The sequence below is a fragment of the Glaciecola sp. HTCC2999 genome, from assembly GCF_000155775.1.
In the GTDB taxonomy this organism is placed as follows: Bacteria; Pseudomonadota; Gammaproteobacteria; order Enterobacterales; family Alteromonadaceae; genus Opacimonas.
The window spans coordinates 16,990-117,626 of the sequence record NZ_DS989812.1; the positions used below are offsets into that span (position 1 = coordinate 16,990).

Here is a 100,637-nt window from a genome sequence, read left to right on the forward strand (position 1 = left end):
CGTCAGCGGCCACACCGTTTATGCATTTGTTGCACGTGGTTACAAAGCAGGTGGGTTTAATGCCGATGAGCGAGTGCCTGATGCACAGCGTATTTATGAAGCTGAGTACAACTGGCATTATGAGGCGGGTGTGAAATCGCGCTTTGCCGACAATGCTGGCAACCTTCGTTTAGCCCTGTTTTACATGACTCGTGAAAACACCCATGTCAGTGATTTTGCGACCTTTGCTCAAGATGGCGGTGCGGTTGAATTTATTGATATCGTGGATAATGCTGATACGGGGATCAACCAAGGCGTTGAAGCTGAGTTAGCATGGCAGTTAAGCGAGCGTGTCGATGTTGGTGTGAATTTAGGCTATCTCGATGCCACGTTCAAAGGGTTTACACGCAGTGATGGCCTGACGGTAGCTAAGCAGGATCAAGCACAAGCGCCAACATTTTCTGGCCAAGCATTCATCAATACGGTCATTGCCGATAACGTTTTATGGCATGTTTCACTTGAGGCTAAAAGCGCGCATCGTTTCTCGGATGGTCATGATGAAATTAACCCAGGCTTTGGTCTATTAAACACGTCTATTACCGTACCATTGTCGGGCGGTTTTGATGGCTGGACGGTGAGTGCGTTTGTGAATAATGTCACGGATAAGGTGTATTATCTGCGCGGGTTTGGTGGCTTTAGTAATGATCCTCGTGACTATTATGAAACACCAGAGCCGTACGTTCAGTTTGGGTACGGTCGTCAAAGTGGCGTGCAAGTGAGCTATGCTTTTTAATTTACTAGAAGTCGGTGCCGTCATTTGTGCACTGGCTTATATGGTCTTAGTGGCGCGCGAACATATCGCGTGCTGGGCCTTTGCGTTTGTTTCGACGGCGCTTTTTACCATTGTATTTTTTGAAGCTGCATTATCATTTAGTATGCTGCTCAATCTTTATTATATGGTGATGACCGGTTATGGTTATTGGCAATGGCGCCAGCCTACAGATAAGGTCGTTAACCCTTCCACGAGCATACATACACGTCATCCAACCTTCCATCTCACACTGATCAGTATGGGGTTATTGATTAGCGCAGTGTTGATAGCTGGGACGGTAGAAACGATTGGTGACACTTTCAATCAAGCAATGTTGATTGGCATACTGGATATTGTGGTGAGTGTCTTTAGTGTTATGGCGACCGTCATGGTCGCGCATAAAGTGTATGAAAACTGGTTTTACTGGATGGCGATTAATGCCTCGGCGGTTGTGCTATACAGTTTATCTGGGCTGTATATGAGTGCTGGGTTATTTGTCATTTATTTTGTGTTTTCATTGTACGGATGGCGTGAATGGCGCGGATTAATCACGCAAAGGACATAAGCGGTATGGCGACATCACACACCGATCACTTAACATTCAATGATGAGGCGATGGCGATCTTACGCGATGTTGCATCTACGTATGTCGGTGAATCAGTTACACAGCGCACTGTGCAGGTAGCACGTTGTGATGGGACTCATGGTGTCTGGATAGTGGCTTTTGGTGATGTAAAGTTAGTGTATAAGCAATTCATCACACATGATGCTCAAGCGTTTTCTCATGCCTCGACATTTCAATTACAACGCATTCTCTTCCAGCTAGGTTTAGCGGCAGAACCATTATATTTTGACGCTCATAAAGCCGTGTGGATAGAAGCGTACCTGCCTGCGCAGGCACTGCCTGTTGTAAAGGGTGAAGAGGGAGCCAACAGCTTATCCCATCACAGTGCTAACCATAACAGCACTATCCATAACAGCACTATCCAGAATGGCTCTATCCAAAACATAACAATCGATAAGGTTCAAAACGAAACGATCCATATTTTGACCCAGGCGCTGGTTAACTTACATCAAGTCCGCGCAGTCGATGTCCAGAGTAATGGTGAGGATGGCGAGGGTGATGGCGATAATATAAGATGGCTTGATCCATTTAAACAGGCTGATTATTTATTAGCGCAGCTTACACCGGCTCAAGCCAAGCGCTTCACTGACGCACTATCCATGCTACGCACAGATATTCAATCGACAACCAATCAAGATGAACCTTGGGTGCTATGTCATAATGATTTGCATGCGGCACATGTACGAACAGATAAACGCTGTATCGATTGGGAGTATGCGGGGATAGGTCCTCGGTATTTTGATGTGGCGATGTGTATAACGATTAACCAAATTTCTGCCAGTGCACACCATGCGTTTATCGAAGCATATGCCCAGTTAACTGATACCGATCTAGCCTATGTCCAGCAACAAGTCGCCAGTTATTTAAGGCTATGCACGATCATCAACCAGATGTGGGAACAAGTCCTCCATCATAGCGCATAAGTGTTTTTTCTTTACCTTTAGGTAAAGCCTTGTATAATGCTCAGCGTTTGTTGCAGGGGCGTAGTTCCAATTGGTAGAACAGCGGTCTCCAAAACCGATGGTTGGGGGTTCGAATCCCTCCGCCCCTGCCAAATTTTCTTAGAAGGCTTTTCTCATGTCTGATACATCTTCATCGCTTTTTTCGGGCCCTCAAGGAAAAGTATGGTACTTACTCTATTGTAAAGCCAAAGAAGAAGGCCGTGCCGTAATGCACTTAGCCAATCAAGGTATCGACGCATTTTATCCCAAAGCGAATATCACCAAAGTCCTGCGCGGTAAGCGTCAGACTGTCGAAGAAGCATTATTCCCAAACTATGTTTTTGCTCAACTTGATCACGATGTCCATAATTTTACCTCGGTGCGCTCCACTCGAGGAGTAATCGGGTTTGTGAAACAGGGAAAGGATTATCAAAAAGTCTCTCAAGCGTTGATTGATGTGTTTGTGCAGTGTGATACGGTGGATAAACTCGATAGCGCATTGCCAACCAAAGGGGATAATGTCATGTTACAACATCCTCAATATCAAAATATCCCCGCGATTTACCAAGAGCCCAAAGGTGAAAATCGAGCAATATTACTGATCCACTTGCTCAATAAGCCGGTGGAATTAGTCGTAGACAATAGCCAATTTACCAAAAAGGATTAGGCTAGGCGTTAACGCTGGATGATAGCGCCACTATTATCTTTGATCTAAGAAAATGGCTTAGAAGGATCAGCGATGTTCTCATTGTAGTCACCCATTTCATCGGTATAATGTGCGTCATATTGTCTAGCTGTACCAAGAATAAGTATATTGTGTTGTCGTTAAGCCCTTTTTCATTATTGAGCGTGTCATTTGCCAAGCTTGCCAAGGCAAAGTGGTGGTTCATGATCGTGCTTTGTGCATGGGCTTTTCATACGATGATCCCTCGTGTCCACGCGACTAATATTTACGAGCCGGTCGCCGATGTCCCCATTGATGGTCAATTTTCCTTTAGCCTGACTCAAGATAATATTGGTCAACACGCTGATCTTGCTTATCAAGTCACCCCGTGGATGATGATGGGGGCAAACTATGTGCAGCTCAATCACCCAGAGCGTTTTGCGTCATTTCGATTTGATGCATTAGTGAAGGTACGTGATGCACAAGGTTATTTACCTGCCATTCATTTAGGAATGCGTGATTTTACTAATCAAGCGAACCTGAAAACGCCTTTTGCCGTAGCATCTTGGTATCATAAACAGTGGCAGTTTGAAGCAGGTGCTGATACTCATATTTATAGCAGTATTGGGTACACACATCCTCGATACCCACTTACATTTCAAGCTAGTTATCATGATCAAGGGCGTTTGCTGGTTGAGCGATCATGGTACCAGCAAGATGCACAGTCTCACAACAGTGATGCATTACCGCTATCGTCAGTTCGCCTACAAGCACGTCCAGCCAAATTTATGTTGTCTAGTCGGTGGGAGTTTCAACCCGGTATAGAGCTCGGTGTGAGTATCGGCGACAATCAGCATTGGGGCTTATCGATAAAGGCGACTTTAGATAGTCAACGCTCGCCGGCCAGGTATAAGGCACCCACGACACCGGATACGGTTGTTTCTGAAACGTCGGTGGATTTGACCAAGACATTTGAAAATTTAGATATGCGTTTACATGGGGTAGTGTCTGAGACCGATAATGAGACTAGTACTAACGCCACTGCCACTGAAAGTCAGAATAACAGTAATGTGAAGTCGCCTTCGGATAGATTATTAATCGGGGTGAGTCAAAGTGCCTATCCATATTGGCCTGATGCCATTAGCCAAGCTCATTCGGCGTTGACCCACGTACTCCCGTTGGATATTGGCAGTGTGGATTATGTGATCCATACCGATGCTAAACCGATGATGCGGGTGCATAAAGATATCACCCGAAATGAGTTGTTCAAAGATTTTAGTGACTCGCAACGGGTTCATCCTTTAACAATGAATGATTTGGTGCAGTTAGATGCTCATTGGCAAATAGCATCACCACAATGGCGAGTGTCATTAGAACATCAAGGATGGTTAGGCGAACAAGCATCTCCCATTCATCATCTTTTACAAGCCCATGGAGCGATGCAATGGCAGTTCGATGTGAACTGGTCTGTATTCGGGCAAATGAATCTAGATATCGCAGAAGATAACACCAGTGACAGCGCATTTACGATCAATGATATCAACCCGCGCTTAGCACGTACCCAAGCCCAAAATATTCATATTCCGCAACTTATGCTCCAATACCATGATACGGCGGTGGTCACGCAGTTTGGCCATCAAGCTAATTTACATTACCAAGTTAATGGTGGATATTTAGCGGATAATTGGGCAGGGGTTGGAGTCGATGTTTTATACCAACCATGGCAGACACGTCTAGCTTATGGGATCTCGCTGGCCCAATTAACCGCCCGAAAAATCGATGGACTGCTATCACTGTCTGATGATGAACATTTAACTACTCATATCGATAACGATCCAGATGCGTTTACTGCACTCGGGAGTGTGTTTTGGGGAACACCGTTTTATGATATTGATGTAGCACTGCATGCAGGCCGTTTTGTCGGACAAGATACAGGCACAAAATTTGAATTAAGACGGACGTTTGACAATGGTTGGCAATTTGGGATCTGGGGCAGTCGCACCCACCATGATGGTCAACGCTTTTCGGATCATGGATTATATTTATCCATTCCCCTAGATACTGCCTTAGCTAAGACGAACAGCTATACTCGGCATATTGATTTTAACAGTCACATAAATCAAATAGAAAATACGGGTGGTTATATGCTACCATACGGCGCGTCAAATACTTGGTGGTCGCAGCGCGCTGCATTTAAGTCGTTAACGCGTAAAAGAGAGTCTTCACGGCAGCGACAGTTTTATACATCAGATAAAGCCAACACTTGGCTATTAGTCGTGGGGGGTTATGAAGTGACCGGTCAGGTACGCTATATTACCCCAACCGTTGATGGGACTCATGCTACCGGAGGCACTCAAGATAATCAGGTCGCTTATTACCAGTTCGAGTCAGATAATGGCGATAGACTTCGCTTTACTCAAGATGGGATCATGAGTATTGACCGACTGGCCCAGCGGCCCTTGAATATGCAATTTAATGATGTATCTGCATCTGAGTCTGTTGACGAGGCGAGTGTACTTCGCCAAGTGACGGTCGGTCAGCTAAATTATGCCGCTTACCGATGCAGTGCATTAACACGGTTGAGTTTTACCGCGTCACAGCGATGTGAGAGTCAGCCTTCCCATCGTGTTGAACTACAATACGATAAAGATTTTAGGCCAGTGCGCATAGCGCAGTGGTTAGTATATATGAATCAACATTTAGAATTAAAGAGGCTAAATTAGCCATGGAAATGGAGTTAACTTTGAATACATTATCTCGTCGGATCACCACGTTATTAGTAACAGGTGTGAGTTTGATTGCATTTCAACTGCACGCACAGCAACCTACTGCTGAGCAGCTGAAGATGTTTCAGTCTCTGCCTAAAGCTCAGCAAGCCGCGTTAGCGAAGCAGTACGGTGTGGATTTAAATGCCATTCAAGGCGCCGGTGGTGCCCCTGCACAAATTTCTAATCCCAATGTTGTCATTCCCACCGCCCCCGATAGCGCCGAAACGGTTGAAGAAGATATTGTGGAAGAAGCGGCCAAAGAAACTACCGCAGACACGAAAGAATCGCGTAATACCCAGATGGATCTGCAGATGTTTGGGTATGATCTATTTGCGGGTGCGCCGACGACGTTTGCCCCTGCTACAGATATTCCTGTTCCGGGTGAATATATCGTAGGACCTGGCGATAACATCAACCTAAACCTATACGGTAAAACGAACTCACAGTTAACGGTTGTCGTTGATCGTGAAGGCAAAATTAATGTCCCTGAGTTAGGGCCAATTCATGTGGCGGGCTTATCGTTCCAAGAGCTCAAAGCCATGATGAAAGAAGAAGTGAAACAACGGGCAATTGGGCTAAGTGTCTTAACTACATTGGGTGAATTACGCTCAGTGCGTATTTTCATTTTAGGTGAAGCAAACCGTCCAGGTTCATACACCGTGAGCTCATTATCGACGATCACTAATGCCTTATTTGTCAGTGGCGGGATCAAAAAGACCGGTTCATTACGTAATATCCAATTAAAGCGTAACGGGCAGTTGGTCTCGACGTTTGATTTATATGACTTACTGTTAAAGGGCGATACGAGCGATGATGTGCGCGTATTACCGGGTGATGTGATTTTTGTGCCGCCGGTAGGTAAAACTGTGGGGATTGGCGGTGAAGTGAAACGCAGCGCGATTTTTGAACTCAAAGAAGAAACGACCTTTGCCGATCTTGTGCAGCTCAGCGGCGGTTTCTTACCGACGACTTATTTACCCGCAACCAAAGTGAACCGGATTGATACGACAGGACAACGAACCATCCTGGATCTGGACTTAAGTGACAGCGCAAATCTTCAACGCAGCTTAAATAATGGCGATCTGGTACGTGTATTTTCTATTTTAGATAGCTTAGAAGATGTTGTCACTGTGGCAGGCCATGTGTATCGTCCAGGTAACTATGCATTCAATGACGGTATGCACGTAGGCGATATCTTAGCGGATATCAAAGATGTACTGCCTAATGTGGATTTAAGTTATGCCCTGATCCGTCGTGAAACACCGGTCAATCGTGAAATTTATTTTGAACAGTTTGCACTGAGAGATGTATTTGCTGGTCAAACAGTTGCATTAGCCCCACGTGATAAAGTGGTCGTATTTGCCAATGACGGTGAACGAGATGCTCTCATCGCTGACGATATTGCGCGTCTTCGTGGTCAAACGATGTTAAATGAGCCGGCTAAAGTAGTCAGTGTCGTGGGACCGGTGAAACAGCCTGGTAGCTACCCATTGATGCAAGGCATGAGTGTGAAGCAATTACTCCAAGCGGCGGGTAACTTAACCCTGACAGCAGAAGAAGAGTATGCGGTCATTATTCGTCGTAATGCGCAGCGTGATGTGGAAGTGGTGACACTGAACTTATCGGATGATGCGTTATTAGCGACATCACTTCAAGCAGAAGACCAGTTATATGTGTTTGGAAAAGACCAAGACCGAGCAGACACACTTGCGCCAGTCATGTCACAATTAGCCGATCAAGCCACTAAAGAGTTAGAAAATCAGCTGATCACTATCTCCGGTGAAGTGCGCTTTCCTGGTACCTATCCGTATTCTAAAGACATGACGATCCCAGAGATTGTGTTAGCTGCCGGTGGTTTAACCGAATCTGCGTACTTAGAGGAAATAGAGATCTCTCGTTTCTTCACCGATAAGAGCTCGATAGCGAGTCGTAACACTTATCAGGTGAACTTAGGCGCTGAATTGAGTGATCCAAAAACGAAGCTACAAGCTAAGGATGTGATCCAGGTTCGCCGGATCCCGCAATGGTACGAAGACCAGTATATTGAGTTAGGCGGTGAGTTTGTCTTTCCTGGTCGTTACTTGGTCAAAGACGGTGAATCGTTACGCAGTGTGATTGAACGAGCAGGCGGTTTTACACATTTGGCTTATCCTGGTGCGGCGGTATTTATGCGTGACTCGGTGAAAGATAAAAACGTCGAAGAGTTGGCGCGTTTGGAAAAAGTCTTAGAAAAACAAATTGAAATTGCGTTAGCAGCCAAAGCCATGTCAGCGACATTAGGTGTACAGACAGCATCACCAGATAAGGATAAGATCGCCAATCTCATTCAAGGGGATGATATGGATGGATTAGGGCGTGTTGCAATTGATTTAACCGCGCAAGTCAGTGGTCAAAACAGCCCGATTGAAGTATTCCCGAATGATAAATTATTTGTACCGCGTAAACCGGCAACCGTCCAAATCTTAGGTGAAGTACAAATGAACTCAGCCCATGTATTTAATGGTGACTTATCATTGTCAGATTATTTAGCGCTTGCCGGAGGCACGACACAATTTGCAGATGAATCAGGAATATATGTTATCCGTGCTGATGGACGTGTTGTCACACCAAACAGCTGGTTTAGCTACACTAATAGCGATATTCAAGCCGGGGATACCATTGTGGTGCCATTAGATGTGAACTTACGTGACGGGTTAGGCTTATGGCAACAAGTCACGCAAATTATCTATAACAGTGCTGTGGCAGTTGCTGCTATTCGTGGTCTATAGGAGTTATCATGTCGAATAATCACATACCTGAACCTGTTGCTCATGATGATGAGATTGATTTAAAAGAACTCTTTACGACCATATGGGCAGGTAAGGTGCTCATCATCGGTGTGACATCTGTATTTGCTGTGCTGGCGGTCGTTTATGCCCTCATGCAGCCTAATATCTACCGCTCTGAGGCATTACTCGCCCCAGTACAGGCCGGTGATAGTGCTTCGTCTTTAGCCAGTCGATTTGGTGGACTGGCCTCATTAGCGGGGGTGAATCTCGGTGGCGGCGGAATGAACAAAACCTCCTTAGCCATAGAGTATATTCAATCACGCGCTTTTTTAGACAGCTTCATGGAAAATCGTCCAGGGGTATTGCCAGCGTTGATGGCCGTCGATAAGTGGCAAGCGGGTGATAACACCTTGGTGTATGATGAAGAGATTTATGACGCACAAACCAGGCAATGGTTACGCGAAGTCACAGCACCAAGACAGCCTAAGCCCAGTGTGCAAGAGGCTCATCTTGTGTTTAAACAGATCTTGAGTATATCTCAAGATAAAGACACGTCGTTTGTGACCTTAGCCATTGAGCATCAATCGCCGTATATCGCTGCTCAATGGGTCACGTGGTTAGTTGAAGATCTCAACAAATTACTCAAGCTAAAAGATATTGAACAGGCTGAGCGTTCTATTGCGTATTTACAGTCAGAAATTAATAACACGTCATTATCAGAAATGCGTTCGAGCTTATTTGAACTGATCCAATCGCAAACCCAAACTATCATGTTGGCCAATGCAAGTCCTGAATATATTTTTAAGACTGTTGATCCGGCTGTGGTGCCAGAACTCAAAGCCAAGCCAAAACGCGCATTAATTGCTGTGTTAGGCACGCTTTTAGGCGGCATGTTAGGTGTCCTGATCGTATTAGTACGCCACTTCACTGGTAAAGCACACCCAGCTGAGTAACCCCTCTCAAAATCCCATCACATTGATGATGCATCCACCCAATAAGAAGGGTCTATCTAAGACTTTTTCTTATTGTGGTGTATCAAAGACTTTGCTATTGTTCGCGCCGTGAACAAAACACCATAAATCAATCTGATATGTAAATGGCCGTATTCATTGAAAACGCCGTTATATCAAAAATATAACTTGTTCAAAACATGAATATTTGCTATTGTTCATGGCGTGAACGCACTAACAATATTTTTGATAATGATTATCAAATAAGTGCACTTGTTCACGCTAAAAAGGAATGCAACATCACAAGGAAGCTTGCCAATATACTGCATTCCTTGCGGTAGCCTACCTGAAAGAAAATAACTGTATTGTTAACCCCCTTTTTTTCATTATTCATAGAGCATTTATGTCGCCAAGACAACGAGATGTAGTTCGCTTTAGAGTGCTACAGGCAATCGAACAAAATCCCAAAGCATCACAACGTGAGCTGGCCAAAGCGCTGGGCGTGAGCTTAGGCAGTGTCAATTTTTGTTTAAAAGCGCTCGTGGATAAAGGGTTGGTGAAAATTGAAAACTTTGTGAAATCCGATCACAAAAAAGGCTACGCTTATTATTTAACGCCTTCGGGTTTAATAGAAAAAAGCGATATCACCGCGCAGTTTTTAAAGCACAAAGTCGCAGAGTACGAACTGCTCAAACAAGAGATAAAAGAGTTACAGAGTCAGGTGCATCGTTAAGCTCGTTGTCTGATAAACGTGCTAAAAACGTTTTAGCAACGTAAGATGAACGACTCGGTAATGGTGAATAATGTTAACCCGCGATAGTGGGCATTATCGGTTATTAGATGTCGTTTAATCTCATTAGTTTATAAAGATTAACTGGTTTTTATGCACTTTAGCAGTTAGCTGCGGTGATTGAATTAAAGCGAGTTAAAGTTAGTAATAAGGTATTAATTTGTCTATAAATTCAAAGCTAGAGACTGCTACTGTATTAAAAGAAAGTGGTGTTACTTTTGGAACCAGTGGTGCTCGTGGATTAGTAACGCAATTCACACCTAATGTTTGTGCTGCCTTCACTGTCGCGTTTACACAATGTATTCAACGTCACTATAGCTTCCAAACCGTAGCGATAGCGATAGATAATCGTCCTAGTAGTTATAATATGGCAAAAGCGTGTTCAGCAGCACTAGAACAGCTAGGTATTCAGACAGTTTATTACGGCGTTGTACCCACTCCAGCGTTAGCTTATGTTGCAATAAAAGATAGTATTCCTGCAATTATGGTCACGGGCAGTCATATTCCGTTCGACCGAAATGGCCTTAAGTTTTATCGTCCAGATGGTGAGATTAGCAAAGCTGACGAAATAGAAATCTTAACCGAAGAAGTATCGTTTTCTCCAATCATAGACTTACCTGAACTGAGCAGTGATGACAGAGCGACGGAAGATTATATAAAACGTTATACTTCGTTATTTTATGATGCATGGTTAACCGGTAAGCGTATTGGAATTTATGAGCACTCAAGCGCAGGTCGTGATATTTATTACCGTATTTTTGAAAAGCTAGGGGCTGAAGTTATTTCATTAGGGCGAAGCGACCAATTTGTGCCGATTGATACTGAAGCGGTATCACAAGAGGATAAAGAGAAAGCAATTAAATGGTCGAATCAATATGATTTAGATGTCGTTTTCTCTACTGATGGAGACGGTGATCGTCCATTAGTTTCTGATGAAAATGGTAATTGGTTACGTGGAGACATTCTTGGTTTGTTATGTGCTGATGCATTAAGTATTGAGGCACTTGCGGTGCCGGTTAGTTGTAATACAGCGATTGAATTAAGTAATAAATTTGATTATGTAAAACGTACTAAAATTGGCTCACCTTATGTTATCGCAGAGTTTGCAGAACTATCTAAGAGATTCAATTCAGTTGCAGGTTTTGAAGCAAATGGTGGATTCCTGCTAGGCACTGATGTGCAATTAAATGGTCGGGTGTTAAAAGCATTACCAACACGGGATGCAATGCTCCCAGTTATTATGTTACTTGCAGCTGCAGATAAAGACGTTATTTCAACATTAGTTAATGCATTGCCACAACGCTTCACTTGCAGTGATCGTATACAAAATTTTCCGAAAGATAAAAGCCAAACTATTATAACGGAAGGTAAAGCTAATCCAGTTAAATTACTCGCAACATTGGGATTTGAAAATATAAAGATTACCAATGTTGATGATACAGATGGCTTAAGAATAACATTAGCAGATGAAAGAATTGTTCATTTGCGCCCATCAGGTAATGCACCAGAACTACGTTGCTATGCTGAAGCAAATAATTACTTACAGGCGAATAATTGTGTTGTGAAAAGTCTAAGTAAACTTCAGGGTATATAAATTTTATATGATACAATATTTATCTACACAAACCTTTGCCAATGTCATTGAACATGCGCCTCTTATCTCAATCGATTTATGTCTTGTTCACCAAGGAAAAATATTGCTTGGTAAGCGCAATAATCCACCTGCAAAAGACTTTTATTTTACGCCAGGCGGAAGAATATACAAGAACGAGCCATGGCAGGATGCTATGCAGCGAATAGGACAGGATGAATTAGGCCTTGATATTCAAGTAAGTGATTGGCAGCTAATGGGAATGTGGGACCATTTCTATAAAGATAGTATTATTAATGAAGATATTTCCACTCACTATGTCAATATGCCTTATTATTTCGAAGTATCAATTCTTCCTGATTTGTCTTCAGACTCTCAACATTCATCACTTTCTTGGTTTGAATTATCTCGTTGCCTAAGCAACGACATGATCCATCCCTACACCCAAAACTACATTCAATGGATATTAAATAGGTAAACTATGCAATTAGTCGTCATGGCTGGTGGAACCGGCTCACGTTTGTGGCCAATATCACGCAGTAACTTTCCTAAACAGTTTATTAATCTTGTTACAGAACATTCTATGCTACAAGACACTTTATTACGTGTGGATGGGTTAAAGACTGACGCACCCTATATTATTTGTAATGAAAGTACTCGATTCTTAGTTGCTGATGAGCTGCAAAATATCAATGTTACAGATAGTAATATTATCCTTGAGCCTGTTGGCCGAAATACAGCGCCCGCGATTGCTTTAGCGGCATTTGATGCAATATCCAAAGGACAAGATCCTATATTGCTGGTGCTTGCAGCTGATCATGTTATTAAAGATCAAGATGAATTTATAAGAATAATATCGTCGGCAGAGTCTGCTGCCAGTAAAGGAAAGCTGGTGACATTTGGAGTTGTACCCAATGCCCCTGAAACCGGTTATGGTTATATTAAAACAGGCCAACAAGAGTCTGATTACTTTAATATTGAAGCATTTGTTGAGAAGCCGGACCTAGATAAAGCAACAAGTTACTTAGCTTCAGGTGACTATCTTTGGAACAGTGGTATGTTTATGTTTAAAGCATCAACTTACTTAAACGAGTTAAAACTCAACAGTCCAGATATATATGCCAGTTGTGAAATAGCGATACAACAAGCAACGACTGATATGGATTTTATTCGTATCTCAAAAGAGCTGTTTGAACAATGCCCTGATGACTCTATTGATTATGCGGTCATGGAAAAAACGGAAAATGCGGTAGTAATTCCGTTAGATGCAAAGTGGAGTGATGTGGGCTCTTGGGCTAGCTTAAGTGACATATCAGATAAAGATGAATATAACAATGTGCATCAAGGTGATGTGATAAGCGTTGATACCCAAAATACGTATGTATATTCACCTGACAGATTAACTGCCACTATCGGGTTACAGGATTTAATTATTGTAGATTCAAAGGATGCCTTATTAGTCGCTCACAAAAATAATAGCCAGGATGTAAAAAAAGTCGTAAAGCAGCTTAAACAAGAAAATAGAAGTGAGTATTCGACACATCGTGAAGTACACCGCCCTTGGGGCAAGTATGATTCAATTGATAATGGGGAACGTTATCAAGTCAAACGTATCACAGTAAAGCCAGGTGCGAAATTGTCTGTACAAATGCATCATCATCGCGCTGAGCATTGGATAGTGGTATCGGGTACTGCAAAGGTCACTAACGGTGATAAAACATTTATATTATCTGAAAATGAATCTACATATATTCCAGTTGGAGTAGTACATGCACTTGAAAACCCAGGTAAGTTACCATTAGAGCTGATTGAAGTTCAATCAGGTGCATATCTTGGTGAAGATGATATCGTACGATTTGAAGATAATTATGGAAGAGTTGCCAAGTAGCTTGCAGACTATGTTTGGTACTAAGTAAAATATAAGAGGAATAAAATGAATAAAGTCGCATTAATTACTGGGGTAACTGGACAAGATGGTTCTTACTTAGCCGAGTTTCTACTTGATAAAGGGTATGAAGTACATGGTATTAAACGCCGTGCATCATCTTTAAACACTGAACGTGTAGACCATATTTATCAAGATAATCATGAAAAAAATCAAAAATTTTTTCTTCATTACGGTGACTTAACTGATTCTTCAAATCTAACTCGTATTATCAAAGACGTACAACCTGATGAAGTATATAACTTAGGTGCACAGTCGCACGTGGCAGTTTCGTTTGAATGCCCTGAGTATACAGCAGATGTTGATGCAATGGGGACATTACGTTTGTTAGAAGCGATTCGCTTTTTAGGGCTAGAAAAGAAAACAAAATTTTATCAAGCTTCAACATCTGAGCTTTATGGTGAAGTCCAAGAGATTCCACAAAGAGAGACAACCCCATTTCACCCTCGTTCTCCTTATGCTGTAGCGAAGATGTATGCTTATTGGATAGTTGTGAACTATCGTGAGTCTTATGGAATGTATGCCTGTAATGGCATATTATTTAATCATGAATCTCCACGCCGTGGGGAAACCTTTGTGACTCGAAAAATAACACGTGCAATTGCAAACATTGCCCAAGGATTAGAAAAATGCTTATACCTTGGCAACATGGATGCATTACGTGATTGGGGTCATGCTAAAGATTATGTTCGCATGCAATGGATGATGTTACAGCAAGATTCAGCTGATGATTTCGTCATTGCGACAGGAAAGCAAATATCTGTACGTGAATTTGTAGCACTGTCAGCCAAAGAGGCTGGAATAGAGCTTGAGTTTACTGGTGTAGGCATTGATGAGATTGCAACAGTTAAAGCGGTCACCGGTGATAATGCACCTGCGTTAAACGTAGGAGATATAATTGTTAAAGTTGACCCTCGTTATTTCCGTCCTGCAGAAGTTGAAACACTATTAGGTGACCCTACTAAAGCAAAAGAAAAACTAGGTTGGGTGCCACAAATTACAGTTGAAGAAATGTGTGCTGAAATGGTCAGTAATGATCTGAATAAAGCTAAGCAATATGCGGTTTTAAAAGAGCATGGCTATAACATATCCGTCACTATTGAGAGCTAAGAGATAAAATGTGCATCGTAGCTTGAGCGTGTTAAAAGGTTTGAAATAATATGAATAGAAAAAAGGTATTTGTTGCTGGACATAATGGAATGGTTGGTTCGGCTATAGTTCGACAGTTAGCTAATCAGAATGATATAGAAATCATTACTCGTTCAAGAAAACAGCTAGATTTAACCAATCAGCAAGCAGTACTTGAGTTTTTTCGGGCAGAAAAAATAGATCAGGTCTACCTAGCCGCAGCGAAGGTTGGAGGCATCATTGCCAATAACACATATCCTGCAGATTTTATTTATGAAAACCTTATGATTGAATGTAATATAATTCATAGTGCTCATATAGCAAATATTCAAAAGTTACTATTCTTGGGATCATCATGTATCTATCCTAAATTAGCCGAACAGCCAATGGCTGAATCAGCCTTATTGACTGGCACATTAGAAGAAACTAATGAGCCTTATGCAATTGCGAAAATAGCAGGAATAAAACTATGTGAAAGCTACAATCGTCAGTATGGACGAGATTACAGGAGCGTTATGCCAACAAACCTCTATGGTCCTCATGATAATTTCCATCCAGATAATAGCCACGTGATACCAGCCTTAATACGTCGTTTTCATGAAGCAAAACTGAACAATGATAGTGAGGTTACTGCATGGGGGAGCGGTAAGCCGATGCGTGAGTTTTTATATGTTGATGATATGGCTGCTGCTTCGATTTACGTCATGAATCTTCAAAAGAATATATATAGCGAAAACACTGAGCCGATGCTAAGTCATATCAATGTTGGAACAGGAGTTGATTGTAGCATTCAAGAACTGGTTAATACCATAGCTAGAGTTGTCGATTTTGAAGGTGAAATTAAATTTGATACTACAAAACCTGATGGTGCTCCCCGCAAGTTAATGGATGTTAGCAGACTAAAATCTTTGGGTTGGGAATACACCATGTCATTAGAAGGTGGTCTAACTATTGCTTATCAATGGTTTGTTGATAATCAAAATAGATTTAGGGGCTAAATTAGCCCGATGGAAATATTCAGAAACATCAAAAAGTATAAAAAAAATTATGGTGTTGTTAGGTACTTTAATAACACTTCGTGGCTTCTTGGTGAAAAATTATTAAGAATGTCACTCGGTCTCTTTGTTGGAATTTGGGTTGCAAGATACCTAGGCCCAGAGCAATTTGGTTTATTTAGTTATGCTCAAAGTTTTGTTGCGCTGTTTGCAACTTTTACGACTTTGGGGTTAGACGGTATAGTCATAAGGGAGTTGGTAAAAGGTAGCGGGGACAGGGATAAGCTTTTAGGTACAGCATTTGTTCTAAAGTTTTTTGGTGCTATTTTTGTGCTGTTTTTACTCGCGGTATCAATATTTTTTCAAGCAAGTGATTACAAAACAAATTTACTTATTTTTATTATTGCATCTTCAACGGTATTTCAAAGCTTTAATATCATAGACTTCTATTTCCAAAGTAAAGTATTAAGTAAATATGTGGTTTATATTAATATATTATCTCTTTTACTATCTTCATTAATAAAAGTAATTTTAATTTTAAACAAAGCCCCTTTAATAGCATTTGCTTTCGTTATTCTATTCGATAGTTTAGTTTTGGCAAGTGGTTTGATTTATTATTACGTTAAAAATAAATTATCTTTCTTAGATTGGACTTTTGATAAGGGTTTGGCTAAATCATTGTTGAATGATAGTTGGCCTCTAATTTTAAGTGGATTAGTTGTTTCAATGTATATGAAAATGGATCAAATAATGATTAATCATATGCTTGGCAGTGTTGAAGTTGGTAAATATGCAGCTGCAGTGAGATTAAGTGAAGCGTGGTATTTTATTCCAGTGGTTATCTCATCTTCGTTATTCCCAGCGATAATTAATGCAAAAAAGATATCTAAAGAACTATATTACTCACGTATACAAAAACTTTATGACTTAATGGCATGGATGGCAATCGCTATTGCAATACCAATGACTTTTTTAAGTGATTGGGTGATTGATTTATTGTATGGAAAAGAATTTGTTCAAGCAGGAAAAGTATTGATGATTCATATTTGGTCATCAGTTTTTGTCTTTTTAGGAGTAGCAAGTAGTAAGTGGTTTATTGTAGAAGGTCTACAAAAATACTCACTCTATAGGACACTTTTTGGTGCAATTTTAAATATATTATTAAATTTTGTATTAATCCCTATGTATGGAATATATGGCGCAGCAGTAGCGACGTTGTTATCTCAGATATTTGCTTGTTATTTATTTAACGTAGTTAATAGGAAGTCTAGAAGAACGTTCGTTTTACATACAAATGCTTTGCTTTTTCCTTTTAGAAAATTAGGTATTCAATTTTGAAAGATTTAGCTCCTATAGTACTATTTGTTTACAATAGACCCGAACATACATTAAAGACAATACAAGCTTTACAAAAAAATATTCTTGCATTAGAAAGCGAATTATTTATTTATGCAGATGAAGCGAAGGACTCCTCGAAAAGAGAATCAGTCGATGAAGTTAGAAAGTTGATATGCAACATAACTGGCTTTAAGAAGGTTAAAGTTGTAAAGCAAATTAGAAATGTTGGTTTGGCAAATTCAATTATCTCAGGGGTGTCTGAGATTGTCGGAATATATGGAAGAGTTATTGTCCTTGAGGATGATTTAGTTACCAGTCCTTACTTTTTAACATATATGAATTCAGCATTAGAATTTTATTCAGATAAAAAAGATGTTTGGCATATTAGTGGATGGAATTATCCAATAGAAGTTTCAGGTCTTCCTGATACGTTCTTATGGCGAACAATGAATTGCTGGGGCTGGTCGACTTGGAGTGACCGTTGGGAACACTTCGAGAAAAACACAGATAAGTTGATCGAATCTTTTTCAAATGATGAAATTATAGAGTTCAATTTAAATGGCTATGAGAATTTTTGGAGCCAAATTCTTGCAAATAAAGAAAATAAGATTAATACATGGGCAATTTATTGGTACGCGTGTATTTTCAAGAATAGGGGGTTATGTCTAAATCCAACTACTACGTATGTCAATAATATAGGCCTGGATGGTTCTGGGATACATTGTGGCGTTAGTGAATCATATACGAATAAACTTAACTCTAATTTAAATGTTAATTTTGAAAATAGTATGATTGAAAATGTTGTAGCACTTGAGAGAATAAAATCATTTTACAAGCTAACAAGAAAAACATATTTCAAAAGAGTTGTTAATAAAATTGCTAGAATTATAGTTAAAAGGAATGTCATTAAATGAGAGTTTTGATTGTTAATTCAACGGATATAAGTGGAGGTGCAGCTAGAGCCGCTTATCGACTACATCAATCTTTACTTATGAAAAATGTTGACAGTACCATGTTAGTTCAAAACAAAATGAGTGACGATTTTTCAGTAGTAGGACCAATCTCAAAATTTGACAGAGCATTTAATAAATTGAGACCAACTTTAGACTCATTACCTCTTAAGCGTTATAAAGATAAATCAGCAACCTTATTTAGCACTTCTTGGGTGTTCTCGGGGAATTTAGTTAATCAAATAAATAAATTAAACCCAGATATTGTTCATTTACATTGGATAAACTCAGGAATGCTTAGGCTTGAGGATTTATCTAAAATAAAATCAAAGATTGTATGGTCTTTACATGATATGTGGATGTTTACTGGTGGATGTCATTATGATGATGACTGTGGTTTATACAAAGACAATTGTGGTAATTGCCCTGTTTTGAATAGTAGATTCTCACATGATTTAAGTAGAGTTATTTTAAAAAGAAAAAGTCGCGCTTTTGCAAATGTTAGTAGTTTAACCGTTATTGGTGTAAGTAAATGGCTTCAGGGGTGTGCTGAACAAAGTCAGTTGTTAAAAAATAGAACTGTTTTAACTTTACCAAATCCAATAGATACAACACTATTTAGAGGACATGATAAGCTGTTATCAAGACGTTTATGGGGCCTGCCTTCTAACAAAAAACTGATTCTTTTTGGCGCTATAGGATCTACAAATGACCCTAGAAAAGGTTTTAGTGAGTTAATAGATACACTAAAAAATATTGATACAAGAAATGTTGCATTTGTTGTTTTCGGTGCAACCAGACCATTAAACCCACCTGTCTTTGATTGTGAAGTTATTTATGTGGGTAGTTTGCATGATGATGTAAGTCTTATATCACTTTATTGTAGTGTTGATGTTATGGTTGTTCCATCACGACAAGAGGCTTTTGGGCAGACTGCTAGCGAGTCAATGGCGTGTGGTACCCCTGTAGTTTCATTTCGCCATACAGGGCTCCTTGATATTGTTGACCATAAAGTTAATGGTTACCTTGCTGCACCTTCAGACACTGAAGATTTAGCTGCCGGTATTGAATGGGTACTTAATAACGAATCTTATAGTGAGCTTTGTATTGAAGCTAGAAAGAAAGTAGTGAGTAAATTTGATAGTAAAGTAGTTGCAGAGAAATATATTGAGGTCTATAGAGGTTTGTTAAATGAGTAACGTACTTTTTAGAAATTCGAAATACAGCACGACTAAATTGTTATCTACAAACATACCTATTATTGAAAAATCAAGTCATGATAAATATCAATCAATTAATTTCTTACCGGAAAATAAACAAAGATTAGCTGAAGGAGGGCTAAGATTATCTGGAAGCTTTAAGTCTTCAGTTGACGGTAAACCTTTAGTATCAATTGTAACAATAGTGTATAACGGGCAAGAACATATCGAGGAAACTATTCTTAGTGTGTTGAATCAAAATTACGATAACGTGGAGTATATAATTATTGATGGTGGCTCCGCTGATAATACTCTAAATATATTAAGGAAATATGATAATAGTATTGACTATTGGGTGAGTGAAGGTGACTCCGGGATAAGTGATGCTTTCAATAAAGGGATACGATGCTGTTCGGGTGAGATTATCGGCTTGATAAATGCTGACGATTATTATGAAGCTGATTCATTTAGTTCGATTGTTAGTAGTTATATTGAAAATGAGAAAACAGAAAATGTCTTTTTTGGTAATACTAATAAGATTACTGTAAATGGAAGAAAGGAAGTAAAAAACGATAATAATATTAGTTGGTGTATAAGCGTACCCTTTAGTCATTGTTCTTCTTTTGTTACAAAATCTTACTATAAAAAATACGGTTTGTTCGATACTAAATATCGTATCGGTATGGATGTAGAGCTGCTAATGAGAGGCTTGAAATCATCTAATTATATTAAGTTGGAAAAGTTTATAGCAACTCAGAGAGATGGTGGAGTTAGTGACCGAAACAGGTTAGAGGGATACAAAGAATATAGGGAAATAGCTATAAAACACTTTGGTGTGGTCTCAGGATATTTAGGTTACTTATTAAAGGTGTTAGTTTTTTATAAAAATAAGGTTTTTTAGAATGAATGAATTTCTAAAAGGATGTGTATTTTATTTCATTAATCACATACTTAATAAAATACCATCTAGACGTTTCCGTATGTTTTTTTATTCCGCTTTTTCTAGAGGTAAGATAAGTGAGCAGGCATCAATTGGGTTAGGTGTAAAAATATTAGATATAAGAAGAGTTAAGATAGGTGCTAATACTAATATCAATTTTGACTCGATACTTGACGGACGAGGAGGAGGGATTGAAATCGGTGTCAATGTTGATATTGCTCCTCAAGTAAATATATGGTCTCTTGAGCATGATCCTAACGATTCAAATCATGCAAGTCGTGCCGGTATAGTAACTGTAGGTGATAACTGTTGGATAGCAAATAGAGTAACCATTTTACCTAATACGTGTATATTAGAAAATAGTATTATTGCGGCGAATAGTATTGTTAAAGGGAGTTATAAAGAAAATAGTGTTTTGATGGGGGATAAGGCAAAAATTATTGGGATGCGAGCTACTAATATAAAAATTACATTGCCACCAGTCAGGATATTTAGGTAGATATGGAGGTACTTAAGCATACTACAAAAAATATTAGTAAGAAATTACCTCTTTCTCCATTCATCATACCATTTTTATTGTATGTTTTTTCCGTTATTTTTTTATACATATTACCGTTTTCTGCACTGATTAATATAAACATAGTAATGTTAAGTACAGTCGATTACTTTATGACTATGTTTGTTATTGTTATTTTTTTTATAGTTAATAAGAAAAAGATATTACAATTAGATGCTGTTTTTAGAACAAAATATCTTGATTTTGTTTGTAAGTTTTACTTTGTATTTGTCTTATTAGTCGTTTACCTAGTTTATGGGACATATAAAAATCTCAGTTTAGTAATATTGAATGGTTATAATAGAGAAGGGCTTTTAAATTCTGTTAGTGCTGGTTATTTAGATATGCTACTTCCTAATCTTTTTAATTGTCTATTTGTTGTTTCTGTTCTGTATAAGTACCCAATAAAAATTCGTCTAATATTTTTTTTAGGCGTTATTTCAATAATGTTATTTTATCTTTCCCGTTCCAATTTGATTTTTTTGATTTATTTTCCTTTAGTATTTTTGTTTATAATAAATCGTTGTTTTAATTATAAAATTGTATTAAAGTTTTTTCTTGTTGTTTTTCTTGTAGTTTTGATTGCATCTGGAATTACAGTCGTTCAAGGGCGTGGCGAAAATATACAGGAAGTGTTGTTCAAAATATTTGAAACTTTATTTCGATATAAAGCATATTCTTTTTATCTTGCTGAGTATGCTATAGAGATTTCACACGGGGTCGAAAAATCTTTATTTCCTTTCTTAGGCTGGTTTTCTGAGAAAATAGTATCTATGGGTTGGGCTGTAGATAACCCTATCGCTATTTATAATTCTGAATTTGTTTTTGAATTTAGGTTTTTAGGTAACGGATACCGAGCAAATGTTTTATATCCTTGGTGGTCCTGGTTTTATGGATATTATGGTATTTTAGGCCTCTTTCTTAAGTCTTTTTTTTCTTATTTTATTTTAGCTGTAACATTAAGGTTCAGGCTTTCATTAACTTTTATGTATTTGCTATACACTTTTTTATTTATTATTGTCGTGAAGCATCCCTTAATAAATGCTAGTGCTTTTTATAGTATTTTTGTTTTGCTAATTTTTGATTTGTTGATTAAGGTTAAATATGACAAAACAGCTAAAAGATAGGGTGGCAATTGTAGATCCATCTTCGTATTCGTTACCGTACGATTTTTTTTATATTAATGAGTTAAGGTATTCCGTTCACATAGATTTTTATTTTTCAAAATGCAATAGTAACTATGAGTATATAAATAGACTTAAAACTTTTAAAAATGTTACTCTTCACGAATATTTAATCTCTCCTAGTTCTACTAATAAAATTAATGGGTTGTACAATTATTTTTTGATGTTGAAGGATATTTTTTTAAAAAGAAATACTTACAAAAAGATACATTTTATTTGGAATGTATTTATATTTTTTGAATTAGTACTTTTTATAGTTGTTAGGGATAAGTTGATTTTCACTTTTCATAATGATGTTCCTCATGGTTATAGGTATAAAGTTTATTTTCCATATAAAGTAATAAAGATAATATCATCTAAGATACTGTTTGTTAGCAATTATACCAAGGCTAACTTTGTATTGAACTATGGCTCACACAAGGATGCGTCAGTGATTCAGCATGGTTTGCTGCCTATCGATTTATCATTAAGTGTTAATTCAAATGTTAGCAAGCCGTTTGAATATAAAATAATATTTTGGGGGCGCGTCGAGGAATATAAAGGTGTAGATACGTTTTTAACTCATATAAGAGAACAACCTGTAGAAATATATGGGAAATGGTCTTCTAAATTAGATTCATTGAAAGCTAAGTTAAGCTTGCTTGATAATATTTATATTAATGATAGTTATTTAACTCATAGTGAATTATTAGATTTACTCTCGCGTGAATGTGTTTTTATTTTACCCTACAAGGATGCTACTCAATCTGGTATTCTGTATACTCTTTTGACATATGGTAAAGTTTTTATATCAAGCAATGTTGGTGAAAATAAAGATTTCTTATTGAAGCATGGTTTGGGTAAACTTATCTTTGATAGAAGTGATGAGCAATCTATAATTGATGCTATTAATTATGCTACAAAGGAATATGAGATTATCAAGTTGAAATTTAAAGATATTCGAGGAGAGTATCAATGGAGTGAAACAATGGACATACATAAAGTTTCTAATTTGTATGATTTGTAATTTCATCGAATAATTATTTTATTCTTCTCTATTTTTTTATCAATTTTTATTTATTTTAACTATAACTGAGAAGTATATGGAAATAAAAGTATCTATTGTAACTGCAACTTACAATTCTATTAAATATATTGGAGAGACTTATGCTTCAATTTTAAATCAAAGTTATTCGAATTGGGAGTGGTTAGTCACAGATGATTGCTCTTTAGATGGAACATATGAATGGCTTTTAGAAAAATCTAAAGAAGATAGTAGAATAGTTATTTTTAGAAATAAAGAAAACCTTGGAGCAGGAGCTTCTCGAAATGTTTCCATAGGTAATTCGACTGGAAGATATATTGCTTTTCTAGACTCTGATGATCTATGGCTTCCTTCAAAGCTAGAAAAGCAAATTAAATTTATGCTGAATAATAATATAGATTTTTGTTTTACTTATTATCAGAAATTTTCAGGTGAATTAGATGGTGCAGAAGTATATAGCCCGTTAAAAGTAAGTTATGATGAGTTATTAAAAAGGAATAGTATAGGTTGCTTAACGGTTGTTTATGATACAAATGAAATTGGTAAAGTATATATGCCAACTATAAGAAAAAGGCAGGATTTTGCTTTATGGCTTAAGATATTAAAAAAAGTAGATTTTGCAGTTTGTATTCCTGAGGTACTTGCTAAATACAGAGTTGACTCTGGAATGACGCAAAATAAATTTAAGCTATTAAGTTATCAATGGAGTTTGTACCGTGATGTGCTAAAACTACCGAAATTAAAGAGTATTAGCCTCCTTATACATCATATTTCTCAAGGTTATATTAAATATATTAAATGAATATTCTTCTAACTGGTGCTTCAGGTTTTATTGGTCAGAGTCTATCTAGTTTTTCTTTTAGAAATGTAGTTAGAAATAATCATGAAGCTAATGGTAAGTCTCATTTTTTTATCGATGATTTAAACTCGAAAACTAATTGGGATGGTGCTTTTGAGTCAATTGATGTAGTCGTGCATCTGGCTGGTTTAGCGCATAAGTTAAAAGTTGATAATAATGATTTTCATGAATGTAACTACTTAGCGACTTTACATTTAGCTAAACTAGCCGCTATTTCCGGAGTTAAAAGGTTTGTTTTTATTAGTACAATTGGTGTGAATGGTTCATACAGCAATGCTAAAGAGCCTTTTTCGCCTAAGTCAATCCCCAAACCTTTTAATTATTTTTCACAATCAAAATATAATGCTGAGATAGGATTAAGAGCAATTTCTAAAAAGACAGGAATGGAGTTAGTTATTATTAGACCGCCTCTCGTTTATGGTCCAAATGCCCCTGGAAATTTTGGTTCATTAGTAAGACTTATACAAAAAACACCAGTTTTGCCTTTTGGGTCTATTAACAACAGTCGTGATTTTATTTCTGTGCAAAATTTAGCTGATTTAATACTGGTCTGCTCTTCTCATCCAGCTGCAGCAGGTCATACATTCTTACCTTCAGATTCTCAACGTGTATCGATTAAAGATTTTACTAATGCAATATCAAAAGGGATCGGAACTAATTTAATCCAATTACCAGTACCGCTATTTTTAATGCTATTTGCAGGTAAACTGTTTGGAAAAACAAAGATGATAGAACAACTGTTTGGAAATCTCGAAGTTAATTCGTCGAATCTATTTGAAATTCTAGATTGGACTCCTCCATATTCAATGGAAGAGTCTATGTCTTTTCTAAAGCAAAAAAAATGAGTGTTCTTAATATGACTAGATTTATCGATTTTGTTGCTGCCTTCCTAGGTTTATTGCTTCTTTGGCCTATTTTGCTTTTTTTCATTATTATTGGTTTATTCGATACTGGTTCCCCAATTTTTATCCAAACTCGAGTTGGGAAAAATAAAAAAGCATTTAGACTGATCAAATTTCGTACAATGTCTGTTGAAACAAAGTCAGTTGCAAGCCATTTAGCCAATAATGCGTCAATTACAAAGTTAGGAAACTTTCTACGCAAAACAAAGATTGATGAGCTACCGCAGTTGATTAACGTTGTTAAAGGTGAAATGAGTCTGGTTGGTCCACGTCCAAATTTATTTAACCAAGAAGAGTTAATTAAAGAGCGCGATGCTTTAGGCGTTTATGGTGTTTTGCCGGGTGTTACTGGGTTAGCTCAAGTTCAAAACATTGATATGTCAACGCCTTCATTGCTAGCCAAAACGGACAAGCAGATGATTGATAGCTTAACTGTGAAACAGTATTTTAAGTATATCATGATGACCGTCACTGGTAGCGGTTCTGGTGACGCAGTTAAACCTAAATAATATATAGTTGGAAGATAGATACTAATGAAAATTGCAGTTGCTGGTACAGGTTACGTAGGTTTATCGAATTCAATGCTTCTGGCTCAAAACCATGAAGTAGTAGCAGTTGATATTATTGCTGAAAAAGTTGATATGCTTAATATGAAAATCTCCCCAATAGTTGATGCTGAAATCGAAAGATTTTTGACTAGTAAGGTTCTAAATTTTAAGGCAACTCTTGATAGGCAGTTAGCTTACGAAGACGCTGAATATGTCATCATCTCAACTCCTACCGATTATGATGTTGAGACAAATTATTTTAATACATCATCTGTAGAAGTTGTGATCAAAGATGTAATGGCAATAAACCCTTCAGCAGTGATGGTAATCAAATCTACAGTGCCAGTTGGTTTTACTAAAAGTGTAAGAGAGAAGTACTCAACTTCAAATATTATATTTTCGCCTGAATTCTTACGTGAAGGTACAGCACTTCATGACAATTTAAATCCTTCAAGAATCATTGTTGGTGAAAGAAGTGCGCGTGCAGAAAAATTTGCTCAGTTATTAGTTCAAGGTGCTGAAAAAGAAAATATTGATGTATTGTTTACTGACAGCACAGAAGCTGAAGCTATAAAGCTGTTTTCTAATACTTATCTAGCTATGCGAGTTGCTTATTTTAATGAACTTGATTCCTACGCAGAGTCGCACGGCTTGAATTGTGGCCAAATTATCGCAGGGGTTGGATTAGACCCACGTATTGGTAGCCATTACAATAATCCATCATTTGGTTATGGCGGGTATTGTTTACCAAAAGATACTAAACAGCTTCGTGCTAATTATGCTGATGTCCCCAACTCTTTGATAAGTGCTATCGTTGATGCAAATACAACCCGTAAAGATTTTGTTGCTGACTCAATTATTTCAAAGAGTCCGAAAGTTGTTGGTATATATCGTTTGATTATGAAAAGTGGATCAGACAACTTTAGGGCGTCATCAATACAAGGGATCATGAAACGTATTAAGGCCAAAGGTATTGAGGTAATCGTTTATGAACCAGTTTTAGAGGAAACTGAATTTTTTCATTCTCATGTAGAAAAAGATTTGTCCACCTTTAAGTCGAAAGCTGATGTTATTGTTTCAAACCGTATGGCTGAAGAATTACTTGATGTTGAAGATAAAGTGTATACCAGAGATATTTTCGGTAATGATATGTAATCCATAGGCAAAATACAAAGTAATTATTGTTTTAAAAGCCTAGCCTTTTTTGGGCTAATTTTTTTAAGTATAGTTTACGGATTGTTATGAAAGTTGTCATTCCGGTTGCTGGCTTGGGAACTCGCATATTACCCGCAACAAAAGCTATTTTTAAAGAGATGTTACCGTTAGTCGATAAGCCTCTGATTCGATATATTGTTGATGATTGTGTGAAAGCCGGTGCCAAAGAGATTGTTTTAGTCACTAATGCTAGAAAAATGCAATTCAAAATCACTTTGACAGGTCTTATGAGCTCGAGTCGACGTTAGATAAGAGGGTAAAGCGTCAGTTGTTGGATGAAGTTAAAGCTATCTGTCCGAAAGACGTGACGATTATGCATGTTAGATAAAGGGAAGCTAAAGTCTATGGCGAGTGACAGTGTCGCTTTTCTGTTGTTATCGTTGACATCAAAGATGGGGCAAAATTCTTTTATGAACGCTATGGGTTTCAAGCGTTTCAATATTCAGAGAAAAAACTCTTTATCACCATTGATGATGACAGAGCAAGTTAAAGCGAAATAACAGCCAGCCTTTAGCTAACGAAGTTCACAGTTTGTTATGACATTTTGTCTTGATTTGATTAATCTATTACACCTGTTAGGGAAGCTCCAACATAGACACGACGGGTCAGTTGCGGGTCAAATCCTATATATGAGAGTAAACCATCGCTATCCTTCTCATTTTGCATGTGCCGGTCATGAGTTTTATCGCTTTTTATCTCAGTTCACACTGTCTCAACGGCACTTAAATTGACATTTTTCAGTCTCCTGCGGGCTGGGCGCAGAAAGTCCTTAAATTTAAAGGGATATACCGGCATTTGTTGTGTGCGGTTGAATAGCGCTAACTTTGAGCTTATTTAGTTTAATTATAAATTTTAGAATATTGTTATATTTCCACTATCTTTATTTATTACTCCATCATATCCCAAGATTGTAAATAGCGAATCACTGAAGATTCGCTATGCCATCCTCCTCGTAACATGATCTTTTCTATTGGTGTGCCTTGCATCAATAAATCTAATGCTCCTCCCACCCGAAATGAATGCCCTGACAGTTTCACTTCAGTATGAATGTCACTCTTAGCTTGTATCTCTTGTAATATTCTATTCACGCTCGATGGGGCTAGTGATTCAGTAATAAATTTATTTCTGATTATTCCCCTTAATATCAATCCATTGCCTACCTTTGCTTGCCACTGTTTTAACATCTCATATAACTCACTCGTAATGGGCAGTGTTTTTCCTCGCCCCATTTGGTCCGTTTTACTAAAGCGTAATTGAATACCGTATCGCTGTCCTGGTAATACCTTGATATCCTCAAACCTGAATTGACATAGTTCAGAGCGTCGACGCATGGTTTGATGACCTAGCAATAATAAAATATGGTTACGATCACGTTTTAAGCCCATTCCACAGAAGCCCCATAATTTATCAATCAAATCTTTTGTTAACGGCTCGGCTTGTGTTTGGGCTGAACCCTTCTGACGTCTTATTTTCTTCATCAATAAATAAATATCCGTATCCTTGGTCGTATCTTTGAGTCCTAAAAATTTGAAAATAGAAGATAAACATGCGATGCGTCGATTAATTGTCGCGGTACAGCACGTATGCGCTAAATTCTCGATATATGCATACATTTGTTGGGGCTTTTCATTTAATGGCTCAACACCCTCTCTTAGGCACCATTTGGCATAATCGTTATAGTCACTTCGATAAGCACGAATGGTATTTTTTGCCATGGCACCATTTAGTTTTGTGAAAAGCTCTTCAATCATGTATAAATACTCATATAAAAACCTTTAATATGGAATATTTTATTCCATTAGTGGAATTATGTCAATCAGTGTTGAGCAAATTAAAGCAGCTAGAGCTATTTTGGGTATAAGTGCAGCTGAATTATCAAAAATAAGCAGTGTCGGTGGCACTACTATTAGAAGGTATGAAATGGGGCAAGGAATACCTAATGCTAATCTTCAAAATATAATTAAGATAAAAAACGCCTTAGAATCCCAAGGCATCCAATTCATCGGCGACCCCCTTAAAAACCCCGGTGTGATATTACACCTTGATAAGCAGTCTTCTCATGACGAATAACAAAAAGCTTCAAAAGCTCACCACCTTAAGAACGGTGAAGTTACAACCGCAGCATCAAGCACAGTTTGATATTGTGTTTGAATCATTACTCAATGAAATGGATACCCCGTCTGCATTGTCTGTTGTGCTCATAGAGCAAATAGCGGAGTGTTTGTTTTGGATAAAACAACATAACAATGATAAAGAAGAAATCATTTGTTATGCTATGGGTGAAGAGTTAGTGAAGACCCTCCATTTTCTCGATAAAGATTATGTTGAAGCCACCACCCATACGATAAAGCAAATTCTGCAAGGTCATGATGTCAAGGACAATGAGCCTGAACGGTATGCACGATTTGAAGAAATAATGGATAAACGCGGTATGACGTTGAGTACGTTGCGGGCTAAAGCAATGTTAGCGCGCATGGATAAGATTGATGATTTGGATACCATTATTACACGCCATATCCAAAACTTACGACACCTACAAAAAGGCTTAGATGCGGTTGATATTAAAAAACGCATGCTCAAACGCCTAGACTTAGAAATACAGCAGCTGACAGACGAAGTAAGACAACAACGAGAGCACTCACTTGAACACAGTTCGAAGAATAAAGCCGATGCTATCGACCATCAGTCCTGAAAAGTTATTAGCCAATCGTAATAACGCCAAATTATCTACCGGCCCTAAATCCAAAAAGGGCAAACAAACGGTCGCAAAAAATGCTACTTCTCACGGGTTAAATCAGGCGACGTGTTATGCTGATGAGCCGCTTTACTATCCGCTGTTAACATTGATACACCAAGATGGGTTTAGCGAAGATGACAGTGAGGCCATAGCTCAGGCGTTGACTGAATATCGCAAAGTGATGGATGCGTATTATGAGACCTATATGGCTATCCCGCCTGTGGACAGTAGTTATTCTTTTAACCCGTTGATTATTGCTGAAGCAATATACGGTATGGCTGAGGGGGCACGAGATTCGGTGACATCGTTAGAAATTAAACAAGTCATTAGTCTCATCAATAATTCACGTAAGCAAGCGCAAAAACAAGGCTTAATGCCGATGCGAGTTGCCACTGATATGAGGCGGTTTATGCGCTATCAGCAAAAAGCTGCAGCGTCTGTTTCCAAAGCGATTTGTCATAGTGACGATATCAACCCTACTGGTTTAAGCTCCTCTATCCCCACTCCTAAAAAAATAAATAAATAACAAACAGATAAATAACAAAAACGCCAATGCATCGTAAGGACTGGGTAAAGCCTGTGTAAATCTTGTGTAAGTTGGCTGAATTGATGTGCGAAAAACAATGAAAATTACCATATTCTGTGTAAGTGCACTATAATATGGTCACGTTTTACAGGCACTAAGAATTTTTCTTAGAGAAATCATAGACTTTTGTGTTGTATACTGCGCTCATAAACTGGAAAGGAAGATTGAAGGAAGGTTATGATTAAGCAAATTTTAAATTCCCCTCGTCCCATTAAACGCATCATTTCAGTATTCCTCGATGCGGTATTTGTCTTATTGGCTTTCTGGGGAGCATTGCTGCTTCGCCTGGAAAACACATCCATATTCTTGATGACTGATTACTGGCAAGTCGCCTTGGTCATGATCCCTGTATCAGTCGCTATATTTATGAACTTTGGCTTATACCGAGCGATCCTTCGTTACTTATCCGCCAAAGCCATCTGGTCAATTGTCACCGCACTATCTGCTTCAACAGCCTGCTTAATGATCAGTGACTTCTTTTTTTCAGCGAGCATACCCAAATCTGTCCCTGTTATTTATTTTGCGCTAGCACTGATGCTTATCGGTGGCTCGCGTCTGCTTTTACGCGCTATTTATAGCAGCCTAATAGGCGAGGTAAAACAGTCTGTTATCATTTATGGTGCTGGCAGTGCAGGGCGACAATTGGCAATTGGTTTAACCAGCGGTGCTGATTATAAACCAGTAGCGTTTATTGATGATGATACTGCAAAACAAGAGAGCATTATCCAAGGGATCCAAGTTATTGGCATGGACCAATTACATAAAGTGCTTAAAAAAGAACATGTACGTAAAATATTATTGGCCTTGCCAAGTGTCACACGCGCCGAGCGAAAAGTGATATTAAGTCAGTTAGAGCGCTTTGGTGTTCAGGTGCAAACTATTCCTGGTATTAAGGATGTGATTGAGGGCAGGGCATCGTCAGATGAGATTAGAGATGTCGAGATTGAGGATTTACTGGGTCGTGATCCGATTTCACCGCGCAGTGAACTCATGCAAGCTAATATCTATCACAAGGTGGTGATGGTCACCGGTGCGGGCGGCTCTATTGGCTCAGAGCTGTGTCGGCAAATTATTCAGTTACACCCCACCACATTAGTATTATTTGAGCTATCCGAGTATGGTTTATACGCCATAGATAGAGAGCTTCAGGAGCTTGCAGATAGTCTACAGGTCAATGTTGAAATTGTGCCGCTGATTGGCTCGGTACAGCGCGTTAATCGCCTTGAAAATGTCATGAAGGCGTTTAATGTCGATACGGTCTATCACGCTGCAGCCTATAAGCATGTGCCGTTAGTGGAAAATAATACGGTCGAAGGGGTACGTAATAACATCTTTGGTACGATGTATTGCGCCCAAGCGGCGATTGCTGCCAACGTGGAGACCTTTGTATTGGTCTCTACTGATAAAGCGGTTCGACCGACCAATATTATGGGCGCGACCAAGCGTATGGCAGAGCTTGTGTTACAAGCGCTTTCTAAAGAGCAGTCAAGTACGCGTTTTTGTATGGTGCGCTTTGGTAATGTACTGGGCTCATCAGGCTCGGTAGTGCCCTTGTTCAGAAAACAAATTCAAGACGGTGGGCCAATCACCCTGACTCACAATGATATTACCCGCTACTTTATGACCATTCCTGAAGCGGCGCAGCTGGTGTTACAAGCAGGTGCCATGGGCAAGGGCGGTGATGTCTTTGTACTGGATATGGGCGAGCCGGTCAAAATTTATGATTTGGCGGCAAAACTCATTCGACTATCGGGGCTAGAGCTCAAAGATAAGCACAATCCGCATGGGGATATCGCCATTACCACAACCGGTCTGCGTCCTGGTGAAAAGTTATATGAAGAGTTACTCATTGGCGATAATGTCGATGAGACCTCACACCCACGTATCATGACGGCCCAAGAGTTGATGCTTTCCTGGGATGAGCTAAATACCATCATCAAACAACTTGACCGAGCTTGTCATGAGTTTGACCATCAAGCTATTCGCGATTTACTCATTGACGCGCCTACGGCCTATAAACCAAACGATCCTATTGTGGATAGGTTATATATGGCAAAACAAGATACCCCAGCACTGGATTATCAAGACACTGCCAAAAACAAGGCGAAAATCGTGCAATTGGATGTGTTGAAAACGGGCAGTACATCAGATAAATCTTAAAAAGTGACAAAACAAAGCCAAATGATTTAATAGGCGATAAGTGCCCCTATCACTCGTCAAAAAATAGAATTATTGGGTGACGAGCCGGATTGATGTATGAAACAACAGTTATAAGATAACTCAGTGTAATAAGATGTAATGATTGATGCATCAGTCTCCTAAAAAGTTAACCGCTATTTCCAAGTTAATCACATTCATCAATATGATGTATCTAAGAATCTTTCTTAGATACAGAATACATTTTATCATTTATCATTAAAAAACGTTGATACAGGTTAAATGTAATTATTTAGTGAACCCTCATAATGTGCTATAGTTTAGGTGATTAAATGGAATTGAATAATATGTTGAATATTTTATTTGAAGCTAATTGAGGTGGTAGATTTGATTCGGACACTCTAGATAAGAGATAATTCTCAAAACTGGAGTGCATTATGAATGCTAGAAAAAAATATTCAAAAGAATTTAAGTTAGACGCTATCAGCCTAGTGGTTGATCAGAAGTTCAGTCGAGCTGAAGCGGCAAGAAGCTTGGAGATTAATCCAAATCTGATTACCCGTTGGATGAAAGAACACGAACAAGATAATGATGGTCAGGCGTTTCGTGGTAATGGCAAGCTGACGCCAGAGCAAGAAGAAATTAGGCAACTGAGAGCAAAGGTTCGCCAGCTTGAAATGGACAAAAACATTTTAAAGGAAGCAACGGTCTTTTTTGCCAAAGAAATGAAGTAAAGTACCGCTTCATTGCCCAAAATAAGAAGACCTATCCCGTTGACAGAATGTGTCAATTGTTAGGGGTGAAGCGCAGCGGCTTTTACCGTTGGGCGAAGATAGAACAAGAAATAGACCCTACTCATGCTGATATGATCGAGTGGGTGAAAAAGATAGCTGTCGCTAGTGATAACACGTATGGCAGCCGCAGAATGAAGCATGCCCTGAATTGTTTAGGCTATCCAGTGAGTCGCCAAAAGGCGAAGAAGCTAATGCTTGAAGCCAAGGTGTGGGTTCGTTATCGCAAGAAATATAAGGTGACAACAGACAGTAACCATAACAAGCCGTTGTTTGATAATGTGCTCAATCGTGAGTTTACTGTGGATGCGCCTAACAAAGCGTATGTTTCTGATATTACTTACATATGGACGCGAGAAGGTTGGTTGTACTTAGCCATCGTGATTGATTTGTACTCGCGTAAAATCGTTGGTTGGAGCATGAGCTCAAGGATGAAAGCAAAGCTGGTAATTGACGCGCTGAGAATGGCAATATGGCAGCGAAAACCAGAGAAAGGATTAATTGTGCATACCGACCGTGGCTCGCAATATGCCAGTCACGAGTATCGTAAATTACTTAACGCTCATGGCCTAGTTGGCAGCATGAGCAGAAAAGGCGATTGTTGGGATAATGCCGTTGCTGAAAGTTTCTTCGGCAGCTTGAAAAACGAACGGGTTCATTGGCGAAACTACCAAACTCGATACGAAGCACAACAGGATATCTTGAATTACATCACGATGTTCTATAACAGCTATAGACTGCATTCATATCTGGGGTATCAAAGCCCAAATCAGTATGAGCAGGAAATGGTAAAACTACAAAAAGTTGCTTAACTGGGTTGTCCGAAATATGTTGACCACGTCAGATCTACTCGGTCGAGATCCTGTTCCACCCGAAGCTGAACTTATGTCCGCAAATATTTTCGGTCAAGTGGTAATGGTAACCGGTGCAGGTGGCTCAATTGGTTCAGAATTATGCCGTCAAATTATTAAACAGCGCCCTAAGAAGTTGGTGCTATATGAACTATCTGAATTTGCACTTTATTCTATCCATCAAGGCTTAGAAAGAATCAATAGTGATCGACAACTTGATGTTGAAATTTGCCCTTTAATCGGGTCAGTACAACGCATAAATCGCTTAGAAAATGTAATGGAAGCGTTTAATGTTGAAACAGTTTATCACGCTGCAGCATATAAACATGTTCCGTTAGTCGAGAATAATATTGTTGAAGGTGTGCGCAATAATATCTTTGGGACAATGTATGCAGCACGCGCAGCTGTAAAAGCTGGTGTCCCTAATTTTGTTTTAGTGTCTACCGATAAAGCGGTGCGTCCCACCAATATCATGGGGGCAACTAAACGCATGGCTGAGCTTGTATTACAAGCATTATCAAAAAATCAAGATACAACACGTTTTACGATGGTGCGTTTTGGTAATGTACTCGGCTCTTCTGGCTCAGTGGTGCCATTATTTAGGCGCCAAATTAAAGAAGGTGGTCCAGTTACACTTACCCACGAAGATATTACACGTTACTTTATGACAATTCCTGAGGCGGCTCAGTTAGTGATCCAAGCGGGTGCGATGGGTAAGGGCGGTGATGTATTTGTATTAGACATGGGTGAGCCGGTAAAGATCCGTGATTTAGCAGTGAAAATTATCCGTTTATCCGGTTTAGAAGTGAAAGATATATATAACCCTCATGGTGATATTGAAATCAAATGTACAGGACTTCGCCCTGGTGAAAAACTCTATGAAGAGTTATTGATTGGTGATGATGTTCAAAAAACCAATCACGCACGGATTATGACCGCTCAAGAGATCATGTTACCGTGGACAAAGCTTAACGATATCATCGAACAACTTGATTCAGCCTGTCATAATTTTGAGCACGCGAAAATAAGAGAAATACTACAATCTGCACCAACGGGTTATCATCCTAATGATCCTATAGCTGATTTGGTCTACGACGCGTTCCAAAATAGAAAGCATAGCCCTGATATTCAAGATTCTGATAAAGTCGTCAACTTTAAAAAGTAATTGTTTTACGGTGTTAAGAAAGCCATCTTAGAGAAATCTTGGGTGGTTTTTTATTGATAACATATTGACACACCAACTTATCTGCCAGCCAATCAACTTCATACCATAACCAGATTCCATCAGATACATCACCCATGGGCCTTTAAGATCTACTAATGTTATTGAATACCACGAAGTAGTAGATATTAATTACTTTATAAATCAAAGCGCTCAATTAAAAATTTAGCCACCCCATCATCATCATGATGCCCAATCACCGAAGTGGCTTTATCTTTGATAAAATCCTTGGCATTATCGGGTGCATAGCACTCATCTGCTATTTCAAACATACTGATATCGTTATCACTATCACCAAAACAAATCACATTACTCGCGCCTAATTCATCACGTAAATTCTGTACTGCGCTGCCTTTGTTAGCCAAACAATGATGCACATCCATCCAGCTATAATCTTTGCCTTCATGAGCGGGGCCTGAATAAGCAATTAGATGCGGGTGGTGATTAAGCTGCGTCCACATGGCCTTAATATGGCTGTTTTCACCAATCATACTGATGTTAGTGACCGGTATATCATGCGTTAATGCGTCTAATGGCATTAATGTCGCTTTTGAGCGTGCAAAATGCTCATTAATCAGTTTGGTTTCTACATCATGCTGTGGTGTGCTGTGGTAAATCACATGCTGATGAGCGTCTACGGTATTCACAAATGGCGTAATACCGTGTTCAACAGCCATGGCGAGTATCACATTAATTTCGGTTTCGGTGAGTAAATTCTCAAATGCGACATGTTGCTGCTGAGGATCCCAACGGGTCACCCCGTTATTATAAATATGTGGCAGGGATAAAAATTGGCCGGCTAGAATAGGACGAGCAGAGACCATGGTTCTGCCTGTGGCGACAGTGTAAGCGATCCCCTTAGCGTCCATGCGGCTTAACGTATCTAGGGTAAATGGTGAAAGGGAAGAAGCGCCATTTAATAGGGTGCCATCGAGATCAAAAAATACTAAATCCATAATTGTGCTTTTATTGGTGAGCTGAATAATTAACTATACGGTGAAAAGACGGATTAGGCTTTAATTAAACCGCATTCGTGTTGTTAGCACCGTAATAGTGTTCGTTTACATTATGTTAGATGATATACTTTTGTCATTACAATTCTATGAAAAGGCAATTTATGTCATTTAAGTTATTATTTATCATCAGCTTGTTGGTGTCAGGTTATGTGCAGGCGACTGTAGTGGAAGTGCGCACCTCGTTAGGCAATATCCAAATTAATTTATTTGATGAAGCGACACCACAAAATGTGGATAATTTCTTAGGCTATGTCAATGCCGGTGCTTATCAAAATAACGTGGTACACCGCAGTGTTCCGGGTTTTATTATCCAAATGGGGGGCTTTGAATATGCCAATAGTTTCCCACCTGAAGCTATTTCAACGGGCGCGGGTGTCACCAATGAACCTGAATTATCTAATCTGCGCGGCACGGTGGCGATGGCCAAATTATCAGGCGATCCAGACAGTGCCACTTCTCAGTTTTTTATTAATTTAAGTAATAATGCCAGTAATTTAGATGTGCAAAACTCGGGTTTTACTGTGATTGGGCAAGTGATTGGGAATGGGATGGAGGTTGCTGATGCGCTCGCTGCACTACCACGCTTTAATTATGGTGGTGCCTTTACTGATTTACCGTTGCGCGATTTTTCTGTAACAGATGCCAACAATGGGGTCGAACCGAATGATGACAATTTAGTCGTGATCAGTGATGTCGTGGTGATTGATGCAGCAACAGTGACTAACCCAGATATTGTGCCTGTTCCGAATACGTTATTATCTTCTCCAACACCCTCTACCTCAGGCTCAGCGGGCGGCTCGAGTGGCGGGTCACTGTCGCTTTGGTGGTTGGTATTAATTGGTTTAATCAGTGGACGTCAGATACGTGCACGACGTTAAGATTGGCTGTGCGTGAGCTAGACTGGCTTTATAATATGTTCAACATTTTTTACTTTGTCTCTAAGCCTTTTTCTTCGATATTGTAACAGTACTGCATCCTTATCTCTAAGAAATATTCTTAGGAAACTTTCTTAGTGATAAACACTGATTTGATTGATATATTACATTATCAATATTGTTTTTAATTTTGGAAGTAATCGTGAGAATTATTCAAGCTGCATTAATAACGTTATTTGTGTCCTCTTGTGGAGGTGGTGGTTCCAATAATAACACCCCAACTAATCCACCGACTCCTACTCCTACAAATCAAGCGCCTACGATTACGCTTAATGAAGAATTCGAGCTATTTGAAGGGGAGTCGTTTTCAACTGACGTACTAGTCGCCGACGCTGATGGCGATAATATCACGGTGTCCTTATCAGGCGATGATGCTCAATTATTTACGCTCACTTCAAGCAATGTGTTGTCCTTAACTTCAGCTTTAGATTATGAATTATTAACACAAGATAATAATGATAACATTTTAGATATTGTTATTAGTGCATCTGATGGAACGGATACTACCAACCAACGTTTACAACTTATTATTAAAGATGCTTTAGAAGGGCGTATTATTGACGGGCCGGTCTCCGGAGCAAAAGTCTTTTTAGATATCAACAACAATTTAGCCTTAGATGATAATGAACCTTTTTTTGAATCCAACGCGGATGGTTACTTTAGTTTAAAACAAGCCGTGCCTTCGGGTGCTAAATTAGTGTCAGTAGGTGGAACGGATACAGTATCTAATAAAGTCCTTACCGATACGGTGTTTGCTTTTCCACTCAATGAACAAACAGCCTTTGCGAATGTCTCGCCGATATCGACGCTTGTCGCATTATCTTCACCAGAAACTGTTCAATCATTATTAGATAACGTAGGTGAAGGATTATCCGTTGCTGATTTACTTCAAACAGATACATGGGAAGATGCTGAAGACAACTCAGAAAAAGCTCAACAATCCCAAGTGTTAAATACCCAAATTATTTCTGTGATTAATACCGCTAAAGCCATCACCGGCCAAGATACTGCGGCTGTCCTAGTGTCTGTAGCTAATGTTATTACCCAATCTACTGATTTATCAGTCTTATCCAAGCTAAGCCAGCCAGAAACGATTGAAAATGTATTAACGTCAATTGTCACTGAATCATCCACTACCAATATTGATACGGATGTGATTAAAGCGATCGCACAAACAGTCGCGAGCACTAATGATGCTGTAGAGAAAAACCAAGATTTAATTACTACATCTGAGATTGTGCAAATTGTAGTTGTGGTACAAGAGTCATTACCTACACAAATTAAAAATGTCGTCTCAGGTGATATTTCGGTAGAAGAGTTTGAAGATGCATCAGAAACGATTAATCAGACGGTGGTGGTTGATTCTGATAACGATGGCATACCTAACTTTTCTGATGCGTTCCCCAATGATGCCACTGAATCAGTTGATACTGATTTAGATGGTATTGGTAACAATGCTGACACTGATGATGATGGCGATGGTGTATTAGATGCTAATGATGCTTTTCCGCTTGATGCGACTGAAACGTTAGATACAGACCAAGATACCATCGGAAATAATGTTGATAATGATGATGATAATGATGGAGTTTCAGATAATAATGATGCGTTCCCACTTGATGCGACAGAATCGGTTGATACTGATTTAGATGGTATTGGCAATAACACTGACAATGATGATGATGGAGACGGTGTTGACGACGCACTGGACGCGCTACCACTTGATGAGTCTGAAACACTAGACACCGACCAAGACGGCATAGGAAATAACACAGATACCGATGATGATGGTGATGGTGTAGCCGATGCAGATGATGCATTTCCATTAAACCCTTTGAGCAGTTTAGATACTGATCAAGATGGAATTGCAAATAATAATGACACTGATGATGATAATGATGGCGTATTAGATATTGATGACGCGTTTCCATTAGATACATTAGAGTCCCTGGATACTGACCAAGATGGTATTGGGAATAACAAAGATACTGATGACGATAATGATGGTGTATTAGATGCTGATGATTCGTTCCCATTAGATGCAACCGAATCGATGGATACTGATTTAGATGGTATTGGTAATAATAAAGACACGGATGATGATGGTGATGATGTATTAGATACAGACGATGCATTCCCATTAGATGCAACCGAATCAGTCGATACAGATGGTGATAAAATTGGTAACAACAAAGATACCGATGATGATGGTGATGGGGTAACCGATGATAAAGATGCTTTCCCTTTAGATCCTACTGAGACGCTTGATACTGACTTAGATGGTATTGGAAATAATAAAGACACGGATGATGATGGTGATGGTGTAGCTGACGATTTGGATTCAGAACCACTAGATCCTGATGTCTTTGCTAATGTTTTAGGTAGGGTTATTGATGGATACATAAAAGGTGCCCAAGTTTATTTAGACCTAAACTACAATGCCGTGTTAGATGACAATGAGCCAAATTCGGTGACTGTGGATGAAGGTTTATTCACATTTAATCTGACGGATGAGCAAGCTCAATGTCAGGCATTTGTTCCACTTCGTGTTAATGTTCCTTTAGGTGCTGTAGATGAAGATCTTGGTGAAGTTAAGCAAGCCTTTAAACTGGTGTTGCCACCTTCATTAGGTATTATCGATGTATCTGAACAGCTCAATGTCACACCTTTGACATCGGTTTTATGGACTGAGATAGAGAGTTTATTAGAAGAAGAACTAGGGACAGATCTATCTTGTGAATTGGTCCGCAGCAATCTCAATACGATTGAAAATATTGATCAAGCCATTGAAATCTCAATAGCTAACATAGTTAGACATTACAACATTCCGGCAAGCCAGATATTTAGCGATTTTATTGCCGATAATAATTCAGATATATCTGAAAAGGCGACTTTAATTGTTAAAGGGTTAAAGAAAAGTTTTGCAGAAACAGCAGCTTTACGTGAGCAATATCCAGAAGCCAGTTATGCTGAAGTCAATTATTATGTGTTCACTTCGATGGACGGTGATGATCTATACCCGAACGCTTGGTATCGAGACAAAGCATATAATGATGGCGATAAGACATTTGTTGAATTAATGAAAATCAGCGATGATTTAGAATCCGATATACGTCTTATCTATCAAGCTGAAAGAAACGGAAGTTTTAGTCAAAACGATCCAAGATTTGGTTATGGTCTCAATAAAGAAATTGAATCAAGAGGAGGCGATACGTCTCCATATCAATGTAATTATCAAGAACAAATAACCTATGCTGTTGGCAATGAGGAATATGAAGTAGTCAATCTGACTACTTATGATGGTTTATCAAATAATATTGAGGATTGTCAGTTTGCATCGTTTGAAGAATCTACGCAAACACGTTACGTTTTCTGGAACCAAAGAGAGTCAGAAAATGAAGGGCAAGGTGCTCAGTTTATGTTTGACTATGCGACTGCTAAACAACAATTGCCGGGGTGGACTGATTTTGCACAAACTATTAATTCATTAAATCCACAACAGTTAGTTGACTATGTTGATAGTTTACCTAAAACATTCTGCGAAACCGATATTGCGAATGCTTCCTATATCTCTAGAAGTCAAAACACAGTAGATGAGGATGGAACTCGAGTTGTTATCGACCGTGCTTCAGATAACTCATACACTGTTCGTCGAGAGTTTACGGATGGAACGACTTCTCAAGAAAGTTTTACTGAAGAAGAAAATCCTACAATAAATGGATGTACATTAATTGATACCGATCAAGATGGTGTTACCGATTATAACGATTTATTTCCTACTGATCCGAGTGAATCAGTTGATTTCGATTTAGACGGAATTGGGAATAATGCTGATTTAGATGATGACAACGATGGTGTTTTAGATGAAATCGATGCGTTCCCATTTAATGCTGCATTAACGATTACCATTTCTAATGGCTCAATTGGTGATTCTCTTATTGTAAGTGAAACTATAGATTTTGACCCATATGCAAACTGTGGTTTAGAAGTTACATTGGATGAATCTATTGATAGTGATTCTGATGGTATACCTGATGTGTATGACACTGCTCCCAATGATGCGTCTATCACAAAGGCAGCCAAATTTAACCTTGGTTGTGTGGCTAATGCCGGTATATCTGAGTCAATAAGCGAGGCAACTACTGGTGATATTGCATGGAAAAAAGCGAAAACTCCTCAGCCTTCTCATTTTGAGTTAATCATCCCAACGGCATTTGCACAAGACGCTTCGCTTTCGCTAGCAAATACGACCAATGTGAATAGTGTGGATGTAGATGGTGTGCCAGTTTCTGATGCTATTTTGTCTTCAGAGGGTTTCTTCGTAGCTGAAACAATTGCTACTCCAGATGGGAAGTACACATATTTAGTTACTTCACCACGGGTTCAACAGTCACTTTCAAATCTACCTGAAGAAACTTGTAATTTATACGTTGTTGAAAATGAGACTAACAATTTCACTTGTGCACTGGGGACTGATGCTCCAGAGCCTACGCCTGTTCAATTAATGTCAAGTTCACGTATATCATTCCAACTAAAAGGTATTCAGTTTAGATCTGATAATACTGCTATTTTTACCGGCAGTAATAATGGGCTTTATTTGCTCAGCCCTAGTTACGAAGTATCACAATTACCTAATGGTTCACCATTTGAGAGTAATTTTGATATTAATTTCGGTGGTGCCGGTTGGTTAGACGACGAACATGTTTATTATGTGGCTGGATATTATCATTTTGATTCTGGCTCTTATGTTGGACCGAACATTTCAGTGATAAATGTTTCCACTCAAGAAATTGTTTTTACTGGTACTGAATCCGACATTTTAAGTAACGCGGCAGGACAAGTATCACAGTTAGATGATGTTGTATTTGTCGGTCAACGGGCTATCCGATGGACTGGTTCTGAGTTTGTCGCGGCACCTGAGATGGAAGGTGGCGGTATTGAAACTATCGTCGATCCATTCAATAGAACATGGTCATACGTCGATTTCTATGAAGGCGACACACCTAAATTACTCACTAGTAATGATGGTCAATATCGTATAGAGATGTCCCAAGCCGCTAGAAATGGTTTTGACGATCAACCTTCAAGTGGCACGGGCAGTGGCATGGTATACCGTAACTTTGATTTTGCGGATAATTATGTGCTTCATAAATACGGAATGAATGCCAAAACACCAGTACAGACCGTTGCTGGCCAGCCTTATTCAGCGTCAACAGTATACTCGCTTGATAACGAACAAGGATACATTATCGTTGATAACCGTTTTTCGGTATGGGATTACATTCCTACGGCTAATACAACTGGAGATGTCACTGTTGAATACACTGCTTTAGTCGATGGGGTCGAGGAAGCACGCTCATTTGTCATTCCAGAAGAAGCCGTTGAGAATTATTTATCAGCAAATCCTGCTCCACTCAATCCTATTGACTATACCGATGATATAAGACAAGTCACAGATACAGGGCTTATTCGTCTGTATACTCCTGAGCCTCATCGTCTAGGATTTTGCTTATATGAATTAAATTCTCAGTCACAGCAGTGTGCGCTATTAGAAGACTATAACTCAACTTCTGTGCGCTTTGATTATTTACAGGGTAACCCTTATTTACCTCAAGATTATTATGAGTGTATTGACGGAAATTGCAGTTCTGGTATTCAAAATTTAGTCTTGTTAGGTGACGATATTTACGCTTATTTCCGTGATGATTCGGATGGACAATTTTATGCTGCAACTGCAAGTATTCAAGATTTTATGGTCAATGGTGAATCAGCGCTTGAGATTGAGGCTGTCACACATACCGCTGGTGAATCAGACATCATGGCCAGTGCCAATGCGCTTCGCGACCAAGTTACACTTCCTTATGAAGAGTTTGAGGTAGAAGTAACAGAAGCGTCAGTAACCATTACTTTTGATAATGCGTTAAACGCATATGCACAATTACCGCAGTTTTCTGTGAATAATAACGATGTGATTCTGGACAGTGTCGTTTGGAATGATGCGCGCACCTCGGTTGAGCTATTGTTTGATTTTTCTGCCTTAAACGACGAAGTAAGCATAGAATTGACACAAGATAATGTCTTTTTCTTAACGGATTCAACCACTCGATATAAGCTACCTGCAGTCACGTTCTCTGTTGGAGGGCAGTCAGCCACTCCTGTAGAGCCAACGTTTATTGAGGCACGTGAAATCAGTGTTGTAGCGGGTGACATCCAAGTACCATCCTTATTTGCATCTGTCGGTAATCGTTATAGTTTTGCGTTCGCTGCGATGGGAGATGCAGAAGAATTTGTAATTAATCCGCTAACAGGAGAGATCCGTTTCAAAAACACGTCTGTGTTTGTGGCCGATAATTCAGATGCAAACCAGTATCAAGTCCAAATTAATGTATATGACTTTAGTAATAATATTGTCGCGGAAGAAGTCTTTACTATTACAGTAAACGAACCTTCTACAGTCGTACTTGGAAAAATAGTAGATAGTTATGTGGCTGGCGCGACGGTATTCCAGGATATTAATAATAATGGCACCCTAGATCCGTCTGAGCCTCGCACAACGTCAGATATCAATGGTCAATTTGAACTGGCACTGGATTCCAATAGCCGCAATGCACGCGTTCGAGTGGTCAATAGTGGTTTTGATATTGGTGCAAATGAAGTATTGGGAGCAATGCTTGATGCTCCGCCAATCGTTGATGAGAATTTTGTACTTACACCGGTCTCAACATTAGTCGGTAGAATGCTAGGGCAGGATTATGGACTTTCAGTAGATGCTGCAAATCAAAGAGTAGCATCTCTTCTTAATCTCGACCTTGCTGATTTACCAAATGCCAGTTTACTTGGTGTAGATCCTATTGCTTTAATGCAAAGTGATGATGATTCTGATGTGCTCGCAGCGAAAGCGTACTTCCAGCAACAAATGTATTTAATGACGCTGGGTAATTTCACTGGCGCCTGGTTTGCTTATCAGCACTCTGCCGAGTTATCACAGTTGCAGTCTCAATACAGTGGTTTTAATCAAGCACCACTTGATTCAGACTATCTCTCTGCACTGGGGCATGAACAGTTCTTTGATACGCTATCTTCAGTTGTGACTAACACGCCTGAGTTGCCTAGTGGGTTTATTTTAGCTGAGCGTCCAGTTGAAGTGGTTGATTATATTGATGGCACCCAAAGCAATCGTCATTACTTATATCCATCGGTATCAGGTAATACACTGTCACTGGATCAACAAGCACCGGTGCTGGATTTAAGTAATTTACAAAATATTGTGAATACTGAGTCACAAGGTGTTGTGCCGTCATTTAATCTATTCTTAGATGCGATCCCTGAGGCGGGCGCGTCTGGATCACTTTCGGTAACGACCACTATTTTTGATGGTGAGAATGCACAGCGCGATGTTAATGAAAGAGCGATTACCGCGGAAGCAGTTTTTGAATGGGCGTCAGACGGTAATGAGATCACGTTAAAAGCACCAGTACAACAAGTACCGGTCGTCTTTATTGATAGTAGTGGTGTCGCGATTGAACGTGAGTTTGCGAATGAAACTGCTGATACGCTTAAATTCAGCGCGGCTGACGATGTGACACCTGCAAGTCTTCAGCTTAAATTAACTGCTTATATTTCTCAAAACCTGGCTAAAGTTGGTTTGAATCCAGAGCGTTATTTTGATGAAGGGAACTACTATCTCCAAATTACGTTATCCGATTCGCCTCTCATTGATAGTAATGAGACGGCTTTAACTTCAATAACTATGCCGTTCACACTATCAGATTCACATAATGTCAGTGCTTATGTTGATGATGCTAAAGTTTCTGAAAGTGACGCTTATGGGACATTGCGTTTATCACAAGGATTATCAAGTGCTACGTCGTTTACTTACACGATTAATCCTTTACCTGGTGATATGGGACGCTTTAGTCAGACATCGGGCGTGATCACTGTACCTGCGTTTACAACATCTACTCAGTTTAAATTGCCACTAGTAGATAACGAGGTGGTTGATAACACGACTTACTTCAGTATTTCTCTTGATTCGAATGCTGATGTTGAGTTAGTTAAGCGTAGTGCACGTTTTGAGTTGTTCGATATCGATGGGATATTAGATATTGAACAAAATGATCGTTTAGTACAAAGCTTAGTCAATCAATTAAAAGCAAAATCATCTGAGTCAGTCTTAACGATTCTAGATACATTAAATGGTCAATCTACATTTAGTGATGTCACAGGTTTTACAACGGAAGAGTATTTTGTAAATAACAGCAGTGATATTTACCAAAACAATGTTAAAGCAAGTGAGACGGTTATCAATCACTTTATGCGTGAGATAGCCGCTCGTATTAATGCAATCGACACATCTGGCTCAGAAATAAATAACTTTGCTACAGAGCTGACTATTTTGGTTACGGCTATTCGTTATGTGGATTTTGATGCGGTGTTAGCTGGTTTTACTGATGGTGAACTGGCGATATCTGACAGTGAATTAACAATGTTGATTGCTGACGGGATCGATACTGCAATATCTCTCGCTGCGCAGACGGTAACTGACCCATTTGGTTTAGAAACGACAGCTCAATTCCCGAATGCGGACATCGTGATACTCACTCAACAAGCTGATACCTTTGTCGGAACCGATGCCTCTGAACTCATTGCCACACGAAATGGTGTGGATGAAGTGGATGCCGGTGGCGCGAATGATAAAGTCATTGGTGGACGTGACATCGATACGCTGCGTGGAGGCGATGGGAATGATCATCTCTATGGCCAAGCTGCCAATGATCTTCTTTATGGCGATGCAGGGGATGATAAATTAGCCGGTGGTTTAGGTAATGACACCCTTGATGGTGGTGCTGGTGATGACCTGTTATTGGGTGAAGCCGGAGATGATTACTTCGTAACGGGTGCTGGTGATGATGAAGCTTATGGCAGTATTGGTAATGATACGTTTGAAGTAAATGGTCTTGGAAGCAAACTTATCGATGGCAGTTCAGGTGATGATAAGTTGCAGATCAATGTATCAGGGATCACTGATGTGACTGATTTGGTGACCTCTGCAGACGGTGACTATACGGTGTTAAGTCGTGCTGATGATAGTTTGGTGGTGCGCTTTAAGAACATTGAGCATTTTGAGATAGCGGGCGTGTCTTATGAGGCGATTAGCCAAGGATATAATGCAACCGACGCGGCGTATTATCAAAGTGTGGCACAACATACCCCACAAAGTTCTGATACTTTTGGGTTTAATAGTTCAATAACGAGTGCTTATGTATCTAGCGTCAGTAATGCTGTTGTACTGTATCCATTTTCTGATACTCAAGGTGCGAACTTTGATTTGTCATTGTTTAATAATTTTGATTCACAAATAAAAGACCTACTTGATTTAACTAATGATATAACGGTGACAGGTACTCAGTTAGACGACAGTGTTAATGCGTCAAGCTATATGAACTTGAGTGCTGATTTGACAATTAGTCTTGGAAGTGGCCAAGATTTAGTTAATTTATTAGGTGCTTATGGTGCCGATAGTGTCGATTTAGGTGCTGATGATGACTTCTTATATGTGATGTATGATGAAGGCATTGACTATTCCTCTGCTGGAATAGAGTTGATGGACTCAAATACAATGAATCGTAGTTATGAGTCGGATACTGCGTTAAATGGTGGTACAGGTATCGATTGGTTGATTTTCAGAGTGCCTAATGATGTCGTTTATGGTGTGGACTATGTTCTCAATAGCGCACCAACTTCAGGTTTTGAAAATATCCAAGGTACTAAGCAAGACGATGTACTCACTGGCGATGATACTGCGAACATTATTTACGCAGGCTTAGGCTCAGATGAAGTATATGGTCTTGCTGGTGATGATGTCATTTATGGTGCGTATGGCACGGCTAACTGGAGCTCAGACGATAATGATGGCGCGGATTTGTTATTTGGAGGTGCTGGTGATGATATCTTATACGGTAATGCAGGTGATGATGAATTAGACGGCGGTTTAGGCCAAGATATCTTATGGGGTGATGATGACAGTGCTAATAGCTACACGACCCCAGATATGACAGATGAAACTCAAACCGGTGGAACTGATCTATTTGTCACACGTTTAGTTTATGCAACTCAATGTCCGGAAAATGCTGATTTGATAATGGATTTTGAAGATGGTACCGATCAGCTTGGATTAGCTGGCGGGTTATTTAAATCTGAAATTTCGATTGAACAGGGGATTGGTAAATATTCTGACGATGTGTTTATTCTAATCAACGGCAAATACTTATTTGTTATCAAAGACATAGATGCTGAATTTATTAATGAATTTGATGTTATTGAATTTGAGTCGACACAACCTAACCCTATTGCCGAGTTATCTGATGATACATCTCAAGTATGCGAAGATTTATTTGAAGAAGAGCCTTCAAACAGTACTTTAACTTCTTACGATGTAACTAATATCGAACACAACTTATTGGAATATGACGTTGCGATGGGTTGGAACTTGTTTGGTGATAATGATGAATTTGGCCGAATGGGTGATGATTCTGGTTATCAGACAGCGTACTTTGAAGTTGAGGCTGGTGTATCTACTATTCCAAACTTTGGCTTTACGACTGACCCTGCCAATGGTGGTGATGGCAGTACAATAGACTTTTATGAGGCGAGCAATAACGGCGGCGAACTCATCTTCTCGATGAAGGTGTTGAGTGGCCTGGTACCTGACTTTGAAGTACGTTTTGAGTCATCAGATGGTCGTGTTGCGGTGCAAGGTTTTTCTGCTAATTTAGATGGGTTAGTGCCCAATTCAGATTGGCAGGAGTTTCGTTTTGATTTGGGTAATTTCATTGATATCGATAATAGCAACTTAGTACGTATAAGTATCGCACCAGATACATCGGTTGATGAGATGGTACAGTATCAGATAGCACAGTTACGCTTTACCTATGGTTTATAATTTAATGATCTCACATTCTAAAGTGACATTACTTGTATTTATGACTTGGTTTATTTCAATATATGTTCACTCAGCTGAACATAAAATTGATATAAAAATAGATCACTTTAGTAAAGGTTTAGATTTTGTAAACTATTTAGATAAAATTAATACATCTTCAATTCCGGAAGAATTATATCGAAATCAATTTGGCTACACTTACATTGGCTCATCTCATGAGTTTGGCGGAAGTATAAGTCATGAAGTCGGCAATATTTCGAGACCTGTAGAGCCATTATCGATTGAAAATACATTTACTCAATATGAACTTTATTTATCCAAATTCAATTGGGATCGGAAGCATCAATTTTCGTTAAATGTAGGCATTATTGAACAAGAAGAAATATCGCTAGACTGTGTACAGCGAGGGAATGTTCTATTAGGAGGGAGCTGTGATAATGCAGATTTTAGATTATTAGATGGTGATTTCTTAGAGCAAACGGGCAGCAGAAGATATCTGCCTGTTTTAGATTCTTCTGCTTCAGCTATATATGCTAAGTTGACTCACACCCTAAATTATTATACCAATGAATATAAGCATTCAATTAATACCGTACTGTCGATTCATCAAGTTGAACATCACACTGAGTCACCATTATTTGCTTTAACATCAGACTTTTTACTAGACAGTCAGCTACAAGGTCAGAGCTTAAGAAAGATTATTAGCGATTTACAAGCAGAGCTACCACAGCAAACTGCTTGGTATGATATTACTTTAGACATCAGTGTTGAGTCTGCTTACAAGGTAGGTGACGGAAGTATTTATGGACAAATCGGTCTACTCTATTCAGAGAAGTTAGACTATGAATCGGACCAACAGTACAAGCAAAACACATATATTAAATTAGGGTATCAAACTGAGCTTATCGAGAGATTATCAATCAACGTTTCAGGTATCGCCTACCAACATTACTTACAAGGCATTCAACCTATTTTATATACCCCAAAAACAGCCAAGTTTTTTGCTCATCCCTATGGAGAGTTGAGCATTGGAATGACTTACTACTTCTGATCACAAACCAAACCGCTCCCGCAAAAACTTCGCCACACCATCATCATGGTTATGGCCAATCACTTTGGTGGCCTTTTCTTTGATAAATGATTTGGCATTGTCTGGTGCGTAACACTCATCGGCAATCTCAAACATACTCAAATCGTTATCACTATCCCCAAAACACAGGACATTCGTTGCCCCTAATTCATCTCGTAATTTTTGCACTGCAGCCCCTTTATTAGCAAGGCAATGATGCACGTCCATCCAGCTATATTCTTTGCCTTCATGAGCTGGGCCCGAGTATGCAATAAGGTGAGGGTGGTGATTAAGCTGTTCCCACATCGTCTTAATATGGCTATTCTCACCAATCATACTAATATTGGTCACCGGCCTGTCATGGGCTAGGGCATCTAGTGGCATTAATGTGGCAGCTGAGCGAGCGAAGTATTTTGTGATCAGCTCCTCTTCTATCGCATGTTGCGGCGGGCTGTGATAAATCACATGGTAATGCGCTTCCACAGTATTCACAAACGGAGTGATGCCATGCGCTAGCGCCATCGCTAAGATCACATCAATCTCGTTTTCGGTGAGTAAGTTCTCAAACTCAACCCGTTGCTGTTTTGGATCCCATAATGTAACGCCGTTATTATAAATATGCGGTAACGATAAAAATTGCCCCTCCAAAATAGGGCGAGCAGATAACATGGTCCTGCCCGTCGCAACGGTATAGGCAATGCCGTTTGCGTCCATTTTCTGTAAAGTCTCGATGGTAAATGGCGATAACGAGGAGCTACCATCTAATAAAGTCCCGTCTAAATCAAAAAATACTAAATCCATAATTGTGCTTTTACTTGATGTGTTAATTACTTGTTGATACGTTCAAAATCCCAATTCAGCTTGCAATATATTGGATTAATTTTGGTTTGAGCTGTGCACTTAGCGGTAAGTTTAGGCTATAATTTTGGCATTATACTCATATTATTAAGGCGACTTATGTCCTCAAAGTTATTATTGATCCTCTGTATGGTGATGTCATGTCACGTTCAAGCCACTGTGGTAGAAGTTCGCACGTCTTTGGGAAATATCCAAATTAATCTGTTTGATGAAGTGACTCCGCAGAATGTGGATAATTTCTTAGGCTATGTAAATGCGGGTGCTTATCAAAATAATGTGGTGCATCGCAGTGTACCTGGGTTTATTGTCCAAATGGGTGGTTTTGAGTATGCCAACCGTTTCCCGCCTGAAGGAATTTCTACGGGTGCCGGAGTGACTAACGAACCTGAGCTTTCCAATCTGCGCGGCACGATTGCGATGGCAAAATTATCCGGTGAACCGAACAGTGCCACTTCTCAGTTTTTCATTAATGTAAGCAATAACGCCAGTAATTTAGATGTCCAAAACTCAGGCTTTACTGTGATTGGGCAAGTGATTGGTAATGGAATGGACGTTGCTGATGCAATCGCTGAACTACCACGCTTTAATTATGGCGGTGCCTTTACTGATTTACCATTGCGAGATTTTTCCGCTGCAGATGCGACCAATGGTGTTGAACCGACGGATGATAATTTAGTGGTGATCAGTGATATCGTGGTGATTGACGCAGCAGCGGTAACCAACCCTGATTTAGTGCCGGTAGCCAATACCTTGATTAATCCTTCAACGCCAGCGCCTTCATCACCTTCGGCTACACCAGGTGCTTCTAGTGGCGGAACGCTAACCCTTTGGTGTTTGATGTTAGTCGGTATCATTATTACACGACGAGTCCTTTAATTTTATAAATTGCGATAACCACCTAGGCTGGTTTTTCAGTGGTGAGATAGGTCAAGCGACACCTATGACACATAGAGTTGATGCATTGGCTCAAATCTGGTTAAGGATTATTGCCTACCGGAAGAAAATATTTTGCTTCTCGTCTTATGTGAATCAAAATTATTGGATACTGGATACTGGATACTGGATACTGGATACTGGATACTGGATACTGGATACTGGATACTGGATACTGGATACTGGATACGCTGAAGCGGCGCATAAAATTAATCGTCGTATCGAAATCAGTGTTCAAGCTAAGGTAAGTTCCGCTATACTTAAGAAATGAAAATATTAGTGACAGGCGGCGCGGGTTTTATTGGCTCAGCGCTCATTCGTTATCTTATCCAACATACCTCTCATGAGGTATTGAATGTGGATAAACTTACCTATGCCGGTAATCTGACTTCATTAAGTGATGTCAGTGATGATCCTCGCTATCGATTTGTACAAATTGATATTGTAGATAGTCAAGCGCTTAAGCAAACGTTTGCAACTTTCCAACCCGATGCTGTGATGCATTTAGCGGCAGAGAGTCATGTCGACCGTTCTATATTAGCCGCAGATGAGTTTATCCAAACGAATATCGTAGGTACCTTTAACTTACTTGATGTTGCTAGACGGTATTGGGCGCAGTTACCTGCCGATAAACAATCCCGATTTCGTTTTCAACATATTTCGACGGACGAGGTTTATGGTGACTTGCCGCACCCGAATGATGCAGATTTTACTGGTCAATTGTTTTCAGAAACTACTCCATATGCGCCAAGTAGTCCGTATGCTGCGTCAAAAGCAGCCAGTGATCATTTGGTCAATGCTTGGTGTCGAACTTATGGTCTGCCGATTTTGATGACAAATTGTTCAAATAATTATGGTCCGTATCATTTTCCAGAAAAATTAATTCCCTTAACGATCCTTAATGCACTTGAACAAAAAACGATTCCTATCTATGGCAAAGGCACACAGATAAGGGATTGGCTATATGTCGAGGACCATGTTGAAGCGTTGTATTTAGTGCTACAACAAGGTCACATCGGTGAAACCTATAACATCGGTGGACATAATGAAGTTGAAAACCTTCAGTTAGTGCATATTTTATGTGACACTTTGGATAAGTTGGTGCCGCAGTCGACATCATATAAGACGTTGATCCGCCATGTGGATGACCGTTTAGGCCATGATCGTCGCTATGCTATTGATGCATCAAAAATACATAAGGAGCTTGGCTGGAAGCCTCGTCATACTCTTGAGCAAGGACTGCAGAAAACCATAAAGTGGGTGATTGACCATCGTGCATGGTGCATCGCTGCAGCCCAACGAAAGAGCGCTGCAGTCGATAGGCTTTATTCTTCTCACTAACACTAACACTAACAGGTCGAGTGTATGAAAGGTATTATTTTAGCTGGGGGTAGCGGTAGCCGGTTATGGCCCATTACTCAGGGCTGCTCAAAACAGTTATTACCGGTATACGACAAACCGATGATCTATTATCCATTATCGGTACTCATGTTAGCGGGTATCCAAGATATTTTGATTATCACGACGCCTGCTGATAATGCTCATTTTCAGCAGCTTCTAGGTGATGGCTCATCAATTGGTATTCATATCAGTTATTGTGTCCAAGCTGAGCCTGAAGGGATTGCCCAAGCGTTTATACTCGGTGAAGAATTTATCGGGAACGATGAAGTTGCGCTGATATTAGGGGATAATATTTTCTATGGTTATGGGTTTTCAGCTTTGTTACAGCAAGCTCAGCAGCATCCTAATAACAGTACTATTTTTGCTTATCATGTAAATGATCCACAGCGTTTTGGCGTAGTAGAGTTTGATACCAATGGTACAGCGTTGTCTATTCAAGAAAAACCCTTACAGCCCAAGTCTTCATTTGCCGTGACGGGTTTATATTTTTATCCCAATAACGTTGTGCAAATAGCTAAGTCATTAGTACCGTCAGCAAGAGGAGAATTGGAGATCACCGATATAAACCAAACCTATCTTGAGCAAGGAAAATTACAGGTGCAGACGTTAGGTCGTGGCTTTGCTTGGCTCGATACTGGTACACCTGAATCGTTGATGGAAGCGGGTCAGTTTGTGAGCACTATAGAAGCACGACAGGGTTTAAAAGTGGCTTGTTTAGAAGAGATTGCACTGCAACAAGGCTGGATAGATATCTCAACCATTGCTGCCAAAGTTGCACAATATCGGCACTCATCATATGGTCAGTATTTACAAAAATTAATAGAGAATTAGCATGAATGTTATCGAAACAGCATTACCTGGTGTGTTAATTATTGAACCAGCCATATTTGGTGATGACAGGGGTTTTTTTAAAGAAACGTTTCAAGCACAACGCTATCGTGAGCTGGGGATCTCCCAAGATTTTGTCCAAGATAATTATTCCCGCTCTAGCTATGGGGTGCTGCGTGGTTTGCACTTCCAACAACAATATCCGCAAGGTAAATTAGTGTCATGTACACACGGTTCTGTATTTGATGTGATTGTGGATATTGACCCTGGTTCTGCCACATTTACTCAACATGTTTCAATTGAAATATCCGGAGAGAACCATCGCCAGGTGTACATTCCTCCTGGTTACGCTCATGGGTTTTGTGTGCTAAGTGATACTGCTGATTTCATGTACAAATGTACCGACTATTATCGTCCAGATGATGAAGCAGGTATTTTATGGAATGATCCTCAAATTGATATTGCTTGGCCTATCATCCACCCAACATTGTCACCTAAAGATACAGTTAATATGACTTTAGATGCTTATCAGGCATCGTTATAAAGACCTTAAAATGAAGATATTGATTGCGGGTGCAAATGGTCAAGTCGGCAGTGAGTTTAGTCAGTTAAATTTAGACCAAAATATAGAACTTATTTTATGCGGTAAAGACACGTTGGATATCACGGATAAGCGTTTAACTGAACAGTTGTTCGAACATCACCGTCCTGATATTGTAATTAATTGTGCTGCTTATACAGCAGTCGATTTGGCTGAAAAAGAGCCTGAGCGCGCTTTTTTGATTAATGAAACTGGTTGTGAAAATCTCGCTATTGCCTGTGTAAAATATGATGTGCATCTTATTCATTTATCGACAGATTATGTATTTGATGGTACCAAGTCATTGCCTTATGAATCGAATGATATTCCTAACCCAATTAATGTTTATGGCCAATCAAAACTCGCTGGCGAACAGAAAATTATTCATCTATTATCCCGATATACGATCTTAAGAGTTTCCTGGGTATTTGGTCAATATGGCAATAATTTTGTAAAGACTATGCTGCGTTTAGCAGAGAATAATACACATTTAGAGATTATTAATGATCAACTAGGTGGGCCAACAGCAGCAAATGATATTGCTATGATTTGTGTAAATATTGCGCAAAATTCAGATCGCTTTACAGGTATCTTACACTTTTCAGGTACTCCTTTTGTTAGTTGGGCGCAGTTTGCTGAAGCAATTTTTAGAACGGCCCATATAGAGGGTGCAATTAAGTCAGTTCCATCAGTGGTGCCGATAAAAAGTATTGATTACAAATCTTCAACAAATCGCCCCAAAAATTCGACGTTAAAAACATCAATATCCTTGTCACATTTCAAAATTATAAATTGGCAAAAATCAATGTTAAAAATTGTTAAATTATTAAACTAAATTAAAGCAAAAAAATTTTACATATTGTAAGATTAAGGATTAATTGTGTAAGAAATTTATTACACATATTCTTTTTCTGTTGATAACCTGTCTGTGAAGGTATTTTATGAGTGTAAAACTTTTTGATAAAAGTAGTCCCAATGAGCAATCCATCTTATCTGAAGCTGAGTTCAAGCAACTCCTTGAGGGAGCTTCATCCCTAGTAGCGCAAGGTGACGATATTATTCTTACGACTGCTGATGGACAAGAATTGGTAATCCCGCAAGGTAACCAATTAACAGACGTTAAAACACTTATATCTGAATCACAACTCTCTTTTGACTTCGCAGTTGATAATTTTAGCGCGAATAATGAGGATGGATTAGAGTCTAATTCGGTTGTCATATCGTCAATTAAAGGCGCGGCTTACGTCATTACATCAGATGGACGTCGTGAAGTCAGTGAAGGTGACTCAATTGCCACTGACACAGTAATATTTACAGAAAGCGAAAATTCCGAAATTGAAATTGTTGATTCACAGACCAACAATAAAGCAACAATAATTCTTGATACAGATACAGAAATTTCACTACAGCAAAGTACCGTCGACTCACTCATCGTTGGTCTTAACAAAGGGACGATTGCTAACACAGCATCAGAAAGTTTCTCCATTTCAACACCAGTAGGTGTCATCAACACTCAAAATCAACCGCTTGGTGTCAGTGTCAACGATTTAACTAAAGTGACCACGGTTGTTGCCTTGTCTGAAAATGCTCAAACCATCAATTTAAGTACATCTTCTCAAAGTAATCTTGAGATAGTAGTACCTGATACTGGTGTCGAGATACAACCGGATACCGATCAACCTGGCACGTCAGGGCAATCTACACCTGACACCACAACGACTCAGCAAATCCGAAGCTTGATATCACAAGATGGCTCTGGTGCATCGGCAATCGTTGATAGCTCCAGTGCATCAACTTCAGACAGTGTAGCGAGTGAAACTTCTTCAAATCCAAATAATTCGCTTAATAGTGCTACGCTTTCTGGTGTGGAAGTGAGTTCAATTGCTGAGTCAACAGGCGAGCAATCATTAGAACAAGGTGCGTTTTCAAATGATTCTGGTGCAACTAGTAATAATGTTGCTAACCCTAGCACTTCATCATCTGCATCTTCAAATACTGAGGGTTCAGATTCGGGAAGTTCAGATTCATCAGATAGTGGTGATGTAGTCGGCAATGATAACAACATGGCAATTATGCCCTTTGTATCATTAGTTATTTCTGACTCTGTAGTCGATGAGCAAGATGAATTTATTAATTTAACGATCCAATTATCCACCGCAACGACTATGCCCGTTACTGTGACCCTCGTGGTTGAAGGCAATGATACGGGACGTGTTGAACTACCTAACAATGCAGAGTTCACTATAGCGCCTGGAGCATCAGAAATTGAAGTGCCGGTTGCTTTAAGTTCAGATTTTACCCGTCAAGATTTAGAAAATATTCAGATATCTATTGGATCTGTTTCAAATGGAATGCCTGATGAGCAAAATCCAGATAGTGTCACTTTTGATATCATAGACCAAGATCCAATTAATGCAGCAAATTCGGATTCACCTATCGAAGTTGAGGGTAGTGATCAGGAAGATTCCGTTAGTGGTAGTGCTCAAGGTGACACTATAAATGCAGCTGGAGGTAATGACTTTGTAGATGCTGGTAAAGGTGACGATGTTATTGATGCCGGTACTGGCGATGATACTGTCTCTGGTGGTGATGGCAATGACTCTACCTCAGGTGATGAAGGCGACGATTCGGTCGAGGGCGGAGCGGGTAACGATACGGTTACTGGCGGCATTGGCAGTGACACCACATTAGGTGGTGAAGGCGATGATACTGTCTCTGGTGGCGAGGGCAATGACTCTACCTCAGGTGATGATGGTGATGATTCTGTTGATGGCGGCGCGGGTAACGATACGGTTACGGGCGGCACTGGCGATGACACTACCACAGGTGGTTCAGGCAACGATACTGTCTCTGGTGGTGAGGGCAATGACTCTACCTCAGGTGATGACGGTGATGATTCTGTTGATGGCGGCGCGGGTAACGACACGGTTACTGGCGGCACTGGCGATGACACCACCACAGGTGGTTTAGGCAACGATACTGTCTCTGGTGGTGAGGGCAATGACTCTACCTCAGGTGATGACGGTGATGATTCGGTCGATGGCGGCGCGGGTAACGATACGGTTACGGGCGGCACTGGCGATGACACCACCACAGGTGGTTTAGGCAACGATACTGTCTCTGGTGGCGAGGGTAATGACTCTACCTCAGGTGATGACGGCGATGATTCTGTTGATGGCGGCGCAGGCAACGATACTGTCTCTGGTGGTGAGGGCAATGACTCTACCTCAGGTGATGACGGTGATGATTCGGTCGATGGCGGCGCGGGTAACGATACGGTTACGGGCGGCACTGGCGATGACACCACCACAGGTGGTTTAGGCAACGATACTGTCTCTGGAGGTGAGGGCAATGACTCTACCTCAGGTGATGACGGTGATGATTCGGTCGATGGCGGCGCGGGTAACGATACGGTTACGGGCGGCACTGGCGATGACACCACATTAGGTGGCGAAGGCAACGATACTGTCTCTGGTGGTGAGGGCAATGACTCTACCTCAGGTGATGACGGTGATGATTCTGTTGATGGCGGCGCGGGTAACGACACGGTTACTGGCGGCACTGGCGATGACACCACCACAGGTGGTTTAGGCAACGATACTGTCTCTGGTGGTGAGGGCAATGACTCTACCTCAGGTGATGACGGTGATGATTCTGTTGATGGCGGTGCGGGTAATGACACGGTCACAGGTGGCGCAGGCAACGATACGACCATAGGTGGTGCCGGCAACGATACCGTTTCTGGTGACGCAGGTGATGACTCGACTGGCGGCGGCGACGGAGATGATACCGTAGACGGCGGTGAAGGAAATGACACAGTCACAGGTGGCGCCGGCAACGATACGACCACCGGTGGAGCAGGTAACGATACTATCTCTGGTGACGCAGGTGATGACTCGACTGGCGGCGGAGACGGTGATGACTCCGTAGACGGCGGTGAAGGAAATGACACAGTCACAGGTGGTGCGGGTAACGATACAGTCATAGGCGGCACTGGAGATGACTCTATCGATGGTGGTGAAGGTGCGGATTCAATAGCTGCAGGATCTGGTAATGACACAATTATTTTCGATGCGAATGATCTCTTAGTTGATGGTCAGACAGGAACTGATACGTTAATCATTCAAGAAGATACCCTTGATTTGAATGATGTAAACAATGACATTATTAAGAATATAGAAATCATTCAGCTACAAAATGATTCAGGTGTAGCATTCTCGATGTCTGAAACAGACCTTGTAGCACTTTTAGAGTCAGGTAATGAGCGTTTAATTATTGAAGGTGCTCAATCTGATGTAGTCACGTTATATGGGGTATTTAGCGATTTAGGAATAGAGTCACTCGATAACGCAAATTACAATGTGTTTGGTTTTGATGGATTGGAAATTTTCGTCCGTGAAAATATCGGAAGTTCGGTTGTATTCCCAACTACACCGGGCGCCGATACTATTCCTGGAACAAGAAGTGATGATACTATCGATGGTGGTGAAGGTGATGATTCCGTCGATGGTGGTGAAGGAAATGACACAGTCACTGGTGGCGCAGGCAACGATACGACCACCGGTGGAGCAGGTAACGATACTGTCTCTGGCGACGAAGGTGATGACTCGACTGGCGGCGGCGACGGTGATGACTCCGTAGACGGTGGTGCAGGCAACGACACAGTTTCTGGTGGCTCAGGCAACGATACAACCACCGGTGGAGCAGGTAACGATACTGTCTCTGGTGACGCAGGTGATGACTCGACTGGCGGCGGAGACGGTGATGACTCCGTAGACGGCGGTGAAGGAAATGACACAGTCACTGGTGGTGCGGGCAATGATACGACCACAGGTGGTGCAGGCAACGACACAGTTTCTGGTGACGCAGGTGATGACTCGACTGGCGGCGGCGACGGTGATGATACTGTCGATGGCGGTGAAGGAAATGACACAGTCACTGGTGGTGCGGGCAATGATACGACCACAGGTGGTGCAGGTAACGATACTGTTTCTGGTGACGCAGGTGATGACTCGACTGGCGGCGGAGACGGTGATGACTCCGTAGACGGCGGTGAAGGAAATGACACAGTCACTGGTGGCGCAGGCAACGATACGACCATAGGTGGTGCCGGCAACGATACCGTTTCTGGTGACGCAGGTGATGACTCGACTGGCGGCGGCGACGGAGATGATACCGTAGACGGCGGTGAAGGAAATGACACAGTCACAGGTGGCTCAGGCAACGATACAACCACCGGTGGTGCAGGTAACGATACTGTTTCTGGTGACGCAGGTGATGACTCGACTGGCGGCGGAGACGGTGATGACTCCGTAGACGGCGGTGAAGGAAATGACACAGTCACTGGTGGCGCAGGCAACGATACGACCATAGGTGGTGCCGGCAACGATACCGTTTCTGGTGACGCAGGTGATGACTCGACTGGCGGCGGCGACGGAGATGATACCGTAGACGGCGGTGAAGGAAATGACACAGTCACAGGTGGCTCAGGCAACGATACAACCACCGGTGGAGCAGGTAACGATACTGTCTCTGGTGACGCAGGTGATGACTCGACTGGCGGCGGAGACGGTGATGACTCCGTAGACGGCGGTGAAGGAAATGACACAGTCACTGGTGGTGCGGGCAATGATACGACCACAGGTGGTGCAGGCAACGACACAGTTTCTGGTGACGCAGGTGATGACTCGACTGGCGGCGGCGACGGTGATGATACTGTCGATGGCGGTGAAGGAAATGACACAGTCACTGGTGGTGCGGGCAATGATACGACCACAGGTGGTGCAGGTAACGATACTGTTTCTGGTGACGCAGGTGATGACTCGACTGGCGGCGGAGACGGTGATGACTCCGTAGACGGCGGTGAAGGAAATGACACAGTCACTGGTGGCGCAGGCAACGATACGACCATAGGTGGTGCAGGCAACGACACAGTTTCTGGTGACGCAGGTGATGATTCAACTGGCGGCGGCGAAGGCGATGACTCCGTAGACGGCGGTGAAGGAAATGACACAGTCACAGGTGGCGCAGGCAACGATACAACCACCGGTGGAGCAGGTAACGATACTGTCTCTGGTGACGCAGGTGATGATTCAACTGGCGGCGGCGACGGCGACGATTCTGTTGATGGCGGCGCGGGTAACGACACGGTTACTGGCGGCACTGGCAGTGATACCACATTAGGTGGTGAAGGCGATGATACCGTTTCTGGTGGAGCAGGTAACGATACTGTCTTTGGCGACGCAGGTGATGACTCCGTAGACGGCGGCGACGGTGATGATTCCGTCGATGGTGGTGAAGGAAATGACACAGTCACTGGTGGCGCAGGCAGTGATACCACATTAGGTGGAGCAGGTAACGATACTGTCTCTGGCGACGCAGGTGATGACTCGACTGGCGGCGGCGACGGTGATGACTCCGTAGACGGTGGTGAAGGAAATGACACAGTCACAGGTGGTGCGGGCAATGATACGACCACAGGTGGTGCAGGCAACGACACAGTTTCTGGTGACGCAGGTGATGATTCAACTGGCGGCGGCGAAGGCGATGACTCCGTAGACGGCGGTGAAGGAAATGACACAGTCACAGGTGGCGCAGGCAACGATACAACCACCGGTGGAGCAGGTAACGATACTGTCTCTGGTGACGCAGGTGATGACTCGACTGGCGGCGGAGACGGTGATGACTCCGTAGACGGCGGTGAAGGAAATGACACAGTCACAGGTGGCGCAGGCAACGATACAACCATAGGTGGTGCTGGCAATGATTCCGTTTCTGGTGACGCAGGTGATGATTCAACTGGCGGCGGAGACGGTGATGATACTGTAGACGGCGGTGAAGGAAATGACACAGTCACTGGTGGCGCAGGCAACGATACGACCACAGGTGGTGCAGGTAACGATACTGTTTCTGGCGAAGCAGGTGATGATTCTGTTTCAGGCGGAACAGGTGATGATTCTGTTGATGGCGGTGAAGGCGATGACTCTGTTGATGGTGGTGCTGGAAATGACACTGTCAATGGCGGGGCTGGAAACGACTCTATCGATGGTGGTGAAGGTGCAGATTCAATTGCAGCTGGCTCAGGAAATGACACCATTATTTATGATGCAAACGATGTATTGATAGATGGTCAGGCAGGAACTGACACATTATTGATTCAAGATAGTGAAGTTGACTTAACGCTTGTCGATGATGCGATTCTTAAAAACATAGAAGTTATTCAATTAGACAATAATAGTGGTGTGAGTCTTACAATTAACGGTACTGATTTAGCTGCTTTATTAGATACAGAAACAAACCGTTTATACGTTCGCGGTTCAGATACTGATACAGTTGAGATCCTCGATATATTTACTGCAGACGGTACTCAAACATTAGATGGTGTTGAGTACAATGTATTTTCAAATGCGACTCAAGCTATTTGGATTGAATCTACCATTGATTCTAGTGCAGTGATCCCATCTGGTCCAGGGAACGATGAGTATCCTGGTTCTGAAGGTGATGATACCTATAATGGCGAAGGTGGAGACGATACTATTGCTGGAGAAGAAGGAAATGATTCTCTTGACGGTGATACTGGGAATGACTCTGTAGACGGCGGTGAAGGAAATGACACAGTCACTGGTGGTGCGGGCAATGATACGACCACAGGTGGTGCAGGCAATGATTCTGTTTCTGGTGACGCAGGTGATGATTCGACTGGCGGTGGCGACGGTGATGATACCGTAGACGGCGGTGAAGGAAATGACACAGTCACTGGTGGCGCAGGCAACGATACGACTATAGGTGGTGCCGGCAACGATACCGTTTCTGGTGACGCAGGTGATGACTCGACTGGCGGCGGCGACGGAGATGATACCGTAGACGGCGGTGAAGGAAATGACACAGTCACAGGTGGTGCAGGCAACGATACAGTTTCTGGTGACTCAGGTGATGATTCAACTGGCGGCGGCGACGGTGATGACTCCGTAGACGGCGGTGAAGGAAATGACACCGTCACTGGTGGTGCGGGCAATGATACGACCACAGGTGGAGCAGGCAACGATACTGTTTCTGGTGACGCAGGTGATGATTCAACTGGCGGTGGCGACGGTGATGACTCCGTAGACGGTGGTGAAGGAAATGACACAGTCACCGGTGGTGCGGGCAATGATACGACCACAGGTGGTGCAGGTAACGATACTGTTTCTGGTGACGCGGGTGATGATTCAACTGGCGGTGGTGACGGTGATGACTCCGTAGACGGCGGTGAAGGAAATGACACAGTCACCGGTGGTGCGGGCAATGATACGACCACAGGTGGTGCCGGCAACGATACAGTTTCTGGTGACGCAGGTGATGATTCTGTTGATGGCGGTGAAGGCGATGACTCTGTTGATGGTGGCGCTGGAAATGACACTGTTAATGGCGGAGCTGGAAACGACACCGTATTAGGTGGCGAAGGTAACGATTCTATTGATGGTGGCCTAGGCAGCGACTCAATCACTGCAGGAGACGGTGATGACACCATTATCTACGACAGAAATGACGTATTAATTGATGGTGGAGCGGGAACCGATACCTTGGTGGTGAATGATGCTGAAGTAGATTTCACAACAATTTCTTCTCCGGTGTTACACAATATAGAAATTATTGATTTATCCGGTCCAAATGCCTCACAAATAACACTAAACGAAGCCAGTGTATTTGCTATTACTGATAGTGATCCTGCAGTGTTAACTGTCAATGGAAATGATTTAGATATTGTCAATATCATTGGTGCTTGGACTCAAGGTGCCACTGTTGACGGTTACAATGTATATACTGGTACAACTGTGAACAGTGATAATAATACTGTCAATGTCACATTGAATATATTTAGAGACATTACTGTTGCACAAACACAAACCGGTGGGACTGATAACGATACGTTAACTGGTACATCAGGCTCTGATATCTTACAAGGCTTTGGTGGTGATGACTCTTTAATGGGTGAAGCGGGTAATGATACGCTGCAAGGTGGTGCTGGAGATGATGAACTCATCGGAGGTACTGGCATTGATACTGCAGATTATACCGATGAAACTGCCAATATCAGCGTTGACTTAGACGCAGGTACATCAGGCGCGACTGATCCAAATGAGACCGCCGATACAGGTAGCGATACGTTAACTAGTATTGAGAATGTGGTCGCCGGTGATGGCGATGACACTTTACGCGGTGATAGTAATACCAACCAACTCGAGGGTGGCGCAGGAGACGATACCATCGATGGTAGACAAGGTGCAGATACACTTATTGGTGGAGTCGGAGATGACTCGATTATTGGCGGTGAAGGTAATGACCGTCTCCGTGGTAATGAAGGTGCTGATACGTTATCTGGTGGTGCTGGTACCGATACTGCGGATTACTCGGATGAAGATTCCAATGTTACCGTAAACTTAAAAGACGGCAGTGCGACGGATGGTAGTGGTGATACCGATATTCTTGAAGATATTGAGAATATTGCAGGTGGTTCTGGTAATGATACGTTAACCGGCGATGATACCAATAACGTTATCACTGGTAATGAAGGCGATGATACGTTAATCGGTGGTTTAGGTAACGATACCCTTGAGGGCAGTGCTGGTAATGATACGGTCAGTTTCGCAGGTTCACTGAAAAACTGGGTAGTGAATCTATTTAGTTCAGATGTCACCAATAATGGTCAATCGACTGCAAGTAACTCTGCTCAAGCTGACACAGAAGTTGACCAGTTATCGAGTATTGAAAATGTCACCGGTGGCGCAGGTAACGATACTATTTATGGTTCAGATGAGGCCAATGTTGTCGTTGGTGGTGCAGGTAATGATGTCATTACTGCTAATGGCGGTGCTGATACTATTGATGGTGGCGCTGGTAGCGATACCTTCATCGGTGGCTTAGGCGCAGATGAAATCGATGGTGGAGCGGGAATTGATCAAATTGATTATAGTGCGACGACTAACGCTTTAACTGTTGACTTAGCAAATAACACCGCCTCTGGTGATGATATTGACTCTGATACTTTAACCAATATTGAAAATGTTTCAGGTGGTCAAGCGGAAGATTCAATCACTGGTGATGATAATGCCAATGAACTTCGCGGTAATGCCGGTTCCGATACATTAACTGGTGGTGCTGGAAATGATACCTTAATCGGTGGTCAAGGTACCGATGTACTGCGCGGCGGTGAAGGCCTTGATACTGCATCATTTGCAGATGTAACAGGTCCTATTACGATTGATTTATCGTTAGGTACAGTAGTGACAAGTGCAGGTTCTAATGCCGGTGCGGATACTCTAGAAAGTATCGAAAATGTCATCGGTACAGGTTCAACAGATACGATTATAGGCTCTGATGATGCTAACCGTATTGATGGTGCTGGCGGTGCTGATACTGTTGATGCTGGCGCTGGTAACGATACCGTCGTGTTTGATGAAGATGACGGTATGGTTGATGGTGGTGCAGGTATTGATGCATTGGAAGTGGGTTCCAGCGTCTCATTACTAGATTTAACCGTCACACGAGATGAGATTTACACTAATTTTGAACAAATTGATTTAAGTGCTGAAGGTGCTCAAATCCTGAAACTTTCTGATTCGGATATCCGTAATTTAAACAATGATGAAATAGGTGCCACAAGCGGCACGATCGTTGTTAAGGGTACTGACGCAGACTCGATCCGTCTGGTCGGCGCTAATTGGCCGACAACACCGACCTCAACAGAAACTATTGATGGTATTGATTACGATGTCTATGCCTACGATGTTGTGGGTGGAACAACGACGCTTAAAGTCCAAGACGGTATTGCGGTTGGTTTCATTTTCGTCTCTGGCGAAGATGCAGACTTAACCACTGCTACAGATGGTTCGGATGAATACACAGGTAACGGCGGGGACGATACGTTACTTGCTGGTGGTGGTGATGATTCAGCTGATGCTGGTGCAGGAGATGACAGCATCGTTGCTGGTGAAGGTAACGATACGGTCTCTGGTGGTACAGGTAATGACATCATTTATGGTGGTGATAATCCTGATGCTGAAGGCTCAGGCGATGACAGCATTAATGCTGGTGCAGGTAATGATACTGTCATCAGTGGTGATGGAAATGATACTGTCATAGCTGAAGATGGCGATGATTCACTTAATACTGGTTCTGGTGATGATAGCGTTGATTCAGGTGCTGGTGCTGATACCATTGAAGCTGGGACCGGAGATGACATTATCCGCGGTGGCGCAGGCGATGATGAGATCAATGCTGGTGATGGCGATGATATCGTCGATGCAGGTTTTGGCGATGACACTGTTATTGGTGGTGCCGGAAATGACACGCTCGATGGTAATTCAGGTCGTGACTTATTAGATTATTCAACTGAAACCGGTGATGCAGATATCAACCTCAACACAGGTGTCGTAGATGCCCCTGATAGTGGCACCGATACAGTAACCAACTTTGAAGATGTCACCGCGGGTAGTGGTGATGATACGATCACTGGCGGTATTAATTCCAACGTCATTGATGGTGGGGCCGGTGCAGATAGTATCTCTACGTTATCTGGTGATGATACTGTCATTTTTGATGCGCAAGATACTGTTGATATGGGCATTGGTATCGATACCCTAGCGATTCAAACCACGACGCTAGTTGATTTTGCTAATATTGACGATGATCAGTTCACTGGTGTTGAAGAAATTGACTTAACCGGTAATGGCGGTCAATCAGTCGCGATGACTGATGATGATGTACTTAACTTCTCAGATACCTCTAATCAAATTGTTGTGCATGGTGATAACACCGATGCGTTGACTTTGACAGGGCGCTGGGTGGCTGATGGCACTCAACCGGTGAGTTATCAAGATGCTCCTAATCAACCTTATGCGCGTTTCATTGCTGAGATTGAACCAGGTGTCGTTGTTTCTATTTTAGTTGACCCGGTTATCGCACTAAGTCTAGAGGTGGTAGGCAGTGATGGCGATGATAATGATCTAAATGGTAGTGCTGGTGATGATACAGTTCGCGGTGATGATGGCAATGACGTTATTGATGGCGGCGACGGTGCGGATACTATTCGTGGTGAAGCAGGCGATGATACGATCATTTATGATGCGAGTGATGTCTTAATAGACGGTGGTACAGGTACCGATACTTTATTATTTGTTGGTCAAAATGAATTACTTGATTTTACTCAAGCAGACCGTTCTAACACTGATGGCAATCGTCCAGAAGTCGCTAATATTGAAATTATTGACTTACATGGTACGGGTGCTGCAAATAATACCCTAATCATTAATTCTGCGACTGTGATAGCGAATACTGCAACTAGCACTGTTGCGAATACGATGACGATTGAAGGCGTCTCAGGTGATCGAGTCTATATCTCTGACCCTGGCGCGAATTGGAATATAAATTCAGGTGCTAACCAAGCTGGTTATGACGTTTGGGAAAATACCGATGGTAATGGTGATGTAGTGGCGACATTAATCATTGCAGACACGGTATCAGTACAAAACGCTATTGTTGGTACTGACAATGACGATGTGATGATCCTCACTGGTGGAACACATGATACAACTATCAATCCAGAACTCATTGAAGGTCGAGCTGGAAATGACAGCATAAATGGTCAAGGTGGTTCTGATCTTATCAAAGGTGGTGCAGGCAACGATACCATCGTATTTGATGCTGCTGATGTCTTAATTGATGGTGGCGCGGATACGGATATTCTGAATATTTTATCTGACGTAGATTTAAATAATGTCGATGATAATAAAATCATTAACATTGAAACGGTCAACTTAGCTGCAAACACGACCTTAACCGCTGCTGGTAGTGACTTACTCGCACTCAATAGTTCTGATAGTTTGCTGGTGACGGGTGATGCAACTTCCACATTAGCGCTCCAGGGGAACTGGGTTGAAGCTGCTGATGATGGTACTAATACCACATTTACCTTAACTGAAGGCACCGTATCGTCATCTGTTGTGGTTAGCAATGATGTTGCTGTGACGATCACTTACACAGGCACTAACTTACGTGATGATTTGACCTCATTTGCCGGTGACCAAACCCTAGTAGGCCTAAATGGTAATGATGAAATCGACGGTGGAGCAGGTGTCGATACACTCCTTGGTGGTTCAGGTGATGATGATCTTATTTATGACGAGAATGACGGCAATATTGATGGTGGTGAAGGAAATGACACCTTAGTTATCAGCGGTAATGGTGTGACACTTGATTTACCTGAAATTGATAATAGCCTGATTAATAATGTCGAGAGTATTGACCTAACGGGTACGGGTAATAATACCGCAGTGGTAAATGCTGATGATGTACAGGCAATTTCTACCTCTACAAACACATTGATTGTTACCGGTAATTTAGGTGACTCAGTGCGCTTGTCTGGCACTGGCTGGGAAGCTCGAGGCTCAGAATTAGTGGCGGGTGTGACATACAACAAATACATTGGTTTTGCCACAGATGGTACCCAAGTAGTAGTCCTTGCCGGTTTATTAGTGACCAAGGGTGAACAAATTGTTGGTGACGATGCAACTAGTGACACACTCACAGGTAGTGATGGCGCTGATTTCCTAGATGGTAAAGCTGGTGATGATCTGATCGATGGCGCTGCAGGTGCTGATGAAAACTTCGGTGGCGATGGCGACGATACTGTGGTCTATGATGCGGCTGACCGTATTATTCATGGCGGTAATGAAGATGAAGTTGGCGGTCAAGACAACGATACTTTACGTGTCGTGACTGATGGCGAGATCATTGACCTACAAGAGCCTGGTCGACCTAACTTAGGAGCGATCCGTCCTCAAATTGAGTCGTTTGAAACTATTGAGCTTGATGGCAGTGGTGATAATTACATTATTGTCGATGTGGCATCTCTTGCCGCTTTATCAGGTGCGAGTTTAACTATTACAGCAGGCGATGATGACATTATCTTTACTGAAGGTGATTTATCAGCAAGCTTAACCGTAACTGGCGGTACAACCAAAACTGTGATCACTGATGATGCTGATACAACTTCGGCTGACGACACTATTACGGGGACAACGGGACAAGATGCTATTAAATCTGGTGCTGGCGCTGACATCATAGATGGTGGCGAAGGTGCTGACATTATTTATGGTGAAGCAGGTGACGATACCGTAACTTACGACGCGGATGATTTGCGAGTATTTGGTGGTTCAGGAATCGATACTCTCATTATTAAAGATGAAGATACTATTGATGGCGGTGCAGATAATACTAATGATTTATTAAACACTGATGCTGGTGATGTCGATTTAAGTGCAATCGTTCCAGATACGGTTGAAGGCTTTGAAATTATTGATTTAAGTGGGAATGGTAATCAGTCAGTATATGTTGACCGAGATACCGTTCTAGCATTATCTGATTCTGGTAAACTTACGGTCCGTGGTGAAAGTGATGATGTCCTGAAACTTTACGGTGGCTGGACAACCTTAGGTATCGAGTCTGATGAATTAGGCCGTATTTATACTGTGTACCAAAATGAATCTGCGGTGGTTTCAGTTCTTGAATCGGTGACAGTCCAAATCACCAATGAATTGGGTGGTCGAGTTATTCTCGGTACAGTCGGCGCGGATGATATTACGGTCCGTAACTTTGGTGATGGTGTGTCAGGTGGTGATGGTGGTGATATTATCCGTCTACAATCACTTAATTTCACGTCCGCTGATGGTGGTCGTGGTTATGATGAAGTTTACTTTGAGCTAGATTCGAATAGCACCATCAATACAGCATTGATGTCTGAAACTGCATTAACTAACATTGAAGAAATCAACTTATCCCAAGATGATCCATCTTCTGAAAATAATACATTCATCAACACGTTAGTCTTGACCCCTGAAACAGTGGTTAATATGACGGATGATGACAATATTCTTGTGGTGTCAGGCACATCAAGAGATACGATTAATCTATATGGTGAGTGGTCAGATTACACATCAGCGCCGACGGTGAATTATAACGGTGTTCTATACCGTGAGTTAACCGCTGAAAATGGTGCGACAATTTATTATCAACCTGAAATCAGTATTACTGAAATCGATCCTACATTGCAAATGAGTGCTTTCTCGGTAGCCTTTGACGCTGGTGCTTACTTAGTGAGTGAAGGTATTGAGCAATATGCTGGTTGGAAAGTAGATAATGCGGGTGATATTAACCAAGATGGCATTGACGATATCATTGTGAATAAAGTCGATGGCGCATTTATCGTCTTTGGTACCGAGTCAATGGAAGGTCAATTTGACCTGAGTAACCTTAACAGTAATGGTGTCGAAATTACCGGTAATGGTGTGACGATAAATGATCTCACTGGAACGGGCTACCAACCTGCTAACTATAATCAATATGGCTTTGGTGTTAATGCGATTGGCGATTTCAATGGTGACGGTATTGCAGATATTGCTACTACGATTGCGACTACGGGCTCTGATAACAATGTTACAGCTGTCATTTATGGACGTTCGGATTGGTCTGATTTAGATCTAAGTGATTTATCGGACTTCTCATCTACCGCTATTGCTGATTTCATTGCCAATGGTGACGGTGTGATTATTCAAACGGATCACTTATTTAATGATGATGAAAACTACACGTCGTTAACCGGTATCGGTGATATCAACAACGATGGTTACGCTGATTTTGCGATTGGTAATGCGTTTGCTAATGATGCGAAAGGTGAAGTAACCGTTGTCTTCGGTGGTGCTTATGATAGTAATATCGATGCAACATCTACCTCAACAGATACAACACGCACGTTTAATCTACTATCCGACTCTGCTAATAATACCAACATAGGTATGTCTATTGATGGCATTGGTGATGTAAACGCGGATGGATTCGATGACTTTATCGTTGGTGGACCGAATCTACTTAACCGTATTAACTTAGATACAGGCTCACGTGTTGACTACAGTGGTAATGCACATATCATCTTTGGTAAAGAAAATGGTTGGGCAAATACTACTGTGGTTCAACAAGATGGACTTGCACCATCTATTTCTGGATTCAATCCTGCTAATAATGCTAGCGCTTCAACCCTTGATAATATCCAATTAGCCTTTAGCGAAGATATTCAATTTGGTGATGCAGGACTGGTACAAATTTATCGTGCTGGGACTGATTTATTGGTGGAAACATTTGATGTGGCCACCGGTACTGGTTCAAATGGCGGTCAGATTTGGTTCGATGGTAACGATGTTTATGTGAATCCAGGTCAAGCACTAAGTTCAAATTCACAGTTCTATGTGACGGTTGAAGCGGGTGCAATCACTGATTTATCGAATAACGAATTTGCAGGTATCACTGATAGTCAAGATTATCGTTTCACTACGAATAGCAGTTCAAGTGACACTTCTGCACCGACAATAGAGTATGCAGTATTACAAGAATACGACGCGACTCGCGATGTCGATAATAATGGTAATCCGGTTGATGATCTTTTTTATAGTAACGGCAATTTACGAAGTAGTGATTACTATATAGATTATCGTGACCTAACCTTGATTGACGGTACTTTTGACGATACTAAACCAAGTAGTAACGTATCTGTCGCACCAGAAGCAAGTACAAATGGCGAAAGTCTCTTTAAGTTCTTCTTACGCTTGAGTGAAGCGGTGAAAGGTAACGGACAAATTGTGATTAAGTCTGGCGATGATATCGTTGAAACATATGATCTCAACACCGGCGAAGGCTCACTTGGTGGTGGAATTTCGTTTACAGCTCTAAGAGGCTATGTTTATAACGGTAATGTGAGCTCTTACGAGATAGACCAAGCTGATGTAACGAATGATGGCAAAGATATTGTTATTGATCCTGGATTTACATTTACCACGAGTACCCAATATACGATTGAACTTATTAACGTTAAAGATAGTGCTGGTAATGAGGTTTCTGCAAGTGATCGAGTGATGACATTTACCACAAACGGTGTCGATAGTACCGCTCCGGTTATTGTTGCTTGGAATTTGGATGAGGGTAATACTGCATTTACAGATGCCGATAATGTTGGCGTAAATAACCGTTCAAATGTGCATGTTGATGAAACTATTATATTTAAAGCATCTGAGAGCCTAGTACCAAGCGCCTCAGGCGAAATCACATTGAGAGTAACCAGCGATTATTCTGCTACGGGTAATGTAGAAACCTTTGCTTGGACTGAACAACCGTCTGCTAATGCAGATGGCACATACACGTTAACCGGTGATTTAGGAGGTACATTAACTATTAAAGGTCAAACGGTCTTCATGGACGTTGGCCAAAACCTTGATTACGGAACGCAATACGGCATATTTGCAACAGGTCTGAATGATCCAAATGGCAATGCCTTTGTGATCAATAGTGCGTCGGCAATGCGTTTCAATACGATTACTGAGTCGACAACAGTACAGATGCTAGCTGGTGATGCTTACTCGAATCGCACTACGGCAGCGATAGATGAGCCAATCGTCTTTAACTTTGTCGAAGATGTGATTGCGGGCGTCACACCAGCGGATATTACCAATGGAGATGCAGAGCAATATATCAGTATTTTTAATACCGATGACGTCTTGATTGAACGTTTTGCAGTGTCATCAGGTGAAGGCTCTAACGGTGGTGAAATAACGTTTGATGGTAACCAAGTATCGATTACTGTTGATGGTGGTTTAGATTTTGCAACAGGTTACTACATCACTGTTGATGCTCAAGCAATTCAGGCGGCACATGAAAACGTCTCTGAAGACGTTGGTAATGTGGATGGTGATACGGTATCTACGCGTTATTTCAGCATCATGGATATGGATAATTCGGATTCAGCACTGCATTTCTCAACTGAAGCAGGTTCGCAAATTGATCCAGGATTGGTTACACAATACTCGTTTGATGCCGATGGTGAGGGTGTGAGTAATACTCAATACATTGCGGGTAGAGATAATTACTATAGTTACTATTACAGTGATGGTTATCATTCTGCACCTTTCCCTGGTCAACCTAATACAAATAACATTAATCGTTATTTAGTCTCTGGAGAAGGCGCGGGTAATATCGTTTCAGCCGTCGGAGATGTAGACGGCGATGGTATCAACGATTTTATCTTTGGAAGTGGCAATAAAGTATATGATAACTCCGTACCAGGTGGTTTCGCTTATGGTAAGTATTATCTTGTATTTGGTGACACCGAAGGCTGGGATAGTGTTGTTAATATCGAAACACTCGCAGAAGCCAACCAAGTGGTTGAAATTTTTGGTACCGCAGATAATTGGTTGAAAGGGATCACTGAATTTGGTGATTTGAATAACGACGGCTTCGCAGACATTCTGGTTACCGCCGGTGGTTTATATCCAGATACTGATGGTGATGGTAATGATAGACTAGCGAGTGACGATGGTGATACCGATTCAGGTGCAGCATTTGTCATTTACGGTCAAGCGCGTCAGTTATGGTTAAATTCTTACGACGTGACTCAATTAGGTGAGCAAGGACTTCAGATTACTGGTGGTTTACCACAAGAACAATTAGCGTTCTCTGCAGCATCAGGTGACTTTAACCTTGACGGTCAAATCGACATGCTCTTTGGTATGCCAAGAAATGACCGTGATGGTTTTGCATCAGGTGAAGGCTTTGTGATTAATGGTGGTGATTTTACTGACTCATTAATGAGCACAGGTACGACCGATGACGATTTATTATTAGGCGATTACAACGCTGATCGTATCTCAGGATCAAGTGGTGATGATACTATTTATGGCTTAGGCGGCGCGGATATTATTCGTGGTGGTGAAGGTGATGATGTAATCGGCCTCACTGGTCTTGATTTCATATTACTTGATGGTGGTACGAATAATGCTGGTGGTGATACCCTAGAGTTCATTGGGAATGGCTTTAATTTAGACTTCACTGGGTATGCCGGTGCGAGCATACGTAGTTTTGAGCGTCTTGATATTTCAGGTGATGGTAATAACACGATTACCTTGAATTATGATGAAGTCTTATATCTCTTAGAACGTCCACTTTCTACTTCTTATGGCGAAAATACGACATTAACGGTCGATGGTAATCGAGGTGACATAGTTAACCTTGAAGGTCCGTGGGCTCTTATTTCATCTGATGATACTTACGATAATTATGCATTAGATGGAATGGTTGTGCGAGTCGATGCTGATGTCACAGTAAATAATGAGGGCTGGACCATTCCTTATAACGGTGCCACGTTAGACTTCTTTGCTGATGAACTACCAGATGGTTTACGCGTTGATCTGATTAATTTCGCTTCCACTACAGAAGCGCGACTTGATACTAGCTTTGTCATCTCGTTAGGTGACATTAATGCTGATGGGTTTACGGATTTTGCGGTCGTCGATGAAGGTAATATTCGTGGGGCATTATTACCTTATCATTATTCAGCAGGCACCGGGACGTCAAGTAGTACGTCATTTGGCGATACATACTATGACAGCGTACCATATGTTGCAGGCTTAAATATTTATAGTGATGTTAGTTATAACGAAAGCGCACGTGTATTGAATAGAGATACAGGAAATTCGGGTGAGTTCCATATTATTTATGGACAAGCTGGTGGATTAGGCGCGTTAAACTTAGATTTGAGTGATGATGCATTTATCTCTCAAACGCTCATATCAGGTGATGAGTTAGGTGATAATTTTGCTACAAACTCTGGATATTTAGGTGATATTGATGGGGATGGTAAGGCTGACTTTGTCATTGGCGCGAACTCTCGAACAGAATTTACCTTCACTGAAGGAAATGACGTAGATAATTCTACTACCCAATGGACACAAAATTACACTGATCAATATATCAATTCTAATATACGTAATTATGATTTAGGTGACATTGTTGCTACATCAGCGCCTACCTATCTACTAACGTCTTCAAGCGATAGATGGGACTTCACTGAAACAACCGATCGTCAATTCATATTCCTTGGTGGTAATAACTCCCTTGCTGCTGGTGAAAATGGAGCAATCAATGAGTATCAGTTAAGTAACACAGCGAATAACTCCAGTGATCTGCCGACGTCTGTTGAGACTAACGCGAGCTGGTCATCAGATGTGCCTGATATCAGTGATGATGCTGCAGTCACTACTTATAACAATGATTTACAGTCAACTACAGCCGATTTAGTGATTAATAATGCTGTTTCATGGGAGCCAATCTCCGTAGGAGATGTAAATGGTGATGGTTATGGCGATTTTATTGATTCATTAAGCAGCGGTATTCTGTATTTCGGTCAAGCTTTATCAGCAGGTGTTGATATTGACGTTGATTGGGAAAAAATTGATTTAGGCAGCAACTTTGATGCAATAACTGCCTCTGGTGATATTGATGGTGATGGTTTAGATGATTTTGTTATTTCTGAAGGCGTGAATGCATTTGTGGTCTTCGGTAAAGAAGGTCAATGGGCTAGCTTAAATATCAATAATGGCACGGTTCCAGAAACGAATAATAGCGCTGCTGTCACCAAAATAACGGCTGATGCAGAAGCCACGGGTAATTTCCAAAATATTTATTCTTCACTAGGTGATATCAATGGAGATGGATTTGCCGATATTCTTATTGCAGGTAACCCAACGGATAATTATGGTCTTAAAGCTAATGGTGCAGTTTATGTGCTATTTGGTTCAGCGTCTGATGAACTTAATTCAGATCAATGGGATAGTGATGTCAGCTTGACGGACCTTGCTGCAAATAACCAAGGTTTCCGTATCACGGGTGCCTTGGATTTCGATAAGTTAGGCAATGATAGCTGGACAGGTATTAGCGATATTAATGGGGATGGTTTTGATGACTTTATTGTTCAAGCTTCAGGCGATGCTGAAGGCGATGATAACGGAACTGCAGGAACGGGGTCTTCTTATCTCATATTAGGTCAATCAAATGCTAATTGGGAAAACTTTAGTACGCTTACCGTCCAAGACTACGGCATTCAAATCTTAGGGACTGGGACAGGCGAGTGGACGGCACTAGGTGATATAGATGGTGATGGTTTTGCTGATGTAAGCTTTAGTAATAATACTTCATCCAATATCTTCTATGGTTCGCAAGTACTTAGTGGTACTCGAGATGCATCTTTGGGTAATTTAGGTAATGGTAATGATGTTGTTCAAGTGATTTCAGTATCTGCCGGTGGCACATTAACAGGCGCTCGCGGTGATAATCCGGTCGCATTATTTGGTCAAGATCGTCTTATTGGAAATGTTGGTAACGATACGTTAATCAGTGATGGTGGTGCTGATGTATTAATCGGCGGCGCTGGAGATGATGCCCTTACTATCGTGGATGATAATTTCTTCCGCCTTGATGGTGGTTCAGGTATTGATACATTAACGCTTAAAGGTGACATGTCATTAGACATGAATTCAGCTTCATCAAATAGTGTAGAGAGTATTGAAATCATTAGTCTTGGTACTGATACTCAAGCGCTAACACTGAGTGATTTAGATGTCTTGAATATGACCAATGGTACCAATACAGCGGTTGATAATATTGATTATCAGTTAGGTAACGTATTGGTGGTTGATGGTACAGACGGTACCGATACCTTAACTCTTAATGGTGCTCAGTGGTTAGATACAGGTGATACCACCACTGTGAACGGTGGATCGACGACGTTTACTATTTATCAAGCAAGTGGAAAAAATATCTTTGTTATTACAACATTGACACCTGTCATTGTCTCATTATCTGCAGTAGCAGATACCAGTACGACAGGTAATGATGTGATATATGGAGAGTCGGGTGCAGATACCTTTGTTGCAGATAGTGGTAATGACACTATTTATGCTGGAGCTGGTAGTGATGATATTGCTGGCGGTGAAGGTAATGATGTGATTGTTGGTGCTGCCGGTAATGATGTGATTGCAGGTAATGCTGGTAATGATTTCATCACTGCAGGGACTGGAGACGATACAATTGATGGTGGTGACGATACAGATACGTTGAGCTATGCAAATAACGGCCAATCAATCGCTGTTAGTTACACTAACGCCACAGACGGCAACGTTTCTGGACAAGGTAGCGATGAGTTCTCAAACATTGAACATATCCAAGGCACTAGCCAAGCAGATACTTATACAGCGAGTACTGCAGGGAATACATTTACCGTCATTAATGCACGAGGTGGGAATGACTCATTTATCGGTGGTGCAGGCACTGATACCTTAGACTTAAGTGGTATCAGCGGTAATGTGACTATCGACTTTACGGGTGCTAATGCCGGTACGATAGCTTACAGTGCTGCTAATTATGGTATGGATAGCTTCAGTGATATTGATACTATAAATACAGCGGGTTCTACGGTGACTCTTAACAATGCTAATGGCGTTACTGTCACGGGTAATGCTTCGACTGATATTCTGAACTATTCAACCTTTGGTTCAGCCGTCACTGTGACCTTTACTGGAACGGGTGAAGGAGCGGTAACAGGTGGTGCTGCGGTCACATTTACGGGCACAGAGCGAGTGGTTGGTTCTGTCCAAGATGATACATTTGTCAATAACGCAGGTACTGCTCTACTTGACTTTAGTAATGTTTCTGTTGGAGTTGAATTTGATGCTAATGGTGGCGAGATTACATCTTCTGAAACAGGCACTGATAGCATTACAGGTGAATTTACTTTCATCGGAACGGTTCACAATGATACGTTTGTTGCCGGTAGTGGGAATGATACTTTCGCTGGTGGAGCAGGCTCAGATACCTTAGATTTGAGCAATCTATCAGCCGGTGTATCGGATTCTAGTACGTTTAGTCATTCTAACTCCCAATTACAATTTAGTGGTGCTGGTTCAGAATTAGGTCGTTATACGAACATTGAAGAGTTTATTTTCTCTGATAACGCTGACACTATTGTCGTCAGTGGCGTAAAAGTTCATTTAGGTGGTGGTAATGATACCGTTTCTGGTTCATCACTTAATGATACTGTGTTTGGTGAGGCTGGCGATGATTCTATAGTGACCAATAATGGTAATGATTGGATATCTGGTGGTGCTGGAGATGATACCCTTAATGCAGGAGGCGGAATAGATGTACTGAACTTTAGTGAAGTCTCTGGCGCGGTCACTGTTGATTTAGATGCCGGTACTGTCGCAAATGATGGTCAGGGCGGTACTGATACCATTAGTGGTTTTGAAAATGTATTAGGTGGTACCGGTAACGATAATATTACCGGTAGTGCAGCTGCCGAAACGATTGCTGGTGGAGCTGGTAATGACACCCTCAACGGTGGTGATGGAACAGATACAGTGTTCTTCGGTTTTGCCGCTAATAATATGATTATTAATATGGCGACAGGTGTCGTAACTGGTGAAGGTACTGACCAAATCTCTAATTTTGAAATAGTCGTTGCTGGTTTAGCAAATGACTCCATCATTGGCACTACTGGAAACGATTGGGTTTGGGGTAATGATGGTGACGATACCTTTGTCAGTGGCAGTGGTGAAGATACATTATACGGCGGTTCTGGTAATGATACCTTTGTGTTAACTGACGATGAATTCAACGACTCTGTTTTTGGTGGAGAAGGTTTCGATACACTTGATTTGTCTGCAATTACACGTGATCTTAATGAAAATATCTACGATAGTTCGGCGTATCTTGGTTCATTGCTAGATGATGCAAATGGAAAAACTGACCGTATTATTAACGGTCAATTAAATTCCGATTATTTGACCGATAGTATTGATGACCGTTATGAAGATATCGAAGCGGTTATTGCTGGTGGCGGTAATGACAAATTGACTTATATACCTAGTCAAAGTGCTCCATCTAATTCTACAGGGGTATATTTTGACGGTGGCGCGGGTAATGACACGCTCACCGGTGGTAATTCTCGTAATGATACACTTGTCGGTGGTGCAGGTAATGATAGCTTAGTCGGTGGTTCGGGTTTCGACACTGCTGATTACACGAATGCGGCTTCTGCAATTACCGTGGATATGTCATTAAGCGCCGGTCAAGTATCAACCGATGGAGACGGTGGTGCGGATACCTTAAACGGTATCGAGCATATCCAAGGCTCTACTTTCGGCGATACCATATCCGTAAATAATAGCTCGGTAGATGGTGGTGCAGGTGATGATACATTAACCGGTGCTGGTTCGAGCGATACACTAAATTATGTCTCCGCAACAGCGAATATCACGGTAAATCTAACAACAGGTTCAGCCACAGATGAGCACGGTGATACCGATACTCTAAGTGGGTTTGAAACTGTTAGAACAGGTTCTGGTAATGATAATGTAACAGGTTCAGATGCTAATGAATCCTTCTATTCAGGTACTGGAAACGATACTGTTAATGCTGGTGATGGTGATGACGTTATTTGTGTGAACACAGGCAATGATGTTATCGATGGTGGAGCTGGTAACGATACCGTTAATTTCGCAACTGAACTTCCATTCACTGCAATTCTTATTGACTTGTCAAATTCATCAGGTGTGGCTTCTGATATTGGAACCAAAATAATCACCAATGTTGAAAATATCGTAACTGGTTTTGGTGAAGATACAATTACTGGTAGTACTAATGCTGAAACGATTAATTCAGCAGGGGGGAGTGATAGTATCAATGCGGGAGCGGGTAATGATGTGGTCCTCTCTGGTGATGAAAATGATACCGTTGATGGTGGTGCAGGTGATGACCGCCTTGAAGGCCAAAATGGTAATGACTCCTTATCTGGTGGTATTGGTGCAGATACCTTGCTAGGTGGCTCAGGCCAAGATACCTTACGCGGTGAAGCCGGAGACGATTCGATCGACGGCGGCAACGAAAGCGACCTTATTTATGGTGGTGACGGTAGTGATACCTTATCAGGTGGTGCTGGTTCAGATACCTTATTTGGTGGCGCTGGTGACGATAGTTTCTCTCATAGTAATAGCGGTACCGACCGGATATATGGTGAAGCGGGTGATGATTCACTAAGCTATACAGCCTATAACTCTGCAAATGGCACGGTCTTGTTTGATGGTGGTGCGGGTAATGACACCTTAGTTCTGGTGGATCAATCCACTAAACGCTTTACGTTTGATGATTCGGCTTACGTTCGTTTAAACGATGTTGAAGTCATTGAGCTGGCCGGTGATGCACAAATCCTTGATTTAGACAGCCAAGCTATCCGTGAGTTTGCACCAAGTACTAATGCAACAGTCGATAATACGACTTACAACGCTCAAACTATTTTAGTTGTTACGAGCACAAGTGCAGATACCTTAGTGAATTTAACTGATATTGATTGGGTGGATACCGGTGATACCACTACCGTCAATGGCGGAGAGACGACTTATCGTATTTTCCAATACGGCAATGAAGGTATTTTCGTCGCGACTAACGCTGTTACTGCATTATTTGGTGACCGAGGTAACGACTCTGTAGTGGGCACTGAAAGTGCTGATAGTATTAATGCTGGCGTAGGCAACGACACCATCTTAGGGTTTGGCGGGGATGATACGATTATCTCTGGTCGAGGCGATGATGTTGTTGATGGTGGTGACGGAGATGATGAAATTCGCTTTGTGACCACTTCTGATATTACGATTGATTTAGGTCTAACCTCAGCTCAAAACACTGGTGAAGGTTCTGATACCTTTACTAACTTTGAACAAGTTCAAGGTGGTGATGGTAAAGACGCTATTACGGGTCGATTAGACGCTGATACCCTACGTGGTGGTGATGGCCGAGATACTATTTTAGGTCTTGCTGGTGATGATGTCATCGAAGGTGAAGATGGTCGCGATTCTATTGATGGCGGTTTAGGTGCTGATTCGATTAATGGTGGTGCGCTTAACGATACTATCATTGGTGGCGAAGGTGACGATTCTATTGATGGTGGAGCTGAGAACGATTTACTTACCGGCGGTGCTGGTAACGATACGATAGTTGAAACGTTGTCTAACTCTGGCGATGATACATTACGTGGTCAAGACGGTGATGACACCCTAGATGGTGGCGTTGGAAACGACTCTATTGGCGGTGATGATGGTGCTGATAGCATCTTGGGTAATTCTGGAGATGATTCCATTAAGGGCGGCACTGGAGCTGACTTTATCGATGGTGGAAACGACCAAGATAGCATCTTTGGTGGTGATGACGCTGATACCATTAATGGCGGTTCCGGAAATGATACTGTCTTCGGTGATGCGGGAGATGACTCTATCTCAGCAGGTGCTGGTAACGATACCGTTTATGGTGGTGCCGGTGATGATGAAATAGCAGGTTCTTCTGGTAATAATTATCTTGCCGGTGGCGAAGGTGTTGATACGATTGTTGGTGGGTCAGGCAGTGACACTATTGCTGGCGGTACAGGTAATGATTCACTCAACGGTGGTTCGGGTATTGATGTTATTGATATGTCGGAATCTACTTCTTCATTAAATATTGTACTTGGTAATGCTAATGACACGATTACACTCAGCGATGATGTCCTTGGCGATGATCAAGTCACAGGTTTCGAAGGTATTATTGGTGGTCAAGCTAACGATATAATCACAGGTAATGCGTCGAACAACATTATTGGTGGTGGTTTAGGTAATGACACACTTGATGGCGGAGCAGGTATTGATACGCTCGATTTATCCAATGCTAACCAAACAGTTGAAGTCGACTTAAATGTGACAGGTGCAGTAACGATTGCTGATGGCCAAGGCGGCTTTGATGTGATTCGCGGTTTTGAAAATATTACAGGTGGTTCTGCATCCGATATATTAGCGGGTGATAACGCAAATAATGTCATCGTCGGGAATGGCGGGTTTGATACCATTTCAGGTAACGGTGGTAATGATAACCTAAGCGCTGGCATCGGGAATGATAGTGTCTCTGGTGGTACGGGTAACGATACTATTTCTGGGGGTGAAGGTAACGATACTATCTCTGGTGGAGATGGCAATGATTTTGTCGATGGTAACCAAGGCGATGACTCCATTTACACTGGCGCTGGTAATGACCGCGTAGATGAAAATAATGATGGTAACGATACCATTGATGTCGGTGACGGTTATGATTCTGTCTATGCTGGTATTGGTAATGACTTGGTCATTGGTAACTACGAAGGTAACCGTGATTATTATTACGGTGAAGCTGGAACAGATACGATTACATTTGCCCATGTTACGACGAATCTCTCTTTTAGTAATTGGTATGCAGGAACTTCCACTTGGTATGGAGAAGATTACTTTAGTAGCTTTGAACGAATCATACTAGGTCAGGGTAATGACTCGCTGACTACCTATTATTACGGTACTTCTTGGGTTGATGGTGATCTAGGAAATGATAATATTTCTGGCGGACGTTATGACGATTCATTATTTGGTGGTGCTGGGAATGACTCTATCAGCGGTGGCGATGGTAATGATGAGCTCTTCGGTGGTGCTGGCGATGATAGTATCTGGGGAGCTGGTCATAATGACACTATTTCTGGTGGTGAAGGTAACGATGTTATCAGTGGAGACTGGGGGAATGGCGTATTTGATGGCGGCGAAGGTCTTGATGCTTACGCTGTATTAGATAACTATTCGCCGACTAACTCTGGTTTTGATATTGATTTAAATACTAACTGGCAAGCCAACTTCAGTTACTACGATAATAATCAAAGTAATGTGCTTATGGATATCACTTTGACTAATTTTGAAGGTCTCATTGGTGGTAGTTATAACGATACTATCACCGGAACGGATGGTTCTGATATTATTGGTGGGTATCGTGGTAATGACTCCTTAACCGGTGGTGATGGTATTGACACCTTGACCTATGGCTGGAACGGCAGTGGTAATGGTGCAACAGTAAACTTGGGCACGAATACGGTCACGAATGATGGTTACGGTACTGTGGATACTATCAGTGGTTTCGAGAACTTATCAGGTGGTCGTGGCGCGGATAACCTAACTGGCTCTGACGGTGATAATGAAATCCGTGGAGACTGGGGTAACGATACGATTATTGCTACATTAGGTAACGATACTTACGATGGTGGCGATGGTACTGATACTATTGATTTCAGTAATATCGATGTGTCAGTTGATGTTAACTTCGTTACTAATACTGCTGTTTATGGTGAAAATACGACTAGAGTGACATATTTTGAGAATGTGACACTGGGCGACACTGACGATAGCATTACTTTGGCATCTAATAATGCGGCAGTGACTATTTCTGGTGGTGATGGTGTCGACACTCTTACATATATTAGCGATGCTAATTTATCTATTACTAACTTTGCATTCGGTGCAACTACTGCAAATACACTGACGCCTGATGGCAACCGTCATACTTACACAAGTATTGAGCAATTTGTCTCTGGTGCTGGGAATGATAACTTGGCAGCAAGCGCTGGTGCTGCAAACTTTGACGGTGGCGCGGGTGATGACACTATTAATGGTACTGCTAATGCAGATACATTAATGGGTGGCGCAGGAAATGATTTAATCAATGTTACTGCAGGTGATGACTCACTCGATGGCGGTGAAGGTATTGATGCATTGAACATATCTGCAGCAACGAATGATGTGAACATTGACCTAAGTACTGATTGGGAATCGACATTAACTGTGACTGGACTTGGCAGTAACACCTTGACGAATTTTGAAGGTGTATTAGCTGGCTCTGGTGACGATGCTATTACCGGATCTGATGGCGATGATGTCATTGGCGGTGGTGATGGTGTGGATACGCTTATCGGTGGTGAAGGTAATGACATACTCTCATTTGCTAATATCACTGCGGCCGTGAATGTCGATTTAACTCAAAACCTCATCTTGAATGACGGCTTCAGTAACGAAGAAACGATTTCTGGTTTTGAAACAGTAATAGGTAGCTCTGCCAATGACACAATCAAAGGCTCAGAAGCTGCAGATGAGTTAAATGGTCAATCAGGTAATGATTATTTCTATGGTACTGCCGGTAACGATACGATTATTGGTGGCTTAGGCTCAGATACCATTGACTACTCAGCCTACGAGGGTAACCTTATTATTGATTTAGCGAACCAAACTGTCGTTAAAGATAATGGTGAAGTAGATACGTTGGTGGGTATTGAGTTTGTTAGATTTGCCGGTGCTGGTGATGATTCTATTGTTGGAAGTAACAGCAATGAGGTCATTTATGCTGGTCAAGGTAATGACACCGTCGACCTTGGATTTGGTGCTGATACCATTTATGGACAAGACGGCGATGATGTTCTGTTATTTACACCTAATGATAATGCTAGGAATTATTTCTATGGTGGTGCTGGTTTCGATATTCTAAGTTTTGAAAACAACACAACAGCTGTTAGTAATTATTTTGATATTAATGATTCTTATGACGAGGTCTATATTGATGGTCAGTGGAATTATTTCTATCAAATTGAAGGTGTTTTAGGTACGCAGTTTAACGATACATTACGTATTGACCGAGTTAATACATCCAGTAATGGTGACGATTATGATGCGATATTCGGTGGTTACTTAGATGGTAATGCTGGGAATGATGCTCTATATGGTCGAAACTCCTCAATTGACGGAAATGATACGTTATTAGGTAACCTAGGTAACGATACTATTTATGGTCAAAGCGGTAACGACTCCATTGATGGCGGTTCAGGTAATGATGATCTGCGCGGTGGCAATGAAAATGACACGATTACGGGTGGATTAGGAAACGATAACCTACTTGGTGAAAGTGGTGACGATATCCTTATCGGTGGTGTTGGCATCGATACGCTCAACGGCGGCGCGGGTAATGATACATTAACCGGTGGCACCGGAGATGATGTTATTGACGGTGGTGCTGGTGTCGATGTGATTGATTTATCTGCTGCTTCTGCGGCGTTGACTATTGATTTCTCGGATAGTACAGAGATTAGTATTACAGATGTGAATCTTGGTTCTGATACCGTGACCAATGTCGAAGGTGTTATTGGTTCTGATTTTGCAGATACCATGACTGGTAGTGATGCCGCTGAAGTGTTTGGTGGTGGTTTAGGAGATGATACTCTGGACGGTGGAGAGGGTGTTGATACGCTCGACTTCTCACGTGCAACTTCTGGCGTGACCTTCTCAATTGCAGCGAATATCGGAGCTACGGTGACGGTTGCTGACGGTCAAGGTGGAACGGATACCGTGTCTAACTTTGAAAATGTCACAGGTGGTGCAGGTAACGATATCTTTACTGGCGATGAGAATGGTAACCTAATCTCTGGTGGGGCTGGTAATGATACCATTATCGATGGCGATGGCCTTGACACTATTTATGGCGGCGACGGGAATGATACCTTCGTAGTATCAGTAGATTCACATCGTGACACTTTCTACGGCGGCGATGGTATCGATATTATCGATTTCTCAAATTTCGATGATGGTATCTCTACTGGATTCTACTTCCAAACGAATGACACTCGTGTATTGACTGTAAATAATGTTAATTATCAAAATGTCGAAGGTATTATTGCCGGTGATGGGAACGATAATCTTCGCTTTAGCGGCAGTGATGCTTACATTGATGGTGGTGCGGGTAACGATATTATGACTGCCTTTGGTGGGAATGATACCTTTATAGGTGGCCTAGGTCAGGATACGATTGATGCTGGAGCAGGTAATGACATTATTCACTTCGATAGCGATGCGGTGGATAGTATTCAGGCAAGCTCTGGTACAGATACTATATTATTTAATACTACCGAGACATTGGACTTTGCTTCTGAAACATTAGTGAATATCGATAATGCCGAAATCTTTGAGTTAGGCGCAGGTAACCAGGAAGTGACGTTATCCGGTGCCAATATCATTGATTTTGTATCGAGCAATAACAGCACGGTTGATAATTCTGATTACCAAGATAAGATACTGCTCGTTGTAGATAGCACGGAAGGCTCAGATACACTTAACCTAACAGGTGGAAGTTGGGAAGATACAGGCGACACCACTACTGTAAATGGCGAAGGCAGCTTCAGCGTTTACTATGATAGTGAAAATGACGTCTATGTAGTTACCGACATCGATCCTAATGGCATCTAAGGTTATAAATGACTGAGCAAAACACTCCACCTGTGGCACCAACGCCACAAGTGGAGAGCACTACAACAACTAAAACGAATCATCTCAGATCGTTATTGATGATCGTGAAGCAATTTTTAGTGGCGAGTAAAAACGGACGAGGTCTCACTGTGGATAGTGAAGAATTACCCGTTGATGGTCTATCCGATGAACAGGCACAAACGTGGTTCGATGCGATTTTCGAACCCTTGCGGCCTGCTTATAAACAAACCTTATTGATGGCTTTTGGGATCAACATTATAGGGTTATTTGCCTCGATATTTGCGTTACAAGTATATGATCGCGTCATCGCTAAAGGCGGCCATAACACGTTAATCGCATTAGCCTCAGGGATGGCGATTGCTATTTTGGTAGAATTTATTTTACGTGGTGGTCGCTCTGCGCTCATGCGTCGGATTGGTTCACGCATTGAAATATCTATTGCACGCACTGTTTATAAACGTCTTGCGGATATGCCTTTGATAGAGTTGGAAGCTCGCTCACCGGCATTTTGGCAAGCGATGTTTAGAGATATTGAATTAGTTCGTAGTGTCATGGCGGGTGCACCGGCATTGCTACTTATTGATTTACCTTTCATTGTATTAACACTGATATTATTAAGTATCATAGCACCGCCACTATTGGTGCTAGCGTTAGCGATTATGTCTGCGTTTATGTTCTTAGCCTGGCGCTCGGAAAAAGTGATGCGTAACGCGGCTGCTGATGAAAAAGCCTTGATGATTAATCGTGATGCTGTGTTATCTGATCTAACGGCATCTCGTCGCCATTTAAAAGCGGTTGGTCCTTCTGCTTCTTTGAATCTTAAGTGGGAAACGCAATACGCCCAATGGATGGAGAACTCGGTTGATCGCAGTGAAGAAAGTGACCGCTATCGTGATATGTCCCAAAGCTTAATGGTGAGCTCCACGGTCTTAATGACCAGCTTTGGCGCCATCGCTATCATGAACCAACTCATGACAATGGGGGCATTGATTGCGGCGAATATTTTAACTGGAAAACTCACCAGTCCAATGGTGCAATTAGTCAGTCAATGGCGTACATTTGGTCAATTTAACCTTGCTCGCGACCGTCTGAATGAATTATTCAGTGTACCGCTGGACCGCACTGTGTCACCTGTCGCGATGGCGCGTCCAGAAGGGCAGTTGACGTTAGACAAGGTGAGCTTTGCATATCCCCAATCTGAATCTAATCAAATTAATGAAGTCTCCGGTCGACTCGGCGCGACGGGGTTACATGTGATTGTTGGTAATAATGGGAGTGGGAAAACGACATTACTCAAACTGATGCGCGGTTTATATGCACCTTCAGCTGGTCGAATCTTAATTGATGGGTCAGATATAAAGCAATTTGGCCAACAAGACCTCGCCAAATGGATAGGTTACTTACCTCAACAACCTCGCTTAGTGCAAGGTACGATTAAAGAAAACTTACTACTCGCTAGTACGGATATTACTGATGAAGAATTAGTCACGATTTGTAAGCTCGCTGGCGCATTTGAATTTATCACCAGTTTACCCGATGGCTTTGATACCGAGGTTGGTGAAGCGGGGAGTCGCTTTTCTAGCGGTCAACGCAAACGTATTGCGATTGCTCAAACGTTAATGCAATCGCCCCCGATTATTTTATTCGATGAGCCTACATCTGACTTAGATCGTGAAGCAGAGCAAGCGTTTATTGCACAAATGAAATTATTAGCTAGAGATCGTACGGTCATTGTCGTATCTCATAGCCCGGTATTGTTGCAACAAGCTGATGGTATTGTTGTATTACAAAACGGAAGAGTCGCGGCTGCGGGTCTAGCCAAAGATGTGTTACCTAAACTCGGTTTTACAAGCAGTGGAGATAATCATGGTAGCTAATAATCCATTTGCAAAAGTACTACAAAAACAAGGAGAACCGAACTGGCGTCGTCGCGATGTGTGGTTGATCCTATTATTTATTGTGGCATTGATATGGGCTAGTGTGGCTAAAGTTGATCGAGTAGTAACTGCACCGGGTAAAGTGGTCCCATTTAATAAGGTAAAAGTGATTCAGCATTTAGAAGGCGGGATCATTGAAACCTTATATGTTCAAGATAATCAGAGAGTGGCGGCAGGCGACCCGCTGATTGAATTAAACCTAGCGAGTTCTGGTGTCAATGTACCCGAATTAATGGCGCGTTTTGGTGTGTTACAAATTATACAGAAACGTCTTATGGCAGAAACGCAAGGAACTGAATATGTGGTTGATAATGATTTACCAGACAACATTCGTCAGTCCGGATTGGCAGAAAAGAACACGTTTAAATCACGTACTAATGAACTAAATGAAGTTGTCTCTGCATTAGAACAACAACTCAAACAAGCCGAAAAGCGCGTTGCCGAGCTGCAAGCGAAACAACAGTCCCAAGAACAAAACTTAATCATTGCAGAAAAGGAACTCGCGATTTCAAATAATCTTGTTGCTGATAAATTGGTCTCTGAACTTGAACATTTCCAGCGTTTACGTGCGGTAGAAACCATGAAAGGTGAAATTGCAGCAACGACTCAAGCTATTGCGGGTGCGTTATCTGTTGTAGTTGAATCGCAAGGACGTATTCGCGAAGAACAAGCGCGTTTCGTTCGCAGAGCATCCGATGAGTTAGGTGATATTGAACGCCAAATGGCGAGTGTAAATGAAGAGCTAATTCGCGCCAAAGAGCAAAAAGCACGTTCCGTAATTCGTGCTCCGATTGATGGTTTTGTCAAAAATATTAAGTATCAGGCTATTGGTAACGTGATAAAACCGGGCGAGCCGATAATGGAAGTAGTACCAGAAAAAGACCGATTGGTCATCGAAGTCAAGTTATCGCCGGTGGATCGAGGTTTTGTTATCCAAGATCAAGAAGCCTTAATCAAAATCTCAGCTTATGACTACTTTCGTTATGGCGGTATTGTTGGAACGGTAGAGGGAATTGCTGCTGATACAACCATTGGCCAACAAGAAGAACAGTATTATCGCATCATCATTAATGCCTCTCAGGCTTATGTTGGTGCACCTGAACAACAAATGTTAATCAAGCCTGGTATGACTGGAGAGGTAGCGATCAAAGTCGATTCTCAATCCGTCTTATGGGCACTTATTAAACCGATATTAAAAATAAAAAGTGAAGCATTACGCGAAACTTAAGCCATTGTCTCTCAAGGGGGGAACCATGACAATAAAACGTAAACTAACCGCTGGACTACTTGCTGCAAGTGTTGCATTTGCGGTGAACGCGAATCCGTTAGAGCAAGAACTTGCACACTTAGTTAAGACACATCCTTTATTACTTGCTAGTGATTTTGCTATCGATGCATCAGTAGATAATACTGCTGCGGTGAATGCGAATTTTTATACGCGTTTGAAACTCAATGCTGAAACGGGGCGTGAAAAAATTGCTTCCAGAAGCTATTTACCAGACGATAATTTTTATTTAGGTAATGCCGGTACCGGTCCTAACCAACGTAGTAAGTTATCCTACCGTAAATGGGGCTTAACCTTAGAAACCCCTTTATGGCATGGTGGTCGTAATTACTCTGATCTCCGCACTGCTCAGCTTAATCAAGACATGGCAGCGATGGATAAAAACGGTTTGACCCAACAAGTCTTACTTGAAGGGATCACTGCTTATTTACAAGTAGCTCGTTTCTTAACGTTAATTAAATTGACAGAAGAAAATGAAGCATCAACCCTAAATCAATTGGAATTAGAGCGTAAACGTGTAAATGCCGGTGGTGGTGTCGCAGTGGATGCATTACAAGCGCAAACACGCTTACAAATTGTCCGTGAACGGACCGTTTTCTATCGTCAAGGCTTACGTGATGTGATGACAAACTACCAGCAAGTATTTGGTCGTTTGCCAGATTTAAATAATTTACAATCTCTAGATTTGTTCGCTGAACAACTCCCTCAAAGTGTTGATGTTGCATTAAATATCGCAAAAGCGCAAAGTCCTGATATCCAAGCAGCAGATATTGAAACTAAGCGTGCAAATGAAGCTCTTACTCGAGTGAAGACTGAATATACACCACGTTTTGACTTAGTTGTTGGTTCGACCCATGAGTTTGATAAAAACATGCTTGATGAACGAAGTGATATGTTTGTTGGTGTGAAAATGAACTGGGAATATTCACTCGGTTTTGAAACTAAATACCGTTCTTCAGAAGCAACGAATCGCTTAAACGAACAAAAACAACGGGCTAAAAACGTAAATAACCGAACTGCTGAAGCGGTTAATATCGCTTGGAACCAAGTGGAAAACGGTCAAGAGCGTTTAAGCTTACTAACCGACGCGGCGGAAATTTCCAAAACCGTCATGGAAGATCGTAAACGTCTACGTGATGCTGGTAAAGAAACAGCTTTAAGCGTGCTTGATGCAGAAGTGGAATATTATGGTGTACTAGCGAGTCGCGTGAATGCATTGTATGATACGCGCATCAGTTCATACCGTTTAATGAATGCTATGGGTAAACTGACACCAGATACGATAGGTATCGATGGCCAGTTTAAACTCCCTGTGCAGTCATTATCGCTAGATTTAATGAAATAAATGGGCAAAACCAAACCAGCGTTATATTTTAGTAATGAAAGCTACTCCGTCAGTGGCCCCAAACTTATGGGGCGGCAAGCGGCTGGAGAAGCTTTTCTGGAAGGGTTTTTAGCACATTATGGGCGGTCCGAGATTGATATACTCCTTCATTCCCCCAAAGAAGTACGTCAGTCTAGGGATTTCCTAATCAAGCAGCAGCAAGTTGAACGGGTGAACTCATTCAACTTGTGGCAGCTTGAACAGTTTACCAACAGTACGTTGTATATGCCTTATCCTGGTATTGGGGATATGGCGGTACATCGAGCTAAAATCGACGAGGCTCGATTTAGTTTATGTGGGATTACTCACACAACTGCCTCTCATAGCGTTATGGAAACGCTTTCTAATTTACTCACTGATCCGGTCAGACCATGGGATGCACTTATCTGCACTTCATCTAGTGTCCGTCAATCTGTGGAAGTCATATTAGATGAAAAGATGGATTATCTCCGTTGGAAATTAGGGGCCACACGTTTTGAGTTACCGCAGTTACCTGTGATACCTCTTGGAGTACATTGTCATCACTATGCTGAGAAGATTCCTGATGCGCGTGCGCAACTAGGTATTGCACCTGATGATATTGTCGTGATTTATGTGGGGCGTTTATCGTTTCATGCTAAAGCGCATCCTCATCCGATGTTAGCGGCGCTAGAAGCTGCGCATCATCAGCGCAAAAATACACAAGGTAAAATTCACTTACTTCAATGCGGGTGGTATGCTAATGAACATATTGAAAAAGCATTTACTGATTTACAAAGAACCTTAAGCCCTAATGTTGAGCACCATTACATTGATGGACGTGACAAACAAAATGTCAAACTAGTGTGGTCAGTAGCGGATATATTTATGTCCTTATCTGATAATATCCAAGAAACCTTTGGGTTAACGCCAATAGAAGCGCTAGCGGCTGGGGTGCCTGCGATTGTCAGTGATTGGGATGGTTACAAAGACACTATCACACATAATGAAACTGGCTTTCGGGTTAAAACGACGATGCCATCAAAAGATGGTGTTGGCAAGTGGTTAGCACATCGTTACGCCACGGGTGAAGATACCTATGATATGTATTGTGGGCACAGCTGCGAAACTATCAGTGTAGATATGCACGAAACAACGTCGTATTTAGTTCGCTTGATTGATGATCCTGCATTGCGTCAATCTATGGGTGAAGCGGGTGTGCAGCGTGCTAAATCTCATTACGATTGGTCTGTGATTATGCGTCAATATGATGAGTTATGGACGCAACTGGATCATATTCGCCAACACACGACCAATAAATTTGGTCCATTACCTCATAAAATCTTACCTCAGCAAATTGACCCCTATCGATTATTTGCTCATTATCCGACAGAGCAGTTCAGTCAAAATACGTGTTTAAGTGTGGTAACTAGGTTATCTGAGGTTGAGTTTGAGCGATTGATTAATCTTAAAGCGCATAGCTTTGCGCATCATATATTACCTAAATACTCTGAAGTCTCGTCTATCTTGAATGTATTTGACCAGCATCCTGAGTGTCACTTAAGTACATTATCTGAGGCACTTCCTTTATCATCTATTCGCTTAGAAATAACACTCTCTTGGTTATTAAAAGTGGGTACACTTTCTTTAGAACGATAATTACCTATGAACATACTGTTTATTCATCAAAATTTCCCTGGGCAATATAAGCACATTGCGCCGGCTCTTGCTGAACGTGGTCACGATGTTAAAGCGATTGGCATGTGTGATTTTAAATCGAATGATAAAATCACCTATCATCGCTACCAAAATAAACGTGGAACCACCGCCAATGCTCATCCATGGGTGATTGACTATGAAGCGAAAATAATTCGCGGTGAAGCGTGTGCTAATTTATGTAAGTCATTACTCGATGATGGTTACACACCTGATGTAATTTGTGTGCATCCTGGATGGGGTGAAGCGTTGTTTCTAAAAGATGTTTGGCCGGAGGCTAAGCAACTACATTTTGTGGAGTTTTATTATGGCTCTACTGGGCGTGATGTTGATTTTGATAAAGAATTCCCGACGTTAAACTTCGCTGGAAAGTGCCGTTTAACGAGTAAAAACACCAACAACCTAATGAATCTTATCACCATGGATGCGGGCATGTCTCCTACACGGTGGCAGCACTCTACAGTCCCTGAACAATTCCATGAAAAAATATCTGTGATCCACGATGGGATCGATACGAAAGTTCTCTCACCGGATAAAAGCGTGAGTTTTCAAGCTAAATCTGTTGCTGGGAATGTGGTTCATTTTGATCAAAGTAAGCAGGTGATTACATTTATTAATCGGAATTTAGAACCCAGTCGTGGTTATCACTCTTTTATGCGGGCTTTGCCTATGATCATGGCGCAGAACCCTGAGGCAAAAGTGGTGATTATCGGTGGTGATGGCGTCAGCTATGGAAAAGCGCCAGAGAAAGGCACTTGGAAAAATATCTTTTTAGATGAAGTGAAAGAAGATATTGATTTAGATAGACTCTTCTTTTTAGGCCGGATTCCATATCATGTATATTTAAGTGTCATGCGTTTATCTGCTTGTCATGTCTATTTAACGTATCCTTTTGTCCTGTCATGGTCAATGCTTGAGGCATTAAGCATCGGTGCACCTGTGTTAGCTTCAAGTACGCCGCCAGTATTAGAAGTGATTGAAGATAATAAAAATGGATGGTTAGTGGATTTCTTTGATTATGAGGCAATCGCCAAACAGACGACTGCGATTTTAAATAAGCCTAAAGCAGATATTGAACGAGTAACATTGGCAGCTAGAGAAACGGTTGTTGAAAAATATGATTTAGAGCTAGTGTGTTTACCTAAACAAGTCGCATTGATTGAGAATTTAATCGATGGTGGTCATCAGATTAATCATCACTAGCCAAAAAACGCCCCGTTTGCTCACCTTGCTCAAACACTAACATCTCACCTGGCTGCATTTTGATCCACGTTTCATTAGTGGTCAGCGGCTGGGTAGCGAACACGGTAACCACATCTTTTTCAGTCGTTTCAGTACTGAAATCCACACTCACTTCAATGTCTTTTAATAATGCAGGACCAAACGGCGCGCGGCGAGTGATCCAATGTAAATTATTGGAACAGTGGACGATCAGTGCATGGCCATCACTGAGCATAAAGTTACACACATCATAGGCATGCAGCTGGGCGCGCTTTTCATAAATAAATGCATATAGTTGTGTCGGATCAGACGGGCGGGTCGGAAATGCTGTTGCGATTTGGTCGAGTAACCAACAGAAAATATGTTCAGAATCGGTCGTTCCTACCGGTAAATAACGGCCTAAAGGCAATATAGTATCAATATCTTTGAGCTGGCCGTTATGCGCAAATGTCCAGTTCTCACCCCATAGTTCACGGCGAAATGGATGGGTATTCTCAAGCGTCAATGCACCGACATTGGCTTGTCTAATATGCCCAATAACAATGTCACTTTTGATGCATTGTTGCTTTAAAAAGTTAGCGACATCGCAGTCCGAGCCGGCTTGTAGATCACGAAACTCTTGTACGCCTTTGCCCCGATAAAACGTGATCCCCCAACCATCCTTATGTACATCTGTGCGACCGGCACGTTCGACTAACCCGGTAAAACTAAATCGAGCATCGGTAGGCACATTGGCCGACATTCCCATTAATTGACACATATTATTGCGCTTACGTTTAAATTATCTTAATAGTCTATTATACCTAACTGATAGCATAGGTACTATCGCCAACCGTCGTAAAACGATATAATTCTAGTCTTACCAGTACATAGAGAATATGAAATGCAAGTATGTGGCGTTGAAATTAAAGGAACAGAGGCTGTCATCAGTTTATTATCGATATCCGATGGATTGTTTAACATTCCTGATTGTCGAGTGCGTAAGATTGAGTACACAAAGAAAAATACGACGTCTGATTTACGCTATTTTCAGGCGACATTTGCTAAGCTGATTGAAGATTATAAAGTCGATGCGGTCATCATCAAAGAGCGTCCATTAAAGGGTAAATTTGCGGGTGGGGCATTAGGTTTTAAAATGGAAGCCGCGATTCAACTGATCCCGGATTTGGATGTGCATGTGATGACGAATATTGACTTAAAAGAGACATTAAATCGTTACCCTGTGCCGGTCGATTTTAGTGAAACGGGATTAAAAATCTTCCAGCAAGCAGCATTTAATACCGCGTTTGCTTATTTGGCACCTAATTGTTTATAACGCCACGACTTTTCCTTGCCAAACCAGACTATCCTAAGCTAGATTATAGACATGTAAGAGACGATCAGGAGATCGTCTTATTCGACCAAACCCAATATAAACCTGCTTAGGAAAATCGTTTATGCCAAATACTGCCCCAGAACAGAATCACATCCCTACATTGGTCATCACGGGAGGCTCTTCTGGCATTGGTTTGGCAATTTGTCAGCGCTTTATCGCCGCAGGTTACCGAGTATTTAATTTAGATATCCAAGCGTCTAATGTCGGTCACTTCATGCAAGTGGACGTGACAGACGGAACGGCAGTTCAACAGGCGATTGCACATATTGCTGAGCAGCACACTATCGATACGTTAATTTGTAATGCCGGTAAACACTTCTCGGCAGATATTGAACACACCTCTGAAGCGCAACTTGATAGCATGCTTGCCTTAAACGTCAAAGGGGCGTATCACGCTATTCAGGCGACGTTACCTAACATGAAACAAGCCAAGAACGGCTCAATCATTTTAATTGCTTCTGACCAAGCGTTAATCGGTAAAAAATCGTCGTTTGCTTATAATCTCACCAAGCACGCTCTTGCTTCGATAGCAAAAACCACCGCCTTGGATTATGCCGCGTTTAATATTCGTGCCAATGCACTTTGCGCTGGTACGATTGATACTCCGTTATATCAACAAGCGATTGCTAACTATGTTGAGCGTTCTGGCTCAAATCCAAAAGATGTGCACCAGTTTGAAGCCCAATGTCAGCCATTAGGGCGTATTGGTTTACCTGAAGAAGTGGCCGGTTATGCATTATTTCTTGCTTCTGATGATGCTCGATTTATTACAGGTTCGTTGCCTGTGATGGATGGTGGATATATTGCAAAATGATCACAGTGGTCGATCCGCATGTGCACCTAATTGCATTGGCGGACGGAGAGTATGGTTGGTTACAACCGAGTAACCCGCCATTTTGGCCGGATAAATCGATCATTGCTCGCTCATTTAGCCCAGCGGATCTAACGCTTTCAGCTCCTCTTGCATTACACGCCTTTGTGCACGTCGAGGCGGGGTTTGATAACGCCCATCCTCATCGAGAAGTTGCTTATTTAGAACAGCATTATTTATCATCGGCTGAGCTCTCAGTCACCGCCGAGCGAGCAGTTACCCCTGAGCAAGTAGTCACTGAAAAACTGTCGTCATCTACGCCTTTTAACACCATCGCCACGTGCGATTTGACCCTGCCTACAGAGCAGTTCCAGGCACAAATTGATACATTGTCTGCATTACGCTCTTGTGTCGGAGTTCGCCATATTCTCGATGAAGATGCCAGAACCTTATTAGATTTGCCTCAGGTCATCACAAATTTACATGCGTTAGCACATGCGCAGCTGATATTTGAATGTCAGTGTGATCTGACCGATGCATGGGTCGTAGAACAGATCATAGCCTTTCATCGAAGCACTTCGCATGTATGGGTGATTAATCATGCTGGTATCGGCGCATATAATGATGCAAACAGCCTAAGGATATGGACTACGCAGATGAAAGCATTAGCTCAATGCCCCAATATCCACGTGAAAGTGTCGGGCTGGGAAATGGTAGACCGTCAATACACAGCTGACGCGATAAAACCGATCATTAAGCAATTAGTAGATATATTTGGTGTGGAGCGGGTGTTACTGGCGAGCAATTTTCCATTGACGCTATTTCGTCAATCCTACCAAGACTACTGGCAAATGATGCATGATGTCTTGGTTGAATTAGGCTTTGATGAAACACACCAGCGCGCCTTGTTGGGACAAAACGCGCGGGCTATTTACTTCACGACCACGTGAGGTGAGCGTTTCACGATCTCATCATTTAATTCAATCCCGATCCCTGGTAAATCAGGTACCACAAATTGGCCATTAACCGGTTGGTAATCTTGGATACACAGCTCACGGTTCCATGATTTTATCGCGTATGTATGATGCTCGTGGATCAAAAAGTTAGGGATCGCCGCTTCTAATTGCAACGCCGCTGCAGTCGCCACAGGACCGCCGCACACGTGTGCTTGGATCCGAATATCATAGACATCCGCATAGTCACATACTTTTTTCGCTTCTGTGAATCCGCCACATAGGCCCACATCCGGTTGCAGTACATCAATACTTTGATCTTCAAAATATGGACGTGCATCCCAGCGATGATACAAACGCTCGCCACCAGCAATCGGTACCTTGACGTTTTGTTCCACTTTTTTATGCACCGCTGAGTTGAGGTAGTTCACTGGCTCTTCAAACATCATACAGCCGACTTCTTCAATCACACTGCCCATTTGAATGGCACTGGCACAGCCCATTAACGAATGTGCTTCAAAAATAATATCGACGTCTTCACCCACCGCGTCACGGATCGCACGCAGACGATCACCAAATAAACGCATTTGCTTAGGGGTAAATAAGTTGGTGCGGTCAAAACTTGAATTACCATGCTCATCGTACACTATCGGATCGACTTTCACTGCGTCATACCCTTCAGCAACGGCTTTAAGCGCGGCTTCTGCGTATTGGGCTGGTTCGGTTAATTTGACACATTCGCTATCCCAATCAAACTGTAACTGACTAGCATAGGTACGCAAATTATCATTCGTCTTACCACCGAGTAGCTGATATACCGGCACATTTAATGCTTTGCCTTTAATATCCCACAACGCAGTATCAATTGCGCTCATCGCAGCATACAGGACCGGTCCGCCCCCTAAACCCCAGAAGCTTTCACGTAGCATACGCGACCATAATTGCTCTGTTTTGAATGGGTCATGGCCGATCAAGACCGCTTCTGCAATTTCTTTGATCATGGCTGCTGCTGCACTGTGGCCCCAATCATAGGCTAGGCCTGCTTCTCCGACGCCGTGGATCCCTTCATCGGTATGCACGCGCACAAAAATAGGATTCCAAGGTGGACGTTCTGGGCAATGAATATCAAAAATTTCAACGTGAGTCACTTTCATGAGAATAAAGCCTCGTATTCGGTATGGTTAAATAAAAAAAGAAATAACATGTCTTATTGGTCAAAATCAGGGTAAGCACGTTTGACTCGGCGCATCATGGCAGGCCAGGTTTTTTGTCCCCCCGTCAAGCCGGTATGAACGATGTTTGCTTGCGCTTTGATCCCATCAATAATGCCTTGGTCCACGAGGATCGGCGTATCGCTACTGGCATCAATTTTGATTTGGATCTCACAAGCTTTGAGCAAATCGTACATGTGCATAAATGCATCACCAATCGTCAAGCCCATCGTCAACGCGCCATGGTTACGTAATAACATAAAATTAGCATCGCCTAAGTCATCTTGAAGGCGCTGTATTTCATCTTCCTCTACAGCCAGTCCCTCATAGTCATGATAGGCCATCGATGCCAGGGCAAAGGCGGAGTATTGCGAGTAGGGACGTAATCCATCTTGTAAGGATGCCACCGCAATCGCATCCGCGTGATGGACATGAAAGGCGCATTGGTCGGCATGTCGTGCGATATGAACCGCGCTATGAATGGTAAAGCCAGCAGGATTAATACTAAAGGGACTATCTGGATCGACTACATTCCCCTGTATATCGATTTTAACCAAGTTAGAGGCAGTCACTTCTTCAAATGCCAGCCCAAACGCATTGATTAATAAGTATTCAGTATCTGGGATCCGCGCTGAAATGTGGGTATGAATTAAATCATCCCAGCCATGCATTACCATCAGTCGGTAAGCCGCTGCTAACTCAACACGCGTTTGCCATTCTGCAGCGCTGACTTGCCCTGCTAAGCTTGGGGTAGGAATGTCGTACATAGTCTAATGTCATCATGGTTGTTTATGAATATACTAACATACGACGATATGAATACTTAGAACGATTAGGAAAAATAGTGTACAGGATTGGCCGTTTATCATTCGAGTATGTGCTGTATCGCATCCAATGCGCCATTAAAAAGCTGCGCCATAGTGGCGCAACTTTATTAGCTAGAGCCGACGATTAACTTAACTTCACTAAATAACGACCCGTCACTGTGCCGGCCATTAATGCTTTGGCCGCGTCTTCGACGTCCGCTAGACCAATGGTATGAGCAATATCCGATAACTGTGAAATATCCATCTCATTAGCTAAATCAGCCCATGCCGCTTGGCGTTTTGCCACCGGACAATACACACTATCCACGCCCACTAATGACACGCCACGTAAAATAAATGGCGCAACCGATGAGGGTAAATCCATGCCTTGTGCTAAACCACAAGCTGTCACCACACCACCGTACTGCGTATTAGCAATAATATTCGCTAAGGTATGGGAGCCGGCAACATCGACAGCACCAGCCCAAATTTGTTGACCTAATGGACGCGCTTTTTCAGCATATTCCGCACGGTCAATGACGGCTTTCGCGCCTAACCCCGTTAAATAGTCATTTTGGTCCGCTTTACCTGATAAAGCATGGACTTCATAGCCGCGTTTAGCCAGAATGTTGACCGCAATACTGCCTACACCACCAGTCGCACCTGACAGGATAATCGGACCTGACTCAGGTTTCACACCTTGGTCACGCAGTACATTACAGCATAACATCGCCGTATAACCAGCGGTCCCTATGCGCATGGCATCGGCATCAGACAATCCCGCAGGCAATTTAATCAGCCATTTGCCTTTCACCCGCGCAGTTTGTGCAAATCCGCCCCAATGTTTTTCGCCTACGCCCCAGCCGTTTAATACCACATGATCACCCACGGCAAAGTCAGCATTATCAGATGCAGTAACGACGCCACTAAAATCAATCCCAGGTACCATCGGGTATGATTTGGCTATAGGCGCAGAGCCAGTGACCGCCAAGGCGTCTTTGTAGTTAATGGTCGAGTAACTCACCGCTACTGTGACATCACCCTCGGGCAAGGCCGATTCATCAAGATCAGTTAATGCAATGGTGTTCTTATCAGTTAATTGTAACGCTTGAAACATGTTCACTCCTGTCGTTGTTCTTATAATCGCTACTGTATCAAATCAATGTAGCAGTATCTGTAGTGAAACGCTATATCCAGTTACGCGATTGCATTAATCCATGCATCTCGTCTAAACAAGCAGGATCGTCAATGGTCGATGGTACCGTATAGGCCTGTCCATCAGCCATATTTCGTAATATTTTACGCAAAATTTTACCAGAACGTGTTTTGGGTAAACGCGGTACAATCAAAGTATCTTTGAAACACGCAATCGGTCCAATATTTGCCACTAGTGCTTTTTTGATATCTTGGTGCAGGTCTGCATCGGTAATATCTTGGCCATCTTTTAAAATCACCATGCCGACAGGTAACTGTCCCTTCAGGCTGTCTTTGACGCCGATCACCGCACATTCTGCTACCGCAGGATGCTGAGCCACGACTTCTTCCATTTCTCCGGTGGATAAACGGTGTCCAGCAATGTTTATCACATCATCAGTACGCCCCATAATAAAGACATATCCATCTTCATCGATGTAGCCACCATCTCCGGTGCTATAGTAACCTGGGAACTCTGTTAAATAAGCACTTTCAAAGCGTTCAAAGTTACCCCAAATTGACGGTAGACAGCTAGGTGGTAATGGGCATTTAATCGCTATCGCACCTTGTGATCCTGCCGGCAGCTCCGCGCCAGATTCATCTAAAATACAGACATTAAAGCCGCTGATAGGTAAGGTGGCAGAGCCTGCTTTGACCGGTACTTTTTCAATCCCGAGCATGTTGCCACAAATTGCCCAGCCGGTTTCCGTTTGCCACCAATGATCGATGACCGGCTTACCGGTTTTTTCTACGGTCCAATCATAGGTCGGTGGATCAAGACGTTCACCCGCCATAAAGATATTGTTCAAACATGAAATATCGTAATCATTAATTAGTAGACCGTCAGGATCTTCTTTTTTGATCGCCCGGAACGCAGTAGGGGCGGCAAATAAGGTCTTGACCTGATATTCTTCAACCATGCGCCAAAACCCACCTGCATCCGGGGTACGCACCGGTTTACCTTCATACATAATCGTCGTGCAACCAGCTAATAGCGGGGCATATACAATATAAGAGTGACCCACGACCCAACCCACATCCGAGGCAGCCCAAAAGACATCACCTGGTTGGTTATCATAAATAGCGGCCATGGAATAATGCATCGCCACTGCATGCCCACCATTATCTCGCATAACGCCTTTAGGCGCGCCGGTGGTGCCTGATGTATAAAGGATATAAAGTGGATCAGTACCATTCACTGGCACCGGCTCTGCTGGCGTAGCTGCGCTGATGACATCGTTCCAATCACAATCTCGCTCATGATGTAATTCAGCTGGTAAGGTGTCACGCTGGAACATGATGACACTATCCGGTGAATGGCTCGCCAGGTTAATCGCTTCGTCAACCAATGGTTTATAGGGGATCACTTTAGCTATTTCGACGCCACAAGAAGCTGTGACAATGACCTTAGGGGTGGCATCATCAATACGTACCGCCAGTTCAGCAGGCGCAAACCCACCAAATACGACAGAATGAATAGCACCAAGGCGAGCGACGGCTAGCATGGCAATTGCCGCTTCTGGGATCATTGGCATGTAAATAATGACACGATCACCTTTCTCGACACCTTTATCACGTAATGCGCCAGCAAATGCTGCGACTTGGGTTTGTAATTGTGAATAGGTCAACTGGCTTTTGGTATTGGTCACCGGTGAATCATAAATAATAGCCGCTTGGTCACCCCGTCCACTTTGGACATGATGATCAACTGCCATATAACAGGTGTTTAAGACCCCATCAGCAAACCAACGGTCCATGTTATTTTCATCTTTACTCAAGATCGTCGTAGGTGGAACAAACCACGGTAATGCAGAGGCTTTATCTCCCCAAAAATGTTCTGGTGTGTCAATGGAAGATGAATATTCGTTGGCATAACTCATGTGTTAAAATTCCCATATGTTTTGTTAAATATTTATGAATCCACTGTAAACTATGAATGGGAATTAGCGAATACGACCTTTGTGGCAACACCTACTTACAATTACAAGATTGCGTGAATATCCCACATTCATATACATTGTGTTCATATCATTATTGGAGAAGTATCAATGGAACCAACCGAGTTAATCGCCACCTTTATCAGTATCCCTGTATTTTTAGTTATATTTGTGGTCGTAGTATTAAAGTTTTCAATAAAGTTTGTCCCACAAAATCGTGCCTATGTGATGAACGATTGCAA

Annotated in this window: 53 protein-coding genes, 1 tRNA gene and 4 pseudogenes; 50 read left to right on the plus strand and 8 right to left on the minus strand. The window is 41.7% G+C overall.

Annotated features, from left to right (window positions below; translation table 11 throughout):
• The 27 genes and pseudogenes from G2999_RS13460 to G2999_RS06665 all read left to right on the plus strand — a co-directional run.
• A pseudogene (locus tag G2999_RS13460) lies at positions 1 to 772 on the plus strand (TonB-dependent receptor); the annotation flags it as partial.
• Entirely contained in the window at positions 762 to 1,355 is a 594-nt protein-coding gene (gene pnuC / locus G2999_RS06535; protein ID WP_010179964.1) for a nicotinamide riboside transporter PnuC, read from the plus strand. The pseudogene G2999_RS13460 and the gene pnuC, both read left to right, overlap by 11 nt.
• 5 nt (positions 1,356 to 1,360) lie before the next feature.
• Complete coding sequence (locus G2999_RS06540) at positions 1,361 to 2,338, plus strand: phosphotransferase family protein (RefSeq protein ID WP_010179966.1); 978 nt, start codon at positions 1,361 to 1,363, stop codon at positions 2,336 to 2,338.
• 54 nt (positions 2,339 to 2,392) lie between these two features.
• A tRNA-Trp gene (locus G2999_RS06545) sits at positions 2,393 to 2,469 on the plus strand.
• A gap of 23 nt (positions 2,470 to 2,492) precedes the next feature.
• Positions 2,493 to 3,023 (plus strand): transcription/translation regulatory transformer protein RfaH, encoded by a 531-nt coding sequence (rfaH, locus tag G2999_RS12045; protein WP_010179968.1) that lies wholly within the window; start codon positions 2,493 to 2,495, stop codon positions 3,021 to 3,023.
• 221 nt (positions 3,024 to 3,244) lie between these two features.
• The gene (locus G2999_RS06560; RefSeq protein WP_010179972.1) at positions 3,245 to 5,743 is read left to right on the plus strand and encodes a YjbH domain-containing protein; all 2,499 of its coding nucleotides are present in this window, start codon (positions 3,245 to 3,247) and stop codon (positions 5,741 to 5,743) included.
• A gap of 20 nt (positions 5,744 to 5,763) precedes the next feature.
• Positions 5,764 to 8,556 (plus strand): SLBB domain-containing protein, encoded by a 2,793-nt coding sequence (locus G2999_RS06565; protein WP_198006093.1) that lies wholly within the window; start codon positions 5,764 to 5,766, stop codon positions 8,554 to 8,556.
• Positions 8,557 to 8,564: 8 nt separating this feature from the next.
• Positions 8,565 to 9,509 (plus strand): Wzz/FepE/Etk N-terminal domain-containing protein, encoded by a 945-nt coding sequence (locus tag G2999_RS06570; RefSeq protein ID WP_010179976.1) that lies wholly within the window; start codon positions 8,565 to 8,567, stop codon positions 9,507 to 9,509.
• A 400-nt stretch (positions 9,510 to 9,909) separates the two neighbouring features.
• Positions 9,910 to 10,239: a MarR family EPS-associated transcriptional regulator gene (locus G2999_RS06575; protein WP_010179978.1), complete on the plus strand. Its 330-nt coding sequence runs from the start codon at positions 9,910 to 9,912 to the stop codon at positions 10,237 to 10,239.
• Positions 10,240 to 10,456: 217 nt separating this feature from the next.
• A complete protein-coding gene (locus G2999_RS06580) occupies positions 10,457 to 11,890 on the plus strand; it encodes a phosphomannomutase (RefSeq protein ID WP_010179980.1) in 1,434 nt (477 codons plus the stop codon).
• Positions 11,891 to 11,897: 7 nt separating this feature from the next.
• Positions 11,898 to 12,365 carry a GDP-mannose mannosyl hydrolase gene (locus G2999_RS06585; protein ID WP_010179981.1) on the plus strand — a complete coding sequence of 156 codons (468 nt, stop codon included), beginning with the start codon at positions 11,898 to 11,900 and terminating at the stop codon, positions 12,363 to 12,365.
• 3 nt (positions 12,366 to 12,368) lie between these two features.
• Positions 12,369 to 13,775 carry a mannose-1-phosphate guanylyltransferase/mannose-6-phosphate isomerase gene (locus G2999_RS06590; protein WP_010179983.1) on the plus strand — a complete coding sequence of 469 codons (1,407 nt, stop codon included), beginning with the start codon at positions 12,369 to 12,371 and terminating at the stop codon, positions 13,773 to 13,775.
• A 45-nt stretch (positions 13,776 to 13,820) separates the two neighbouring features.
• On the plus strand, positions 13,821 to 14,942 hold the full coding sequence (gene gmd, locus G2999_RS06595) for a GDP-mannose 4,6-dehydratase (RefSeq protein WP_010179985.1): 1,122 nt from the start codon (positions 13,821 to 13,823) through the stop codon (positions 14,940 to 14,942).
• A gap of 50 nt (positions 14,943 to 14,992) precedes the next feature.
• On the plus strand, positions 14,993 to 15,958 hold the full coding sequence (locus tag G2999_RS06600; protein ID WP_010179987.1) for a GDP-L-fucose synthase: 966 nt from the start codon (positions 14,993 to 14,995) through the stop codon (positions 15,956 to 15,958).
• A gap of 9 nt (positions 15,959 to 15,967) precedes the next feature.
• Positions 15,968 to 17,293: a flippase gene (locus G2999_RS12050; RefSeq protein WP_010179989.1), complete on the plus strand. Its 1,326-nt coding sequence runs from the start codon at positions 15,968 to 15,970 to the stop codon at positions 17,291 to 17,293.
• Positions 17,290 to 18,207 carry a glycosyltransferase gene (locus tag G2999_RS12055; RefSeq protein WP_010179991.1) on the plus strand — a complete coding sequence of 306 codons (918 nt, stop codon included), beginning with the start codon at positions 17,290 to 17,292 and terminating at the stop codon, positions 18,205 to 18,207. The genes G2999_RS12050 and G2999_RS12055 overlap by 4 nt, the downstream gene beginning before the upstream one ends.
• Positions 18,204 to 19,442, plus strand: a complete 1,239-nt coding sequence (locus G2999_RS06615) for a glycosyltransferase family 4 protein (RefSeq protein ID WP_010179993.1) — start codon at positions 18,204 to 18,206, stop codon at positions 19,440 to 19,442. Before G2999_RS12055 ends, G2999_RS06615 begins: the two co-directional genes overlap by 4 nt.
• Positions 19,435 to 20,343, plus strand: coding sequence for a glycosyltransferase family 2 protein (locus G2999_RS06620; protein ID WP_010179995.1), 909 nt, complete (start codon positions 19,435 to 19,437; stop codon positions 20,341 to 20,343). The genes G2999_RS06615 and G2999_RS06620 overlap by 8 nt, the downstream gene beginning before the upstream one ends.
• A 1-nt stretch (position 20,344) precedes the next feature.
• The gene (locus G2999_RS06625) at positions 20,345 to 20,881 is read left to right on the plus strand and encodes an acyltransferase (RefSeq protein ID WP_010179997.1); all 537 of its coding nucleotides are present in this window, start codon (positions 20,345 to 20,347) and stop codon (positions 20,879 to 20,881) included.
• A gap of 2 nt (positions 20,882 to 20,883) precedes the next feature.
• Positions 20,884 to 22,065, plus strand: coding sequence for an O-antigen polymerase (locus G2999_RS06630; RefSeq protein ID WP_010179998.1), 1,182 nt, complete (start codon positions 20,884 to 20,886; stop codon positions 22,063 to 22,065).
• Positions 22,043 to 23,128, plus strand: coding sequence for a glycosyltransferase (locus G2999_RS06635; protein WP_010179999.1), 1,086 nt, complete (start codon positions 22,043 to 22,045; stop codon positions 23,126 to 23,128). The genes G2999_RS06630 and G2999_RS06635 overlap by 23 nt, the downstream gene beginning before the upstream one ends.
• Before the next feature lie 76 nt (positions 23,129 to 23,204).
• Positions 23,205 to 23,948: a glycosyltransferase family 2 protein gene (locus G2999_RS06640; protein ID WP_010180000.1), complete on the plus strand. Its 744-nt coding sequence runs from the start codon at positions 23,205 to 23,207 to the stop codon at positions 23,946 to 23,948.
• Positions 23,945 to 24,850, plus strand: coding sequence for an NAD-dependent epimerase/dehydratase family protein (locus tag G2999_RS06645; protein WP_010180001.1), 906 nt, complete (start codon positions 23,945 to 23,947; stop codon positions 24,848 to 24,850). The genes G2999_RS06640 and G2999_RS06645 overlap by 4 nt, the downstream gene beginning before the upstream one ends.
• Before the next feature lie 11 nt (positions 24,851 to 24,861).
• Positions 24,862 to 25,416, plus strand: coding sequence for a sugar transferase (locus tag G2999_RS06650; protein WP_029257429.1), 555 nt, complete (start codon positions 24,862 to 24,864; stop codon positions 25,414 to 25,416).
• A gap of 24 nt (positions 25,417 to 25,440) precedes the next feature.
• The gene (locus G2999_RS06655; protein ID WP_010180003.1) at positions 25,441 to 26,610 is read left to right on the plus strand and encodes a nucleotide sugar dehydrogenase; all 1,170 of its coding nucleotides are present in this window, start codon (positions 25,441 to 25,443) and stop codon (positions 26,608 to 26,610) included.
• Positions 26,611 to 26,696: 86 nt separating this feature from the next.
• A pseudogene (locus tag G2999_RS12060) lies at positions 26,697 to 26,995 on the plus strand (sugar phosphate nucleotidyltransferase); the annotation flags it as partial.
• A gap of 22 nt (positions 26,996 to 27,017) precedes the next feature.
• Positions 27,018 to 27,160: pseudogene (locus G2999_RS06665) on the plus strand (GNAT family N-acetyltransferase); the annotation flags it as partial.
• 397 nt (positions 27,161 to 27,557) lie between these two features.
• On the opposite strand, the gene G2999_RS06670 reads toward G2999_RS06665, so the two are convergent.
• Positions 27,558 to 28,421, minus strand: coding sequence for a tyrosine-type recombinase/integrase (locus G2999_RS06670; protein ID WP_010180006.1), 864 nt, complete (start codon positions 28,419 to 28,421; stop codon positions 27,558 to 27,560).
• A gap of 58 nt (positions 28,422 to 28,479) precedes the next feature.
• Between G2999_RS06670 and G2999_RS06675 the strand changes: the two genes are divergently transcribed.
• The 6 genes and pseudogenes from G2999_RS06675 to G2999_RS12065 form a co-directional block, all read left to right on the plus strand.
• Entirely contained in the window at positions 28,480 to 28,740 is a 261-nt protein-coding gene (locus G2999_RS06675; RefSeq protein ID WP_010180007.1) for a helix-turn-helix domain-containing protein, read from the plus strand.
• Positions 28,730 to 29,362, plus strand: a complete 633-nt coding sequence (locus G2999_RS06680) for a hypothetical protein (RefSeq protein WP_010180008.1) — start codon at positions 28,730 to 28,732, stop codon at positions 29,360 to 29,362. Before G2999_RS06675 ends, G2999_RS06680 begins: the two co-directional genes overlap by 11 nt.
• Complete coding sequence (locus G2999_RS06685) at positions 29,340 to 29,933, plus strand: hypothetical protein (RefSeq protein WP_010180009.1); 594 nt, start codon at positions 29,340 to 29,342, stop codon at positions 29,931 to 29,933. Before G2999_RS06680 ends, G2999_RS06685 begins: the two co-directional genes overlap by 23 nt.
• Positions 29,934 to 30,170: 237 nt before the next feature.
• Complete coding sequence (locus tag G2999_RS06690; RefSeq protein ID WP_010180011.1) at positions 30,171 to 32,153, plus strand: nucleoside-diphosphate sugar epimerase/dehydratase; 1,983 nt, start codon at positions 30,171 to 30,173, stop codon at positions 32,151 to 32,153.
• A gap of 434 nt (positions 32,154 to 32,587) precedes the next feature.
• Positions 32,588 to 33,753 (plus strand): IS3-like element ISApr1 family transposase gene (locus G2999_RS06700; protein ID WP_076611658.1). Its coding sequence is split into 2 segments (ribosomal slippage): positions 32,588 to 32,834 and positions 32,834 to 33,753, totalling 1,167 coding nucleotides; the frame shifts between segments, so codons are not numbered across the junction.
• 31 nt (positions 33,754 to 33,784) lie between these two features.
• Positions 33,785 to 34,957 (plus strand): annotated as a pseudogene (locus G2999_RS12065) (UDP-N-acetylglucosamine 4,6-dehydratase family protein); the annotation flags it as partial.
• A gap of 194 nt (positions 34,958 to 35,151) precedes the next feature.
• Here G2999_RS12065 and G2999_RS06710 read toward each other — a convergent pair.
• Positions 35,152 to 35,970, minus strand: coding sequence for an HAD-IIB family hydrolase (locus G2999_RS06710; RefSeq protein WP_010180016.1), 819 nt, complete (start codon positions 35,968 to 35,970; stop codon positions 35,152 to 35,154).
• Positions 35,971 to 36,131: 161 nt separating this feature from the next.
• On the opposite strand from G2999_RS06710, the gene G2999_RS06715 reads away from it, so the two are divergent.
• From G2999_RS06715 to G2999_RS06725, 3 genes are all read left to right on the plus strand, one after another.
• Positions 36,132 to 36,908 (plus strand): peptidylprolyl isomerase, encoded by a 777-nt coding sequence (locus G2999_RS06715; RefSeq protein ID WP_010180018.1) that lies wholly within the window; start codon positions 36,132 to 36,134, stop codon positions 36,906 to 36,908.
• Positions 36,909 to 37,107: 199 nt separating this feature from the next.
• On the plus strand, positions 37,108 to 47,907 hold the full coding sequence (locus G2999_RS06720) for a calcium-binding protein (RefSeq protein ID WP_010180019.1): 10,800 nt from the start codon (positions 37,108 to 37,110) through the stop codon (positions 47,905 to 47,907).
• Between the two features lie 4 nt (positions 47,908 to 47,911).
• Positions 47,912 to 48,958, plus strand: coding sequence for a hypothetical protein (locus G2999_RS06725; RefSeq protein WP_156780235.1), 1,047 nt, complete (start codon positions 47,912 to 47,914; stop codon positions 48,956 to 48,958).
• On the opposite strand, the gene G2999_RS06730 is transcribed toward G2999_RS06725, so the two are convergent.
• Positions 48,959 to 49,777, minus strand: a complete 819-nt coding sequence (locus G2999_RS06730; protein ID WP_010180024.1) for an HAD family hydrolase — start codon at positions 49,775 to 49,777, stop codon at positions 48,959 to 48,961. It lies immediately after the preceding gene.
• Positions 49,778 to 49,933: 156 nt separating this feature from the next.
• Between G2999_RS06730 and G2999_RS06735 the strand changes: the two genes are divergently transcribed.
• The 11 genes from G2999_RS06735 to G2999_RS06790 all read left to right on the plus strand — a co-directional run bounded on the left by G2999_RS06735 (position 49,934) and on the right by G2999_RS06790 (position 92,090).
• On the plus strand, positions 49,934 to 50,710 hold the full coding sequence (locus tag G2999_RS06735; RefSeq protein WP_010180025.1) for a peptidylprolyl isomerase: 777 nt from the start codon (positions 49,934 to 49,936) through the stop codon (positions 50,708 to 50,710).
• Positions 50,711 to 51,034: 324 nt separating this feature from the next.
• Positions 51,035 to 52,108, plus strand: a complete 1,074-nt coding sequence (gene rfbB / locus G2999_RS06745; protein ID WP_010180030.1) for a dTDP-glucose 4,6-dehydratase — start codon at positions 51,035 to 51,037, stop codon at positions 52,106 to 52,108.
• A gap of 24 nt (positions 52,109 to 52,132) precedes the next feature.
• The gene (gene rfbA, locus G2999_RS06750) at positions 52,133 to 52,999 is read left to right on the plus strand and encodes a glucose-1-phosphate thymidylyltransferase RfbA (protein WP_010180032.1); all 867 of its coding nucleotides are present in this window, start codon (positions 52,133 to 52,135) and stop codon (positions 52,997 to 52,999) included.
• Between the two features lies 1 nt (position 53,000).
• Positions 53,001 to 53,540, plus strand: coding sequence for a dTDP-4-dehydrorhamnose 3,5-epimerase (rfbC, locus tag G2999_RS06755; protein WP_010180034.1), 540 nt, complete (start codon positions 53,001 to 53,003; stop codon positions 53,538 to 53,540).
• A gap of 10 nt (positions 53,541 to 53,550) precedes the next feature.
• Positions 53,551 to 54,411, plus strand: coding sequence for a dTDP-4-dehydrorhamnose reductase (gene rfbD, locus G2999_RS06760; protein WP_010180035.1), 861 nt, complete (start codon positions 53,551 to 53,553; stop codon positions 54,409 to 54,411).
• Positions 54,412 to 54,517: 106 nt separating this feature from the next.
• Positions 54,518 to 84,586, plus strand: a complete 30,069-nt coding sequence (locus G2999_RS13695; protein ID WP_010180036.1) for a hemolysin-type calcium-binding region — start codon at positions 54,518 to 54,520, stop codon at positions 84,584 to 84,586.
• Between the two features lie 8 nt (positions 84,587 to 84,594).
• Complete coding sequence (locus G2999_RS06770; protein ID WP_010180038.1) at positions 84,595 to 86,484, plus strand: peptidase domain-containing ABC transporter; 1,890 nt, start codon at positions 84,595 to 84,597, stop codon at positions 86,482 to 86,484.
• The gene (locus G2999_RS06775; RefSeq protein WP_010180040.1) at positions 86,474 to 87,772 is read left to right on the plus strand and encodes an HlyD family type I secretion periplasmic adaptor subunit; all 1,299 of its coding nucleotides are present in this window, start codon (positions 86,474 to 86,476) and stop codon (positions 87,770 to 87,772) included. The genes G2999_RS06770 and G2999_RS06775 overlap by 11 nt, the downstream gene beginning before the upstream one ends.
• A gap of 25 nt (positions 87,773 to 87,797) precedes the next feature.
• Positions 87,798 to 89,174: a TolC family protein gene (locus G2999_RS06780; protein WP_010180041.1), complete on the plus strand. Its 1,377-nt coding sequence runs from the start codon at positions 87,798 to 87,800 to the stop codon at positions 89,172 to 89,174.
• Positions 89,175 to 90,830, plus strand: a complete 1,656-nt coding sequence (locus G2999_RS12075; RefSeq protein WP_010180043.1) for a glycosyltransferase family 4 protein — start codon at positions 89,175 to 89,177, stop codon at positions 90,828 to 90,830.
• 6 nt (positions 90,831 to 90,836) lie between these two features.
• A complete protein-coding gene (locus tag G2999_RS06790; protein ID WP_010180045.1) occupies positions 90,837 to 92,090 on the plus strand; it encodes a glycosyltransferase in 1,254 nt (417 codons plus the stop codon).
• On the opposite strand, the gene G2999_RS06795 is transcribed toward G2999_RS06790, so the two are convergent.
• Positions 92,077 to 92,868, minus strand: coding sequence for a class II glutamine amidotransferase (locus G2999_RS06795; RefSeq protein ID WP_010180047.1), 792 nt, complete (start codon positions 92,866 to 92,868; stop codon positions 92,077 to 92,079). The genes G2999_RS06790 and G2999_RS06795 overlap by 14 nt on opposite strands.
• 123 nt (positions 92,869 to 92,991) lie before the next feature.
• On the opposite strand from G2999_RS06795, the gene G2999_RS06800 reads away from it, so the two are divergent.
• The 3 genes from G2999_RS06800 (at position 92,992) to G2999_RS06810 (ending at position 95,244) form a co-directional block, all read left to right on the plus strand.
• On the plus strand, positions 92,992 to 93,423 hold the full coding sequence (locus G2999_RS06800; RefSeq protein ID WP_010180049.1) for a DUF3010 family protein: 432 nt from the start codon (positions 92,992 to 92,994) through the stop codon (positions 93,421 to 93,423).
• 121 nt (positions 93,424 to 93,544) lie between these two features.
• Complete coding sequence (locus tag G2999_RS06805) at positions 93,545 to 94,297, plus strand: SDR family NAD(P)-dependent oxidoreductase (RefSeq protein WP_010180051.1); 753 nt, start codon at positions 93,545 to 93,547, stop codon at positions 94,295 to 94,297.
• Complete coding sequence (locus G2999_RS06810) at positions 94,294 to 95,244, plus strand: amidohydrolase (RefSeq protein WP_010180052.1); 951 nt, start codon at positions 94,294 to 94,296, stop codon at positions 95,242 to 95,244. Before G2999_RS06805 ends, G2999_RS06810 begins: the two co-directional genes overlap by 4 nt.
• Here the strand turns inward: G2999_RS06810 and G2999_RS06815 are convergent.
• The 4 genes from G2999_RS06815 to G2999_RS06830 all read right to left on the minus strand — a co-directional run bounded on the left by G2999_RS06815 (position 95,226) and on the right by G2999_RS06830 (position 100,338).
• On the minus strand, positions 95,226 to 96,401 hold the full coding sequence (locus tag G2999_RS06815) for a mandelate racemase/muconate lactonizing enzyme family protein (protein ID WP_010180054.1): 1,176 nt from the start codon (positions 96,399 to 96,401) through the stop codon (positions 95,226 to 95,228). The genes G2999_RS06810 and G2999_RS06815 overlap by 19 nt on opposite strands.
• Before the next feature lie 53 nt (positions 96,402 to 96,454).
• Positions 96,455 to 97,225, minus strand: coding sequence for a class II aldolase/adducin family protein (locus G2999_RS06820; protein ID WP_010180056.1), 771 nt, complete (start codon positions 97,223 to 97,225; stop codon positions 96,455 to 96,457).
• A 184-nt stretch (positions 97,226 to 97,409) separates the two neighbouring features.
• Entirely contained in the window at positions 97,410 to 98,381 is a 972-nt protein-coding gene (locus G2999_RS06825) for an MDR family oxidoreductase (RefSeq protein WP_010180058.1), read from the minus strand.
• Between the two features lie 70 nt (positions 98,382 to 98,451).
• Positions 98,452 to 100,338 (minus strand): propionyl-CoA synthetase, encoded by a 1,887-nt coding sequence (locus tag G2999_RS06830; protein WP_010180060.1) that lies wholly within the window; start codon positions 100,336 to 100,338, stop codon positions 98,452 to 98,454.
• Positions 100,339 to 100,637: the final 299 nt, after the last annotated feature.

Bases quoted from the DNA above. Each gene is read 5' to 3' on its own strand.
- pnuC (WP_010179964.1), top strand. From the start codon at position 762: ATGCTTTTTAATTTACTAGAAGTCGGTGCCGTCATTTGTGCACTGGCT.
- G2999_RS06540 (WP_010179966.1), top strand. From the start codon at position 1,361: ATGGCGACATCACACACCGATCACTTAACATTCAATGATGAGGCGATG.
- rfaH (WP_010179968.1), top strand. From the start codon at position 2,493: ATGTCTGATACATCTTCATCGCTTTTTTCGGGCCCTCAAGGAAAAGTA.
- G2999_RS06560 (WP_010179972.1), top strand. From the start codon at position 3,245: ATGATCGTGCTTTGTGCATGGGCTTTTCATACGATGATCCCTCGTGTC.
- G2999_RS06570 (WP_010179976.1), top strand. From the start codon at position 8,565: ATGTCGAATAATCACATACCTGAACCTGTTGCTCATGATGATGAGATT.
- G2999_RS06575 (WP_010179978.1), top strand. From the start codon at position 9,910: ATGTCGCCAAGACAACGAGATGTAGTTCGCTTTAGAGTGCTACAGGCA.
- G2999_RS06585 (WP_010179981.1), top strand. From the start codon at position 11,898: ATGATACAATATTTATCTACACAAACCTTTGCCAATGTCATTGAACAT.
- G2999_RS06590 (WP_010179983.1), top strand. From the start codon at position 12,369: ATGCAATTAGTCGTCATGGCTGGTGGAACCGGCTCACGTTTGTGGCCA.
- gmd (WP_010179985.1), top strand. From the start codon at position 13,821: ATGAATAAAGTCGCATTAATTACTGGGGTAACTGGACAAGATGGTTCT.
- G2999_RS06600 (WP_010179987.1), top strand. From the start codon at position 14,993: ATGAATAGAAAAAAGGTATTTGTTGCTGGACATAATGGAATGGTTGGT.
- G2999_RS12050 (WP_010179989.1), top strand. From the start codon at position 15,968: ATGGAAATATTCAGAAACATCAAAAAGTATAAAAAAAATTATGGTGTT.
- G2999_RS06615 (WP_010179993.1), top strand. From the start codon at position 18,204: ATGAGAGTTTTGATTGTTAATTCAACGGATATAAGTGGAGGTGCAGCT.
- G2999_RS06620 (WP_010179995.1), top strand. From the start codon at position 19,435: ATGAGTAACGTACTTTTTAGAAATTCGAAATACAGCACGACTAAATTG.
- G2999_RS06625 (WP_010179997.1), top strand. From the start codon at position 20,345: ATGAATGAATTTCTAAAAGGATGTGTATTTTATTTCATTAATCACATA.
- G2999_RS06630 (WP_010179998.1), top strand. From the start codon at position 20,884: ATGGAGGTACTTAAGCATACTACAAAAAATATTAGTAAGAAATTACCT.
- G2999_RS06635 (WP_010179999.1), top strand. From the start codon at position 22,043: ATGACAAAACAGCTAAAAGATAGGGTGGCAATTGTAGATCCATCTTCG.
- G2999_RS06640 (WP_010180000.1), top strand. From the start codon at position 23,205: ATGGAAATAAAAGTATCTATTGTAACTGCAACTTACAATTCTATTAAA.
- G2999_RS06645 (WP_010180001.1), top strand. From the start codon at position 23,945: ATGAATATTCTTCTAACTGGTGCTTCAGGTTTTATTGGTCAGAGTCTA.
- G2999_RS06650 (WP_029257429.1), top strand. From the start codon at position 24,862: ATGACTAGATTTATCGATTTTGTTGCTGCCTTCCTAGGTTTATTGCTT.
- G2999_RS06655 (WP_010180003.1), top strand. From the start codon at position 25,441: ATGAAAATTGCAGTTGCTGGTACAGGTTACGTAGGTTTATCGAATTCA.
- G2999_RS06670 (WP_010180006.1), bottom strand. From the start codon at position 28,421: ATGATTGAAGAGCTTTTCACAAAACTAAATGGTGCCATGGCAAAAAAT.
- G2999_RS06675 (WP_010180007.1), top strand. From the start codon at position 28,480: ATGTCAATCAGTGTTGAGCAAATTAAAGCAGCTAGAGCTATTTTGGGT.
- G2999_RS06680 (WP_010180008.1), top strand. From the start codon at position 28,730: ATGACGAATAACAAAAAGCTTCAAAAGCTCACCACCTTAAGAACGGTG.
- G2999_RS06685 (WP_010180009.1), top strand. From the start codon at position 29,340: ATGCTATCGACCATCAGTCCTGAAAAGTTATTAGCCAATCGTAATAAC.
- G2999_RS06690 (WP_010180011.1), top strand. From the start codon at position 30,171: ATGATTAAGCAAATTTTAAATTCCCCTCGTCCCATTAAACGCATCATT.
- G2999_RS06710 (WP_010180016.1), bottom strand. From the start codon at position 35,970: ATGGATTTAGTATTTTTTGATCTCGATGGCACCCTATTAAATGGCGCT.
- G2999_RS06715 (WP_010180018.1), top strand. From the start codon at position 36,132: ATGTCATTTAAGTTATTATTTATCATCAGCTTGTTGGTGTCAGGTTAT.
- G2999_RS06725 (WP_156780235.1), top strand. From the start codon at position 47,912: ATGATCTCACATTCTAAAGTGACATTACTTGTATTTATGACTTGGTTT.
- G2999_RS06730 (WP_010180024.1), bottom strand. From the start codon at position 49,777: ATGGATTTAGTATTTTTTGATTTAGACGGGACTTTATTAGATGGTAGC.
- G2999_RS06735 (WP_010180025.1), top strand. From the start codon at position 49,934: ATGTCCTCAAAGTTATTATTGATCCTCTGTATGGTGATGTCATGTCAC.
- rfbB (WP_010180030.1), top strand. From the start codon at position 51,035: ATGAAAATATTAGTGACAGGCGGCGCGGGTTTTATTGGCTCAGCGCTC.
- rfbA (WP_010180032.1), top strand. From the start codon at position 52,133: ATGAAAGGTATTATTTTAGCTGGGGGTAGCGGTAGCCGGTTATGGCCC.
- rfbC (WP_010180034.1), top strand. From the start codon at position 53,001: ATGAATGTTATCGAAACAGCATTACCTGGTGTGTTAATTATTGAACCA.
- rfbD (WP_010180035.1), top strand. From the start codon at position 53,551: ATGAAGATATTGATTGCGGGTGCAAATGGTCAAGTCGGCAGTGAGTTT.
- G2999_RS13695 (WP_010180036.1), top strand. From the start codon at position 54,518: ATGAGTGTAAAACTTTTTGATAAAAGTAGTCCCAATGAGCAATCCATC.
- G2999_RS06770 (WP_010180038.1), top strand. From the start codon at position 84,595: ATGACTGAGCAAAACACTCCACCTGTGGCACCAACGCCACAAGTGGAG.
- G2999_RS06775 (WP_010180040.1), top strand. From the start codon at position 86,474: ATGGTAGCTAATAATCCATTTGCAAAAGTACTACAAAAACAAGGAGAA.
- G2999_RS06780 (WP_010180041.1), top strand. From the start codon at position 87,798: ATGACAATAAAACGTAAACTAACCGCTGGACTACTTGCTGCAAGTGTT.
- G2999_RS12075 (WP_010180043.1), top strand. From the start codon at position 89,175: ATGGGCAAAACCAAACCAGCGTTATATTTTAGTAATGAAAGCTACTCC.
- G2999_RS06790 (WP_010180045.1), top strand. From the start codon at position 90,837: ATGAACATACTGTTTATTCATCAAAATTTCCCTGGGCAATATAAGCAC.
- G2999_RS06795 (WP_010180047.1), bottom strand. From the start codon at position 92,868: ATGTGTCAATTAATGGGAATGTCGGCCAATGTGCCTACCGATGCTCGA.
- G2999_RS06800 (WP_010180049.1), top strand. From the start codon at position 92,992: ATGCAAGTATGTGGCGTTGAAATTAAAGGAACAGAGGCTGTCATCAGT.
- G2999_RS06805 (WP_010180051.1), top strand. From the start codon at position 93,545: ATGCCAAATACTGCCCCAGAACAGAATCACATCCCTACATTGGTCATC.
- G2999_RS06810 (WP_010180052.1), top strand. From the start codon at position 94,294: ATGATCACAGTGGTCGATCCGCATGTGCACCTAATTGCATTGGCGGAC.
- G2999_RS06815 (WP_010180054.1), bottom strand. From the start codon at position 96,401: ATGAAAGTGACTCACGTTGAAATTTTTGATATTCATTGCCCAGAACGT.
- G2999_RS06820 (WP_010180056.1), bottom strand. From the start codon at position 97,225: ATGTACGACATTCCTACCCCAAGCTTAGCAGGGCAAGTCAGCGCTGCA.
- G2999_RS06825 (WP_010180058.1), bottom strand. From the start codon at position 98,381: ATGTTTCAAGCGTTACAATTAACTGATAAGAACACCATTGCATTAACT.
- G2999_RS06830 (WP_010180060.1), bottom strand. From the start codon at position 100,338: ATGAGTTATGCCAACGAATATTCATCTTCCATTGACACACCAGAACAT.